General features: G+C 60.6%; 113 protein-coding genes and 2 pseudogenes (2 of these 115 only partly in view). 27 read left to right on the top strand and 88 right to left on the bottom strand.

Annotated elements, in window-relative coordinates; translation table 11 throughout:
- The 12 genes from FO488_RS08920 to FO488_RS08975 form a co-directional block, all read right to left on the bottom strand.
- Nucleotides 1-406, bottom strand: the 5' portion of a protein-coding gene (locus FO488_RS08920; protein ID WP_149210240.1) for an ABC transporter permease. Its footprint begins 731 nt before the window's first position; only the first 406 of its 1137 coding nucleotides appear in the window; the start codon lies at nucleotides 404-406; its stop codon lies beyond the left edge, outside the window.
- A gap of 1 nt (nucleotide 407) precedes the next feature.
- A complete protein-coding gene (locus FO488_RS08925) occupies nucleotides 408-698 on the bottom strand; it encodes a hypothetical protein (RefSeq protein WP_149210241.1) in 291 nt (96 codons plus the stop codon).
- A gap of 19 nt (nucleotides 699-717) precedes the next feature.
- Nucleotides 718-1197: a nitrous oxide reductase accessory protein NosL gene (locus FO488_RS08930; protein ID WP_149210242.1), complete on the bottom strand. Its 480-nt coding sequence runs from the start codon at nucleotides 1195-1197 to the stop codon at nucleotides 718-720.
- A gap of 25 nt (nucleotides 1198-1222) precedes the next feature.
- Nucleotides 1223-1762: a hypothetical protein gene (locus tag FO488_RS08935; protein ID WP_149210243.1), complete on the bottom strand. Its 540-nt coding sequence runs from the start codon at nucleotides 1760-1762 to the stop codon at nucleotides 1223-1225.
- On the bottom strand, nucleotides 1759-2022 hold the full coding sequence (locus FO488_RS08940; RefSeq protein WP_149210244.1) for a hypothetical protein: 264 nt from the start codon (nucleotides 2020-2022) through the stop codon (nucleotides 1759-1761). The genes FO488_RS08935 and FO488_RS08940 overlap by 4 nt, the downstream gene beginning before the upstream one ends.
- A gap of 11 nt (nucleotides 2023-2033) precedes the next feature.
- On the bottom strand, nucleotides 2034-2930 hold the full coding sequence (locus tag FO488_RS08945) for a hypothetical protein (RefSeq protein ID WP_149210245.1): 897 nt from the start codon (nucleotides 2928-2930) through the stop codon (nucleotides 2034-2036).
- On the bottom strand, nucleotides 2927-3508 hold the full coding sequence (locus tag FO488_RS08950) for an SCO family protein (protein ID WP_240732228.1): 582 nt from the start codon (nucleotides 3506-3508) through the stop codon (nucleotides 2927-2929). Before FO488_RS08950 ends, FO488_RS08945 begins: the two co-directional genes overlap by 4 nt.
- Nucleotides 3509-3597: 89 nt before the next feature.
- Nucleotides 3598-4101 (bottom strand): nitrous oxide reductase accessory protein NosL, encoded by a 504-nt coding sequence (locus FO488_RS08955; RefSeq protein WP_149210246.1) that lies wholly within the window; start codon nucleotides 4099-4101, stop codon nucleotides 3598-3600.
- Nucleotides 4102-4179: 78 nt separating this feature from the next.
- Nucleotides 4180-4947, bottom strand: coding sequence for an ABC transporter permease (locus tag FO488_RS08960; protein ID WP_149210247.1), 768 nt, complete (start codon nucleotides 4945-4947; stop codon nucleotides 4180-4182).
- Nucleotides 4948-4964: 17 nt separating this feature from the next.
- Complete coding sequence (locus tag FO488_RS08965; RefSeq protein WP_149210248.1) at nucleotides 4965-5723, bottom strand: 3',5'-cyclic-nucleotide phosphodiesterase; 759 nt, start codon at nucleotides 5721-5723, stop codon at nucleotides 4965-4967.
- A 194-nt stretch (nucleotides 5724-5917) separates the two neighbouring features.
- Nucleotides 5918-6271 (bottom strand): hypothetical protein, encoded by a 354-nt coding sequence (locus FO488_RS08970; protein WP_149210249.1) that lies wholly within the window; start codon nucleotides 6269-6271, stop codon nucleotides 5918-5920.
- Nucleotides 6272-6710: 439 nt separating this feature from the next.
- A complete protein-coding gene (locus FO488_RS08975; RefSeq protein WP_149210250.1) occupies nucleotides 6711-6890 on the bottom strand; it encodes a hypothetical protein in 180 nt (59 codons plus the stop codon).
- A gap of 133 nt (nucleotides 6891-7023) precedes the next feature.
- Between FO488_RS08975 and FO488_RS20635 the strand changes: the two genes are divergently transcribed.
- The gene (locus FO488_RS20635; RefSeq protein ID WP_149210251.1) at nucleotides 7024-7128 is read left to right on the top strand and encodes an RCKP-type rubredoxin-like domain-containing protein; all 105 of its coding nucleotides are present in this window, start codon (nucleotides 7024-7026) and stop codon (nucleotides 7126-7128) included.
- Nucleotides 7129-7289: 161 nt separating this feature from the next.
- On the opposite strand, the gene FO488_RS08985 is transcribed toward FO488_RS20635, so the two are convergent.
- From FO488_RS08985 to FO488_RS08995, 3 genes and pseudogenes are all read right to left on the bottom strand, one after another.
- The gene (locus FO488_RS08985) at nucleotides 7290-7970 is read right to left on the bottom strand and encodes a LysR substrate-binding domain-containing protein (RefSeq protein WP_149210252.1); all 681 of its coding nucleotides are present in this window, start codon (nucleotides 7968-7970) and stop codon (nucleotides 7290-7292) included.
- A gap of 44 nt (nucleotides 7971-8014) precedes the next feature.
- Nucleotides 8015-8110 (bottom strand): annotated as a pseudogene (locus FO488_RS20640) (LysR family transcriptional regulator); the annotation flags it as partial.
- Nucleotides 8111-8250: 140 nt separating this feature from the next.
- Nucleotides 8251-10371 (bottom strand): heavy metal translocating P-type ATPase, encoded by a 2121-nt coding sequence (locus tag FO488_RS08995; protein WP_240732229.1) that lies wholly within the window; start codon nucleotides 10369-10371, stop codon nucleotides 8251-8253.
- Between the two features lie 305 nt (nucleotides 10372-10676).
- Between FO488_RS08995 and cadR the strand changes: the two genes are divergently transcribed.
- The 4 genes from cadR (at nucleotide 10677) to FO488_RS09015 (ending at nucleotide 15038) form a co-directional block, all read left to right on the top strand.
- Nucleotides 10677-11123: a Cd(II)/Pb(II)-responsive transcriptional regulator gene (gene cadR / locus FO488_RS09000; RefSeq protein WP_149210254.1), complete on the top strand. Its 447-nt coding sequence runs from the start codon at nucleotides 10677-10679 to the stop codon at nucleotides 11121-11123.
- 137 nt (nucleotides 11124-11260) lie between these two features.
- On the top strand, nucleotides 11261-13030 hold the full coding sequence (locus FO488_RS09005) for a M3 family oligoendopeptidase (RefSeq protein ID WP_149210255.1): 1770 nt from the start codon (nucleotides 11261-11263) through the stop codon (nucleotides 13028-13030).
- Between the two features lie 416 nt (nucleotides 13031-13446).
- Nucleotides 13447-14073, top strand: a complete 627-nt coding sequence (locus FO488_RS09010) for a TetR/AcrR family transcriptional regulator (RefSeq protein ID WP_149210256.1) — start codon at nucleotides 13447-13449, stop codon at nucleotides 14071-14073.
- A gap of 17 nt (nucleotides 14074-14090) precedes the next feature.
- Entirely contained in the window at nucleotides 14091-15038 is a 948-nt protein-coding gene (locus FO488_RS09015; protein ID WP_149210257.1) for an AEC family transporter, read from the top strand.
- A gap of 91 nt (nucleotides 15039-15129) precedes the next feature.
- On the opposite strand, the gene FO488_RS09020 is transcribed toward FO488_RS09015, so the two are convergent.
- The 5 genes from FO488_RS09020 to FO488_RS09035 form a co-directional block, all read right to left on the bottom strand.
- Nucleotides 15130-16308: a methyl-accepting chemotaxis protein gene (locus tag FO488_RS09020; protein ID WP_149210258.1), complete on the bottom strand. Its 1179-nt coding sequence runs from the start codon at nucleotides 16306-16308 to the stop codon at nucleotides 15130-15132.
- 180 nt (nucleotides 16309-16488) lie between these two features.
- Complete coding sequence (locus tag FO488_RS09025; RefSeq protein ID WP_149212129.1) at nucleotides 16489-16869, bottom strand: HIT family protein; 381 nt, start codon at nucleotides 16867-16869, stop codon at nucleotides 16489-16491.
- A 20-nt stretch (nucleotides 16870-16889) separates the two neighbouring features.
- Nucleotides 16890-18800 (bottom strand): PAS domain-containing sensor histidine kinase, encoded by a 1911-nt coding sequence (locus tag FO488_RS09030; RefSeq protein WP_168205955.1) that lies wholly within the window; start codon nucleotides 18798-18800, stop codon nucleotides 16890-16892.
- Nucleotides 18797-18928, bottom strand: coding sequence for a hypothetical protein (locus tag FO488_RS20350; RefSeq protein WP_255516550.1), 132 nt, complete (start codon nucleotides 18926-18928; stop codon nucleotides 18797-18799). Before FO488_RS20350 ends, FO488_RS09030 begins: the two co-directional genes overlap by 4 nt.
- A gap of 170 nt (nucleotides 18929-19098) precedes the next feature.
- Nucleotides 19099-20043: an NADP-dependent oxidoreductase gene (locus tag FO488_RS09035; protein WP_240732230.1), complete on the bottom strand. Its 945-nt coding sequence runs from the start codon at nucleotides 20041-20043 to the stop codon at nucleotides 19099-19101.
- A gap of 216 nt (nucleotides 20044-20259) precedes the next feature.
- Here FO488_RS09035 and FO488_RS09040 point away from each other — a divergent pair, with 216 nt between their 5' ends.
- Nucleotides 20260-20490: a helix-turn-helix transcriptional regulator gene (locus FO488_RS09040; protein ID WP_205743389.1), complete on the top strand. Its 231-nt coding sequence runs from the start codon at nucleotides 20260-20262 to the stop codon at nucleotides 20488-20490.
- A complete protein-coding gene (locus FO488_RS09045; RefSeq protein ID WP_149210260.1) occupies nucleotides 20487-21107 on the top strand; it encodes a hypothetical protein in 621 nt (206 codons plus the stop codon). The genes FO488_RS09040 and FO488_RS09045 overlap by 4 nt, the downstream gene beginning before the upstream one ends.
- A 110-nt stretch (nucleotides 21108-21217) precedes the next feature.
- Here FO488_RS09045 and FO488_RS09050 read toward each other — a convergent pair whose 3' ends face one another.
- Nucleotides 21218-22006, bottom strand: a complete 789-nt coding sequence (locus tag FO488_RS09050) for a dienelactone hydrolase family protein (protein WP_149210261.1) — start codon at nucleotides 22004-22006, stop codon at nucleotides 21218-21220.
- A gap of 125 nt (nucleotides 22007-22131) precedes the next feature.
- On the opposite strand from FO488_RS09050, the gene FO488_RS09055 reads away from it, so the two are divergent.
- Nucleotides 22132-22446 carry a PGPGW domain-containing protein gene (locus FO488_RS09055; RefSeq protein ID WP_240732231.1) on the top strand — a complete coding sequence of 105 codons (315 nt, stop codon included), beginning with the start codon at nucleotides 22132-22134 and terminating at the stop codon, nucleotides 22444-22446.
- Nucleotides 22447-22479: 33 nt separating this feature from the next.
- Nucleotides 22480-23409, top strand: a complete 930-nt coding sequence (locus FO488_RS09060; RefSeq protein WP_240732232.1) for a cation diffusion facilitator family transporter — start codon at nucleotides 22480-22482, stop codon at nucleotides 23407-23409.
- A gap of 150 nt (nucleotides 23410-23559) precedes the next feature.
- Here the strand turns inward: FO488_RS09060 and FO488_RS09065 are convergent, their stop codons facing one another.
- The 4 genes from FO488_RS09065 to FO488_RS09080 form a co-directional block, all read right to left on the bottom strand.
- The gene (locus tag FO488_RS09065; protein ID WP_149210262.1) at nucleotides 23560-24999 is read right to left on the bottom strand and encodes a glyceraldehyde-3-phosphate dehydrogenase; all 1440 of its coding nucleotides are present in this window, start codon (nucleotides 24997-24999) and stop codon (nucleotides 23560-23562) included.
- Between the two features lie 93 nt (nucleotides 25000-25092).
- Nucleotides 25093-25365: a GIY-YIG nuclease family protein gene (locus FO488_RS09070; protein WP_149210263.1), complete on the bottom strand. Its 273-nt coding sequence runs from the start codon at nucleotides 25363-25365 to the stop codon at nucleotides 25093-25095.
- A 25-nt stretch (nucleotides 25366-25390) separates the two neighbouring features.
- On the bottom strand, nucleotides 25391-26665 hold the full coding sequence (locus tag FO488_RS09075) for an Hsp70 family protein (RefSeq protein WP_149210264.1): 1275 nt from the start codon (nucleotides 26663-26665) through the stop codon (nucleotides 25391-25393).
- Nucleotides 26666-26853: 188 nt separating this feature from the next.
- A complete protein-coding gene (locus FO488_RS09080) occupies nucleotides 26854-27099 on the bottom strand; it encodes a TIGR03905 family TSCPD domain-containing protein (RefSeq protein ID WP_149210265.1) in 246 nt (81 codons plus the stop codon).
- 315 nt (nucleotides 27100-27414) lie between these two features.
- Between FO488_RS09080 and FO488_RS09085 the strand changes: the two genes are divergently transcribed.
- Nucleotides 27415-29454, top strand: a complete 2040-nt coding sequence (locus FO488_RS09085; RefSeq protein WP_168205956.1) for a bacteriohemerythrin — start codon at nucleotides 27415-27417, stop codon at nucleotides 29452-29454.
- Nucleotides 29455-29585: 131 nt separating this feature from the next.
- Nucleotides 29586-29750, top strand: a complete 165-nt coding sequence (locus FO488_RS19405; RefSeq protein ID WP_168205957.1) for a hypothetical protein — start codon at nucleotides 29586-29588, stop codon at nucleotides 29748-29750.
- Nucleotides 29751-29865: 115 nt separating this feature from the next.
- On the opposite strand, the gene FO488_RS09090 is transcribed toward FO488_RS19405, so the two are convergent.
- Entirely contained in the window at nucleotides 29866-32403 is a 2538-nt protein-coding gene (locus FO488_RS09090) for a bifunctional aconitate hydratase 2/2-methylisocitrate dehydratase (RefSeq protein WP_149210267.1), read from the bottom strand.
- Between the two features lie 418 nt (nucleotides 32404-32821).
- Between FO488_RS09090 and FO488_RS09095 the strand changes: the two genes are divergently transcribed.
- Entirely contained in the window at nucleotides 32822-33442 is a 621-nt protein-coding gene (locus FO488_RS09095; RefSeq protein ID WP_149210268.1) for a DUF2269 family protein, read from the top strand.
- Here FO488_RS09095 and amrB read toward each other — a convergent pair whose 3' ends face one another.
- The 7 genes from amrB to FO488_RS09130 form a co-directional block, all read right to left on the bottom strand.
- Nucleotides 33443-34246: an AmmeMemoRadiSam system protein B gene (gene amrB, locus FO488_RS09100; RefSeq protein WP_149210269.1), complete on the bottom strand. Its 804-nt coding sequence runs from the start codon at nucleotides 34244-34246 to the stop codon at nucleotides 33443-33445.
- 26 nt (nucleotides 34247-34272) lie between these two features.
- The gene (scpB, locus tag FO488_RS09105; protein WP_149210270.1) at nucleotides 34273-34887 is read right to left on the bottom strand and encodes an SMC-Scp complex subunit ScpB; all 615 of its coding nucleotides are present in this window, start codon (nucleotides 34885-34887) and stop codon (nucleotides 34273-34275) included.
- Between the two features lie 91 nt (nucleotides 34888-34978).
- Entirely contained in the window at nucleotides 34979-35416 is a 438-nt protein-coding gene (gene mscL / locus FO488_RS09110) for a large conductance mechanosensitive channel protein MscL (RefSeq protein WP_149210271.1), read from the bottom strand.
- 12 nt (nucleotides 35417-35428) lie between these two features.
- Nucleotides 35429-36244, bottom strand: a complete 816-nt coding sequence (locus tag FO488_RS09115; protein ID WP_149210272.1) for a ScpA family protein — start codon at nucleotides 36242-36244, stop codon at nucleotides 35429-35431.
- Between the two features lie 28 nt (nucleotides 36245-36272).
- A complete protein-coding gene (gene trpS, locus FO488_RS09120; RefSeq protein WP_149210273.1) occupies nucleotides 36273-37259 on the bottom strand; it encodes a tryptophan--tRNA ligase in 987 nt (328 codons plus the stop codon).
- 149 nt (nucleotides 37260-37408) lie between these two features.
- Nucleotides 37409-38092, bottom strand: a complete 684-nt coding sequence (locus FO488_RS09125) for a site-2 protease family protein (protein ID WP_149210274.1) — start codon at nucleotides 38090-38092, stop codon at nucleotides 37409-37411.
- Between the two features lie 140 nt (nucleotides 38093-38232).
- On the bottom strand, nucleotides 38233-39672 hold the full coding sequence (locus FO488_RS09130; RefSeq protein ID WP_149210275.1) for a PAS domain S-box protein: 1440 nt from the start codon (nucleotides 39670-39672) through the stop codon (nucleotides 38233-38235).
- Between the two features lie 206 nt (nucleotides 39673-39878).
- Between FO488_RS09130 and FO488_RS09135 the strand changes: the two genes are divergently transcribed.
- Nucleotides 39879-40355, top strand: coding sequence for a methylglyoxal synthase (locus FO488_RS09135; protein WP_149212134.1), 477 nt, complete (start codon nucleotides 39879-39881; stop codon nucleotides 40353-40355).
- Between the two features lie 99 nt (nucleotides 40356-40454).
- Here the strand turns inward: FO488_RS09135 and FO488_RS09140 are convergent, their stop codons facing one another.
- The 35 genes and pseudogenes from FO488_RS09140 to FO488_RS09310 form a co-directional block, all read right to left on the bottom strand.
- Nucleotides 40455-41762 carry a phenylacetate--CoA ligase family protein gene (locus tag FO488_RS09140; RefSeq protein ID WP_149210276.1) on the bottom strand — a complete coding sequence of 436 codons (1308 nt, stop codon included), beginning with the start codon at nucleotides 41760-41762 and terminating at the stop codon, nucleotides 40455-40457.
- Between the two features lie 23 nt (nucleotides 41763-41785).
- The gene (locus FO488_RS09145) at nucleotides 41786-43507 is read right to left on the bottom strand and encodes a proline--tRNA ligase (protein WP_149210277.1); all 1722 of its coding nucleotides are present in this window, start codon (nucleotides 43505-43507) and stop codon (nucleotides 41786-41788) included.
- A 220-nt stretch (nucleotides 43508-43727) separates the two neighbouring features.
- On the bottom strand, nucleotides 43728-44774 hold the full coding sequence (gene ispG / locus FO488_RS09150; protein WP_149210278.1) for a flavodoxin-dependent (E)-4-hydroxy-3-methylbut-2-enyl-diphosphate synthase: 1047 nt from the start codon (nucleotides 44772-44774) through the stop codon (nucleotides 43728-43730).
- A 136-nt stretch (nucleotides 44775-44910) separates the two neighbouring features.
- Nucleotides 44911-46158, bottom strand: coding sequence for a serine hydroxymethyltransferase (glyA, locus tag FO488_RS09155; protein ID WP_149210279.1), 1248 nt, complete (start codon nucleotides 46156-46158; stop codon nucleotides 44911-44913).
- A gap of 118 nt (nucleotides 46159-46276) precedes the next feature.
- Nucleotides 46277-46729, bottom strand: coding sequence for a ribose 5-phosphate isomerase B (rpiB, locus tag FO488_RS09160; protein ID WP_149210280.1), 453 nt, complete (start codon nucleotides 46727-46729; stop codon nucleotides 46277-46279).
- 1 nt (nucleotide 46730) lies between these two features.
- On the bottom strand, nucleotides 46731-47963 hold the full coding sequence (gene fabF, locus FO488_RS09165) for a beta-ketoacyl-ACP synthase II (RefSeq protein WP_149210281.1): 1233 nt from the start codon (nucleotides 47961-47963) through the stop codon (nucleotides 46731-46733).
- A gap of 96 nt (nucleotides 47964-48059) precedes the next feature.
- Nucleotides 48060-48293, bottom strand: coding sequence for an acyl carrier protein (gene acpP / locus FO488_RS09170; protein ID WP_149210282.1), 234 nt, complete (start codon nucleotides 48291-48293; stop codon nucleotides 48060-48062).
- A gap of 101 nt (nucleotides 48294-48394) precedes the next feature.
- The gene (fabG, locus tag FO488_RS09175; RefSeq protein ID WP_149210283.1) at nucleotides 48395-49132 is read right to left on the bottom strand and encodes a 3-oxoacyl-[acyl-carrier-protein] reductase; all 738 of its coding nucleotides are present in this window, start codon (nucleotides 49130-49132) and stop codon (nucleotides 48395-48397) included.
- Between the two features lie 58 nt (nucleotides 49133-49190).
- Nucleotides 49191-49625, bottom strand: coding sequence for a 3-hydroxyacyl-ACP dehydratase FabZ (fabZ, locus tag FO488_RS09180; RefSeq protein ID WP_149210284.1), 435 nt, complete (start codon nucleotides 49623-49625; stop codon nucleotides 49191-49193).
- Between the two features lie 130 nt (nucleotides 49626-49755).
- A complete protein-coding gene (gene fabD, locus FO488_RS09185) occupies nucleotides 49756-50682 on the bottom strand; it encodes an ACP S-malonyltransferase (protein ID WP_149210285.1) in 927 nt (308 codons plus the stop codon).
- A 69-nt stretch (nucleotides 50683-50751) separates the two neighbouring features.
- On the bottom strand, nucleotides 50752-51735 hold the full coding sequence (locus FO488_RS09190; protein WP_149210286.1) for a beta-ketoacyl-ACP synthase III: 984 nt from the start codon (nucleotides 51733-51735) through the stop codon (nucleotides 50752-50754).
- Between the two features lie 11 nt (nucleotides 51736-51746).
- Nucleotides 51747-52784: a phosphate acyltransferase PlsX gene (plsX, locus tag FO488_RS09195; protein WP_149212135.1), complete on the bottom strand. Its 1038-nt coding sequence runs from the start codon at nucleotides 52782-52784 to the stop codon at nucleotides 51747-51749.
- 30 nt (nucleotides 52785-52814) lie between these two features.
- Nucleotides 52815-53000: a 50S ribosomal protein L32 gene (gene rpmF / locus FO488_RS09200; RefSeq protein WP_149210287.1), complete on the bottom strand. Its 186-nt coding sequence runs from the start codon at nucleotides 52998-53000 to the stop codon at nucleotides 52815-52817.
- A 48-nt stretch (nucleotides 53001-53048) separates the two neighbouring features.
- On the bottom strand, nucleotides 53049-53591 hold the full coding sequence (locus FO488_RS09205) for a DUF177 domain-containing protein (protein ID WP_149210288.1): 543 nt from the start codon (nucleotides 53589-53591) through the stop codon (nucleotides 53049-53051).
- 102 nt (nucleotides 53592-53693) lie between these two features.
- The gene (gene aroE, locus FO488_RS09210; RefSeq protein WP_149210289.1) at nucleotides 53694-54557 is read right to left on the bottom strand and encodes a shikimate dehydrogenase; all 864 of its coding nucleotides are present in this window, start codon (nucleotides 54555-54557) and stop codon (nucleotides 53694-53696) included.
- Between the two features lie 4 nt (nucleotides 54558-54561).
- Entirely contained in the window at nucleotides 54562-56451 is a 1890-nt protein-coding gene (locus FO488_RS09215; RefSeq protein ID WP_149210290.1) for a DUF2723 domain-containing protein, read from the bottom strand.
- The gene (locus tag FO488_RS09220) at nucleotides 56448-57458 is read right to left on the bottom strand and encodes a lysylphosphatidylglycerol synthase transmembrane domain-containing protein (RefSeq protein WP_149210291.1); all 1011 of its coding nucleotides are present in this window, start codon (nucleotides 57456-57458) and stop codon (nucleotides 56448-56450) included. Before FO488_RS09220 ends, FO488_RS09215 begins: the two co-directional genes overlap by 4 nt.
- A gap of 1 nt (nucleotide 57459) precedes the next feature.
- Nucleotides 57460-58433, bottom strand: a pseudogene (locus FO488_RS20645) (bifunctional riboflavin kinase/FAD synthetase).
- A 36-nt stretch (nucleotides 58434-58469) separates the two neighbouring features.
- The gene (recG, locus tag FO488_RS09230; RefSeq protein ID WP_149210292.1) at nucleotides 58470-60830 is read right to left on the bottom strand and encodes an ATP-dependent DNA helicase RecG; all 2361 of its coding nucleotides are present in this window, start codon (nucleotides 60828-60830) and stop codon (nucleotides 58470-58472) included.
- A 233-nt stretch (nucleotides 60831-61063) separates the two neighbouring features.
- The gene (thpR, locus tag FO488_RS09235) at nucleotides 61064-61633 is read right to left on the bottom strand and encodes an RNA 2',3'-cyclic phosphodiesterase (protein WP_149210293.1); all 570 of its coding nucleotides are present in this window, start codon (nucleotides 61631-61633) and stop codon (nucleotides 61064-61066) included.
- Nucleotides 61634-61753: 120 nt separating this feature from the next.
- Nucleotides 61754-61954, bottom strand: a complete 201-nt coding sequence (locus FO488_RS09240; RefSeq protein WP_149210294.1) for a DUF1858 domain-containing protein — start codon at nucleotides 61952-61954, stop codon at nucleotides 61754-61756.
- Between the two features lie 37 nt (nucleotides 61955-61991).
- Nucleotides 61992-62468: a transcription elongation factor GreA gene (gene greA, locus FO488_RS09245; RefSeq protein WP_149210295.1), complete on the bottom strand. Its 477-nt coding sequence runs from the start codon at nucleotides 62466-62468 to the stop codon at nucleotides 61992-61994.
- Nucleotides 62469-62557: 89 nt separating this feature from the next.
- Entirely contained in the window at nucleotides 62558-65809 is a 3252-nt protein-coding gene (carB, locus tag FO488_RS09250) for a carbamoyl-phosphate synthase large subunit (protein ID WP_149210296.1), read from the bottom strand.
- A 23-nt stretch (nucleotides 65810-65832) separates the two neighbouring features.
- Nucleotides 65833-66159 carry a DMT family protein gene (locus tag FO488_RS09255; protein WP_149210297.1) on the bottom strand — a complete coding sequence of 109 codons (327 nt, stop codon included), beginning with the start codon at nucleotides 66157-66159 and terminating at the stop codon, nucleotides 65833-65835.
- Nucleotides 66156-66653, bottom strand: a complete 498-nt coding sequence (locus FO488_RS09260) for a hypothetical protein (protein WP_149210298.1) — start codon at nucleotides 66651-66653, stop codon at nucleotides 66156-66158. The genes FO488_RS09255 and FO488_RS09260 overlap by 4 nt, the downstream gene beginning before the upstream one ends.
- 18 nt (nucleotides 66654-66671) lie before the next feature.
- The gene (locus tag FO488_RS09265) at nucleotides 66672-67574 is read right to left on the bottom strand and encodes a radical SAM protein (protein WP_149210299.1); all 903 of its coding nucleotides are present in this window, start codon (nucleotides 67572-67574) and stop codon (nucleotides 66672-66674) included.
- A gap of 183 nt (nucleotides 67575-67757) precedes the next feature.
- Nucleotides 67758-68879 (bottom strand): glutamine-hydrolyzing carbamoyl-phosphate synthase small subunit, encoded by a 1122-nt coding sequence (gene carA / locus FO488_RS09270; RefSeq protein WP_149210300.1) that lies wholly within the window; start codon nucleotides 68877-68879, stop codon nucleotides 67758-67760.
- Entirely contained in the window at nucleotides 68876-69238 is a 363-nt protein-coding gene (locus tag FO488_RS09275) for a DUF488 domain-containing protein (protein WP_149210301.1), read from the bottom strand. The genes carA and FO488_RS09275 overlap by 4 nt, the downstream gene beginning before the upstream one ends.
- A gap of 15 nt (nucleotides 69239-69253) precedes the next feature.
- A complete protein-coding gene (locus tag FO488_RS09280) occupies nucleotides 69254-70531 on the bottom strand; it encodes a dihydroorotase (RefSeq protein ID WP_149210302.1) in 1278 nt (425 codons plus the stop codon).
- A 226-nt stretch (nucleotides 70532-70757) separates the two neighbouring features.
- Nucleotides 70758-71690, bottom strand: coding sequence for an aspartate carbamoyltransferase catalytic subunit (locus tag FO488_RS09285; protein ID WP_149210303.1), 933 nt, complete (start codon nucleotides 71688-71690; stop codon nucleotides 70758-70760).
- Between the two features lie 12 nt (nucleotides 71691-71702).
- Nucleotides 71703-72239 (bottom strand): bifunctional pyr operon transcriptional regulator/uracil phosphoribosyltransferase PyrR, encoded by a 537-nt coding sequence (gene pyrR, locus FO488_RS09290; protein WP_149210304.1) that lies wholly within the window; start codon nucleotides 72237-72239, stop codon nucleotides 71703-71705.
- Nucleotides 72240-72435: 196 nt separating this feature from the next.
- Nucleotides 72436-72867 (bottom strand): VOC family protein, encoded by a 432-nt coding sequence (locus FO488_RS09295; RefSeq protein ID WP_149210305.1) that lies wholly within the window; start codon nucleotides 72865-72867, stop codon nucleotides 72436-72438.
- Nucleotides 72864-73595 (bottom strand): cytochrome c biogenesis CcdA family protein, encoded by a 732-nt coding sequence (locus FO488_RS09300; protein ID WP_149210306.1) that lies wholly within the window; start codon nucleotides 73593-73595, stop codon nucleotides 72864-72866. Before FO488_RS09300 ends, FO488_RS09295 begins: the two co-directional genes overlap by 4 nt.
- A gap of 10 nt (nucleotides 73596-73605) precedes the next feature.
- Nucleotides 73606-74124 carry a TlpA disulfide reductase family protein gene (locus tag FO488_RS09305; RefSeq protein WP_149210307.1) on the bottom strand — a complete coding sequence of 173 codons (519 nt, stop codon included), beginning with the start codon at nucleotides 74122-74124 and terminating at the stop codon, nucleotides 73606-73608.
- Between the two features lie 42 nt (nucleotides 74125-74166).
- Nucleotides 74167-75135, bottom strand: a complete 969-nt coding sequence (locus FO488_RS09310) for a polyprenyl synthetase family protein (protein ID WP_149212136.1) — start codon at nucleotides 75133-75135, stop codon at nucleotides 74167-74169.
- A gap of 176 nt (nucleotides 75136-75311) precedes the next feature.
- Between FO488_RS09310 and FO488_RS09315 the strand changes: the two genes are divergently transcribed.
- Complete coding sequence (locus FO488_RS09315) at nucleotides 75312-76703, top strand: DEAD/DEAH box helicase (RefSeq protein WP_149210308.1); 1392 nt, start codon at nucleotides 75312-75314, stop codon at nucleotides 76701-76703.
- A 62-nt stretch (nucleotides 76704-76765) separates the two neighbouring features.
- Here the strand turns inward: FO488_RS09315 and FO488_RS09320 are convergent, their stop codons facing one another.
- The 12 genes from FO488_RS09320 to FO488_RS09375 form a co-directional block, all read right to left on the bottom strand.
- Nucleotides 76766-77485: a cytochrome c biogenesis protein gene (locus FO488_RS09320; RefSeq protein WP_149210309.1), complete on the bottom strand. Its 720-nt coding sequence runs from the start codon at nucleotides 77483-77485 to the stop codon at nucleotides 76766-76768.
- Between the two features lie 10 nt (nucleotides 77486-77495).
- Nucleotides 77496-78332, bottom strand: coding sequence for a zinc-ribbon domain-containing protein (locus FO488_RS09325; protein ID WP_149210310.1), 837 nt, complete (start codon nucleotides 78330-78332; stop codon nucleotides 77496-77498).
- Nucleotides 78333-78430: 98 nt separating this feature from the next.
- Nucleotides 78431-78856 (bottom strand): thiol-disulfide oxidoreductase DCC family protein, encoded by a 426-nt coding sequence (locus FO488_RS09330; RefSeq protein ID WP_149210311.1) that lies wholly within the window; start codon nucleotides 78854-78856, stop codon nucleotides 78431-78433.
- Nucleotides 78857-78887: 31 nt separating this feature from the next.
- Complete coding sequence (recQ, locus tag FO488_RS09335) at nucleotides 78888-80729, bottom strand: DNA helicase RecQ (protein ID WP_149210312.1); 1842 nt, start codon at nucleotides 80727-80729, stop codon at nucleotides 78888-78890.
- Entirely contained in the window at nucleotides 80729-81319 is a 591-nt protein-coding gene (locus FO488_RS09340; protein ID WP_149210313.1) for a DUF502 domain-containing protein, read from the bottom strand. The genes recQ and FO488_RS09340 overlap by 1 nt, the downstream gene beginning before the upstream one ends.
- Nucleotides 81320-81505: 186 nt before the next feature.
- Nucleotides 81506-82462 (bottom strand): diguanylate cyclase, encoded by a 957-nt coding sequence (locus FO488_RS09345; RefSeq protein ID WP_149210314.1) that lies wholly within the window; start codon nucleotides 82460-82462, stop codon nucleotides 81506-81508.
- Nucleotides 82463-82483: 21 nt separating this feature from the next.
- Nucleotides 82484-83482, bottom strand: coding sequence for a D-2-hydroxyacid dehydrogenase (locus FO488_RS09350; protein WP_149210315.1), 999 nt, complete (start codon nucleotides 83480-83482; stop codon nucleotides 82484-82486).
- Between the two features lie 52 nt (nucleotides 83483-83534).
- Complete coding sequence (locus FO488_RS09355; protein WP_205743390.1) at nucleotides 83535-86051, bottom strand: EAL domain-containing protein; 2517 nt, start codon at nucleotides 86049-86051, stop codon at nucleotides 83535-83537.
- Between the two features lie 227 nt (nucleotides 86052-86278).
- Nucleotides 86279-86872: an ACP phosphodiesterase gene (locus tag FO488_RS09360; protein WP_149210317.1), complete on the bottom strand. Its 594-nt coding sequence runs from the start codon at nucleotides 86870-86872 to the stop codon at nucleotides 86279-86281.
- A 199-nt stretch (nucleotides 86873-87071) separates the two neighbouring features.
- A complete protein-coding gene (gene glnA, locus FO488_RS09365) occupies nucleotides 87072-88484 on the bottom strand; it encodes a type I glutamate--ammonia ligase (RefSeq protein ID WP_149210318.1) in 1413 nt (470 codons plus the stop codon).
- A 45-nt stretch (nucleotides 88485-88529) separates the two neighbouring features.
- A complete protein-coding gene (locus tag FO488_RS09370) occupies nucleotides 88530-88868 on the bottom strand; it encodes a P-II family nitrogen regulator (protein ID WP_149210319.1) in 339 nt (112 codons plus the stop codon).
- Between the two features lie 142 nt (nucleotides 88869-89010).
- Nucleotides 89011-89841, bottom strand: coding sequence for a PilZ domain-containing protein (locus tag FO488_RS09375; protein WP_149210320.1), 831 nt, complete (start codon nucleotides 89839-89841; stop codon nucleotides 89011-89013).
- A gap of 164 nt (nucleotides 89842-90005) precedes the next feature.
- Between FO488_RS09375 and FO488_RS19410 the strand changes: the two genes are divergently transcribed.
- The 4 genes from FO488_RS19410 (at nucleotide 90006) to FO488_RS09395 (ending at nucleotide 95201) form a co-directional block, all read left to right on the top strand.
- A complete protein-coding gene (locus FO488_RS19410) occupies nucleotides 90006-90776 on the top strand; it encodes a M23 family metallopeptidase (protein WP_240732235.1) in 771 nt (256 codons plus the stop codon).
- Nucleotides 90776-91975, top strand: coding sequence for a class II aldolase/adducin family protein (locus FO488_RS09385; protein ID WP_149210322.1), 1200 nt, complete (start codon nucleotides 90776-90778; stop codon nucleotides 91973-91975). The genes FO488_RS19410 and FO488_RS09385 overlap by 1 nt, the downstream gene beginning before the upstream one ends.
- A gap of 163 nt (nucleotides 91976-92138) precedes the next feature.
- Nucleotides 92139-93329, top strand: coding sequence for a M23 family metallopeptidase (locus FO488_RS09390; protein ID WP_168205959.1), 1191 nt, complete (start codon nucleotides 92139-92141; stop codon nucleotides 93327-93329).
- Between the two features lie 351 nt (nucleotides 93330-93680).
- Nucleotides 93681-95201 carry a B12-binding domain-containing radical SAM protein gene (locus FO488_RS09395; protein ID WP_149210324.1) on the top strand — a complete coding sequence of 507 codons (1521 nt, stop codon included), beginning with the start codon at nucleotides 93681-93683 and terminating at the stop codon, nucleotides 95199-95201.
- Between the two features lie 176 nt (nucleotides 95202-95377).
- On the opposite strand, the gene cydC is transcribed toward FO488_RS09395, so the two are convergent.
- From cydC to FO488_RS09430, 7 genes are all read right to left on the bottom strand, one after another.
- Complete coding sequence (cydC, locus tag FO488_RS09400; protein ID WP_149210325.1) at nucleotides 95378-97111, bottom strand: thiol reductant ABC exporter subunit CydC; 1734 nt, start codon at nucleotides 97109-97111, stop codon at nucleotides 95378-95380.
- Nucleotides 97108-98859 carry a thiol reductant ABC exporter subunit CydD gene (gene cydD / locus FO488_RS09405; RefSeq protein WP_205743391.1) on the bottom strand — a complete coding sequence of 584 codons (1752 nt, stop codon included), beginning with the start codon at nucleotides 98857-98859 and terminating at the stop codon, nucleotides 97108-97110. The genes cydC and cydD overlap by 4 nt, the downstream gene beginning before the upstream one ends.
- A gap of 10 nt (nucleotides 98860-98869) precedes the next feature.
- A complete protein-coding gene (rlmB, locus tag FO488_RS09410; RefSeq protein WP_149210326.1) occupies nucleotides 98870-99613 on the bottom strand; it encodes a 23S rRNA (guanosine(2251)-2'-O)-methyltransferase RlmB in 744 nt (247 codons plus the stop codon).
- On the bottom strand, nucleotides 99610-100332 hold the full coding sequence (gene pyrF / locus FO488_RS09415; RefSeq protein WP_149210327.1) for an orotidine-5'-phosphate decarboxylase: 723 nt from the start codon (nucleotides 100330-100332) through the stop codon (nucleotides 99610-99612). The genes rlmB and pyrF overlap by 4 nt, the downstream gene beginning before the upstream one ends.
- Before the next feature lie 251 nt (nucleotides 100333-100583).
- Entirely contained in the window at nucleotides 100584-101900 is a 1317-nt protein-coding gene (locus FO488_RS09420; RefSeq protein WP_149210328.1) for a PhoH family protein, read from the bottom strand.
- Nucleotides 101901-102098: 198 nt separating this feature from the next.
- A complete protein-coding gene (locus tag FO488_RS09425; RefSeq protein ID WP_149210329.1) occupies nucleotides 102099-103244 on the bottom strand; it encodes an aminotransferase class V-fold PLP-dependent enzyme in 1146 nt (381 codons plus the stop codon).
- Between the two features lie 14 nt (nucleotides 103245-103258).
- Entirely contained in the window at nucleotides 103259-104476 is a 1218-nt protein-coding gene (locus FO488_RS09430; protein ID WP_168205960.1) for a right-handed parallel beta-helix repeat-containing protein, read from the bottom strand.
- 232 nt (nucleotides 104477-104708) lie between these two features.
- On the opposite strand from FO488_RS09430, the gene FO488_RS09435 reads away from it, so the two are divergent.
- From FO488_RS09435 to FO488_RS09475, 9 genes are all read left to right on the top strand, one after another.
- Nucleotides 104709-106949 (top strand): vitamin B12-dependent ribonucleotide reductase, encoded by a 2241-nt coding sequence (locus tag FO488_RS09435; RefSeq protein WP_149210331.1) that lies wholly within the window; start codon nucleotides 104709-104711, stop codon nucleotides 106947-106949.
- 192 nt (nucleotides 106950-107141) lie between these two features.
- Nucleotides 107142-107426 carry a nucleotidyltransferase family protein gene (locus FO488_RS09440; protein WP_149210332.1) on the top strand — a complete coding sequence of 95 codons (285 nt, stop codon included), beginning with the start codon at nucleotides 107142-107144 and terminating at the stop codon, nucleotides 107424-107426.
- Complete coding sequence (locus tag FO488_RS09445) at nucleotides 107426-107764, top strand: DUF86 domain-containing protein (RefSeq protein ID WP_149210333.1); 339 nt, start codon at nucleotides 107426-107428, stop codon at nucleotides 107762-107764. The genes FO488_RS09440 and FO488_RS09445 overlap by 1 nt, the downstream gene beginning before the upstream one ends.
- Nucleotides 107765-107972: 208 nt before the next feature.
- The gene (locus FO488_RS09450) at nucleotides 107973-108881 is read left to right on the top strand and encodes a zinc dependent phospholipase C family protein (RefSeq protein WP_149210334.1); all 909 of its coding nucleotides are present in this window, start codon (nucleotides 107973-107975) and stop codon (nucleotides 108879-108881) included.
- Nucleotides 108882-108924: 43 nt separating this feature from the next.
- The gene (locus FO488_RS09455; protein WP_149210335.1) at nucleotides 108925-109797 is read left to right on the top strand and encodes an EamA family transporter; all 873 of its coding nucleotides are present in this window, start codon (nucleotides 108925-108927) and stop codon (nucleotides 109795-109797) included.
- Between the two features lie 220 nt (nucleotides 109798-110017).
- Nucleotides 110018-110986: a GTPase-activating protein gene (locus FO488_RS09460; protein ID WP_149210336.1), complete on the top strand. Its 969-nt coding sequence runs from the start codon at nucleotides 110018-110020 to the stop codon at nucleotides 110984-110986.
- 22 nt (nucleotides 110987-111008) lie between these two features.
- A complete protein-coding gene (locus tag FO488_RS09465; RefSeq protein ID WP_149210337.1) occupies nucleotides 111009-111779 on the top strand; it encodes a hypothetical protein in 771 nt (256 codons plus the stop codon).
- On the top strand, nucleotides 111776-112147 hold the full coding sequence (locus FO488_RS09470; RefSeq protein ID WP_149210338.1) for a hypothetical protein: 372 nt from the start codon (nucleotides 111776-111778) through the stop codon (nucleotides 112145-112147). The genes FO488_RS09465 and FO488_RS09470 overlap by 4 nt, the downstream gene beginning before the upstream one ends.
- A 127-nt stretch (nucleotides 112148-112274) precedes the next feature.
- Nucleotides 112275-113480: an HD domain-containing protein gene (locus FO488_RS09475; protein ID WP_149210339.1), complete on the top strand. Its 1206-nt coding sequence runs from the start codon at nucleotides 112275-112277 to the stop codon at nucleotides 113478-113480.
- A 120-nt stretch (nucleotides 113481-113600) separates the two neighbouring features.
- On the opposite strand, the gene FO488_RS09480 is transcribed toward FO488_RS09475, so the two are convergent.
- A protein-coding gene (locus FO488_RS09480; RefSeq protein ID WP_149210340.1) for an ABC transporter permease crosses the window boundary here: on the bottom strand, nucleotides 113601-113780 show its 3' portion. Its footprint extends 576 nt past the window's final position; only the last 180 of its 756 coding nucleotides appear in the window; its start codon lies off the right edge, out of view; the stop codon is at nucleotides 113601-113603.

Raw genomic sequence — 113780 nt, forward strand, 5'->3', positions numbered from 1 at the left:
GGCTCCGCGAGACCTCCGCGCCCACGAGGATGCTTCCCGGCTCCACCGCAGGCTGCGGCGGCACCATGATCGTATAATTCGCGCCGAAAACCGGATCGTAGTAATAGCCCCACAGGCGCGGGGTTACCGTGCTCACCCCGGGTATGGCGCGGATCTTTTCCGTGTAGGCCGCCGGTATCAGGTCATGACGGCCCGCCATCAGGCGCTGGACCACCATGTCCGGGGCGTCGGCGAGCACGAGCGCCGCCTCGCGCTTCACGGCATGGACAAAAAAGAGCAGCGAGGCGATCACGAATACGACCAGGGTATAGACCGCCATCAGGGAAAGGTTCTTCATCCTGCGGCGCAGCAGGGACGACAGGGCGAAGTCGATGATGTTCCGGTGGCGGTTCAGGGATGTGGGCATGTTACCTCGCAGACCGTGTCGGCGGCGCAATGAACGACCCGGAGGGGAAATGCTCCAGGCTGAAGGGGTGGTCCTGGAACGGGCTGTGCAGGTCGGCCATGGACGGGTGGCGCGTATAGCGCGCTTCGGTGAACAGGCACAGGTCCGTGAGCATCAGTTCGCGGGCCAGCCTGGCACGGTCGCGCAATTCGGCGCGGGCCGTCGCCCGGTCAGGGCTGCCGGAGAGCAGCATCAGGGCGAACGTGATGCCGCAGCATGCCGTGAAGATGAAGAACAGGTCCGATTTGCGCATGCACGTGTCCTTGGGCCGGCTATTCCAGCGATTTCAGGAAGGCCGGGGTGATCTCGCTCAGACGCACGACCCTCGTGCCCCGGTGATCGACCATGAAGCCGCGGGCGTCGCTGAGTTTGGCGAACGGCACGAGTTCCTTGCCCATGGGGCCGTACACGTCGCTGCCCACCACGTAATAGGCCGTATGGCCGTCGATGGTCGCGAGCGAGTAATAATCCTTTACCCGGATGGCGGTGACGGCGTCCCTGGATTTGCCCGGGTTGAACCTTTTGAGGTTCAGGAAATAGGTGAACAGGTCCTTGGGGCCGTCGAAGGCCGCGCGGGTGCCATCGTTGAACTGTATGGCGGCGGCCCAGTCAGGATACTTGGCAACGAACATCCCGCATACCGGGCATTTTTCCCTCTCGGACGGCGCCGGTGCCGGGCCGGCGGAGAAAGCCGGGGGCACGGCAACGACGAACAGGAGCACAAACAGCGCACGGCAAAGCATAGTGGACATGGAACCATCCTTTGGGGTTCAAGGGTCAGTGGATCACCCAGCCGCTCTTCTTGACGAGTTCCGGCGTGGGACCTTTGGTGAGCTGCGCGATGTAGCACCCCTTCGACGCGTAGCGCTGCCCCGGCCCGAAACTCAGGCGACCGAACACCGATGAAGGCTGGTCCGCGATCATGCCGATGACATCCAGGAGGTTATCCCGGTAATAGTTCCCCCGCAGGTCCATCAGCGCCATGGTCATGATCTGGGTAAGGGTCGTGTCCAGGCTTGCGATCTCCTGGGCGTAGGTTTTTATCATGACCTCCGTCCGGGCCAGGGATGTTTGCTGATCATCCTGGAGCCTGGCGCCGCCCATGCCGGCGTAGGTCACATTCAAGGCAAACGCGTACGGATAGGCGATATGGGTGAACGGGCGGAGTTCTTCCGGCAGGGTCCAGAGTTCCTTTCCCAGGCAGCGTGCCGAAACGAACAGCCGTGGCGGCCTGGCGCCGGCGGCCGTCAAGGTTTGCAAGGCCGGCAGGCACCCCGGCCCATCCCACACCATGATGGCCGCCGGCTTCTGTTTCATCGCCTGGCGCAAAAGCTCCCTGCTGATGGCCTCCCCCCCTTCAGCAGGACCGTCGCCGGCTCCCCCTGACCCGAATCGAGCCACGTCTGCCGGAATCCCGCCGCCAGAGCCCTGCCCTGGGGAGAATCCCGCACGATCTGCACCACCGGGGCGCTTCGGGGCAGGGAACCGTCGCTCTGGAGGTAACGGGCGGCCGCCTCCCCTTCCTGATAGTACCCCTTGGAAGGGTACAGGGTATACCAGTCGGTTTCGGAAATCACCGGGAGATTGGTCAGGGGAAAGAGGCAGGGTATCCGGTTCGCCTCGCAGAAATCGTGGATCGGCCGCCATTCGCCATAGGAGATCCCCCCAACAGGGCGAACACCGGTTCGTTGCGGTTGTACTCCTCAAGCTGTTTCCGCCAGGTGTCGGGCGGCCCCTTCAGCACCCAGCGGGACAGGGTCAGGGTCCGGGTCGCCAGTTCTTTGGATACGAGCATGTTTTCCGCCATCTGGCGGGATTTGTTGCCCGGAGCCCGGTACGCCCTGGCCTGATTGTTCTTCATGGCGATGTACTGTTCCAGGGGGGCAAGCATGGCGTTGCGGTCTTCCGGGCTAACCTCGTCCGTAATCACCGTGGCGAAGTGCAGCGCCGTAGCCGAAACGCCGGGGGAGTACCGGGACGACAGATCCTTCAGGTACGCGAGAAGGAGCGTCATGTCGCCGTCTTCGAGAAGGTAGCGGGGCATGACGTCGTTCAGCGTCCCACCCCCGGGGGTCGCGCCGCTCCGGATGACCTCGGCCAGGGTTGCGTCGGTATAGGCCGGCCGGCGGGGAGGCAGGGGAAAATATTTCTGCTCCAGCCCCTTGAAGAGAAGCTGGAACGGCTGGAAGAGCTTGGCGCCGTTCGTGGGCGGCGTAAAAACGCCCCCCTCCACCGAGCCGAGCCCGCTGCGCAGGTGGCAGCTGACGCATGAGAACGCGGTCCCCGGCACCGGGATGTCGCCCTTTACATAGGCCCGCAACGGTTCGCCCGACGGTAGAATCCCCTCGCGGTACAACTGTTCCCCAAGGCGCATGTTCTCCGCTGCCGCAAGGCCCGCCGTGACGGGGGCCGCACCCGCCGCCACGAGGAACAGAAGACAGGCCGCCGCCACGCGACCGGGTCGCCATATGGCTCTCGTAGTCATTGGATGCCCGCCTTTTGGCATTCATTCATGAACTCCGAACTGCTGAGGAGCCCGAAAATCCTGATCCATTTGCCGTCCCGCGGCGAGCGGATCAGGGTCAGGGGATAATGGGACATCTTGTTGGGAATATAGGCGTTGAAGGCGTACATGACCTTGTCGATGTCCGCCCGTGAACCGGTCAGGAAATCCCATCCCGGTTTTGCCCGGTATCGTTTCAGGTAGTCCCGCATGACCTTCGGGGTGTCGTTCTCGGGATCGATGGAGATGGAAACCAGGTGGACGTTTGGGGAGTTGGCGCCGAGCTTCTGCTGAAGATTGGCATAGCCGACCGAGAGTATGGGGCAGATGGTGGTGCAGGTGCCGAAGATGAAATCGACGACGACCGGCTTGTCGGACTTCAGCGCTTCCCTGAGCCGGACCTTCGTGCCGTTCTGGTTTACCAGGACCACATCCGGGATGGCGTAGGCCTCGATGGTGCGCTGATATTTCTTGGCGTCGGCGGCCCCGGCCGGTTCGAGCGCCGGCATGAGCCCCAGCAGGAAGAATGCGAACAGGGGGAGCAGGATATTCTTGGGCACGCGGCACACCTCCGGGGACAGGCTGTGATGAAGATATGATATGCGAAAAACGGAATAAAACAAGGGCTCGATTCAGGACACGGCAACGGTTATTTTGTCCCGTCTTTTTCCGCCAGGTCGAGCGCCTCCCCATAGGCCGCCCGCTTGCCGCCGTGCTTGCCGATGAAGGCCTCGGCGGCCTGTTTTTCGGCAAAGGCCCATTTGGGCGTTTTGGTCATTACGCCCCGCTGGTCCCCGCCGATCACCCAGAAAGCCTTTGTCGCGTCGATCAGCGCCTTGGTGCCGTAATCGCCGACCTGAAGGGAGGCCACGCCCTCCCCTTTTCTGCTCTTGAGCTCGATGGCGGCGCAATGGATGCTGCAGACGCCGACCGTTTTACCGTCGGCGTAGGTTACCAGCATGCGGGAGTGGGCGAACTTCGCCCTGCTCATGCCGCAATGGGCGCACGCGCTGTGCAGCGCTACATCGGCCGGGGCGGCGGCCTCCGCGGCAAGCGCGTGCTGATGGCCGCCGTGCTGTTCCGCGCCCGCGACAATGCCTGCAGCCAGGGTGATACCCGCCATGATGCCGGTGCACAAGAGGTGTATCTTCATGCGGTTTTTCCTTTCTGAACACGGATTTTCCCCGATGCGCTGTCCCGGACAAGTCGCCCGGGACAGCGCATCGGACGGTTACAGCGATGAAAGATAGGTTACCAGGGCATTCATGAAAAAAACGATGAACAGGCTGGCCATGACCCCCTTGGTGGCGACCTGGGGGACCTCGGTGACGCTCCGGTCAACGCTGAGGCCAAAGCAGCAGCAGGTGGCCGAGGTGCAGAGGCCGAACAGCACGCTCTTGAACAGCGGGACCACGACCTCCTTGACGCCGAGGGCCGCCAGAATCCCCTGGATAAACTGCTCGTAGGGGACGTGCCATCCCACGGAGGCGATGAGAAAACTCCCGATAAACGCGGTCAGGACGAAATAGACCGTCAGGATGACCACCGAAACGGTTACCCCGGCGACGCGGGGAAATATCAGGTAGTGTTCGCTGGGAATCCCCATCGTCTCCAGGGCCTCGATTTCACCGTTGATCTTCATGGCGCCGAGTTCGGCGGCGATTGCCGTTCCGCTGCGGGCAATGACGACGATGGCGGTCAAGAGCGGCGCCAACTCCCGCAGCACGACCCACACCAGGATCTTTCCGGTCAGGAAGCCGTTATCCCCCACCAGGCTGACCACCTGGGTAATGATGACCGTGCCCAGGATCAGGGCGATGGTCATGATGATGCCCGACGCCTCCAGACCGGTGAAATAGATCTGTTTCATGAATACCGCGCGGACGGCCGCCCGCCCTTCGAGGGACAGGACGCTCCTGCCGGCGCGCCCCATGGTGGCGAGAATGTCCATAACGATGGAGAAACGTATGATGGCCCAACGGCCTAGTGCACTGAACATGGACGGCGTATCCGAAGTCACAGCTCGAACACGGCGCCATCGTGGAGGAGTTCGATCTCCTTCATGGCAAGGCTGTCGATCTCCCTGCTGATGGTATCGTAGTAGTGGGGTTTGGGATGGGTGATCAGGATGCGGCGGGGCAGTTTCCCGATCTTTCCGAGTTCGGTCTGCAGCAGGGATGTGGTCAGGTGCTTGGTCGTCAACGCCAAAGCCTCCATGCTGTTGGGGAAGGATACCTCGACGATCAGGGCATCGATGCCGTCCACATGCCGCCAGAATTCGTCGGTCGGCCCGGTGTCGCCGGTATAGGCCAGCGTTTTTCCCCCGTGGCTGACGATGTAGCCGACCGCCGGGACCGTGTGATCGACGGCAACGGCGCGTATGTCGTAGCCCGGGAGAGCGGAAACCGCTCCTGTCTCAAGGGGGTGGAACGAGATGACCGGGGCGTCCCGGTCCGGCAGGGTGGTGAAGTCCGGCCAGATCACGCCGTTGAAAAGATGCTCCCCCATGGCGGCGATGACCTCGGGGATGGCGTGGACGACGACGGTCTGGCGCAGGTTCCGCACGATGATATTGTCGGCCAGGGCGGGAATGGCGCGGATATGGTCGAGGTGGGCATGGGTGACGAAGATGTGCCGGATCTTCCACTGTTCCTCGGCGGTCAGCACCGACCCGATGGTGCCGGCATCCAGCAGCAGATGGTCATCCACCAGAAAGGCCGGCGGCCTGAAACCGGGAAATTCCGCCCCCGCACTCCCCAATACCCGTAGCTTCATGTCTCCCCTCTCCGCGCGGTCCAGTGTCTGCGTCCGAAAAGCGCTGGGCCGCATTCTGTATCATTGCCTCCCGCCGCGTCAAGTCCGGGCGACGGTTTCTTTTCGTACCCGGCATATTGTAGCAGCAAATCGGCGGGAGTAAATCGGGGAGGGCAATTAATTCGTCGGGCAAAAAGAAGGGGGCGGGTGGCGGCCTAATCGTCGCTCCGCTGCTTGACCGGTTCCATGCGGCTCACGATCAGTTGATAGATCCTCTGGGACAGGATCGATTCCACCAGCGCAAAGCAGAAGGAAATCACGGCATAGACCGCCGTGACGGCGGCAAGGCGGTCGGGCTGCCCAAGGTTTGGGCAGGTTTTCATGACGGCGACCAGCGCGACGGCACACAGCGCGCAGACCAGGTGGCGGAGAGCCCAGCCGTTCTCCTGCCTCTGAAGCATGATGAGTTTTTCCCGATCCCCCTCGTGCGCGTACTCCCTGAACCGCAGCCAGTCGAAGCCGATGCGGGGGATCATACAGAACGTGACCATGGTAAGCAATGTCATCATAAGGGCTGTTAACGGCGACATCATGGGTACATCTCCATCCGTGGGGTGGTGCTGCCTGAATCTATGTTTTTGGGTCTTGCAAAATTCCGCCCCAAATCGCTGCGGGTGCTCATTTTTTTCAACCCTTCCCATAAGCAGTGCGATTTCAGCCTGTTACAAATGTTTTGTCCTATTGCCGAATCGATCCGCCGAAACCAGTTGCGTGAAATGGACGACACATGGGAGCAGGCATGGTCATATAGCGCATATTATGGAAGGCAATTCTTGGATTACATTTATAACCATTGTACAAAACAAGATTATTTTTGTTGGTGGGCAAATGTGATGACGTTATTTGACGGAATGGTGCGCCGCAATGGCGGGGTCGTCCGGCAGGCATGCGGGCAGGGAACGTGGTGGCGGGATGCACGGACAGAAAGGAGCGGCATGAAAGCGCGGGTCAGGGGGCGGCCTTTTTGTCCAGCGGCTTGTGCTGCAGTTTGAGCACCACCAGGAAAAAAGGGAATATCCCCGAGAGCAGCCCCCAGAAGAAGGGGTTCTTGCCGCGCCTCCGGGCCATCTGGAAACCGATGGCGGCCGGCAGGCCGAACAACAATAGCAGAAAAGCCAATTCGCTCATTTTTTCCTCGCAAATGACGGTCTGATATTCTACAACTATACCATTCGGCCGCCGCTTTTCAACCCGGGTCCGCCAGGTCGTTTCCGGACGGCAGGCGGACGGCGGGACCTCAACAAACGGGAGGTGATACACGATGGCAACCTGGAAATGTGCCTGCGGGTTTACCAAGGAAGGGCGCTGCAAGCCGCAAAAATGCGAAAAATGCGGAGAAAAAGGGCAGTTCGTCAAGGCTGAGTAGCCGGTGTACCCCCGGGGGGCTCCGAACGAGCGGGCCGCCCCGGGGTTCCGGTTTGCCCTTTCACCACCTCCCGGCACCGCCGCGTCGGGGATATTCCCCGTCAGCCGGTCGCCCCCCTGTCTTTCGCTAAACCCCCCGCCTTGCCGTCGATTGCGGTACCATCACCCTTTCCCGCGGGAGAGCATCAGCTCCCAGAAGGCCGCGGCGGCCGGGGAGAGTTCCCTGCCCTCCCGCCGGGCGGCATAGAATGTCCGGGAAATATTCAAGCCGGGGATTCTGACCGTCGTCAGTTCTCCGTGGTTCAACTCATCCGCTATGACCATGCTGGAAATGAAGGCATACCCGGTGCCGTTCAGGATGGCGCGCTTGATCGCCTCGCTGCTGCCGAGCACCGCGACGATGCGGAGCGAATCCTTGTTGATCCAGGTTCCGGCAAAGGCCTCGTAGACCGCCTTTTGCGTTCCCGAGCCCTGTTCGCGGACAATCAGCGGCACCTTGCACAGCTCGGCCTGGCTGAGGCTTTGTTTGCCCTTTGCGGCGATATCGGAAGAAACGGCGCACACAATGGTATCCTCGCCCAGGGCTTCGAAATGAATCCGCTCGTCATTGAAGCGCCCGCCGATGAATCCCAGTTCGACCTCCTCGTTCACCAGTTGCCCAATGACCGACGTGCTGTCCCCCTGGAGCACCTCCAGGCGCACGCTGGGGTATTGCCGATGGAACTGGTCGAGGAGTGCCGGGATCAGGCAGGTTCCGGGGGTATTGCTCGCGCCGACGCGCAGCACCACGTCCTCCATGCCGACGAAGCGGCGCACCGCCGAGCGGGACTCGTCGCATTCCACCAGGATCTTCTGCGCCCGTCCCAGGAGCAGCTTGCCCGCTTCGGTCAGAAGGGCGCCCCCCTGCCCCGGTCGAAGAGCTTGATGCCCAACTCCTCCTCCAGCCCCTGAATATGCTGGCTGGCGGTGGACTGGGTGATGCAGGTCCTGTCTGCCCCCGGGAAAAGCTGCGGGTCAGGGCAACGGCAACGAACACCTCAAGTTGTTTCAAGGTCATGGAAAACAGCTCCTATTTGTAATTGCGATTGCAACAATCGCAATCTACAAAATACCGCTTCCTGATTCAAGATAAATCAGCGGTATCCGGCATATATCCACCGCGCGGGGCATATCCGAGCAAGCGCAATCCGTTGAATACCACCAACAGGCTTCCCCCCATGTCCGCGAATACAGCCATCCAGAGGGTTGCATGCCCCGTAAGCGCCAAAGATAAAAACAGGGCCTTGATGCCGAGCGCCAACGAGATGTTTTGTTTCAAAATCGCTGCGCAATGCCGGCTTAGCCCGATGAAATCGGCGATCTTGCGCGGGTCGTCGTCCATAATGGCCACGTCGGCCGTTTCCAGTGCCACGGCAGTGCCGGCGGCGCCCATTGCGATGCCGATATCCGCCCTTGCCAGGGCCGGGGCATCGTTTATGCCGTCACCAACCATGCCGACCGTTCCATAGCGGCCTTTTAGTTCGGCAATGGCGGCCTGTTTGCCTTCCGGCATGAGATTGCCGCGCGCATCCCTAATCCCAAGATGATCGGCTATGGCCTGGGCGGTGGCGGCGTTGTCGCCCGTCAGCATCACCGGCTCCACCTGCAGTGCCCTGAGCATTGCCACTGCCGGCAAACTCTCGGGCCGTATCGTATCGGCCACGCCGAAGATCGCTGCCGGGCCAGAGTCCGTGCAGAGGATAACGGCGGTTTTCCCCGCATTTTCCAGAACCGCGAGCCTGGCTGCCACCTCAGGAGTGTACCACCCCAACTCGTCGACAAGACGGTGATTGCCCAGGTGCCAGGATTGGCCATCGACAGTTCCTTTGACGCCGTGCCCGTTCAGTACGCCGAAATGTTCTACCGGCAACAGCCCAGCCTTGGGCTGCTGCTTCCGCCACCCGTCAACCAGGGCCCTGGCAACGGGGTGGGTGCTGTGGTCGTCAAGGCTTGCCGCGATGAGCAGGGCGCGGGCAACCGGCGTGCCGTCAAGCGTGAACGCGTCGGTCAATGCCGGTTTACCCCCGGTCAACGTACCGGTCTTATCGAGCGCCACGGCTTTCAACATCCGGCCGCCTTCCAGGTAGACGCCGCCCTTGACAAGGATGCCGTGCTTGGCGGCAACCGTGAGACCACTGACCACCGTGACCGGAGTGGACAATACCAGGGCGCAGGGGCAGGCGATCACCAGTATGACGAGGGCCTCGTAGAGCCAATCGGCCCATGCCCCGCCGAACAGCAGCGGACCAAGGAGCGCCAGGGCACCGGCGAAGGCGACCACCGCAGGCGTATAATAATGGGCGAACCTGTCGACAAAACGCTGAGTGGGCGCACGTTGTGCTTGTGCGGTCTGAATGGCGGCGGCGATGCGGGCCACGGTGCTGTCGCCGGCAACGGCGGTTACGGTGGCCTCCACCACGCCATCGGTGACGATGCTGCCGGCAAACAGCGCATCTCCGACCTGTTTATCCACCGGCAGGCTCTCTCCGGTGATCGTCGCCTGGTCGAGGGATGCGCGGCCGGATTCCACCCGCGCATCAAGCGGCACCCGCGAGCCGGTGCGAATCCTGATGCGGCTGCCTATGCTCACTCCGGCAACCGGCTGTTCACGCCAATCACTGCCGACTTTTATTTCGGCAGTGTCGGGAACCAGCGCAGACAGCGACGCAATGGCCCTGCGCACTCGTTCCAGCGATAGCCCTTCGACGGCCTCGGCCACGGCAAACAGGAATATCACCATGGCGGCCTCCGGCCATTTGCCGATGATGATGGCGCCGGTTGCCGCCAGGGACATGAGGAAGTAGATGTTCAGCGTCAGATTCCTGAGTGCGATCCAGCCCTTTTTCAGGGTGGGCAGTCCCGCACACAGGATCGATGAAACCGTCAACGCCAGCACCAGCCGTGATGTGTCGTCACCCGTTGCCCATGATACGGCTTCGGCCGCGAGCGCCGTGGCCCCGCCGATGGCCAACAGGCTTTTCCTGAGCGGGCTCATGCCTGAAGGAGCGGCGGATGGCGATGGCCCGGCTTCCATCAGGCGGGGCGCCATATTGATCGCGTCCAGCGCGGCGGCGATCGGCTGCGGGTCGTTCAGGCGATGGTACACCGTCAGCTCCCGATTCAGCAGGTTGAAATCGAGTTGGGCGATTCCCGCCATCGGCTCCAGCTTTTTGCGGATCAGTTGCTCCTCGACAGGGCAATCCATGTTGTCGATCCGGTACCTCACCCGGCTGGTGCCGTTGGGCGGCAGACATCTCCCACCCCCCTGGCCGGCCTCTGTGGCAGGAACAGTGCCTGGCCCATGGCCGGTTGCCGAGCCACCGCCGGGGGAAAGGGGGCGTTCATCACAACATTTTGATGCGCAGCACGTCTTCTCTGTGACATGATGATACCTGAACCCAGTTTTCGGCTTGTTGAACTCGTTCATGAGTGGCATCCCTCCGATAGTGTGCTATCATTAGACAGCCTGTAGCTACTACAGGGTCAAGCACTTTTGTTGAAGGGATGCCCGTGAAAATCGGAGAACTGGCGCAACGCAGCGCCTGTAAGGTGGAAACGGTACGCTTTTACGAACGGGAAGGTTTGCTGGAACAACCAGCGCGTGAAGGCAACGGCTATCGCAACTATACCGACGCCCATGTGACGCAGCTCAATTTCATCCGCCACTGCCGGTCGCTGGGCATGGGATTGCCGGATGTGCGCATATTGCGCAGTTTTCAAGCCCATCCGGAGCTGGCCTGTGACGAGATCAACCGTTTGATCGACAGCCAGATCGACCGCGTTCATGCGCAGATCGAGGCGCTTCGCGTACTTGAGCAGCAATTGCATTCGTTGCGCGATACCTGCCAGGCCAATACCAATGTGGCCGATTGTGCCATTTTGCGCAACCTGGAACAGGCGGCGGCGGGGGAAAACTGCCCGTGCCACCCTCTCGGGGAAAACGTGAAAAGTTCATAGGGTCCCATTGACGAACGAAACGTCCCGGCAATAAGCGACCCGAGGCCACCTCGCCTTGACGCTTTCCCCCCGCTGTAGTACCCTCTCTTTAATATGTCCGGAAACAACCCCAGATACTCAATGGAGATAATCGACTCATGTCCCACACCGACCCGACCTGGAACACCGCCCTGCTCTACCCCGCCCCGGATTCGCCCGAGCTGGAGAACGATCTGGCCTCCTTCAGCGGCCTGGCCGCTGCGTTCCGTGACCGCTACTTCGAGAAGATAGCCGGCCTGGACAGCGCCGCCATCCTGGCCGCCGTGCAGGAGTACGAGGCCTTGCAGGTGCGCATGGCCAAACCGTTCTGCTACGCGCACCTGCTGTTTGCCGCGGATTCGGCCGACGAGGCCAACCGCGCCCTGGCGCAGCGCTGCTCCGAACTGGGCAGCAGCCTGTCGCAGCAACTTTTGTTCTTCGACCTGGAACTGATGCACCTGGACGATGCCCGTTTCGAAGCGCTCGGCAGCCTGCCGGAAGCGGCGCCCTACGTACACTTCCTGAACGGCATCAGGAAATTCCGCCCCTACAGTTTAAAGGAAAACGAGGAACGGCTCCTGACCCGCAAGGATCTGACCGGCGTGAACGCGTTCACCAAGCTGTTCGACGAATTGTCGGCATCCTTCAGCTACCGGATGGAACTGGACGGCGAGGAACGGGACTTCACCGGCGAGGAGTTGCTTTCGCTGCTGCACCACCCGTCGGCCGACGTGCGCTTCCGGGCCCAGACCACCTTCCTGGAGCGCCACGGCGAGCACGGCATCGTCTTCAACGCGGTGTTCAACAACATGGCCCTGGACCACGGCCAGGAGATGGAGTTGCGCGGCTATGCCACGCCGATCCAGCCCACCAACATCGGCAACGAGATCCCGGACGAGGCGGTGGAGCACCTGATGAGCGTGACCGAGGCCAACTACGGCCTGGCCCAGGATTATTTCCGCCTCAAGGCCAAGATGCTCGGCATGGACAGGATCCGCAACTGCGATATGTACGCCCCGGTGGCCGAAGCGGAGAAACAGTACGGTTTTGACGAGGCCCGCGCCATGGTGGTGTCGTCCTACGCCCAGTACGACCCGGATTTCGGCCGCATCGTCGGGGCCTTCTTCGACGAGCGCCGCGTCGACGTGCTGCCGCGCACCGGGAAGTCGGGCGGCGCCTTTGCCATGGGCATTTCGCCCCAAGCCCCGCCGTTTCTCCTGCTCAACTTTACCGGCACCCTGCGCGACCTGGCCACCATCGCCCACGAAGCGGGCCACGGCCTGCACTTTGTCCTGTCCCAGAAGCAGAACATGCTCAACTACCACGCCCCGCTCCCCCTGGCCGAAACCGCGTCGGTATTCGGCGAAATGCTGCTGACCCGCATGCTGCTCGAACAGGAAACGGACCCGGCGGTACGCAAATCCCTGTTGTGCGCCAAGATCGAGGACATCATCGCCACCACCTTCCGCCAGACCGTGCTGACCCGCTTCGAACTACGCCTGCACAACGAGCGGCAGTCCGGCCTGCTTTCCAACGACCGCATCGCGGAAATCTGGCTGGAGGAGAACAACCGGCTCTTCGGCGATGCCGTGGAGTCCATCCCCGCCTACCGCTGGGGGTGGAGCTACATCAGCCATTTCATTCACAGCCGCTTTTACTGCTATTCCTACACCTTTGCCGAACTGCTGGTGTTGGCGCTCTTCCAGAAATACCGCGAAGAGGGCGACGGCTTCAAGCCGGGCTACCGCCGCCTGCTGGAGTCGGGAGGGGCGCTGCCGCCGGCCGATACGGCCCGCCTGGCGGGGATCGACATCACGGCGGGGGATTTCTGGCAAAAGGGGTATGATTTCCTGAAAGGGCTGATCGAGGAGTTGCGGGAGATCGCCTGATTCCTGGAGAACACAGCACCTGCATGAAAGGGGCTCGCCGAAAGAACAACGGCGGGCCCCTTTCATGTCCGTCGGGACGGCAGGATGGATAAAACAGCGTCACCGTCCAACCGACACCTCAATGATGCGTCACGTAATACCGGTAAATCTGAAACCCCAATACCGCCACCATTACCGCTACCAGATACATGACAAAACCGAACATGTGCGACACCTCCCTCTGGTTTTGACGCAACCATACCCGTTCCTGTCTATCAATATAACATCATTCTATTTATGTTTGCACCTAAACAGTTGATTGATAAGAATAAACACGATCATGGGGTGGCCGCCGAATCGCTTGACAAACCGGTTGGGCAGGATTATAAGGAAACTATAAACACCTAAATTGGTTTCCATGGTATTGGATAAACGCGATGACACAACCAAGTGAAAACGACACGCGGGAGCGGCTCGTGGCCGTCGCCAGCCGGATTTTCATGGACCGCGGCTTTGCCCGCGTTACCATGGCCGACCTGGCGCGCGAACTGCACATGAGCAAGAAGACCATCTATCGGCTCTTCCCCTCCAAGGACGACCTGGTGCGGGCCGTCTATTACCGGAAGACCGACCGCATCCACGCCCTGTTCCGCGAGACCGTGGCGGCGGGCACCGATTTCACGGAAAAGATCCATTGGCTGTGGATCAATGCGGGCAAGGAACTGACGGAGATCGGCGCCCGGTTTCACGAAGACCTGCGCATCTTCAACCCGTCCCTGGCGGCCGAGCTGGAGCGATTTCGCCGGGACGAGATCAACCGCAACTTTGAAATGTTCATCGAGAACGGCATCCGGCTTGGCGCGCTGCGCAGTGATATCAACAAGGAGCTTTTGGTCCAGATCTACATCAGCGCCATCATGGGGGTCATCAACAACCGTGTGCTGGCGGCATCCCCGGTCACGACCGACCAGGCCTTCCGCACCATTTTGGATGTCATGTTCGACGGGATCCTGAGCGATGGGGCACGCCCCCATTATCGGCGCCTGTTCGGCAGCAGCGTATAGCAGAGGAGATTTGCAGCATGCAGACCGATATCGTCACAGAAGTGCTGGTCCTTTTTCTGATCATGGCGGCCGGCTACTACGCCCGCCGCAGGAAGTTCATCGATGCCGGCACCAACCGGGGCATCACCGAACTGATTCTCAACGTGACCCTCCCCCTGATGGTGGTCGTTTCCTTTACCTTCGATTTCAACCGGGAGATGCTCTCCACCGCCATGAAACTCCTCATGGTCTCCTTTGGCCTGCACATAGCCCTCTATTTCGTCAGCGGCCTGTTTTTCCGGCGCCATCCCCAGGAAACGCGCAGCGTGCTGCGCTTCATGACCATCTTCTCCAACTGCGCCTTCATGGGGTATCCGGTGCTGCAAAGCCTCTACGGCAAGATCGGCATCTTCTACGCCTCCATCTTCGGCGTGCCGTTCACCATCGCCCTCTGGAGTCTGGGAGTGATGCTGTTCACCGGGGAAAAAGGGCCCCAGGCGCTCAAAAAGGCGCTTATCAACCCCGGGGTCCTGGCGGTTGCCGCCGGACTGATCATCTTCATCGGCTCCATCAAGCTCCCCGCACCCCTGCTCAAGGCCTGTGAGCTGATCGGTTCGACCACGACGCCCCTGTCCATGATCGTCGTCGGCGCAACCCTGGCCGATACACGCCTGCGCGACCTTTTCTCCGGTCTGGCGATCTACTACGGCAGCGCGATGCGCCTGTTGATCGTGCCGCTTTTGGTCCTTCTGGTCCTGTCGCTTCTGGGAATCAAGGGGATGGTCCTGGGGATCTGCGTCGTCAGCATGGCCATGCCTGCGGCGGCCAACACCGCCATGTTCGCCGAGAAATTCGACGGCGACACCCAACTGGCGTCGCGCTGCATCTTCCTGTCCACGGCGCTTTCGCTTTTGACCATTCCGTTCGTGATCGCCATACTCCACGCCGCACTGGGAGAAAAGACCTTCAGCCTGCATTTGTGGTGAGATGGGCGCGCCGGGCGGCAGCGCCCCTGGGGGATGGAGAAGGCGGGGTGAATGCTGTTTCCCGGCCGCGGGGCGGCGCGGCCGGGAGGAATTATACCCGGAACCTGCTGGCCATGGTTTTCAGTTCAAGCGCCGAACTTGCCAGCCCGGATGCCGACTGGTCGGTTTCCCTGGTGCCGCAGGAAACCGTGTCGATGACGTCGCTGATCGCCCGGATGTTATTTCTGACGCTGGCGGTGGTGGCCGACTGTTCCTCGATTGCGGTGGCAATCTGGGCAACGTTGTCGGTCAGGACCTCGATGTGGGACTTGATATCGGATATGGCCCGGCTGGAAAGCTGGACCCCCTGCTCGCCGTTCTTGACGCTCCGCGAACTCTGCCCCATGGAATCCACGACGTTCTTCACATCGTTCTGCAATACGGCAATGATCTTCTGAATCTCCTGCGTTGCCGTCGTCGTGCGCACCGCCAGGCTTCTGACCTCATCCGCCACCACGGCGAACCCGCGTCCCTGTTCTCCGGCGCGGGCCGCCTCGATGGCCGCGTTCAACGCCAGCAGATTGGTCTGGTCCGCAATATCCTCGATGGTTCCCACGATCTCGCCGATCTGGTGGGAATTGTTCCCCAGCGATTCCACCGCCAGGGTCGTGTCGCTCACCAGCGAACCGATCTCCGCCATCATCCGGGACATGGCGTCGATGGTGCGTTCGCCCTCCCTGGTGGATTCCTTCGTTTCCGTCGCCTTGCCGGACATCACCTGGCAGTTGCGGGCAATATCAGAACTGACCGATGTCAGGTCTTCAACCGCGTGCACCACCGAAGCCGACTGCCCCACCGCCTGTTCGGCGCCGGCCGCCATCCCCTCGGAGGTGCGGCGCAGATCGCCGGCCGCCCTGGTCAACCCCTCCGACGTGGCTTGAATGGCGGCAATCATGGAACGCATGTTCCGTTGCAACTCGCCGATGGTCTTGATGATGAGGCTGATCTCGTTATTGCGCTTGGCGGCGATATTCTGGGACAGGTCGCCGCCTGCCATGGTTTGCAGATAGGCGATGACCCGGTCGATGGAGGTCCCGATGCCCAGGATGTTCAGCATGCCGAAGAACGCGCCCAGAACGATGAAGAGACCCAACGCGCCCCAGCGCACCGACCAGGAATCGGAACGGGCCAGAACGGTCAATGCGATCATGCAGATACTGTAGCAAAAACAGAGGAGGGCGATCCGCATCTTGATGGAGAGGCGGAAATAGTATTCCTGAAGCGCACTCATGGACGTCGTCTCTCTCCCGGTGTGTAGAATCCGTTTATGTTTACACGAAAGTCGAGCTGTTTTCAATAATAATTACAATATGTTAAAAAAAATTCATACAATCGTGTGTCAAGAATGTGCCACCGGGATATGAAGCGGGATTCTGCAGGAGGCGGCGGCCGGAGCGGCCGGAAGAAAGAGTTATGACCGGCTGCTCCCGAGGTAGCCGAAATGCCTGCTGAACAGTTCGATCCCTTCGCGGCGCGGTATGAGGTGGATGTGGGCGTGCAGGATGGATTGGCCGGCGACCGGACCGCAGTTCACGCCGATGTTGAACCCCTGCACGGTGGAGTCGTAGCGCATGATCTGTTCCCTGAGCGCAAGCAGCATCTGTTGCGCATCGAAACGTTCCTCATCGGTCATGGAAAAGTAGTCGAGGGTATGGCGGCGGGGAATGACGAGCAGGTGCCCCTGGGTGACCGGATAGAGGTCTTCGACGGCAAAGACCGTCCCTTGCTCCATCAGGATGCGGTGGGATATTTCATCGGAACAGAACGGGCATTTTTTGGCGAATCCCAGCATGCTTCCCCCGGCCGCTCCGGTCAAATATCCAGGATCTCGCGGACCCTGGTCAGAAGTTCCTGCTGCTTCAGCGGTTTCTGCAACACATTCACCCCGGCTGCCGGCAGTCCGTTGCGCAGGAGATCATCGCTCGCGTAGCCGCTGATGAAAATGGCCTTGATGTCCGCCCGCGACTCCCTGATTTTCTGATACGCATGCCATCCGCCCATCTTCGGCATGACCACGTCCATGAGCAGCAGGTCCACTTTGCCGGCGTGCATGTGGAACTTGGCAACGGCATCCTCCCCGTCCTCCGCCGAAATAACGGCATAGCCGTGCTGGGCCAGTATGCTCGAAACCAGCGCCCGCACCAGGGCATCGTCCTCGGCCACCAGAACGCCCCCGGAACCTGCCGGACGGTCGTCAGAAGCGGCATCCGCACCGTGGTCATCGTCCCCAGAAAGAAAACTGTCCCGGGCAAGGGGCAGGAATACGAAGAAGCTCGTGCCGACCCCTTCCCTGCTCGATACGGTGAGATAGCCGTTGTGCTGTTTTACGATGCCATGCACGATCGAGAGTCCCAGGCCGGTCCCCCTGCCGACCTCCTTGGTGGTGAAGAACGGCTCGAAAATCCTCGTCAGGGTGTGCCGTCCGATCCCCGAGCCGGTATCGGTGACGGAAAGCAGGGCATGCTGCCCGGCAGGGCCGTAACCGTGGGCGGCGACGAAATCGTTGTCCAGCTCCGTCTTTGCCACCTTGACACTGATGCGGCCGCCGTTGGGCATGACATCCCGGGCATTGGCCGCAAGGTTCATGATCACCTGCTCGATGTTGCTGCTGTCGGCAAGTATGTAACATTTGCCGACGTCATACTCGGTTTCGAGCACGATATCCTCGCCGATGATCTGGCGCAAGAAATCTTCCATGTTCCTGACGATGCCGACCAGGTCCACCAGGCGGGGGTTCAGGATCTGCTTTCGACTGAATGCGAGCAGGGAGCCGGTCAGTTGCACGCCCCGGTTGGCCGCGGAAAGGATGCTGTCCAACCGGTCAAGGGCGGTGTCCGGGTCCCGGGGATTATTTTTGAGCATGGTGGCGTAGCCGATGATCACGGTCAGCAGGTTGCTGAAATCATGGGCGACACCGCCGGCAATCTGCCCCATGGCATCCATTTTCTGGGAATGGCGCAACTGCTCTTCAAGGGATTTTCTGCCGTTGATGTCCTCCATGATGGCGATGCAGTTGGTGGCGCCGGCGTCCTGGACGCTGACCGGGAAGATGGTGACGTATTCCCAGAACCCGCCCCCGTCCCTGCCTCTGCTGCACCATTCGCCATGCCAGGCCGTGCCGGACACCACCGTCTGCCACACATCCCGGAAGTTGCTGCCCGGGTCCGCGCTGGCCTTCAATTCGAACAGCTTCCTGCCGATGACCTCGTCCTCGGAAGCCTTCATCATCTCGATGAATTTGGGATTGGCAAACTCGATGACGCCGTCCATGTCCATGATGATGACCGAAACCGGGCACTGCCGGATGGCCGCCGACATCTTGAAGAGCAGCTTTTCCGCCCGGAGGCGCTCGTCCAGTTCGCGGCGGAGTTGTTCATTGGCCTCGGCCAACTGCTGTTCGCGCACATCGAGACGGCTCTGGGCCCGGCTGAGCGCCCGATAGGGGAAGATGCGGAACGCCAGGAAAACGAGCACGCCGAAGAGTGCCGAGCCGACGGCGACCCATGCCGTTTCGACCAGCAAACGGCGGCTGTTTTCGAACTGCGCCGCCACCGCCTCCGAGGAGGCACGGCCAAGGAGAGCGGCCTGCGTCTCCATGCCGCCGTGCAGGTATCCGGAGGAGGCGACGAAATAACCGGCGGGTATCAGCAGGGCGATGGCCACGGCTACGATCCCGGCAAACAGGGTGGTGACCCGGCGTATGTCCAGGTCTCCCCGGTTCACGGCACGCCTTTTCCGCCGGCCGCGGCAACGGCGCGGATGAACATCCTGCGGATCCCGGCTTTCACCATGCCGCCACTCTCCCCCCGGCCGTTTCCGTCGTTCCCGTTTTCGAGGCTGGTACATTCCATAACGGAAATATCATTAATTTTCATGACAATGTCAATGCCTTGGTCAGGGGGCGCGGCCGAAAGCGGCACCAGCGCGCCTGCCGTGCCCCGTTTCCGCCGCCCTCATGCGGCAAAAGCCGCCCTCGTCCGGAAAAGCGGCTTTTGCGCGGCCGTGGATTCGGACCGGACATTCAGGGGCAATGCACCTTGAGCACGATCTTGCCCCGCGTATGGCCGCCCTGGCTCAGCTCCTGGGCGCGCCGCGCCTCGGCAAGAGGCACCACCGCCTCCACCATGACCCGGAGCTTTCCCGCATCCACCAACGTGGCGATCCCTGACAACTCCGTCGCATCGGGCTGGATGAAGACGAATTCCGGACGCACCCCGTGGGCCGCCGCCTCCTCCCGGGACGGGGGGGCAACGATGGAGACCAGGACGCCCCCCCGCTTCACCACCTCCCAGGAGCGGGCCTGGGTCTCTCCGCCTATGGTATCGAACACCACGTCCACGTCCCGCACCTTGTCTTCAAAACGCACGTTCTGATAGGCAATGACCTCGTCGGCGCCCAATCCGCGCAGATAGTCGTGGTTGCGTTCGGAAGCGGTGGCGATGACGCGGGCCCCCTTCCATTTGGCCAACTGCACGGCATAGGTGCCCACCCCTCCCGCCGCCCCATGGATGAGTATGGTCTGCCCGGCCGAAAGCTTGGCGGCGGCGAAAAGCGATTTGCATGCCGTCAGAGCGGCGAGGGGGATGGCGGCGGCGTGCAGGTGGTCGATGGATTGGGGCTTGAACGCCGCCTCGTTTTCCCTGATGACGATGAACTCGGCATACGCCCCGTCCCGCGTGATGTCCGGGCGGCTGAACACTTCGTCCCCCACCTTGAAGCGGACCACCTCCGGACCCACCGCCTCGACCGTCCCGGACACGTCCCACCCCATGATCAACGGCAGGCGGCTGCCGAGCATCTCCTTGAGGTGCCCCTCGCGGATCTTCCAGTCCACGGGGTTGACCGCCGCGGCATGGACGCGGACCAGGATCTCGTCCTTTCCCGGTTGCGGCAGCGGCGCGTCTTCATACACGAGCATCTCGGGACCGCCGTATGCGTGAATGCGTACCGCTTTCATGGTCTCCATGTCTCATCTCCCCTCAAAAAGTCGATTTCAGGCTGCTGCGGCCTCATGCGGCAATGATGCCGCACAGATACAGCGTAGAATATTTGGCGTGCGTGTCAAGGCGCGGGCTCCGTTTGCGCTCTCGCTGCACTTTGTCTTTAGTAAAATAAACTTGACATATTGATCAATAAACTATACTGCTTGTACCCAAGCATACTGCACAGGAGAGAACCCCATATGGCCAAGAATCTCCCACAACTGGTCATCGTCAACCGCATGAACGTCCTGCGGGCCGAATATCGCCTGACCCAGGAACAGCTTGCCCAAGGCGTGGGGGTGACCCGGGCGACCATCGTGGCGATCGAGGGCGGCGGCTACAACCCGTCCCTGGAACTGGCGTTTCGCCTCGCCCGCTACTTCAAGACCGATATCAACGCAATCTTTTCCGTCGAGGAGGGACAACAATGAACCGAGTGGATGCCATCCTGATCCGTATTTTCACCCGCGGACTGCCGATAATCGTCTGTTTCGGCCTCTTTTCATACGCATACAACACGGGCGCCGTCGATCACGCGGCCCCGCCGGTTCGATTCTTCAATAATGCCGCCGGGTTCGCCTACGGCTTCGGGATGCTGCTCTGTGTCGTGCTGAGCATCCGGCTGATGTGCTCCGAACCGTTCAGGGACCGGGTGCTGGCCAGGCTCACCTTCATCCGGGAGCGGGACGAGCGGGAAGCCCTCCTGACCGGCAAAGCCACCCGGACGACCTTTCTGACCTCGCTGGCCATTCTCATCTTCCTCTTTTGTCTGTCCTGCTTTCAGGTCTCCGTCTACCGGGTTGCCCCAGAACGGGCCGTTGACGGCAAAACCGGCGTCGTCTCGCTGGGGCTTGCCTGCAACCTGCTGAATGCGCCCAAAGCAGCCGGGACACCCGATAGCGCGCCGCGGAGCCGGGATATCTTCACCTACACCGGCCTGCCGGTCTCCAGCACCGCGGTAATCCTGGGGCTCATCATCTGGCAGGTGCTGTCCTACAACTATCTGATGCGCCGGCTGGCCCAAGCGCCGCCGCAAAAAGCACCGTAAACCGTAGCGGAACGGTACGGCTTGCCAACGAAAACAGGGGGGACGATGTTCCGTCCCCCCCGGGAAACTGCTGCGGTATCATGGGGCCCTTTGCGCCGGCTGCGGGCGCCTCACCTCCCCTGTTTGAAAATCTCCGAGAAAAAGAGCTTCATGGCCTCCCACGACCGTTTGTCGGCCTTTTCGTTGTAGGCGGCACCTTTGCTGTTGTCGTTGCCGGCATCCGGGTTGGTGAAGCTGTGCACCGCATTGGCGTAGCTGATGAACTGCCAGTCCACCTTGGCGGCGCGCAGTTCCTGCTGGAAAGCGGCCACTTCATCCGCCTTGACGAAGGGGTCGTCGGCGCCGTGCAGCGCCAGGACCCTGGCCTTGATGTTCACGGCATCCCCGGGGGTGGGCGTGGCAAGACCGCCGTGGAAGCTGGCGACGCCCCTCAGGTCGGCGCCGTCGCGGGCCAGCTCCAGCACGGTCGTGCCGCCGAAACAATAACCGATGGCGGCCAGGCGTTTTGGATCGACCTGGTTCTGGCCTTTCAGGACCTCAAGCCCCGCCCTGGCGCGGGCGCGCATCAATGAGCGGTCATCCTTGTAGATGGCGGCCACCTTGGCGGCCTCGGCGGGGGTCGCGGGGCGCACCCCCTTGCCGTAGATGTCGGCCGCAAAGGCCACATACCCCAGTTTCGCCAGCATCTCGGCCCGTTTCTTCGCGTAGGGGCCAAGCCCGGTCCATTCATGCACCACCAGCACCCCGGGGCGTTTGCCGATCCTGGCGTCGTCCCACGCCAGATACCCTTCCAGCACCGTATCGCCCTGTTTGTATTCCACGACCTTGGTCCTGACGGCCGCCTCTGCCGAGACGGCCCACCAGACGAGGGCCGCTGCAACCATGACAAGTCTCAACATGGCATCCTCCTTGACTGCTTCGTTTCCCGATACTACTTGTTTATTATATACCCCCCTGCCGCGGCGCGGTCAATTGCCCCATCTTGACAACCGGTCCGGCCATGCAGTAAGGTGCTGGCGTCTTAGTGTCCCTGACGACCAGCGCGACAGAAATCCCGACAAACGCCCCGCGTCATGATACCGATACCGGACTGATCGCCATGTATGAGTGGTCGCGCAAAAAACTGAAGCGAATGGTTGTGGCGGTCATGGGCATAACGGTCCTGGTCATCGGCATTGCCATGATCATTCTGCCCGGGCCGGCCATCGTCGTCATCCCGGCGGCGTTGGCCATCCTCGCCACCGAGTTCGCCTGGGCCCGCAGGCTGCTCCACCGTGTACGGGAGCGGATGGAGCGCGCCGCAAACAACCGCAAAAACGACCAGCAACCAAAGCCATGAAGCAAACATCACCATACCTGCCGGAGTAGTACCATGATGCACCCCCCCGAGGTCCAGGCGGCGAAAAACAGGGCCGCGGCCCTGTCCATAGCCTCCAATACCATACTGATCGTACTGAAGCTGAGCGTCGGCATCATGATGTCGTCGGTCAGCGTCATCTCCGAAGCCGTACACTCCGGCATCGACCTTTTGGCCGCCATCATCGCCTGGTTTTCTGTCCGGGAATCGGGCAAACCTGCCGACGACCACCACCGCTTCGGCCACGGCAAGATCGAGAACGTGGCCGGGACCGTCGAGGCCGTCCTGATCTTCGGCGCTGCCTGCTCCATCGTCTGGGAGGCGGTGCACAAGCTGAAAACCGGCACCGCGGCAATCGAAAACCTGGGCGCGGGCGCCGCGGTGATGGCCCTGTCCGCCCTGGCGAACTACCTGGTATCCCGGCACCTGCTGAACGTGGCGGCCAGGACCGATTCGGTGGCGCTTGAAGCCGATGCCCTGCACCTGAGGACCGATGTGTATACCTCGGTGGGCGTACTGGGGGGGCTGATCGCCATCAAGCTCACCGGCATCACCATCCTTGACCCGATTTTCGCCATCGGTGTGGCGCTTTTGATCGTGAAAGCCGCCTGGGATCTCACCAGGACCGCCTTCTTCCACATTCTGGACGTGAAGCTGCCCGACGACGAGGAAGCCCGGATTCATGACGTGATGGACCGCTACAAATACCGCTTCATCGAATACCACAAGCTGCGCACCCGCAAGTCCGGCCATATCCGCCACATCGACATGCATCTGGTGGTGCCGAAACAGATGACCGTCGAGGCCGGGCACACGCTGAGCCACCAGATCACGGCGGACATCGAGCAGTGCCTGCCCTACAGCCATATCCTGGTGCATATCGAGCCCTGCCCCGGCGGGTGCGAACGATGCGCCGCAGCCTGTCCGAAGGTCGGGATGGCATGATGTCCCAATCGCCCCTTGTGCACGCTGTTCCTGCATGAGGCGTTTCCTGCCCGCCTTTTTCCCCGCCGACAACAAAAATGGGGGCTGGCCCCCACGGCGGCCAGCCCCCATTCAATTTTCAACAACGCCGCACGGCACCCCGTGCCGGGATCAGCACGGCAGGGTCGGCAGCTCTAGACCGGCCATCTTCTGCACCATGCGGACCACCTGGCGGCTGTAGCCGAATTCGTTGTCGTACCACACGTAGAGGACGCAACGGTTGCCCTCGGCGATGGTGGCCAGGGAGTCCACCACCCCGGCATGACGGGAGCCCACAAAGTCGCTGGAAACCACTTCCGGGGAGTTGGTGTAGTCGATCTGGTTCTGCAATGGCGAATCCAGCGAGATGCCCCGCAGGTAGTCGTTGATCTCCGCGACGGTGACCTGTTGCCTAAGCTCCAGGTTGAGGATGGCCAGGGAGACGTTGGGGGTCGGCACCCGAATGGCGTTGCCGGTCAGTTTGCCGGCCAGTTCGGGGATGACCTTTGCCACGGCCTTGGCCGCGCCGGTCTCGGTGATGACCATGTTGAGCGGTGCGCTGCGGCCGCGGCGCGAGGCCTTGTGGTAGTTGTCGATGAGGTTCTGGTCGTTGGTGTAGGAGTGGCAGGTCTCCATGTGGCCGTGCACGATGCCGAAGCGGTCGTTGACGGCCTTCATGACCGGAACGATGGCGTTGGTGGTGCAACTGGCGGCGGAGAACACCCGCTCCTGGGGGGTGATCAGTTCGTTGTTGACCCCGGCCACCACGTTGGGGATGTCCCCCTTGCCCGGGGCGGTGAGGATGACCTTTTCGATGCCGGGGCAGGCGAGATGGCGGGACAACCCTTCCCGGTCGCGCCACTTGCCGGTGTTGTCGATCAGGATGGCGTTGTTGATGCCGTACTGGGTGTAGTCCACCGCTTCGGGCGCGTCGGAATAGATGATGCGGATCATGTTGCCGTTGGCGATGATGGCGTTCTCTTCCTCATCCACGGTGATGATGCCGTTGAACTGGCCGTGGATTGAATCGCGGCGCAGCAGGCTGGCGCGCTTGGTCAGGTCGTCGGCCCCTCCCTTGCGCACCACGGCCGCCCGCAGGCGCAGCTTTTCGCCGCTGCCGGCCTTGTCGATCAGGATGCGGGCCAACAGCCGGCCGATGCGGCCGAAGCCGTAGAGCACGATATCCCGCGGTTCGGCCAGGAGCGAGGTCCTGCCGGTGTTGATGGCGGCAAGTTCCGTGGCCACAAAGGCGTCCACCGGCATGCCCGAGGCGCGAAAACGCACGGTGAGCTTGCCCAGGTCGATGCGGGCCGGGGCCAGGTCGAGTTTGGCGATGGCCTCCAGCACCGGCTCGGTATCCAGCACCGTCAGTTCGCCATCCAGGGTGAGCCGGGCAAAGCGGTGGGCCTTGAGCAGGTCGATGGCCGTACCGTGCACCAGGGAGCGGCCGTAGACGGTCAGCACGATGTTGTGTTCACGGTAAAGCCGGCCGATGACCGGCAGCATGCCTTCGGCAACGGCTTCCTGCCGCTGCCATTCCTTGAGATGGATTTCGGGTTTTTGTCGATTCATGGGGTACGCACCTTTGCTGGTTGAAATTAGGATGCAGAAAAAACGCCCGAACACGTCCGGGAACGACCATTTTACGATATCAGGCGTTCCGCCTCAAGTATTTCCTCGCAGCGCAATCCCTGCCCGCCCCGACAGCAGGTCCAATTTCTCGTCACGATTCATGGCCTTGATCCGGGCCTCCCGGCTGGCGGCAGACGAGCGGCTGTGGTTGTGTTCCTGATAGACCACCCGTACCGGTCGTCTCCCCCGAAAATACTTGGCGCCCTGCCCCAGCGCATGCTGGCGGAAGCGCCGTTCCACATCCGTGGTGATCCCGGTATAGAGCGAGCCGTCGGAGCAGAGGATGATGTAAACGTGCCATTCCACGAGGCTTGCGGATGAACAAACGGCGTCAGACAAAGAGCGGCACGCTGGAGCCCAGGCCATGGACGACGCTGGTGAAGGCGTCCCGGTTGTCCAGTTTCTCCCGCCCGAAGCGTTCGGCGAAAAGAGACTGGATACGGGGAATCCGCGAGGTGCCGCCGGTCAGGAAGACCGTGTCCATCCGGTCCGGCGTCAGCCCGGAGCGGGCCACGACCGCATCGATGCAGTCCGCAATCTGCTGGATATTTTCGGCATTGATCGTCTCGAACTCCTCCTTGCCGATCTCCTCGTCGATGGAGAGGTTGCGCTCCCGGAAGCTGATCAGGGCCTGTTCCCGGTCGGAAAGCTCGCACTTGGCCTTTTCAATGGCCTGAAACAGGAAAAAGCCGTAATTGTCGCCGATGATGTTCTCCAGGTGCTCGATGGCCTGGCGGTCATCGGTGGTGCCCTTGATCACCCGGATATGCTCCCTGGTCTTGCGCGACCGCAAAAGCGGGATGCGGTGCCACTGGCAGAGGGTGTAGACGATGCTCTTGGGGACATTGACCCACTCGTCCTTGCCCATGGTCTTGTAGCGGGCATGGCGTCCGAAATGGTGCGCCACCTTGTCCCACATGATCTGGGAATCGAACTTGTCCCCGGCCACGTAGACCCCCCCCAGGGAGAGCACGTCGCTGCGCCGGTCGGAGCGGGCAAAGGCGCCTCCCCTGACGCGGATCACCGAGAAGTCCGAGGTGCCGCCGCCGAAATCGCCGATGAACACGATCCGTTCCTGCCCGGCCTGCAACGTCTCTTCGAAGGCCAGGGCCGCCGCCACCGGCTCGTACTGGAACCAGATGTTCCTGAAGCCGGCCTTGCGGGCGGCTCGTTCAAGACGCTCTTCGGCCACGGCGTCCTTTGCCGGGTCTGCGGAAAACACCACCGGCCGCCCCAGCACCACACTCTCCACGGGGCAGCCCACATGCGCCTCGCCCCGGGCCTTGATCTTCCTGAGGATGATCGCCACCAGGTCATCGATGGCGTAGCGCCTGCCGAACACCTCGGTGCTGTCGAAACTGGTGTTGGGCAGGAAGGTCTTGATCGACTGCATGAAGCGCCCGCTGGCCCCGTCGCCCACATACTGGCGGATGGCCTCCCGGCCGGCATAGATCTCGTGTTCCTCGTTGAAATAGAGCACCGAGCGCATCAGTTCCCCGCTGCGGTCGTCGGTGCCATCCACGGCAACCACCTCTACCGAGCCGTTCCGGTAAACCGAAAGCGCCGAATTGGTGGTGCCAAAGTCGATGCCGAAGACAATCTGCACGTGATAAACCCCTTACCGTCAAACATACCCCCACCCGAACCGCCGGGGGGTACGCACATTACGCCATCGGCTTTTCAGCTTCAAGCAATTTCAGGATGAACTGCGCAAAAAAGGTATGGAGGGGGTGATCGCAGGGATGCCGGGGGACAAAGGGGTTCTTGGGGCAACGCAGACAATTCCGTCACAACTTACCTGTTCGCAGACGCTTCCAGGGCCCGCGCCAGTTGGTCGGGACACGACGTGTCCCCCTGGCAGGCGATCCCCTTCAGGCGCCGTACCACTTCCGCCACCGGCATCTGTTTGACCAGCGCCGTCACCGCCTGGGTATTGCCGGAACAACCGCCGATGAAATCGGCACTCACGAGCACACCTTCCTCTACCTCGATATCGATCCGCTTGCTGCAGGTGCCGGCCGTTTCGTAGCTGAATCTCATTACCGTCCATCTCCTGTCATGGTTTTCAGAATGATTGATGCATAAAGTTTTGATGCTATATGCCGACCCCGCTCCTTGTCAACACCAAACCGGATTATGCCGTATCCGCCCCAGACCGTGACGACAAAACCATCGAGCCCCCCTGCCCCGTCTTGCTCGCAACTCGTTGAAACATCGCCGTAATTCCAGGGACACTCACGTGATGCGGGTCAGATCCGAAACATCCCTGCCCTCTGTTGGTTTGATTTTTCTAAAATTATGTATAAAATGAGGACATGCAGCTATTTACTTGAATCACCGGGAGGGGCAGGCACCATGTTCAAAAACGTCAGCGTCGGCACGAAAATCCTCGGTACGGTCGCCACAATCCTTGTTCTGATGATCCTGGTCGGCATCCTGTCCATCGTGAGGCTATCGAGCGTAACCGGGGTGGCCGACGACATGGGGCGCAACCTCATGCCCAGCGTATCGCTGCTGGCGCAGATGCGGAACACCGTGGACACCTACCGGCGCTCGGAACTGCAGTTCTACCTGCCGAATACGGACGAGGACTTCAAACGCTACAGCGACCGTATGGTCAAGATGCAGGACGAACTGAAAACGGCCCGGCAGAGCTATGACAAACTCGACCTGACCGATGGGGAAAAGAAGCAGATCGCCTCCTTCGACTCGGCCTGGCAGGAATATACGGCTTCCACCCGCAAGGTGCTGGAACTGATCAGGGGCGGCAACCTTGAGGACGCGCAGAAACAGACCCGCGGCGAGGGGAAGAAGCTGTATGACCGGGTGAACCGGATCCTGGGCGATCAGCAGGTCGTTAACCAGAAGGAAGCGGATGACGGCGTCAAACAGGTGCACGAAGTGGCGTCCCTAACCCGCACCTGGATCATCGTGCTCGTCTTGGTCGGCCTGGTCATCGGCGTCGTGCTCGCCCTGGTCACCGTCAGGACGATCTGTTCACCGCTGCGCCGCCTAGCGTCCGACGCCGAGCATATCGCCACCGGGGACCTGGGGGTCCAGGTCCGGGTCGATTCGGAGGACGAGGTCGGGCACCTGGCGCGCTCTTTCGAAAAGATGGTCAACAGCCTGCGGGAGATGATCGGCACCCTGGCCGACTCGTCCGCCCAGATCTCGAACTCGTCGTCGGAAATGCAGACCGATGCGGAAAAGATGGCCTTCGGCGCGGAAGAGGTCGCGGCCCAGTCCATCGGCGTGGCCACCGCGAGCGAGGAGATGTCGGCGACCTCGGGGGACATCGCCCAGAACTGCCAGCTTGCGGCGGAAAGCGCCCAGCGCGCCAACCAGGCTGCCGACCACGGCGCCGGCGTGGTGGAAAGCTCCATCTCCGTCATGCACCGCATCGCCGAACGGGTCCAATCTTCGGCCACCACCGTGGAGGCCCTGGGGAAACGTTCCGACGAGATCGGCGCCATCGTCGGCACCATCGAGGACATTGCCGACCAGACCAACCTCCTGGCCCTCAACGCGGCCATCGAGGCCGCCCGGGCCGGGGAACAGGGGCGCGGGTTCGCCGTTGTCGCCGATGAGGTCCGCGCCCTGGCGGAACGGACGACCAAGGCCACCCGGGAGATCGGCCAGATGATCAAGGCCATCCAGCAGGAAACCAAGACCGCGGTGTCCGCCATGGAAGAAGGGGTCGCCGAGGTGGAACAGGGGACCGAAGAGGCGGCCCGCTCGGGCGAGGCGCTGCGGCGGATACAGGACGAGATCAACGCGGTGAACCTCCAGGTGCAGCAGATCGCCACGGCCGCAGAGGAGCAGACCGCCACCACCGGCGAAATCAGCACCAATATCCACCAGATCACCAATGTGGCCCAGAATACGGTGGAAGGCGCCCGCAACACCTCCACCACCGCCCAGCAGCTTTCCCGCCTTTCGGACGAACTGCAACGGCTGGTGGGACAATTCAAGCTGGCCGCATCCGGCAACCTGATCGACTGGAGCGCCAGCTACAGCGTCGGCGTCCCCGCCATGGACAAGGAGCACCAGCGCCTGATCGAAATCATCAACAACCTGTACGGCGCCATGCGCTCCGGCCGGGGCCAGGATGCCATCGGCACCATTCTGGACGAACTGGTCGCCTACACCAAAACCCATTTTTCCCACGAGGAGCGCCTGATGCAGGACGCGGGGTATGGGGGATACGATGAGCAGAAGCGCGCCCATGAGGCCCTGGTGCAGCAGGTTACGGAGATTCAGGGCAAGTACCGCGCCGGCACTGCGCTGGGCCAGGAGGTCATGAGCTTCCTGAAAAGCTGGCTGGTCAATCACATCCAGGGCCTCGACAAACGTTACGGCCCCACCCTGAATAAATTTGAGAAGAAACGCTCGTAAATACGGCACCTGTCCGGTGCCTGCCACGAGGCTGCGGCCCAGTCCCCTGCCTGCTGCCCATCCGGACGGTCGGCAGGGGCGGCTCGGCGGGTGGGGTGCATGGCAATCCCGCCGCCGCACCGGCGGACCACATGAATAAGCTCGGCGTGACCATCCTGCTGCTCTTTGTCCTTTGCCTGGTTGCCTTTGCGACCTGGCAGCTCTTTGCCGGCAATCTGGCGGCTTCCTTTTCGGCCTTCCCCTTTCTGCTCATCACCTATCTGTTCGTACTGAGGCTGCGGCGCAGCCAGGACTGATCCTCGATCCTGCCGGAGCCCGGCACCGAAAAAGAGTGCCCCCCGCCCCGGCAGGCCGGAACGGGGGGCAGGTGCGCCGTCGGCCCTGCGGCCGCACGCATTTTCCCGAAAAAATCTACTTGTATTCGGGCATCTCGTCGAACTGCAGATACCGGTAGATCTTCTCCTTGTTCGGCTCGATCTTCTCCTGGTAGATCTTCATATACTCCGCCGGTTTGGGGAGTTTGCCCAAAACGGCCGTCACCGCTCCCAGCTCGGCGGAACCGAGGTAGACGCGCGCGCCGTCTCCCATGCGATCGTCGAAGTTGCGGGTCGAGGTGGAGTAGACGTGGGACTTGTCCGGCACGCGAGCCTGGTTGCCCATGCAGAGCGAACAGCCGGCAATCTCGATGCGGGCGCCGAAGGCGCTGAAGACCGAGAAATACGCCTCGTCCTTGAGCTGCTGCTGATCCATGCGGGTCGGCGGGCAGATCCAGGTGCGGACCTCGGGATTGAACTTCTGGCCCCGCCAGATTTCGGCTGCGGCGCGGAAATGGCCGATGTTGGTCATGCAGGAACCGAGGAACACGTCCTGGATCTTGTCGCCGGCCACCTCGGAGAGCAGCTTGACGTCATCCGGGTCGTTGGGGCAGGCCAGGATCGGCTCCTTGATGTCCGCCAGATCGATCTCGATCACGGCCGCGTAGTCGGCCCCCTTGTCGGCCTTCAGCAGGCTCGGCTTCTTGAGCCAGGCCTCAACCGCCTTGATGCGGTTTTGCAGGGTCTTCTTGTCCTGGTAACCATCGGCGATCAGCTTCTTCATCAGGGCCACGTTGGATTTCAGATACGTGGCTATGGACTTCTCGGAGAGCTGGATGCAGCCTGCGGCGGCCGAGCGCTCGGCAGCGGCGTCGGTCAGTTCGAAGGCCTGCTCCACGGTCAGGTCGGGCAAGCCTTCCATTTCCAGGATACGGCCATTGAAGATGTTGACCTTGTTCTTCTTGGGCACGGTCAGAAGACCCTGCTTGATGGCCCAGTAAGGAATGGCGTTCACCGCATCGCGCAGGGTGATGCCGGGATTGAGCTTGCCCTTGAAACGCACCAGGACCGATTCGGGCATGTCCAGCGGCATGAAGCCCATGGCGCCGGCAAAGGCCACCAGGCCGGAACCGGCCGGGAAGGAGATGCCGATGGGGAACCGGGTGTGGGAGTCGCCGCCGGTGCCGACCGTATCGGGCAGAAGCAGGCGGTTCAGCCAGGAGTGGATCACGCCGTCACCGGGACGCAGGGCCACGCCGCCGCGCTCGGCCGTGAAGCCGGGCAGGGTCTTGTGCATTTTGACGTCGGCCGGCTTGGGATAGGCGGCGGTGTGGCAGAAGGACTGCATATACAGGGGGGCCTGGAATTTGAGGCAGGCCAATTCCTTCAATTCGTCGGCGGTCATGGGGCCGGTGGTGTCCTGGGAGCCGACGGTGGTCATCTTGGGTTCGCAGGCGGTGCCGGGCAGGATGCCGGCCACGCCGCAGGCCTGGCCGACCATCTTCTGGGCCAGGGTGTAGGCCTGTTTGGCCTTGGGCTTGGGATTGTCCGGCAGGGTGAAGACCGTGGTCGGCTTAAGGCCTAACGCCTTCCTAGCCTTGTCGGTCACGGCGCGGCCGATGATCAGCGGAATGCGGCCGCCGGCGCGGAATTCGTCGGGCACGGTGTTGGGGGCGATGGTCAGCTTGGAGAGGACCTTCTTCCCCTTCTCGTCGGTGATGACCCCCTTCTTGGTATCGATCACGATCACGTCGCCGGTCTTCATGCCGGTCACGTCCGCCTTGAGCGGCAGGGCGCCGGAGTCCTGAGCGGTATTGAAGAAGATCGGGGCGATGACGCCGCCGATGATCACGCCGGCAGTCTTCTTGTTGGGCACGTAGGGGATCTCTTCGCCGATGGCCCACAATACGCTGTTGCAGGCGGACTTGCGGGAAGAACCGGTGCCGACCACGTCGCCCACAAAGGCCACCTGGAAGCCCTCCTTGCGGAACGTGGCGATGGTGGCAAGGCCGTCCTTGAAGCGGGTTTTGCCCATGGCCAGGGAGTGCAGCGGGATGTCGGGACGACTCCAGGCGTCGCCGGCCGGCGAGAAGTCGTCGGTATTGATCTCGCCGTCCACCTTGTAGACCTTGACCTTGATGGTTTCGGGCACGCCCGTGCGGTTGGTGAACCACTCGGCGTCGGCCCACGATTTGAGCACCGTGGCGGCCGCGGCATTCTTGGCCTTGGCCAGCGCCGCAACCTCGTCGAAGGCATCGTAGACCAGGGTGATGTGGGAGAGCGCCGTGGCGGCCTCGTCGGCCAGCTTCTTGTCCTTCAGGGCTGCCACCAGCGGGGCCACGTTGTAGCCCCCGATCATGGTGCCGAGCAGCTTGATGGCGGCGACCGGGTCGATGAGCGGGGACTTTTTCTTGCCGCTGACGATCTCGGCCAGGAATTCGGCCTTGACCTTGGCGGCCGGGTCAACGCCCGGGGAAACACGGTTGGTGATCAGGTTCAGCAGGAACTTCTCTTTTCCCTTGGGGGGCTTGACCAGCAATTTGCACAGCTCGGCGGTCTGTTCGGGAGTGAGCGGCAAGGCGGGGATTCCCTGGGCCGCCCGTTCTTTTTCGTGAGCTACATAGGCTTCGATCATCTGACATCCTCCTTTGGGATATATACTGCGGTCGTTGTGCCGTAACAAGTTTGCCTCACCGGTAAAATGCATACTGTATACACTTCAAATCGGCCAATGTCAATTGGTTACAGACCCGGCACCGCCTCAAACAATATGTGCCACATATGTCTCAAAAATTGTCGAAAACAGCAAAAGCCAACCCTGCCGCCACCTTGAACCGCCTGGCGCCCATTGCGGAATCGGATGTTGCGCTTATCTGTGTGCCATTATTGTCTCTTTATGTTGAAAACAAGATATTCATATACAAAATAAAAGCACTGTGATGCCGGGTGGTTAAACCGTAAACCGTATGCATCAAATCTGGGCACTGTCCTTGCTCATTAACAACCCTGAATGAGTCACATCCGATGTCTGCCCCGAGGAAGGGACGTGCCGCATGATGCAGTTTCTCTACAGCCACAAGGTCAAGCTCCTGCTGAGGACCCTTCATACCTTTGCTTCGTGCGCCTGGATCGGCGGCGTCTCGGCCGTTATGATAATCCTCAACAATGACCGCCGCACCATCAACGGCGACGAGCTGTTCGCCTTCAATTCCGCCATCACGACCATCGACGACATGCTCATCGGGCCGGCTGCCGCCCTGTCGCTTTTGAGCGGAGCGCTGCTCTGCCTTACGTCCAAATGGGGTTTTTTCAAGCATGGCTGGGTAATCATGAAGTGGGTGGGGACCCTGGCCGCCATCTACGTGGGGGTGGCCTACCTCAATCCCTGGATGCGGGATCTGGCGCATTTTGCGGACATCCTCCGGGACAATGCCGCCCAGAGCATCGATTACCAGCAGCTGTTCCACAAAGGAATCGTTGCTGTTTCCCTGCAGATCGGCGCCCTGGTCCTGCTGGTGGCCGTATCCATCTTCAAACCAGATCTGGAACTGTTGCCGGGCGAACACGAACTGCGGCAACTCGTGCCCCTCGGCGTCCCCAGAAAGGCCCTGCGCCTGCACGCCTGGGTTGCGGCCACGGCGCGGCGCTCGCTCAATGCGAACCGTTTCCCCTGACTACCATACCGAAACCGCCGCGTACCCCACCACCTGATTGGTGTCGCCGGTAATCGCGCCGCTGTTGCCATAGGCGGCCACTTCGGCCCGGGTGGCCCCCAGTTCGCGGCACGCCACCAGCATGACCGCCGCCGGAATCACGCCACACATGGTAATGTGCTCGCTGTGGCAAACCTTCAGCAAGCCTTCCGGATCAAAGGCCAGCACCCGCGCCAACGCCAACTCGTCCTTGCGCCGGGCCGAATCGGCCGTTTCATAATGGGTCATATCCGAGCTGGCTACGATCAGCACATCCTCACCGTATTCCCGTACTGCCGCAGCAATCCCCCTGCCGATCTCCCGCACCGCCGAAAAGTCGCCGTGGCCGAGACAGAGCGCCGCCATGGCGGCATCGGAACGCACATGCTGGATAAAGGGAACCTGGACCTCGAGGGAATGCTCGAAACGGTGGGCGCTGCTGTCGGGCTCAACAAAGGGGACGTGCCGCTGCAGCAAGGCGGTGAGGCGGGAATCGATGGCAATGGCGCCGAGCGGGGTCAGCCATTCGCCCTCGGGATAGAGGGCGGCGGCCGCTCCCGCGCCGTGGTGATTGGGACCCATGATCAATACGGAGGAAGGCATGGCGATCTGGCCATAGACCGTGCCGGCAATGGCCCCGGAATAGATGTAACCGGCATGGGGCGCGATGATGCCCAGAACGCGCCGCTTTTCCGCCACCCGCGGGACCAGCCCGTCCAGAACGGTTCGAAGCTGTTCCCGCATGCCGGGATAGAACTGTCCCGCAACCGCCGCTTGACGCTGCATGGCGCACCCCCTGCATTTATCCCCTGTTATTCCGGTCCGTCGAAAGGAAGAGAGCTGTCATCGGCCATGGGGGCCGCCTGGTCCGGCTCCAGCGGCAGCTCCTCCTGGCGTTCAAACCGGGGAGCCTCGTCAAGAGCCTGGATCTCCCGCAAAGTTGGCAGGCTTTTCAGGTCTTTAAGACCGAATACTTCAAGAAACTCTTTCGATGTTCCATAGATCAGCGGCCGGCCGGGAATATCCTTCTTGCCGAGGATTTTGACCAGCTTTTTCTCCAGAAGCGACTTGAGGACGCCGCCGCAATCGACGCCGCGCAGGTGCTCCACCTCGGCCCGGGTCAGCGGTTGGCGGTAGGCGATGATGGCCAGGGTTTCCAGGGCCGATTGGGAGAATTTCGCGATCCTGGTCTTTATGTGCCGGAGCACGTATTCCTGCAATACCGGGTGGGTCCTGAACTGCCAGCCACCGGCAACCTCCGCGAGCCCGAAGCCCCCTCCCCGCCCCTCGTGGAATTCGGCTAGTTCCGCCAAAGCGGCCTTGATGTCGTTGCGTTCGTATTCGGGCAGCATCTCGCACAACCGGTCGAGGGACAGGGCCGCATCGGCGGCAAAGATGATACTTTCGATAATGGCAGGCAAAGACATGGTTAAACCTTGCAACGGAAGTCAGGCCGCAGAGCCGCTGAAACACAGGGGTTCACTGAAAAAACACAAAACGTCACACTTTTTCTGCCCGCTACTGGGGCTCGACTGTTGACGTGCAGTGCGAGCAGCGGGTCGCCGCAAGCGGTATCGCCGACAGACAGAAAGGACAATCCTTGGTGGTGGCTGGGGCGGGTGTTCCCTCACGCCGCAAACGGTTGATCTGTTTGACCATGAGAAAGACCACGAAGGCCATGATGGTGAAGTCCACGAGGGTATTGATAAAGAGTCCGTAATTGATGGTGGCGGCACCGGCCTTCTTGGCCTCGGCCAGGGTCTCGTAGGTCTTCCCGGAAATATTGATGAACAACGAGGAAAAATCCATCTTGCCGACCAGGAGCCCGACCGGCGGCATGATGATGTCGGTCACCAGCGATTGCACCACCTTGTTGAAAGCCGCGCCGATAATGATGCCGACCGCCAGGTCGATAACACTGCCCTTGAGTGCAAATTCCTTGAACTCTTTCAGCATGTCGTACCTCCTTTATGCAGTGGATTGAACAGCTTCTTCCCCCTCGCCCTCCGGTCCCGGAACAACGGCGGGAACGAACCAGATGGCGCCGTACTCCCCACTCTGGAAGATGCGGATCAGTTTGAGGCGGCACAATTCCAGAAGGGCCAGAAAGGTGACGATGACCCGTTCCCGGGTCAACTCGTCCTTGACGAGTTCATCGAATTGAAGTGTATCACGATCTTGGAGCAGGGAAAGTATTTCATTGATGCAGTCGGCAATACTCAGGGAATCGCCCGGGGCGACATCATGGAAACTCTCCGCCGGAATGCGCGCCAGAAGGGCCCGGAAAGCGTCCACGAGCTCAAACAGCGACACCTCCAGCGGCCCTTCTTCGGCCCGGGCCGCGGCCAGCGCCGGTTCCGGGCAGGCGCGGGCGAACACCTCACGCCCCAGAAGCGCCCGGGCCCCAATGACCATGCCGGCCTCCTTGTACTGCTGGTACTCCAGCAATCGCCGCACCAGTTCGGCCCGGGGGTCCCCCTCTTCTTCCTCGCCCTCCTCCTCTTCATCCGGCGGCAGCAGCATGCGGGACTTGATATGCAACAGCGTGGAGGCCATCAGCAGAAAATCGCCGGCCACATCCAGGTTGAGCACCTTCATCAATTTGATGTAGTCCAGGTACTGGCGGGTGATGTCCGCAATGGGAATGTCGCAGATATCCACCTCATTCTTGCGGATCAGGTGCAGCAACAGGTCCAGCGGCCCGTCGAACTTGTCGAGATGAACGCTGTAGCCATCGCGGAAGCCGTCGAGCAGCGTGGGGTTTTCCTCCCGGGTCGGATTCATCGGCGGTAGACCGGTTCCAGGGCCACGATCAAATCTTTAGAGCGTCGCGGACTTCGGCCATGACGCTGTCGGACACCTCCGAAGCCCGCCGGCTGCCGTCCACCAGCAGGTCGTTGACAAAATCGGGCTGGCTGGCCAGTTCTGCCCGCCGTGCCCGGCAGGGCGCCAGCCGCTCGTTCATGCACTCGGCCAGGATTCTTTTGCACTCCACGCAGCCGATGGCGGCATTGCGGCAGGCCGGGATGATCTCGTCCAGCTTTTCCTGGGGCACGTAGATGCGGTGAAGGTTGAACGCCACGCAGACGTCGGGGTCGCCGGGGTCGCTTTTTCGGACCCGGGCGGGATCGGTCATCATGGACAGGACCTTTTTGGTGGTGTCCTCGGCCGTGTCGGAAAGGTAGATGGAGTTGCCGTAGGATTTGCTCATCTTGCGGCCATCGAGGCCGAGCAGTTTGGGCGTCTCGGTCAAAAGCGCCTCGGGCTCGGGAAAGACGTTGCCGTACAGATAGTTGAAGCGTCGTGCAATCTCGCGGGTGATCTCCAAGTGCGGCAGCTGATCGTGCCCCACCGGCACCCGGGTGGCCTTGTAGAGGATGATGTCGGCCGCCATAAGCACCGGATAGCCCAGGAAGCCGAAGGTGGAAAGGTCCTTGGCCTCCAGGTTGTCCAGCATCTCCTTGTAGGTCGGGTTACGCTCCAGCCAGGAGACCGGCGTGATCATGGACAGGATCAGGTTCAGCTCGGAGTGGTGCGGCACCAGGCTTTGGCGGAACACGACGCTCTTGGCCGGGTCGAGGCCGAAGCCGACCCAATCCAGCACCATCTCGTGGATGCTGTCGCGGATACCGGCGGTGTCGGCGTATTCCGTGGTCAACGAGTGCCAATCCGCCACAAAGAAGAAACAGTCGAAAGAGTCCTGGATCTTGACCCAGTTCTCCAATACGCCGTGATAATGGCCGATGTGCAGTTTCCCGGTCGGCCGCATGCCGCTGACAATACGCTGCTGTGTACCCATTTTCGTGCTCCCAGAAGTTATAGTGTGGAAACCATGAGCTTCCGGTCCGGCACGGTTGTCGCGGCATTATGCGGAAGCATAACGCCGCGGCGTCACTCAAAAGGTCCTGAGTAGTGCAGGCCCGGAATAAAAAGGCAGTTTCCCGTAATCTAACGCATCATGAGCCGTGTGACGCCCAACACCAAGCCGCTCTGGGGTCCGGCCAGCACATGGACCCCCACGTTGAGAATAGGCGAAATGACATAGGAAAAGACATTCGTAAAAAATACCAGGACGATGATGATCACCATCCCATACGGCTCGATGCGAGCCCATGCCGCCGCCTGGCGATAGGGGAGAAGCCCGACCAGCACCCTGCCGCCGTCGAGCGGCGGCACCGGGATCATGTTGAAGATCGCCAGCAGCAGATTGATGTAGACCGAGAAAGCCAACATGAGGGCAACCGGCTCAACCAGCATGGAGAGGGGCGACCCCTGCGGAACCATCGAGTTATCGACGGCCACTACCCCCCGCAGCATAAAGGCGGAAACGGTCGCCAGAACGAGATTGGTTATGGGCCCGGCCGCCGCCACCCAGATCATGTCCCGCTTGGGGTTGCGCAGATTGGAAAAGGTCACCGGGACCGGCTTGGCCCAACCGATGCCGATGAAGAAGATCATCAGGGTGCCGATGATATCGATATGCTTGAACGGGTTGAGAGTCAGCCGGCCGAGCATGCGCGCCGTAGGGTCGCCGTAACGCCATGCGACGAAACCGTGGGATACCTCGTGGCAGACGATGGCCAGCATGCCCGGCACGAGCATGACGGAGAGCTTGAAGAGGAAATTTTCCATGAACATCCTTTTAAACTTGATAAACCGTCTGTCTTTCTAACAGAGTGGCCGGGTAAAGTCAATTGGAGCAAAAAATGGAAAAGGCGGGAAAATCCCGCCACAAACCGCCGTCGCCCCCGCCTCCCGTCCCACGTCTCGGTTCAGGTCGCTGTTTTTTCGACGCAACTGGGCCCCACCGGCAACTCGATCCTGAACTCGGCGCCGCCCTGCGCGTTTGCCGCCGTCAGTCTGCCGGCCATGTTTTTTTCAATGATCATCTTCGACATGAACAGACCGATGCCGGTGCCCTGGTCCGGGCTCTTCGTGGTAAAGTACGGGTCGAAAATCCTGCTGCGGATGTCTTCGCCGATGCCGCCGCCGTTATCATGCACCGTGACGACCGAACGATCGTTATCCCGAAAGGCCCGGATGACGATCCGGGGGTCTTCGACCCTTCTCTCCTGCAGGACATCCTTGGCGTTGCTGACGATATTGAGCAGGACCTGGGCGTATTCGTTCTTGTAGCCGAAGGCCGTGACATCTTCTTCGAGGTGCAGTTCCACCGTAATGCCGCCATGCTTCAAGGCTGCGGAGATGAGCCCGACAGCCAGGTGCACGGCCTTGGCGACGGAGAACAGGCGTTTGTCCTTATCCTGCCGGAAGAAGTTGCGGAAGTCGTCGATGGTGGCGGACATGTGGTGGATGATCTGCATGGCGCCGGCAACTTCCCGGTCGAACTCCTCCCCGGTGAGTTCCCCCGATTGGTGGGCGATGTGCAGATTCTGTACGATGAGCCCCACGTTGTTGAGCGGCTGGCGCCATTGGTGGGCGATGTTGTTGACCATCTCTCCCATGGCCGCCAGGCGGCTCTGCTGGAACAGCATCTGGTCCCTCTGGCGGAGCTCGACGACGGTTTCCGCCACCCGTTTTTCAAGGGACTGGTTGAGTTCTTCAAGCTGGAGGCTTTTTTGCGAGAGCGTGTCCTGTGCCCGCTTCCGCTCCGTGATGTCGTGGACGATCGCCCACATGGCGAACGGGTTTCCCCGGTCGTCGCGAATGAGTTGGGTCCGCAGCTCTACGGGAAAGACCGAACCGTCTTTCCGCCGGTACTCCTTTTCATACACATCGGAATACCCGCGGGGGATAACCTGTTCCACGACGATTCTCCGCTCCATGGCATGCCATTTTTCGGGCGTGAGATCCTCGTAGGTCCTGGTGCGCAGTTCTTCCGCCCCGTATCCGAGCATGGCGCGAAAGACCTCATTGTATTGCAGAATTCCGCCGTCCATGTCGACGCTGGCAAAGGCGTCCATCATCCCCTCGTAGAGAAGGCTGAAGAGCATGTCCCTGTTTTTTATCGTCTCTTTCAGCCGTCTGGATTCCAGGAGGTAGCGGCTGATAAGTTGGTACAGGAGGGCGCCGGTAATGACGACGAAGAAAAAGCCTTTAAAAACGGAGAGATGCACCCATGTGCCGGGATCGGTGATGACGAGGCTCAGGGCCGTGTCGGAGAAATAGATCCACAGGCAGCTGAAAATCCCATAGATTGCGATGATTTTGAGCAGGTCGCGGCGATCCGCTTTTTCGAGAACCCTTTTCATGACGCCACCTTGCCGGCGTACACCACCCAGAGGACTTGACGTTAAATTAAAAAATTTTATTATGTTGTCACAGTATACCAAATAAAGCTGACCTGTCCATGTTTAGCTGCAAACAAACTAAGCGCAACAATACTTTTCATTGGCAAATATGGCCAAAATATGCTGGTATGCAGGGAATACAAAGAAGAAGAGGAGGCATGGGTGAAATGACTAAGCAGCCAAAGGATAAGGGCATCATTCCGTGCAAACGGATTGCTCTTGTCGCACATGACAATAAAAAGCATGATCTCATCGAATGGGCTCTATTTAACAGGGACTTGCTGGCTCAGCACAAACTGTGCGCCACGGGGACTACGGGCACACTGTTGGAGGAAGCGCTCCGTATCCCTATCACCAAGTATCAAAGTGGCCCTCTTGGCGGCGACTTGCAGATCGGTGCCAAAATTGCCGAAGGCGAAATCGATTTGATCATTTTTTTCTGGGACCCGCTGGAACCACAACCTCACGACCCGGATGTGAAGGCGCTCCTGCGGATTGCGGTTGTCTGGAACATTCCCGTGGCATGCAACCGCACCACGGCCGATTTGGTTATTTCATCGCCCCTCATGTCGTCGGGCTATAAACGGACCATCCCCGACTTCAAGGAGTACCGGGACCGTTTCCATAATTCACCGGGAATTTGAACAACCACTTCTTGCCCGCAAAAAAGCGGGTCATGTGTACCTCTATACATGACCCGCCTGTATTTCTATGCTGCACAAGGGAAGAAACGTATCAGACCCTCACAACCGGCGCCTGTCGATGACGCGATTGGCCTTCCCCTCGTTGCGCGGCAGGCTGTTGGGTTCGACCAGTTTGACGGCGACCCCCACACCCAGCACCGTGTCGATCTTCTTCTCGACCATCTCCAGAAAGGCCCGCTGCTTTTTCATCTCGTCGAAGAAGATATGCTCCGTGACCTCGATGCTGACCTCAAGGGTATCCATGGCACCCTTACGGTCAACCACCAGTTGGTAATGGGGCTCGCACCCCTCGATGGCCACCAGCACCTCTTCGATCTGCGACGGAAAGACGTTGACCCCCTTGATGATCAGCATGTCGTCGGAACGGCCCATGGTCTTCTTCATGCGCACCATGGTCCGGCCGCATTCGCAGACGTCATAGTCGAGGCTGGTGATGTCCCGCGTCCGGTAGCGGATCATGGGAAAGGCCTCCTTGCTGATGGTCGTCAGTACCAGTTCGCCCACGCTTCCCGGCGGCAGCACTTCGCAGGTCTCGGGGTCGATGATTTCCGGGATGAAGGAGTCCTCGAAGATGTGCATGCCGCATTTGCAGCGGCATTCCCCCGCGACGCCGGGGCCGATGACCTCCGACAGGCCATAATTGTCCGTGGCGCTTAGGTGGAGGCGCGACTCGATCTCCCGGCGCATGGCTTCGGACCAGGGCTCGCCGCCGAACAGCCCCACCTTGAGGGACAAGGTCTTGGGATCGATGCCCATCTTTTCCATGCGGTCGGCGATATTGACGGCATAGCTGGGCGTGCAGACCAGAACCGTGCTTTTGTAATCCTGCATGATCATGATCTGCTTGTCGGTGTTGCCGCCGCTCATGGGGATAACGGCGGCCCCGATGGTTTCCGAACCGTAGTGCAGGCCGAAGGCCCCGGTGAACAGGCCGTAGCCGAAGGCAATCTGTACCACGTCGTCCGGGGTGACGCCGGCCGCGGTCATGAAGCGGGCCACAAGGTTCGACCAGATCTTGAGATCGTTCTTGGTATATCCCACCACCGTCGGCTTGCCGGTGGTGCCCGACGACGAATGGATGCGGACCACTTCCCTGAGCGGCACGGCAAACATCCCGTAGGGGTAATTGAGCCGCAGATCCTCCTTGGTGGTAAAGGGGAGCTTTGCCAAATCCGCCAGGGAGGTGATGTCCTCGGGGACGATGCCCCGTTCGTTGAACTTCGTCCGGTAGCAGGTTACGTTCTTATAGGCGCGGTTCAGGGTCGCCTGGAGCCGTTCGAGCTGGAGTTGTTCGATCTCGTCCCGAGGCATGCATTCATGCTGGGGGTCCCAAATAATGTTCTGCATCACAACCTCATAACAGTTTGATTTCAGGCCAGGGCCGCATCCACAAGCTGCTTGATCCTGGCAATGCCCTCTTCCACCGGCAGCAGCAGCACCTCGCCGGTTTTGCGGATCTTGACCTCGACCTTCCCTTCGGCCAGCCCCTTGCTGCCGACCACGATGCGCAACGGGATGCCGATCAGGTCGTTATCCTTGAATTTGACGCCAGGCCGCTCGTCGCGGTCGTCGAACAGCGTCTCCACCCCCAACTGCTGCAGTTTGGAGTAGATTTCTTCGGCTGCGGTCATGACGCCGCTATCCTTGGCGTTGAGGGCCACGACGGAGCAGTGGAAAGGTGCCAGGGGCAGCGGGAAGATAATGCCGTTCTCGTCGTGGTTCTGTTCGATGGCCGCGGCCACCGTCCTGCCGATGCCGATGCCGTAGCATCCCATGAAGATGACCTGTTCCTTGCCGTCCGCATCCAGGTAGGTGGCATTGAGCGCGGTGGAATACTTGGTCCCGAGTTTGAAGACATGCCCCACCTCGATGCCACGCCACATCTCCAGTTTTCCCTCCTGGCAGCGGGGACAGGCATCGCCGGCCACAACCATGCGGATATCGGCAAAGCGCTCGACCGAGAAATCCCGTCCCAGGTTGGCACCCGTGAAATGCATATCCTTTTCGTTGGCGCCCATGACCACATTGACCATGCCCTCGATGGCCAGGTCCGCGATGACCGGTACCTTCTCCTTGAGTCCCAGCGGGCCGAGGAAGCCGATGGGCGATCCGGTGATGCGCAGGATTGCCTCTTCGGTCGCCATTTCGATCTCGTCCCAGCCCAGGCTGTTCTTGAGTTTGATCTCGTTCAGCTCATGGTCTCCCCGCAACAGCGCCATGACGAACTCGCCGCTGCCCGAGGCGTACACGAGGGTCTTGACCGTCCTGTCGGCGGCAAGCTTCAGGAAGGCCGCCACATCGGCAATGGTTTTCATGTCCGGCGTCGGGATCTTCTCCAACGGCAGGAGTTCCTGGGCCGCCCCCGGGGGCAGCGGCCGCGCCTCGGCCTTTTCCACGTTGGCGGCATAACGGCAGGAGTTGCAGGAGGCGATAGCATCCTCGCCCGAATCCGCCAGAACCATGAACTCATGGGAGAACGAACCGCCAATGGTGCCCGAATCCGCCTCAACGGCACGGAAATTCAGCCCGCAGCGCTCGAAGATGCGCACATAGGCCTGATACATGCGGTCGTAGGACTCGTCCGCGGCGTTGCTGTCCACGTCGAACGAATAGGCGTCCTTCATGATGAATTCGCGACCCCGCATGAGGCCGAAACGGGGACGGATCTCGTCGCGGAACTTGGTCTGGATCTGGTAGAAGTTGATCGGCATCTGCCGATAGCTCTTGATCTCGCGGCGGATCATGTCGGTGATGACCTCTTCATGGGTCGGCCCCATGCAGAACTCCCCATCCTTGCGATCCTTGAAACGCAAGAGCTCCTTGCCGTAAAAGGTCCAGCGCCCCGACTCCTGCCACAACTCGGCCGGCTGGACGCTCGGCATGAGCATCTCTATGGCCCCGGCCCGGTTCATCTCCTCCCGGACGATGTTCTCGAACTTGCGGATGGAGCGCAACCCCATGGGGAGGTAATTATAGATGCCGGCCGCCAGTTTGCGGATCATGCCGGCGCGCAGCATCAATTGGTGCGATACGACCTCGGCGTCGGAGGGGGTTTCCTTGACAGTAGGAATGAAATAACGGGAATAGAGCATTGTCACCTCAGAGGATGGTATAGTACATTTTTACTTCCAAAACGCCAAAGGCGGTCTCTCACAAAGCTCACAGATGCACAGAGAAAAAGACAAGAAAAACCGTTATGAATTTTGGTTTACTCTCAAAAACGCCTGCTTATTCTTGGTATTCCGATTTTCTCCGTGCCTCTGTGAGCTTGAGCGAACAAATAGTGAGCGGGTGAGAGAACGGTTCAGATTTTCAGAGTTTATCGATCTCTTCGAGCAGGGCGTCGGCCAACTTGTCTTCCGGCACCTTGCGGACGATCTCGCCGTTACGGAACAAGAGCCCCTCCCCTTTTCCACCGGCAATACCCACATCCGCCTCGCGGGCCTCTCCGGGGCCGTTGACGGCGCACCCCATGACTGCGACCGTAATCCGTTTGTCCACCCCCTGGAGCCGGCGTTCCACCTCTTCGGCAACCTTGATCAGGTTGATCTGGCAGCGGCCGCAGGTGGGGCAGGAAACAAAGTTGACGCCGCGCTGGCGCAAGCCGAGGCTCTTCAGGATCTCGTACCCCACCCTGACCTCGTCCAACGGGTCGCCGGTCAGGGAAACCCGCATGGTGTCGCCGATGCCGTCGGCCAGCAGGATGCCGAGACCGACCGAGGACTTGACCGTTCCGGAAAAGATGGTCCCGGCCTCGGTGATGCCGATGTGCAGGGGGTAGTCCACCCGTTCCGAGAGCAGCCGATAGGCGGAAACCGTTTTCATCACATCAGACGCCTTGAGGGATATCTTGATCTCCTGATAGCCCAGCTCCTCCAGAATACGCACATGGCCAAGGGCGGATTCCACCATGGCCTCGGCCGTGGGATGACCGAAGCGTTCCAGCAATTCCTTTTCGAGAGAACCGGCATTGACGCCGATGCGGATGGGCACCTGACGCTCAGCCGCCGCCTTGACCACCTCACCCACCTTCCACTTGTCGCCGATATTGCCCGGATTGAGCCGCAGCCCGTCTATGCCCCCTTCAAGGACCTGGAGAGCCAGCTTGTAATCGAAATGGATATCCGCGATAACCGGGATGGGACTTTCATGCTTGATCCTGCCCAATGCCACGGCGGCATCCATGTCCGGCACGGCGCAGCGGATGATCTCGCAGCCGCCGGCAGCCAGTGCGGCAATCTGGGCCAGGGTGGCGGAGACGTCCCGGGTATCGGTGGAACACATGGACTGGACCGCGCAGGGGGCGCCGCCACCCACGGGGACCGATCCGACTCGTATCTGTCTGGTTAGCTTTTTCATAACTTGGCATACTAGCCAAAGAGCGGGAACAAAGTCAAGGAAGTCGAGAGAATCAGGCGCTACTGCTCCCACATTCAATAAAAAGGACCCGTCGGTTGTCCGACGGGTCCTGACAGGAAAAGTAACGGTCCCTTTCCTATTTCAGCCGGTTGGCATAGAGCGGGAACCGCTTCATCATGGCGTTGACCTGCACCTTGATGGCCGCCAGCTTCTCATCGTTGCCGATACTGGCCACGGCGTCGGCGATAAAGGTGGCTACCTGTTCCATTTCCGCTTCCTTCAGGCCGTGGGACGTGGCTGCCGGTGTCCCGATCCGGATACCGGAGGTGACGAACGGGGAGCGGGTTTCAAAAGGAACGGTGTTCTTGTTGACCGTGATCCCGGCCTTGTCCAGGGCCTCCTCGGCCGCCTTGCCGGTGGTCTCGGTGCCGGAGAAATCAACCAGCATCAGGTGATTGTCGGTGCCGCCGCTGGTCAGTTTGAAGCCCTTGTTCACCAGGGCCTGGGCCAGGGCCTGGGCGTTCTTCACGATTTGCTGCTGATAGACTTTGAACTCCGGTTGGAGCGCTTCCTTGAAAGCCACCGCCTTGGCGGCGATGACGTGCATCAGCGGGCCGCCCTGGATACCGGGGAAGATCTGGGAATTCAGCCCCTTGGCAAGTTCCCCGCGGCAGAGGATCATGCCGCCGCGCGGGCCGCGCAGGGTCTTGTGGGTGGTGGTGGTCACGTACTCCGCATAGGGGACCGGGCTGGGATGCACCCCGGCCGCCACCAGGCCGGCGAAATGGGCCATATCCACCATGACCACCGCCCCCACCTTGTCGGCAATGGCGCGGAAGGCGGGAAAATCGATGATGCGGGGATAGGCGCTGGCGCCGACCACGATCATTTTCGGCTTGTGCTGTTCGGCCAGGCGCTCCACCTCGGCGTAATCGATGGTCTGGGTTTCGGGGGAAACGCCGTAGGGTACGATATTGAACAGTTTCCCGGAGAAGTTGACCGGGCTGCCGTGGGTCAGATGGCCGCCGTGGGACAGGTTCATGCCCAGGATGGTATCGCCCGGCTTGCAGGCGGCAAAATAGACCGCCATATTGGCCTGGGAGCCCGAGTGGGGCTGGACGTTGGCATGCTCGGCACCGAACAGTTCCTTGGCGCGCTCGATCGCCAGGTTCTCGACCACATCCACCTGGTCGCAGCCGCCATAGTAGCGCTTGCCCGGATAGCCCTCGGCGTATTTGTTGGTCAGGATGCTTCCCTGGGCCTCAAGTACCGCCTCGGAGACGAAATTTTCCGAAGCGATCAGCTCCAGGTTGTACTCCTGGCGTTCGGTCTCGTGACGAATGGCTGCGGCAACCTGGGGGTCAAATTGGTCGAGAATCGACATGGCGTATCTACTCCTTCATGGGATGGATTCAGTCAGCAGGGGGTTGAAAAAGAGGGAGCGGGACTTGAGGTCAAGTCCCGCTGTCGATATTTTTAGTAATCATGCACCCGGGAGGCTCTCAACTGCAACGGTATTTTTGTTCCAATCGGGCGATCTTGTCCAGCCTCTTCTGGTGCCGCCCCCCCTCAAAGGAGGCGTCCAGCCAGGCGGCAACCAACTCCCGGGCGGTGGCTTCGTCGATCACCCTGCCCCCCAGCACCAGAACATTGGCGTCGTTGTGCTCCTTGGACATACGGGCCATGAAGGCATCCGTCACCAGGGCGGCGCGAATGCCGGGCACCTTGTTGGCGGCAATGGAGATACCGATACCGGTCCCACAGACCAGAATGCCGGCATCCGCCTCGCCGTGGGCGACCAGAAGCGCCACCCGTTCGGCAAAATCGGGGTAATCCACCGAGTCCTCTGAATTGGTGCCGGCATCGGCAACCTGGATATCCCTCCCCTGCAGGAAGGGGATAAGGGATTGTTTCAGGCCAAAGCCGCCATGGTCGCTTCCCAGTGCGATTTTCATGTCATACCTTCTTGATGAGCAGCGAGGCGTTGGTACCGCCGAAACCGAAGTTGTTGCTCATGGCGTATTCGATCCTGGCCTCGCACGCGGTGTTGGGCGTGTAATCGAGATCGCATTCCGGGTCCGGTTCTTCGAAGTTGATGGTCGGCGGAATGACGCCCTTCTCCATGGCCAGGCAACTGAACACTGCCTCGATACCGCCGGCGGCGCCCAGAAGGTGGCCGGTCATGGACTTGGTCGAGGAAATCTTCACCGTATGGGCATGGTTGCCGAAGACGCGCTTGATGGCCATGGTTTCGTACAGGTCGTTCATGGGCGTCGAAGTGCCGTGGGCATTGATGTAGCCGACCTGTTCGGGGTTGACCCCGGCATTGTCCAGGGCCATCTTCATGCAGCGCGCGGCGCCCTCGCCATCCGGCGCCGGAGCGGTCAGGTGATAGGCGTCGCCGGTCAGGCCATAGCCCACGACCTCGGCATAGATCTTGGCGCCGCGTTTTTTGGCGGCTTCGTACTCTTCCAGGATCACGATACCGGCGCCTTCGCCCATGACAAAGCCGTCACGATTCTTTTCGAAGGGGCGCGAGGCCGCCTGCGGGTTGTCGTTACGGTCGGAGAGCGCTTTCATGACGGAAAACCCGCCGATGCCGAGCGGCGTCACCGTTGATTCGGTCCCCCCCGCGATCATGGCGTCGGCGTCACCCCGTTTGATGATGTGGTAGGCGTCGCCGATGGAATGGGTGGCCGTGGCGCATGCGGAAACGGAAGAGATATTCGGTCCCTTGGCGCCATACTTTATGGAGATATGGCCAGGGGCGAGGTTGATGATCAGCATCGGGATGAAGAAGGGGGAAATCTTCTTGTAGCCCCCCTCAAGAAGCGCCGTATGGTACTTCTCGATGGTCGGCAGCCCCCCAAGACCGGCCCCGACGAGCACCCCTACCCTCTCGGCGTTCTCCTCCGTGATGGCCAGACCGGAGTCCTCCATGGCGAAGTGAGAAGCTGCCAACGCATACTGAATAAAGAGATCCATCTTCTTGATCTCTTTCTTTTCAATGAAATCCTCGGGGTTGAAATCCTTGACCTCACCGGCAATGCGCACCGGCATGGCCGAGGCGTCAAAGCGGGTAATCAGGTCGATACCGGAACGGCCGTTGATAAGCGCATCCCAGTTTTTCGCGTTGCCGCATCCAAGAGGAGAAACGACCCCAACACCGGTAATTACGACTCTTCTCATAATTGTATGCTCCTGGTAGATAATGACGGGGTGGAACCGGATAAACAAAAAGAGGGGAGTCTCTCCCCTCCCCTGTTTCGTAATCGGTCGTCCGTATTAGCTGTGCTCGGTAATGTAGTCGATGGCGTCCTGAACGGACTGGATCTTTTCGGCGTCCTCATCGGGAATCTCGATGTCGAATTCCTCTTCAAGGGCCATGACCAGTTCGACGGTATCCAGGGAATCGGCGCCAAGGTCATCCATGAAGGAGGCTTCGGGAACCACCTGAACCTCTTCCACACCCAGCTGCTCTGCAACTATTTCCTTTACTCGCTTTGCAATGTCAGACATCTTTCACCTCCGTGTTGTAGTAACCCGTAACAGGTCGTAGTCGATTTGAGCTACAGCTTCTTAACAATGAACGAATCAAAAGTCAAAGATTTATTTGTTGCCTACATGTACATCCCGCCATTGACGGAAAGCACGTGTCCGGTGATGTAGCCCGATGCCTCGCTGGCGAGAAATACCACCGCATTGGCGATATCGTCGGCGCTGCCCAGGCGCTCCAGGGGGATCTGAGCGGTCAGTTCGGCCCGCACCTTGTCCGAGAGGGCATCGGTCATGGCGGTGGCGATGAAACCGGGGGCAACGGCGTTGACCGTAATGCTGCGTTTGGCCAACTCCCGGGCATTGGACTTGGTCAGCCCGATCAGGCCGGCCTTGCTGGCACAGTAGTTGGCCTGACCCGCATTGCCCATCTGGCCGACCACCGATGCGATATTGATGATCCGGCCGTAACGCTGCTTGGTCATGACTTTGGAAACGGCACGGGTGCACAGGAACGCCCCCTTCAGGTTGACCGTAAGCACGGCATCCCAATCCTCTTCCTTCATGCGCACGAGAAGGCCGTCACGGGTAATGCCGGCGTTGTTCACCAGGATATCGACCCGTCCAAAAGCCTCCATGGCGGCATCGATCATCCGTTCCGCATCCTCAGGGACGGTGACGTTCCCCACAACCCCCAAAGCTTTCCCGCCGGCAGCCTTCAATTCGGCAACAATGGCGTCGGTTGCGGCCTGGTCCATGTCGACGGCAACGATCGTAGCTCCTTGTGCGGCCAGGGCCAGGGCGATGCTCCGGCCTATCCCACGGGATGCGCCCGTGATGACAGCTATTCTATCCTTTGGCATTAGCTACTCCTTTCTTCTTTCAGCAGCGCATGGCGCTGAAGTGAGTACATATATCTATCTATTTGTCGGCAAACGTAGCCTTCAGGTCGGCTTCGGCAACCAGTTTGCCGGCCACCTGCACCTTGCCGGTAAAATTCCATATGCCCCGTTTGCAGCCGACAGCCTCGAGTTCGAGGCGGAGCTGGTCGCCGGGAACGACCGGCTTGCGGAACCGGGCGTTGTCGATACCCACAAAATAGGTGACCTTGGAGCGGACGCTTTCGTCCGACGAGACATAGGCCAGGATCGCGGCAACCTGGGCCATGGCCTCGATGAGCAGCACCCCCGGCATGACCGGGTGTCCGGGAAAGTGCCCCTGGAAGAACGGCTCGTTGATGGTGACATTCTTGATGCCGACGATGCGCTTGCCCGTTTCCACCTCTTCAATGCGATCCACCAGCAAAAACGGATAACGATGCGGCAAGACCTTCATGATCTCGTTGATATCGAGCATAGCTTCTCCCTGCGTGATTACGGCTAAGCCGATTCCAGATCAAGGCGCTCTCTCGTCTTCGGCTCCCCGACGCACGACTCCGTACACCTTCGTCGCCTCAAGCCTCACCGCCTTGATTTTGAAATCGGTACTACGCGGTCAGCGCCTTCAGGCCGGCACTATCCTCGATATTTGCCGTTTCCACCTCTTTGGAAATCCGCTTCACCAGACCCGACAGCACCTTGCCGGGACCGATCTCCACAAACCGCGTGACCCCCTGCTCCACCATGCCCGTTACCGACTGCTGCCACAGCACCGGAGCGCAGACCTGGGTTACCAGGAGCTCCTTTACGCGGCCATTGTCGGCATTCGGCGCGGCATCGGCATTGGCGACCACCGGGAGGCTCATCTGATTGGCCGCAACCGCCTCCAGTACCCCGGCGAGCCGCTCGGCAGCCGGTTTCATGAGGGGGCAATGGAACGGGGCGCTGACCGGCAGCAGCATGGTCTTCCGGAAGCCGCGCCCTTTGGCGATCTCGATGGCGCGCCCCACGGCGCTGCTGTGGCCTGCGATCACGATCTGGCCGGGCGAATTGAAGTTGGCCGGCGCCACGACCTCTCCCTGAGCCGCCTCACGGCAGATATCCTCAAGCACGTCCCGTTCGATGCCCAGCATGGCGGCCATGGAACCGGTGCCGACCGGTACCGCTTCCTGCATGAAGGTGCCCCGTGCCCGGACGGTCCTGACGGCATCGGCAAAGCCAAGCGCCCCGGAACAGACCAGGGCCGAATACTCGCCCAGGGAGTGTCCGGCCAGATAGTCGGCATGGAGCCCGGTTTCCTGCTCGACCGCCCGCAGGATAGCGATGCTGGTGGTCAGGATGGCGGGCTGGGTTGTGGCGGTCAATTTCAGTTCGTCTTCGCTGCCGGCAAAGCAGGTGGCGGACAACTTCATGCCAAGGGCATCGTCAGCCTCTTCAAAGGTCCGGCGGGCAACCGGAAAGGCCTCGGCCAGTTCCTTGCCCATCCCCGGGTATTGGGAACCCTGTCCGGGGAATATGAAAGCGGTTTTACTCATGAGAGACACCTTTCAATGAATAAAAATATCCTTTGGTTCCGTGTCTGATCCAAATTCGGGGGAAGCAGGCTACCAGCGTACCAGGGCGGAACCGTAGGTAAACCCTCCGCCAAAGGCATCCATCAGGATGATGTCGCCAGCCTTGATGGCGCCGGAGCGGTTTGCCTCGTCGAGGGCGATCGGAATCGATGCGGCCGACGTGTTGCCGTAGTTGTGAAGATTCACAAATACCCGCTCCTCAGGTAGCCCCAGGCGTTTGGCGGTTGCGTCGATGATGCGGCGATTGGCCTGGTGGGGAATGAACAGCGATATATCGGAAGGCGACATGCCGTTTGCCGCAAGGGCGGCGGAGGCGGCCTCTTCCATGGCCCGCACGGCATGCTTGAAGACGTCGTTCCCCTCCATGCGGATATAATAGAGGCGCTCGTCAATGGTGCGCGGATTGAAAGCCGGGTTCCTGCTCCCGGCGCCGGGCAGATAGAGCTGGTCCCAGTGGGAACCGTCACTGAATATGTGGGTGGAGAGGATGCCGTTCCCGTCCGCGCAGGCCTCCACCACTGCGGCCCCGGCCCCGTCTCCAAAAAGGATGCAGGTGTTCCGGTCGGTCCAATCGACCACGCGCGACAGGACCTCGGCTCCGATGACCAGGGCCTTCTTTGCCATGCCGGCGCGAATATGGGTCGTGGCGATGGACAAGCCGTACAGAAAGCCGGAGCAGGCGGCAGAGAGGTCGAACGCTGCCGCTTTATGCGCCCCAAGCTCCTTTTGCAGGATGCAGGCGGTTGCCGGAAAGGGAAAATCGGGGGTGACGGTGCCGAGAATGATCAGGTCGAGCTCATCGGCGCCAATCCCGGACATGGCAAGGGCGCGTCTGCCGGCTTCGGCGGCAAAGGTAGAGGTGTATTCGCCCTCGACGGCGATACGGCGCTCCCTGATGCCGGTTCGGGTGGTGATCCACTCGTCACTGGTTTCGACCATCTGTTCCAGGTCGTGATTGGTAAGGACTTTATCCGGCAGAGAGGAACCGGTTCCGGTGATCCGGGCTCCCGACATGGCATGCTCCTTCATGCGGCCGCCTGGTTTTTCAGGCCGTCGCGCTGCGTGTTGACCATGCTGTTTTCCGACAGTTTCTCCGCCACCCGCTCGGTGACGCCGCTTTTGGCGTAGTCATGGGCAAAGCGTACGGCATTTTTGATCGCCTTGATATTGGAACCACCATGGCAGATCATGCCCACGCCATTGATGCCCAGGAGGGGGGCACCGCCGTATTCGGCATAGTCGACGATCTTCTTGAAACGACGGAATGCGCCGTGCACGAAGAGATATCCGAGTTTCGACACCCAGCTCTTGACGATCTCTTCCTTCAGCATCCTGGCGGCCGCTTCCGCAAGTCCCTCGGACAGCTTGAGCACCACGTTTCCCACAAAACCGTCGCAAACGACCACTTCCACCGTGCCCTTGAAGATGTCGCGCCCCTCTACATAGCCGGCGTAGTTGAGCGACGTTTCCCTCAGGATGGCGTTGGTTTCACGGGTCAGTTCATTGCCCTTGGAATCCTCCTCGCCGTTGGACAAAAGACCGACGGCCGGGTTGGTAATCCCCATGGCATAGTGGGCGTAGACCTCACCCATGATGGCAAACTGGGCCAGGTGCTGCGGCTTGCAATCCACGTTGCCCCCCACATCCAGCACGAGGGTCTGCCCCTTGAGGGTGGGGAATATCTGGGCGATGGCTGGGCGCTCGATACCGTTGATGCGCCTGAGCACGAACATGCCCGCCGCCATGGTGGCGCCGGAGTTTCCGGCACTGACTGCGGCGCAGGCCTTCCCTTCCTTGACGAGTTCGAACGCCAGGCGTACGGAAGAGTTTTTCTTCTTGCGCACCGCATCAGAGGCGGAGTCGTGCATCCCGACAACTTCACTGGCGTGGAAGATATCGATATCCAGGCCATTTGTCTGATGTTTGGTCAACTCGGCCTCAAGCCTGGCACGATCACCCACCAGGGTTATGGCTATGCCGAATTCACGGCACGCGGCAACGGCTCCGGCGACTTCCACGGATGGGGCGTTATCCCCTCCCATTGCGTCAACGGCAACTCTCATCATTCCCGGTAGTAACACGGACGGCAGCGCTTACTGAGCCGAAGAAAGATCGATGACTTCTTTGCCCTTGTACGTGCCACACGTCGGACATGCGCGGTGGGGAAGCTTGGGAGATTTGCACTGGGGGCAGGACGAAACCGACTGTGACGTCAGGAAATCGTGAGCCCTTCTCATATTTTTCCGGGATTTGGAGGTTTTCTTCTTGGGTACTGCCATAGCGACTCTCCTTTTTTCGGTGGAACGGCACCGCCGTCACCTTGATGATTATCGGGAAACCTTGAAATCCTTCAAGGCGCTGAACTTGAAATTAATTTCATCGCGTCCGCAGGAACAGTCTCCCTGGTTCAGGTCTATCCCGCACGTCGGGCACAACCCTTTGCATGTTTCACTACACAGCGGCTTGAACGGAACCTCCATGGCGACCTGCTCTTCCACCTCATGGGTAAGGTCTATCTCATCGCCGCTGTAGGTGGCCGAGACGAGGTCCTGATCATTCAGCTCGGTCTCCTCTTCGTCGCTTTCCTGGCTCAGTGGGCCTTTGCGGAAAAAGATCGTGAAGCCCGAGGCGATCTCCGTTTCATAGGATGCGAGACACCGGGAGCAGGTAAAGGTTGCCGGCACCGTGACATTACCCGCAATCCGCAGATGGTCATATTCACGCATGGCGCTGATCTGGCCCCTGACAGGGCCGGTGAAGGCGCACGTCCCGTCGGCCTGCATCCCCGAAAGCACCGGAAAGGTGTCGATCGGCTCATCTATCTGTATAGTAAGCGCTTTCTCCTGAATATGGTCAACACTGATTTTCATGCATCAATCCGTATCCGTCGCCCAACAACAGCGCTTAAAATAGAAAGCTAGTTAGTATATGCAACGCGACCGGTTTGTCAAGACAATTACAACCAAGCCGAGTCAGGATGCGCATATTCCGGCGAGGATACGCCTCATGAGCCCCGCGGGCGGCATGGTCCCGGTCCAGATACGAAAGGCCAACTCCCCCTGGGCCGCCAGCATCCCCAGTCCGTTTGCGTGGCGCACCCCCAGCCGCCGGGCCTCGTGGAGCAGCGGCGTGACCGGCGGTGCGTAGACCATGTCGTAGACCACGCCTTCAGGGGGCAGCGCCCCGAGGTCGAGCCCCGCAATGGCTTCGCCGTGCATGCCCAGCGACGTGGTGTTCACCACCAGGTCGGCTTCATGAAGCGATGCCGTCACCCGACCACCGTAGTCCGCAACCACGAGGGCCACATCGGGATAGCGTTCCCCCAGGGCTTCGGTCAGGGCCTCGGCCCGGTCCCGGCTGCGGTTGGCAACGATGATCCGCCGGGCGCCGGCCCGGCAGATGGCGGCTATGGCGCCGCGGGCCGCGCCGCCGGCGCCGATGATGACCACGGTGCGCTGCTCGGGAATAAAGGCACATTCCTCGGCCAGTGCCCTGACCAGGCCGTCGCCGTCGGTATTGTAGCCGATCAGGCGTCCGCCCTCGTTGTTGACGGTATTGACGGCGCCCGCGGCGGCGGCGCTTTCGTCGAGTCCATCAAGATACGGTATGATGGCGGTCTTGTGAGGGATGGTCACGTTCACCCCCCTGACGCCGAGGGCGCCCAGGCCGGCGACAGCCTCGCCCAGGCGTTCCGGCGGCACATCGAACGGAACATAGACGCCATCAAGACCGCCCTCCTGCAGGGCGGCATTCTGCATGGCCGGGGAGAGGGAGTGGCACACGGGATGGCCGATGATACCGTAAACCTTGCAGGAACCGCTCAGAGAGGCAAACACCCCGTCACCTCGCCATGCCGTAGCGCATGAGCACCTGTTGAATATTGGCCTGCAGCTCCGGTGCGATCTGCCCGGCCATTGCCAGCATTCGCATCCCTTCAGCGGAGCGGCCCACACTGAGCAGAAAATCGCCGGCCTCAAGATAGCTGGAAGCATAGATCAGGATTGCCTTGCCGGTGTCCAGGTCGAGGAACGAAATCTTCTCCAGAATGCCACGGTTATTGTAATTTTCCCACACCGAAATATCGGGTAGCCCCACCGGCTCGGAGCTGCGGCGCATACGGTAGACCAGCCCCTTCTGGACCGGAACATATTCATTGAAGGAAACCGAATAGCGGGTCGAAAAGTCAACATACACCGGCCGCACACCGATTTCCTCGGCAATGGCTACACGCAGGCAGGCTTCAGGGTCCAGGCTCTGGACATCCAGCTGTTTCAGGGCGGAGTTCCGGAAAACCCTCGGCATGGAGTCGAGATACCAGCCGAATACCAGATGGGGCGTATGGGGCAGGTCCACATCCTCGCGCATCCGTTCGACCCCTTGCAGGTACCAGAGCGGGAAGGCGCCGCTATCGCCCCAGGTGAACATGATCGTGTTCTGGGGCAGTGACCGCAGGGAATTGGTGGCATAGTCATAGGCGATGTAGTTGTCGTGCTGGTCATTCTCGTAATAGTTCACGGCGCACAAGGATACCGGCAGCATAAAAAACATGACCGTCACCAGGAGATACACCCGCATGTCGTAGCGTTCGGGCAGCCGTGCCCTGCGTAGCGCGAACCCGAGCAGATGAAACAGGCCGATGCCGATCAGCACGGCGCTCAGCAGATAAAGCGGGGTAAAGAATTCCTCGGTCAGAAAGATGGTCTCGTTCGGCGTGTTGAAATAGCCGGCTATGACGGCGAGGAACGTACCAACGCCGGCCAGATAGGCGATGGCCACATCCCTCTGCTTCCGCCAGAGGCATACCAGGGCCAGGATCACCAGAGCCCCGCCCAACCAGGTAAATTCGTGGGGGATGTTGAATGCCTTGATCTGGGCCCACCACAGCGAGGCGTTGCGGGTATGGGGCTCGGCCGGGTACCCCTTGCGCAGGAAATGCCACATGAACTGTCCGTAGGTCTTGGGGTCCCCCCAGTTCAGCAGGGGGTTCTGGGTTGCCCGCAACGGCAGGTAGAGGTGTACGGAAAACCCCAGCAGGGCAAAGGCCGTAGCCAGGATCAACTCCTTGACTCTCAGGATCATGCGCCAGTCGGCCAGCACGATCAGCAAAAACCATGACGGCAACAACAGTACGACCGACTGGTGGGCCGCCATGCTCATCCCAGCCAGGAAGGTGCATGCATAGACATAGGCCGGGCGCTCGCTGCCGTTGCGGTAATGCTCGCGCCATTGCAAAAGCAGGAGGAAAATGACCGCCGTAATGAAGGCGAGCAGGGGATAGGGTTTGTCATGATTGGATTGGAGCCAGAGCCGCGGGGTGACGGCAAAGGCGAGCGCAGCGGCCAACCCTGCCGCCTTGACGGCAAAGCCGGCAAAACGTTCCTGTTCCACAATCCGTTCGTCCTTGAGAATGCGGAGCGTGAGGAGGTAGACGCTCAGGCAGGCCAGGGACGAAGAGAACGCCGTGGCCATATTGATGCGGAAGGCGATATTGCCCAACGGCAGCCAGGTAAAAGGTTTGGTGTACATGAGAAACAGGGGGTACCCGGGCGAATGGGCCGACCCCAGGGCATAGGAGGCGGTCAAAAACTCGCCGCTGTCGAAAAAGGTCACCGAAGGGGCCAGGGTCGCCATGTAGATCCCGAAAGGTATGATGAAAGCCAGGATCGGATACGGATCCACGCATTCCGGGAGAAGCGATCTCCAAAAACCGAATGAGAGTTTTTTCTTCATGAAGCCTCACCAGCCTTTCGAACCGAATCAAGTGATATCCCACCGCTCCAGAGGTGATAAAATCCGGCGATGATAACAGGGAAGAAAGCCGTGCCGTGGATGATCAGAGCGATACTGATCGAGGTGGCATCGGCGATGCCGAAGGCTGAAAGCCCCTTGAAACAGGCATAATGGTAGGTGCCGATAAAGCCGGGAGAAGCCGGCACCATCACGGCAAACACCAACAGCACCAGGATGAACATGGAAGCGGTGATGGGGAGATGAATGCCAAAGCCCCGAAGCGTCATATCCACCGGCAGCACCGCGAACATCCAGATGAAAAACGATGACGCCACAAGGGCCAGGACATGCCCCCCCCGGCTGGACAGCCGGATGCCGGCGATAAACGAGCCCAACAGCGGCACGAGGCGCTCGCTCACCCTGCCGGGGAACGGCTTCAGCAGCCACGCCACCAGTTTAAGGGTCCGCATGGTCTGCCGTTTCAGCAGGTACAGGAACACGAGCACGCCGCAGTAAAGCAGAAACATGGCCACGCCGCCGGCTCTGAGCGCCGTTTCGGCATCGGCCATATTGCCGGGCAGATGCAGGGTGAACAGGGTGGCCAGGAGCATCAGGAGCACCGTAAAGCCGTCGAACAACCGGTCGATTACCAGGGATGCGAACACCGCCGGCGTTTCCATTCCTTCACGCCGGGCCAGGACATAGGCCCGCACAAACTCCCCCAGCCGGGCCGGGAGCAGGTTGTTGGCCATATAGCCGATAATGGTTGCCGGGTAGAGCGACGACAGCGGGATCGATTTCTCGGAGATCAGCAGGTAATGCCAGCGCACCGCCCGCAGAAAATAACTGATAAAGGTGAAGAGCACCGCCAGCGCGATATAGCGGTAATCCACCATCCGCAGGGCGGCACCGAGCTGCCGGAAATCGATCTTCCTCAGCAGCAGCGCCATGAAAAAGACGCTGATCCCGATTCCCAGCCAGAACTTCACGTCAAAAGTGCGTTTCACGTCATTCTCCGATCTGTTCCGGGGAAAACAAGGGCTTGATCAGGCTCTGATCGGCCGCAGCCAGAATGGTTCTGGTGGTGGCCACATCCTGCTGGATAGCCGCGATGAGCGCCGCCGCATCCGGGAATTTCATCACGCCCCTCAGGCGCTGCACAAAGCAGATGGCGATCTCGCGACCGTAGAGCTGACCGGAAAAATCAAGCAAAAATGCCTCGATGGTCCGCACCCCACCCTCGAAGGTCGGGTTGTTGCCGATGTTGCAGGCACCCTGCAGGATGCGGCCATCCACGGCAACCATGACCGCATAGACGCCATCGGGGGCAGCAGTTCGTTGCGGGTCGAGATGTTGGCGGTGGGAAAACCGAGGGTCTGGCCGATCTCCCGGCCATGCACGACCGTACCCGAAATAACGTGATACCTGCCCAGAATACCGGCCGCCGCCGGCATGTCGCCGCGGCCTATGAGGCGGCGCGCCAGGCTGCTGCTGAAGATGGCGCGCCCTTCCCCGACCGGACGTATGTCCTCCAGGGTAAAGCCGCATTCCTTCCCCAGTCGCTCCAGCGTTTTCTGGTTGCCCTGGCGGTCCTTCCCGAAGGCGTAATCATGGCCGATGACGATGTGGCGCATCCCCAGGCCCCCCATGAGGATGTCGCGCACAAATGCCTCGGCCGGCATCCGGGAGAATTCGGGCGTAAAGCTGATCGCCGCCAGGCAATCCACGCCTGTTTCGGCAATGAGGGCCGTCTTCTGGGCAAATGTGGTAATCAGCGCGGGGGCCTTTTCAGGGGCCAGCACCGCCAGCGGGTGCGGCTCGAAGGTAACCACCACCGAGGGGAGGCCCCGGGCGGCGCTCGCTGCCTTCACCTGTCGAAGCAGCTCGACATGCCCACGATGAACTCCGTCAAAATTTCCAATAGTTATAACGGAACTGTCAAAGTTTTTCTTTAAAGCTTCCGAACCGGTCAGTACACGCATACCGCAAACGTCCTATTCGCCATTGAGAAATAAAAACTACCCTATCAGCGCCAGCTCCAGCCGCTGCCCCCAGCGACGCAGCAGCTCTTCCTTGAGAGGCCCATGGCCGTCCGCCGACAGGTCCGGGTCCTGTTCCAACAGTCCGAACGCCGCCTGACGCGCCTGCTCCAGGATGCTCCCGTCGCGAAGGATATTGGCAACCCGAAAATCGGGCATGCCCGATTGACGGATACCGAGAAAATCACCGGGTCCGCGAATCTCCAGATCGGCTTCGGCAATACGAAAACCGTCGTTGGTCGATTCCATGACCCGAAGACGCTTTTCGCCATCCTCGGAGAACTTGCCGGCGGTCAAAAGGATGCAACGGGACCGAGCGCTGCCCCGCCCCACCCGCCCCCGCAACTGGTGCAGTTGGGAAAGCCCGAAACGTTCGGCATGTTCGATGACCATGACCGTGGCATTGGGGACGTCGATTCCCACCTCGATGACCGTGGTGGACACCAGGACGTCCAACTCGCGGGCCTTGAAGGCCCCCATCACGGCCTCCTTCTCGTCCGGCGCCATGCGGCCGTGCAGCAGGCCGATGCGCAGTTCGGGAAACACCGCCCGGCTCAAATGTTCGGCCATCTGGCTGGCCGCCTTGAGGTCCGATTTCTCTGATTCCTCCACCAGAGGGTAGATGATGTACGCCTGCCGCCCCTGGCGCACCTCCTCACGGATCGCGTCATACACCTGCGGACGCCGCGATTCGAAGGCGATTCGCGTCGCCACCGGCGTGCGGCCCGGCGGAAGCTCGTCGATCACCGATAACGACAGATCCCCGAACAGGGTCATGGCCAGGGTGCGGGGGATCGGGGTAGCGGTCATCACCAGGATGTCGGGATTGGTGCCCTTCTTTTTAAGAATGCCGCGCTGCAGAACACCGAAACGGTGTTGTTCGTCAATGACCCCCAACCCCAGGCGGGCGAATTCGACCTTGTCCTGGATGACCGCATGGGTGCCGATGACGATCTGGGCACTGCCTGACGCCACGCGCCCCAAGGCCTCCGACTTGGCCTTGCCCTTCATGCCCGCGGTAATCAGCACGGTTTCGACACCCAATTCGCTGCAAAAACGGTGGATGGTGTGCCAGTGCTGCTCGGCCAGAATCTCGGTCGGAGCCATGATGGCCACCTGATGGCCGTTTTCCACCGCAATCAACGCCGCCATCAATGCAACCAGCGTCTTGCCGCTCCCCACATCCCCCTGCACCAGCCGATGCATGGGATGAGGCGCCATCATGTCCGCCTTGATCTCGGACAGGACCCGGCGCTGGGCGCCGGTCAACTCAAAAGGGAGCATCTTGGCCAGCTGCTTGGTGTAGCGATGGGTCACCTGGAAGGCGATTCCCTCCTCCATGGCCACGCCGCGCTTTTTCAGGGCCAGCCCCAGTTCCCAAAAGAAGAATTCGTCAAAGGCGACGGCCCGGTGCGCCGGCGTGCGCCCCTGGTTGAGCTCGTCCAGTCCGGCCTCGGACGGCGGCAGGTGCAGGTCCCGCACGGATTGCCGCAGGCCGGGCAACAGCAAGGGCTTCAGGATGGCTGCGGGGATCAACTCCTGGAGAGAGCCGAGGAACCCGTCCGCCACCTCCTTCATCACCCGTCGCATGACCTTCTGGCTCAGCCCCTCGGTCAGGGGATACACCGGCACGATCCTGCCGAAGTTGACCGGGTCGGCATCCAGGACCTCCTGGATGTCCCTCCCCTCCTCGAGCCACTCCACGTCCGGGTGGTGCACCTCGCGCTGGTAGCCGAACTGGGAGACCTCGCCGACGAAGACGCCGGTTCGGCCTGGCTTCCAAACCCGTTTCATGAAGGTGGGATTGGCATTGAACCACTTGAACACGATGGAACCGCTGTCATCCGCCACCTGGGCCTCGAAGAAGCGTCTTCCGTTCTTGGTGGCAGCGCTGTCGGCAGACAGCACTTTCCCGGAAAATGCCGCACTGAAACCGGGTTTCAAGCGGGCAATGGGGGTCAGCTCGCGGCGGTCCTCGTAGCGGTGCGGCAACAGGTAGAGGGCATCCTCGACGGTCGTGACCCCCCGCTTTTCCAGCAATTCCGAAAGCTTCGGCCCAACCCCCTTGATGAACTGCATGCGGGTCTGGAGGTTCTTGCGGGCAATGGTTTCCTTCAACGCGGCACCATCCTCGCGGGGGTAAACCTTTCCCGGCTCCGGCGTTTTCCCCGTCTCTTTCACTGCCCCGCAACGGGGCTCCTCCCCTATCCTGCGGAGCACCAGGGCCCCTCCCGCCTCCGGTTCAACGGAAACGGCCCCACCCGGCCCGATACCGAGATGATCGAGCAGTTCAGGAGGGATGGCCAGGGAGTTGTCGGGCGAAAGCGTTATCTTCGGCACGGGACGGCTCTCAATTCCGGGACGGCTCGGGCGGGTTCATGCACCTTTCCGGAAAGGTGTGCGGGACTGACAACGGTTAAGGATGCTGAAGAGCCTGGGCCGATATCCATAATGTGATGGCAACTTTCCAGAATCGCGCTGATGGGTGAAATCAAAGATAACCGTGCATTTATACACTATAGCAGCGCCAAAATCCACATCAAACGGGGCCTGCCACCAGTGGCCGCGGGAGATCACGTGCCCTGTGGGGTCTTGTCGGATATCGGCCGTGCTGCGAGGGGGAATGCCTTTACCGGCGTGTGGACGGCCCCTCGGGACGTCAGACTGCTCTCAAAGAGGACAAACTCCCGGACGTCAGCCGGCGGCAACTCCAGTGCGCGGTTGCCCATAAGAAACGCCTCCACCTCGCGGGGGGCGGGGAGCTTGAGACGGGCCAGGGTGATGTGCGGGGAAAAAGGGCGTTCCTCCTGGGGGATGGCGCAGGCCAGCACCGCTTCGCGCACCAGGGAGACCAGAGCGTCCAGTTTCGGCTGCGGCTCCAGACCGGCCCAGAGTATCCTGGGGCGTCGGCGGTCGGGAAAGCAGCCGGTGCCGCTGAAACGGAGGGTGAACCCGGGCGCCCGGATCGCCGCCAATGCCCCGGTCAACCGCTTGAGCGTGACGCCGTCCACCTCTCCGAGAAACGCCAGGGTCAGATGGATCTGCTCCGCCGGCACCCAACGGCACCCCGACATCCTCATGTCCATTTTTTCCAGTTGCCGCTTGATCTCTGCGGGCAGCTCGATGGCGATAAAGAGCCGCATGGCATCCTCCCGTGCACAACCTCTTTCGTTTTCCTGAATTGTACTCCACTTCCTTCCCAAAACGCAAAAAGCCCAGGGGAAGTCTTCCCCAGGGCTTTTTGCATGGTCGAGCGGGCCGGATCAGGCGATGGCCGCGTTCAGGTCCTTAACCAGCGCCTCCACATCGATGCTGTGGGCATTGGCCCCCTGTTCGAGGCTTTCGTTCTGGGCGCCCATGCAGCCGATGCAGCCCAGATTGTATTTCTGCAACACCGCCACGGCATCGGGATACATGCGCATAACTTCAAAAAAGGTCATATCTTTCGTAATCGTACCGGCCATTGTCGTCTCTCCTCGCAAAAGGGATATACCCCACCCGTTATTCGTACTTGATGTCGATGATCTCGTATTCCTTGGTTCCCGATGGCACCACCACCTTGACGGTATCATCCAGCTTGTGGCCGATCAAAGCCTTGCCAACGGGAGATGTGCACGACATCTTGCCTATCTTGATATCCGCCTCATCCTCGCCGACGATCTTGTAGCAGACCTCTTCCTCGGAGGCGGTGTCGTACAGGGTGACGGTGGAGCCGAACACCACCTTGTCCGGTTTCATGCCGGAAAGGTCCACCACATAGGCCCTAGCCAGTTTGCCGTTCAGTTCCTGAATGCGCCCTTCAATAAAGGCCTGGCGGTTTTTGGCGGCGTCATATTCGGCATTTTCCGAGAGATCGCCGTGACTGCGCGCCTCGGCAATATCCTGAATGACCTTGGGACGTTCCTCGCGGATCAGGCGTTTCAACTCCTCCTGGAGCGCTTCAAAACTCTCTTTTGTCAACGGTATGGAATGGGACATCTACTATCGAGCTCCTAATTACATGATAATGCTGTCACTATCGGCACCAGCACACAAAACAAATCGGCAAAAGGGCATGCCTTAGGCCGCTACTCTTCAAGGTATTCCTGTAGGGTCTTTACGTCCAGATCCTGGGCTTTCAGGGCAAGGATGCTATCCACTGCCGCCTTGGCGCCGGCCACCGTCGTGTAATAGGCAATGCCGTGCATCAGCGACTCGCGACGGATGGAGAAGGAATCGGCCACAGCCTGGGCTCCATGGGTCGTGTTGACCACCAGGCTGATCTCGCCGTTCTTGATGGCGTCAACCACGTGGGGACGCCCTTCCACAACCTTATTGATCCGCCGGACCGGAATCCCTTTTTCTTCCAAAAATGCGGCGGTGCCGCCGGTCGCCCAGATTCCGAAACTGTTCTTATACAACTTTTCAGCTGTGGTTACAACATGTTTCTTGTCGGCGTCCCGCACGCTGATAAAGGCATTGCCGGCCAACGGCATCTTCACATTGGCTCCCAGTTGCGACTTGGCAAAGGCCTTGGCAAAGGTGCCGCCGATGCCCATCACCTCACCGGTGGACTTCATCTCCGGTCCGAGAATCGTGTCCACTCCGGGAAACTTGACAAAGGGGAACACCGCCTCCTTGACCGATATGTGCTTCGGCACGATGTCGCCGTGCACACCCAGTTCCTTGAGGCTCTTACCGGCCATGATCCGGGCCGCTATCTTTGCCAGGGGACGTCCGGTGGCCTTGGAAACGAAGGGTGCGGTGCGCGAAGCCCGGGGATTGACCTCCAGGATGTAGATCTCGCCGTTCCTGACGGCGTACTGCACGTTCATGAGCCCCTTGACGTTCAGTTCCAGGGCCATGAGGACGGTCTGGCGGCGAATCTCGGCCACGGTATCGGCCGAAATGGAGTACGGCGGCAGCGAGCAGGCAGAATCGCCGGAATGAATGCCGGCCTCCTCGATATGCTCCATGATCCCGCCCATCACGACCTCGCTGCCGTCGCAGAGGGCATCCACGTCGATCTCGATGGCCTCGTCCAGGAACTTGTCGATCAGGATGGGGTGCTCGGGCGAGGCCTGAACGGCGGTGGTCATGTAGCGCAGCAGGTTTTCCACATTGTAGACGATCTCCATGGCCCGTCCGCCCAGTACGTAGGATGGCCGCACCACCACCGGATAACCGATGCGGCTGGCCACCTTCTCGGCCTCCTCGAAGGAACGGGCCGTGCCGTTCTCCGGCTGGCGCAGGCCCAGCTTATGGAGCATTTCCTGGAACCGTTCCCGGTCCTCGGCCCGGTCGATGGCATCCGGCGAGGTGCCGATGATCGGCACGCCGGCCCTCTCCAGCGCCACCGCCAGCTTGAGCGGCGTCTGGCCGCCGAACTGCACGATCACGCCCACCGGCTCTTCCTTGGCCACGATCTCCAGTACATCCTCCAGGGTCAACGGCTCGAAGTAGAGCCGGTCCGAGGTGTCGTAGTCCGTAGAGACCGTCTCCGGGTTGCAGTTGACCATGATGGTCTCGTAACCGTCCTCGGCCAGGGCAAAGACGCCGTGCACGCAGCAGTAGTCGAATTCGATCCCCTGGCCGATGCGGTTGGGGCCGCCCCCCAGGATCATGATCTTCTTGCGGTCGGTCGGTTCTGCCTCGCACTCCTCTTCATAGGTCGAGTACAGGTAGGGGGTATAGGCTACGAATTCGGCGGCGCAGGTATCCACCCGCTTATACACCGGACGCACATCCAGGGACCAGCGCAGGCTGCGCAGATCGTCTTCGCCCATTCGCCAGAGCCGCGCCAGGAACTTGTCGGAAAATCCCATCTGCTTGGCTTTGCGAATGATCTGTTTCATCGTTTCGCCACCCGCGTTGTGCGGCTCGACCTGCTTCAGCCGGTCCTCCATCTCGATGATCTGGCGGATATTGTGCAAAAACCAGGGGTCGATGGCGGTGTGTTTGTGGATCTCGGTCACGGTCATGCCGCTGCGCAGGGCGTCGCCCACGTACCAGAGCCGCTCCCAGTTGGGGGTGCGCAGTTTTTCTATCAACAGGTGCTGTTCCTTGACGGTCAGGGCCCGGCGGGTTTCGGCGTCCAGGTCGAACAGGCGCGACTCGAAACCGGAAGAACCGATCTCCAGGGAACGGAGCGCTTTTTGAAACGACTCCTTGAAGGTGCGGCCGATGGCCATCACCTCTCCTACCGACTTCATCTGGGTGGTCAGGACGGCATCGGCGGCCGGGAATTTCTCGAAGGTGAAGCGGGGGATCTTGGTGACCACGTAGTCGATGGTCGGCTCGAAGCAGGCCGGCGTCTCGCGGGTGATGTCGTTGGTGATCTCGTCCAGGGTGTACCCCACCGCCAGCTTGGCGGCGATCTTGGCAATGGGGAAGCCGGTGGCCTTGGAGGCCAGGGCCGACGACCGGGAAACGCGCGGGTTCATCTCGATCACCACCAGGCGGCCGTTCTGGGGGTTGATGCCGAACTGGATGTTGGAGCCGCCGGTATCCACGCCGATCTCGCGGATGATCTTGAGGGCTGCGTCGCGGAGAATCTGGTATTCCTTGTCGGTCAGGGTCTGGGCCGGGGCGACCGTGATGGAGTCACCGGTATGCACCCCCATGGGGTCGAAGTTCTCGATGGAGCAGATGATCACCACGTTGTCGGCCGTGTCGCGCATCACCTCCAGTTCGTATTCCTTCCAGCCGATGACCGACTCCTCAACCAGAATCTCGTCGGTGGGCGACGCCTCAATGCCTGCCAGGGCCATCTTTTCGTATTCTTCCATGTTGTAGGCAATGCCGCCGCCGGTGCCGCCCAGGGTGAACGAAGGGCGGATAATGGCCGGAAACCCGACCGCCTTGACGACCTCCATGGCCTCCTGGTAGTTATGGGCCAGGCCCGAGGCCGGAACGGCCAAACCGATCTTCTCCATTGCCTGCTTGAATAAAGTGCGGTCCTCGGCCTTCTTGATGGCCGGCAGTTTGGCGCCGATCAATTCCACGCCGAATTTGTCCAGTACCCCGGATTCGGCCACCGCCACGGCGGTGTTCAGCGCCGTCTGGCCGCCCAGAGTGGGCAGCACGGCATCGGGCCGCTCCCGCTCGATGATCTTGGCCAGTATTTCGGGCGTTACCGGTTCGATGTAGGTGCGGTCGGCAAAATCCGGATCGGTCATGATGGTGGCCGGGTTGCTGTTCAAGAGCACCACCTCGAACCCCTCCTCCTTCAACGCCTTGCAGGCCTGGGTGCCGGAGTAGTCGAATTCGCAGGCCTGACCGATGACGATCGGGCCGGCTCCGATGATGAGAATCTTTTTGATGTCGGTACGTTTCGGCATATATGCGTGACTCCTTCTCGTGATTAGCGAAATATGAAAAAAACAGCTCCAGCCAGACAGAAACCGGCCCAGAGGTAGTTCCAGGTCAGGGTGGTGCCCATGTACAGTACGGCAAAGGGGACGAAGACCGACAGGGTGATGACCTCCTGCAGGATCTTCAGCTGCGCCAGGGAAAATCGCCCGTAACCGATGCGGTTGGCCGGCACCTGGATCAGATATTCAAAGAATGCGATCCCCCAGGAAACCGCTACGGCGATCAGCCAGTGCCGGGTACGCAGATTCCTCAAGTGGGCGTACCAGGCAAACGTCATGAAAATATTGGATAGTACCAGCAGCCCTATTGTTTTCATCCGGTCATTTCCGTCCGGGCCAGGGCCACGATGGCCAGGAATCTCTTCAACGACTGAACGTGTTCCTGATCGAAACGCATCATGGCCTTGAAGATCTTTTGGACCGAATCGTCCGCAAACCTGACGACCCCCTCCATATGCAGGTCGGCCAGGGATTCCTCCATCTCGATGGCCCGGGAGAGGGCAGTTTCGAGATCGGGGGGATGTTGCCGGACATGGGACAGGAGAGTACCCAGCTTATGGCATACCCGGTGCGCTCTTTCCGGGTCAACCGACACGGCAAACCCCGCGTTACGGTAGAGCCGGTCCGCAAGCTCGAACTGCCGTAGGTGGTTTTCCTCCTCAAGCGCGGTCTTGCGCCACAACTGCGCCGCATCGGGATTCTCCCGGAAAAGCTCGCTGTAGTAATGGTAGAGTTCCGCGGTCTGGGCTTCGATCCTGGCACAGATCTCAAAAATGGGGCAGTCACCCGAATAGTTGTTTGCGGTTTCCATAGCTCCCTACCCCTTCGCTCAGTCCTGCACCCAGCCGTTCTCCAGGTCGAATTCCTCCAGCGCTGCCAGCGCTTCGTCGTACTCGTCATCGGTGAGCTTGCGGCCAAGTGACGGCATATCCACGGCCTGGTGGGCCGGGAAGTACTGGCGCATCAGGGAGATATGGGTCTCGCTCCCAAGGTTTCCGGCGATCCAGGCAAGGGTCTCCCGTGTCCCCGCCAGACCTTCCGGCAGTACCAGATGACGGATAATCAACCCCTTGAGCGCCAACCCTTCATCGCCGAGTTCCAGGTGCCCCACCTGCCGAAGCATTTCGGCTACAGCCGGCCGGTTGATGTCGGTATACCCCGGGGCCGAGGAGATACGTTCCGCTGTTTCGCTGTCAGCATACTTCATATCAGGCAGAAAAACATCCACCACACCATCCAGGAGCGCCAGGGCATCCACCTTCTCGTAGCCACTGGAGTTCCAGACCAGGGGAAGCCGGAATCCCAACGGGATGGCCAGGTAGAGCGCAGCCAGGATCTGGGGCAGGTAGTGGGTAGGGGTGACGAGATTGATATTGTGCACCCCCTGCCGTTGCAACCTGATCATCCGGTCGGCCAGCACCTTTGTCGTTATGGTCTCGCCGTTACCCATCTGGCTGATGGGAAAATTCTGGCAGAAGCGGCACTTCAGGCTGCATCCGGTGAGAAAGATCGTGCCGGAGCCATGGCTGCCGGAGATGGGCGGTTCCTCGCCGTTATGGACATTGGCCGAAGCGATTGCCGGGTGCGCCCCGGCGCCGCAGACCCCCCGCTCCCCCCGAAGGCGGTTCACGCCGCAGTCGTGGGGGCAGATATCACAGGCGGCCAGACGGCCATAGGCCGTTCGGACACGCTTCAACAACTCGCCGGATTGATGGAGTGTTAGATAGTTCACGGTTATTTATTAGTAAAATTGGCTATTTTTGACATTCAGTTTGTTTGCCTATCGGTTGCCGATTTTTCGTCAGATCAAGGCTGTCGAGGGAGGCCGCGGAGGCATAGCGGCGCTACGCCGCACAAGTACCTCCCGAAGACTTACGCCGATCTGGCGTAAAAGCGGCAACCGTGCCGTGCGTGTTTAGCGATACTTCTCCATCATCTCCACGAACCGTCCGAACAGATAGTGGGAGTCGTGGGGACCGGGTGAGGCCTCGGGGTGATGCTGCACCGAGAAGATCGGCAGGTCGCAGTGGCGGATGCCTTCCACGGTCTGGTCGTTCAGGTTTTCGTGTCCCAGGCAGGCCACGGTACCCAGGGAAGCGAGATCGACGGCGAAACCGTGATTCTGGGCCGTGATCTCGACCTTGCGGGTCGCCATGTCCATGACCGGCAGGTTGGAACCGTGATTGCCAAAGGGGAGTTTCATGGTCTTGCCCCCCAGGGCAAGACCCAGCAGTTGGTGGCCGAGGCAGATGCCGAAGATCGGTTTTTTGCCGACAAGTTTGCGCAGGTTTTCGATCACACCGGTCAGCGGCTCCGGATCGCCCGGACCGTTGCTGAGGAAAATACCGTCCGGATTCATGGCCAGCACCTCTTCGGCCGGGAACGCGGCCGGCACCACGGTCACGTCGCAGCCGGCGTCCACGAGGCAGCGCAGGATGTTGTACTTGATGCCGAAATCAAAGGCCACCACCTTGTATTTCAGGGTGGCGGGATCGACCTGGGCATACCCCGCCTGCAGATCCCACAACCCCTCGGTCCAATGGTACGGCTTGTCGCAACTGACGCCGCTGGCCAAGTCCAGACCCGCCATGCTGGGGACGGCCCGCGCCTTCCCGACGAGGCTCTCCCGGTCGAAATCGACCGTGGATATGATCCCGTTCTGCGCCCCTTTGTCCCGCAGATGCCGGGTCAGGGCACGGGTGTCGAGACCCTGGATGCCCACGACGCTGTTTTCCTTGAGGTAGGCGTCCAGACTCATGGTGGCGCGCCAGTTGGAATAGCAGTCGATATACTCCTTGACGATAAAGCCGGAGAGGAAAAGGCCGCGGCTCTCGATATCCTCGGGGTTGATGCCGGTGTTGCCGATCTGGGGATAGGTCATGGTGACCATCTGGCCCCGATAGGATGGATCGGTCAGGACTTCCTGATAACCGGACATGGAGGTATTGAAAACCACTTCACCCGTGGCCTCGCCGCCGGCTCCGAACGATCTTCCCTCGAAAATGCGCCCATCGGCGAGCGCAAGGACTGCTTTCATACGTATGACTCCTTTTGATAAGACTCGATGACTTGTTTCAGAACCACCGCATTGTTCCGTTCGCTATCGTGTGCGGCAAACAGCAGTGTTATGGTCGTATCGCCCGCTTCGTTGCGCAGTTGCTCCACAAGGGGGGCATGTTCCCGGAGTTCCTCCCGGTAGCGGCTGCGAAACTCCTCCCATCGTTCGGGGGCATGGCCGAACCAGCGGCGCAACTGGTCGCTGGGCGCTATCTCCTTGAGCCAGGCGTCTATCCGGGCCGATTCCCGGGAGATCCCCCGGGGCCAGAGACGATCGACCAGGATGCGCCGGCCGTCCTCAGTTTCCGCCGGTTCATATACCCGCTTGAGCCGCAACATGGCGCCCTCCGACGTTTAGTGCCGGGGAAAAGCCACAGCGCCGCCCCGGATGGTGCAGGCCGCTCTCCCCTTCATCTTCCAGCCGGCAAAGGGGGTATTGCGGGACTTGCTCGCCAGCGTTTCCGTATCCACCGTCCATTCGACGGACGGATCGATCACGGTCAGGTCAGCCACGCTGCCGGCGCGGAGGCTGCCACGTGAAATACCGAGTATTTTAGAGGGATTGAACGACATTTTTTCAATCAGTTGATTAATGGTCAGGATACCGTCCTCCACCAGCTTCAGGGAGAGGGGCAGCGATGTTTCCAGGCCGATGATGCCGTTTGCGGCCACATTGAACTCCACATCCTTTTCATCCAGATGGTGCGGAGCGTGGTCGGTGGCGATGCAGTCGATGGTACCGTCCCTGAGCCCCTCCTTGATGGCGGCCACGTCATCGGCCTCGCGCAGCGGCGGGTTCATCTTGGCATTGGTGTCGTAGCCGCGGACCGCATCGTCGGTCAGGGTGAAGTAATGGGGCGCGGTTTCGCAGGTTACCTTGACGCCGCGGGCCTTGGCCTCGCGGATGATGCGCACCGACCCCCTGGTGGAGACATGGGCGATGTGGAGCGGCGAATTGGTGTATTCGGCCAGCATCACGTCCCGGGCCGTGGCGATATCCTCGGCAATCCGGGGGATCCCCTTCAGGCCGAGTTCCGTGGAGGTGAACCCTTCATTCATGACCCCCTCCCCCACCAGCGCCAGGTCCTCGGCATGGGAGATGACCAGAATGCCGATGCCGCGGGCGTATTCAAGGGCGCGGCGCATGAGCTCCGCGTTGGCCACCGGCCTGCCGTCGTCCGAAACCGCAACACAACCAGCCTCTTTCAACTCACCCATCTCGGCCATGCGTTCGCCGCCCATGCCGTAGGTGATGCAGCCGACCGGGAAGACGTTGCAGAACCCTTCGGTGGCCGCCTTGTTGATGATATAGCTGGCCACGGTCTTGTTGTCGATGGCCGGCTTGGTGTTGGGCATGCAGACCAGGGAGGTGAAACCGCCCGCAACCGCGGCCCTGGTACCGCTGACGATATCCTCTTTGTACTCCAGCCCGGGATCGCGCAGATGCACGTGCATGTCCACCAATCCCGGCACCACGTATTTCCCGGTCGCATCGATGGTTTCCACACCGGCAGACGCCTTCAGGTCCTTGCCGATCTCCTTCACCAGCCCGGCTTCCACCAGCACATCCGCCACATCGTCCAACCCCTGGGAAGGATCGATCACCCGGCCGTTCTTGATCAAAAGATTCATATGGTCACCTCTAAATGATAGGTTTATGCATTTCCTGAAAGCAGTCGATTTTTCGCCAGATCAAGGCCGTCGAGGTATCGCGCGGAGGCCCTCACCCGGCCTTTGGCCACCCTCTCCCAGGGGGGAGAGGGTAACGGTATCTCTTCTCCCTCTGGGAGAAGGATAGGATGAGGGGCGCTATGCCGCACAAACGATGCGCCGAGCTGGCGGAAAAGCGGCTGTTTCATCATTCCAGTTCGCCGCCGCACACATGATAGAGCATGGCCATCCTCACCGCCACGCCGTTCTCCACCTGCTTGAGGACATGGGACTGGCTGCCGTCCGCCACATAGGAGGACATCTCCACGCCACGGTTGATGGGGCCGGGGTGCATGACCATGGCGCCCGGCTTGGCCAGCTTGAGGTTTTCCGGATTGAGCCCGAAGTAGCGCGAGTATTCCCGGGCATTGGGCATCAGGGTCTTGCCCTGGCGTTCCTGCTGGATGCGCAGCATTATGACCACGTCTGCGTCCTGGATTGCCTCCCTCATGGTGGCGCACACCGTGACGTTGCCGAGCTTTTCGACCACCGGCGGCATCATGGTCGGCGGGCCGGCCAGAAAGACGTGGGACCCCATCTTGGTCAGCCCCTGAATATCGGAGCGGGCCACCCGGCTATGGGCGATATCGCCCACAATGGCCACCTTGAGGCCATCCAGCCGGCCGAACCGGTCTCGTATGGTCAAGAGGTCCAGAAGCCCTTGGGAGGGATGTTCATGGGCGCCGTCGCCGGCGTTGACCACCGAGCAGCTCACCTTTTTGGCCAGATGGTAATGGGCGCCGGACACCGCATGGCGCATGACGATGATGTCCGGCTTCATGGCCAGAAGGTTCAGGGCCGTATCCGCCAGGGTTTCCCCCTTGGTGGCCGAACTGGTGGATGGTGAAATGTTGACGGTGTCGGCGGAAAGCCGCTTGGCGGCGATTTCAAAGGATGTCCGCGTGCGGGTCGAAGCCTCGTAAAACAGGTTGATGATGGTCTTGCCGCGCAGCGTGGGGACCTTCTTGATGTCGCGGCTGTTGATCTCGCGCATGTTTTCGGCCGTCGCCAGGAGCAGTTCCATATCTTCCCTGGTCAGGTCCCTGAGTGCAATGATATTCCTGTGTTTGAACTCTGCCATGCCCCCTCCTCCCTATTTTTCAAGAACCACTTCGAGCGGCTGATTCTGCGCACTGAATACGACCTGAACATTCTCCTTCAAGCTGGTCGGCACATTGCGCCCGACAAAATCGGCCCGGATCGGAAGCTCCCGATGCCCCCGGTCGATCAGCACCGCCAGTTGGATGCATTCCGGCCTGCCGTGATCCATCAGGGCATCCATGGCGGCCCGGATGGTACGGCCGGTAAAAAGCACGTCATCCACCAGGACAACCTTTTTCCCTTGCAGCGAAAAGCCAATCTCCGTTTTTCCCACCGGCAGATGGGGGGTGTGGCTCTTGATATCGTCCCGGTAGAGGGTGATATCGATGGCCCCCACCGGGACCGCTGCGCCTTCAATCACCGCGATGGATTGCGCAAGCTCCTCGGCCAGGAAGGCCCCGCCCGAGCGGATGCCGATCAGGACCACATCCTCCACGCCCTTGTTCCGTTCCAGAATCTCGTGGGAGATACGGGTCAGCGCCCGTTTGATGCCGCTTTCATCCAACAGTACCGTCAGATTTTCCGTCATGGTCGGCCGCCTTTCCCTTGAGCACAAAAAAAGAGCCTCGCCACGCATGCGGCAAGGCCCTTCGATATATGATTCGCGTCGGTCATTCGTGTAACCCTTGCCAACCTCTCGGGCTGGATTAAAAGGTAGTTGCTATGTCGTTGGATGAGACTACCACTCTCGGCGGCCAAGGTCAAGGGTAATTGAACACAATTCGCTACGGACCGGCCTTCTTCCGCTTTTCCACCGGTTCGTCCAGCACCACCAGATAGCCGTCCGGATCGAAACACCACATTTCCTTGATGCCGTAGGGTTTGACCTCAAGCGGATAGAGAACCTCCAGCCCCTCATCCACAATAGCCTCGCTGATGTCTTCGATGTCGGTGACCCGAAAATGGAGCGTCATGCCGATGCCCCGGGGAAACATGCTGAAGCGGGGCTCAAGCATCGGATGTGATCTGATGACGTCGTCCTCTTCCACGAAGATCAGGGCCAGGTCGTCCATGTCCATCACCAAGTAATCGGGAGCCCCCTGGGAGGTGAAGGAGCGCTGCACCGGCAACTCCAGGATGCCGGCATAGAATGCCTCGGTCACCGACAGTTGCGACACGGCCAGTTGCAGGGAGTGCCGCGCCCGGTGAATCTTCATTCAATCCCCTTGAAGAGCATGCCGGCATAGCCGGAAAGGCGCGCCAGGCCGTTGGTGTAGATCAGGATGCCGACCAGCACCAGAAAAAGGCCGGTGCAGATCTCGAACACGCGGATGAACTTTTTGAAGCGGTTGAAGACGGTCAGGAATTGATGCATGGCCAGGGCGGAGATAAAGAACGGGATGCCCAACCCCAGGGAATACAGCAGGAGCAGGACGATACCCTGCACGATGCTGCCCTCGGTGGCGGCCACCATCAGGATCGAGGCCAGGATCGGGCCGATGCAGGGGGTCCAACCGGCGGCAAAGGCGATGCCCACCAGGAAACTGCCCACGTAGCCAGCCGGCTTCTGGTGGAGTTGCACCCTCTTCTCGCCCATCAGGAAGTGGAGCGGCACCAGGCCGGTGACATGGACGCCGAACAGGACGATCAAAACCCCGCCGACCTTGCGCACTATCCCGATATGTTCCTGGAGGAACGAGCCGACAAAGGTGGCCGAAGCCCCGAGCAGCACGAAGACCACGGTGAAGGCCGCAATGAAGGCAAGGGCATGCAGCATGGCCTTGCGGCGGACGATGTGGGACGGATGTTCGGCCTGCAGGTCGGCAAAGGAAAGGCCGGTGATATAGGTGATATAGGACGGGATCAACGGCAGGACGCACGGCGACAGGAAGGACAGCAGGCCGGCGATGAAGGCGCCGACATATGTGACATGCTGGGAATGCACGGCAAGGCTCCTACTTCGTCAATCCTTCCAGGTAAGACAGGACATCGGGAGAATCCCACGCCATCGGACCGATAACCTTTTTCAGCAGAATACCGTTTTTGTCGATGATGAAGGTTTCGGGAACGCCGGTTATGCCATAGGCCTTGGCGGCGCGGTTGTCCGGGTCGGTATAGGCGGGCAGGCTGAAGCCGCTGGTCTTGAAGAACGACTCGATCGCCGGTTGGCCGCCTTCGTCGATGGAAACCGCCACCATCTGAAACGGTTTGCCGGCCATGGCGCTGTTGAGCTTCATCATGGAAGGGATCTCCTCGCGGCAGGGGGGACACCAGGTTGCCCAGAAGTTGAGGAGCACCACCTTTCCCTTCAGATCCGAAAGATTCAGCGGCTTGCCGTTGAGGGAGTTTACCGTAATCGCCGGGGCCGGGACGTTTTCCTGGAGCGGACCCGGGGCTTTGGCCGCTTCCTTTTTGGTGCACGCCATAAGCGCCACCACTGCCCCCACTACGACAAGCATCAGAAACCGTTTCATTGTTCCTCCAAAATTCGCGGCACCCGGGTGGTCGGGAGAGGCTCAGCGGCTACGGGTGACCACATAATCGGCAAGCTCCGCCAGGGCGTCCCTGAGCGGTGAGGGGGCAAACAGGTCGAGGCACCCCTGGCTTGCGACAATATGGCGGCGCGCCGCCTCCACGGTGTACTCGATGCCGCCATACTGCTTGACCAGCCCTGAAACCTCGCGGAATTCATCCAGCGACATCTCGTCCTTTTCCACAACCGCCTCGATAACGGCGCGTTCGCCGGCGGTGCACTGGCGCAGGGTGTGGATCAGCGGCAGGGTGATCTTGCCCTCTTCCAGGTCATGCCCGATGCTTTTGCCGAACTCCTCCTCGGAGGCGGTGTAGTCCAGGAGGTCGTCCATGAGTTGGAAGGCGATCCCCAGTTCCATCCCGAAATCGGCCATGGCCTTCTGCCGGTCGGCCGAAGCGGCCCCCAGGATCGCCCCCGCCTCGCAGGCCGCCGACATGAGGATGGCGGTCTTGGCGCGCACGACGCCGATGTAACGTTCTTCCGTCAGATCGAGTTCGCCGGTGCAGAGCAGTTGCAGGACTTCGCCTTCGGCGATAACCGTAGTGGCACCGGAAAGCACCCGCAGGATATCGAGGCTGCCGACGCCGACCATCAGGGAAAAGGATTTGGAGAAGAGAAAATCGCCGACCAGCACCGACGCCTCGTTGCCCCACAAGGTATTGGCCGAGGCGATGCCCCGGCGCAGGGTGGCGCTGTCAACCACATCGTCATGCAGCAACGTGGCGGTATGGATGAACTCGATCACGCTTGCCAGCGGGACGGCCTTATCCCCCTGGTAGCCGCACAGTCTGGCAGAGAGCAGCAGCAAGGCCGGGCGGACGCGTTTGCCGCCGCTGGACAGCACGTATTCCCCGACTTTGCGGATCAGGGGTACGTCGGATTCCAGGTCTTTGCGAAATTGCTGCTCGACGAGTTTGAGTTCGTCTCCGATGATGTTCAGGGCGGCCTGCATCTGAGTGGTTTCCTTGAAGTGAAGTTTCGTCATAGTAATGGAATGAAAAACGGTTTGTCAAAGCATTTCTGGCCGCCGCGCCGCGCAAGTTCTTCATGTTTCCATTGCCAGACGCTACGTCACGGTATATGGTATGGAATTGTTGTTAATCAGATATTTTTTGAGGAAGTAGACTAATGAGATTTGACGAACTTTCAATCCCTGAAGAGGTCCGGCAAGGCATCCGGGACGCTGGTTTCAGCGAATGCACCCCGATTCAGGAGCAAACCCTGCCCCTCTCCCTGAGCGGCAAGGACGTGGCCGGCCAGGCCCAGACCGGCACCGGCAAGACCGCCGCTTTTCTGATCACCCTGTTTACCCGTCTCCTGGAGAACAAGGGGAGTACGCAGCAGCCGCGGGCACTGATTCTGGCACCAACGCGGGAGTTGGTGGTCCAGATCGAGGAAGATGCGCAACTGCTGGGCCGCCACTGCGGTCTGGTCACCCAGGCGATTTACGGCGGCGTCGACTACATGAAACAACGCAGCGCCCTGCGCGAGGGGGCCGATGTGGTGGTCGGCACCCCCGGCCGGCTGATCGATTACCTGAAGCAGAAGGTCTATTCCCTCAAGGGGATAGAGATGCTGGTGATCGATGAGGCAGACCGCATGTTCGACATGGGCTTTATCGCCGACCTGCGTTTCATCCTGCGGCGACTCCCCCCCTACGACAAGCGTCAGAACCTGATGTTTTCGGCCACCCTCAGCCTCCGGGTCATGGAGTTGGCCTACGAGTTCATGAACATGCCGGAAAAGCTCTCGGTCACGCCTGAAAAGATGACCGCGGAGCGGGTGGAGCAGGTGCTGTTCCACGTTTCCCGCAAGGAAAAATTCCCCCTCCTGCTGGGGTTGCTCCGTCGCGAAGGGATGGAGCGCACCATGATTTTCATCAATACCAAACGCGAGGCCGAATACCTGTTCGACCGCCTGAACGCCAACGGGTTTCCCTGCCGCGTCATCTCGGGCGATGTGGAGCAGCGCAAACGCATGCGCATCCTCGACGATTTCAAGCAGGGCAAGCTTCCCATCCTGATCGCAACCGACGTGGCCTCACGCGGCCTGCATATCGAAGGGGTTTCCCACGTCATAAATTACGACCTGCCCCAGGACTGCGAGGACTACGTCCATCGCATCGGCCGCACCGCACGGGCCGGTTCCGAAGGCAAGGCCATCTCCCTGGCCGACGAGGACGGCGCCTTTTTCCTGGAAGCCATCGAGGAGTACATCAAGGACAAGATCCCCACCGAGTGGGCGGAGGACGAACTGTTCGTCAACGACTACGTGCGGACGCCGCGCCCCAAACGGAAACCGGAGCTCAAAGCCGATGGCGGCCGGACTCGGAGCGGCGACCGGACGACCCGTTCCAGGAGCGGCGGCCGGGCAAAGCCGAAATCTGCGGCTGCCTCAGCCCCCGTCCCCGCACCCGAAAGCGCAGCCGGCGAAACGCCGACCGCAAAGAAACGCCGCCGCAGGCGCCGCAAACCGGGCGAGAAAACGGAACCGGGAAGCACCGCTCCCCAGGGGGAATAGCTGCAAACGGCAAAGCCCGTTGGAATTGTCTCCAACGGGCTTTTTATCGAGCCACCGGCCGGCTAAAAACTATGTGAACTCTTCATGAGCATGCTGACCCCCAGGTAGGTGAACAGCATCACAAACACCCCCGCGATGCCCAGCCATGCCGCTGCCCTCTCCCAAGCCGCCCCCTTCAGCCTGACGTGCAGTACCAGGGCATAGTACAACCACAGGATGGATGTCCAGAGTTCCTTGGGCGTCCAGAGCCAGTAGGTTCCCCAGGCGTAATACCCCCAGATCCCACCGGCCACCATGGAGGCCGAAAAAAACGACCAACCGGCCAGGACCACCTTGAACTGCATATGCATCAAGGCCCGCCGGCGGCAGATCAAAAATCCGGCACCGAGCACCCCTCCGGCCAGGAACAAACCGTATCCGAAGAATGCCAGCACCACATGCAGCTCGAACCAGAGGGTGTCGAGAACCTGGGGGAGCGGCATGTCCAAGGGGGGAAACATGAGGGCAAACAGGGTGAAAATTCCGCTCGCCAGACCGGCAGCAACCGGAAACCACCGTTCGGAACGCATCGTCCCGGCTAGGGAGATGGCCAACGACATGAGCGCCACCGAGGCCGCAAAAAACAGCAGGGTGTCATGGGGACCGATCAACGGCAGACGGCCGGCGGCCATGCCGCGTATCGCCATGTAGGCAACCTGGGTTGCCAGGCCGAGGGCAAATAACGTTCTCTGCCATGAGCCGAACAGGAAGCACGCGGCGGATATGACGAGCAGCCATCTCATTGCGTGACGGCTACAGCTTTACCACGGAGGTTATGCGGCGGTCGGAGAGAAAACGCACCAGCAGAAACAGGGGAATGCACCAGAGTGCCGTCATGAGGGCGATATTCACCACCTCGCCGAAGTAGCCGCCGATGGAATGGGGTATCGGCTCCATCACCCAGACGACGAATCCCGCGACAAAGTAGAGCGGCACGAAAATGATTGCACCCCACAGCAGGTGGGGCAGCATCCTGAGGGCTTGGGCGCTCCGCTTCATGAACAGGAATGCGGCCCCCAGAAGGGCAAGGCCGTACAGCGTTTTGATCCAGGGCAGCGCGCCGTAGTGTGCAAAAACATACCAGGCCGACACCGGTTCGTCCCGTTGGGCCGACAACTGCGCCTGGATGTCGCCGCCATGATATCCCGCCACCCCCCAGAGCCCCATGCCCAGAATGATTATGGCGGCCAGGCCGGTCCCCCACCCGATCAGATTGACCGGATGCAGCGTCTCGACCAAATCGGCAACCACGGTCGTTTCCGGCTCCGGCGGCGTAGGCGCCGCGTCGCGGGAGAATTTCTTGCCGAGCAATTCCTGGTCACGAAGGCGTTGGGCCTCTTCCCGCTGCCGCTCCACGAAAGCCTTGACCACGACCCCGCATTTCGGGCAGGTGGAGAATAATTCATCCCCAAAGGTGCTGTAACTGCACGACGGACAGGTATCCACCAGATAGGCATTGCTTTCGGCACGCGGTTTCTTGATGGAGAAAGCATGATTGCACCGCGGACAAGTCAGAAAACGTCCCTGCTCGGGGATTTCGTGGTCAGGGATGGTGCCGCTGGCATTGCAGTGTGGACAGACTATTTTCATATCTCGACTCTCGTATGAAAATTGTGTACCGCCGGGCCGTTTTCGAAGGACAACCGAGTATTACCACAAATCAAATCCCATGAAAACCCATAGCCACCCTATTTCCGCATGCGCCTGCCGATCCTGCACGCCCCGTCGGCACAGGCAGAGGTTTGCCGTGGCAGGAAACGCCGAATCCGGGCAAAGGCCCGGTAGCCCAGCCTGGCAATCGGCTTGAGGCAAGGCAGTTGTATCACCGCCGCGAGAACACCATGGATGGTCGCTGCCGGAAAGGCCCGCCAGATGGCCCCCAAGGCGTCCACGCCCCGATAGACCCTGTTGCCGCGATCAATGGCGTGCACCTGGTACATGAACTCGGCCAACGGGATGCCATAGACCCCGGGATCGAACTCCGGGACGCTGATATCGATGAATTGCAGTCTCCCGTCCCTGTCCTTCGCCCGATAGCGGGCCATTGCCGAACTGCACACCGAGCAGGAACCGTCATAGAAAACACGGAGAGGAAATTGGGGGTCGCTCTTCACAAGGCCTCCTGCCGCAGGGCCGCACAGAACACTAACTGTCGGAAGAATCTGCCTCTCCGCGGATCTCCCGCAGGAATGCCGCCCCATAGCGGGCCAATTTATGCTTCCCGACCCCGCTGATACGCGCCAGGCCCTCGTCATCCGTGGGGCGATAGGCGGCCATCTCCACCAGGGTGGCGTCCCCGAACACAACGAAGGGTGGCACCTGCTGCTCATCAGCCAGACGCTTGCGCAGAGCGCGCAAACGTTCGAAGAGCCCGCGGTCGTAGTCCAGTTCGCCCCGGCTCCGCTTCGGTTCCTTCTTCGCCGCCACCATCCTGACCCGGGGGCGGGCCAGCACCACCCGCTCCTCACCCCGCAAAACCGGTTTCGAACGGGCGGTCAGACGCAACACGGAATAATTGCCCACATCCTGCTCCAGATAGCCCAGGTGCAGCAACTGGCGTATGAGCCCGCCCCAGGCGTCCTGGGACAACTCCCTGCCGATGCCGTAGGTGGAGAGCCGGTCATGCCCCAGGCTCTGGATACGTTGGCTGTGGGAGCCGCGCAGGACTTCGATGACATGCCCCATGCCAAAGCGCTGTCCCACCCGGTAGACGCAGGAAAGGGCCTTCTGGGCATCCTCGGTGGCGTCATAGCGTTCCGGCGGACTTTGGCAGACATCGCAGTTGCCGCAGTCATCCTCCAGATGCTCGCCGAAATACCCCAAAAGGACCCGGCGGCGGCAGGTGAGCGCCTCGGCAAAGCCGACCATGGCGTTCAACTTGTGCAGCTCGATCCGGTTCTGGTCCGGATTGCCGCCATTTTCGATCAAGGCCCGGGAGATGGCTATGTCGCCGTAACCGAACAGGAGCAGCGCCTCGGCCGGCAACCCGTCCCTGCCGGCGCGGCCTGTTTCCTGGTAATAGCTTTCTATATTCTTCGGCAGATCATAATGTACCACAAAGCGCACATTGGGTTTGTCGATCCCCATGCCGAACGCCACGGTAGCCACCACCACCCGCAGGTCGTCCCGCTGAAATGCGTCCTGGGTCCGTTGACGCTCCGCATCCGAAAGACCGGCATGGTAGGGGGCGGCCTTGATGCCGGCCTCGGCCAGACGCCCCGCCAACTCTTCCACCCGCTTGCGGGAAAGCGCATAGACGATGCCTGCCTCCCCGGTGCGCCCCTTGAGAAAGGCGCTCAACTGTTGGAACGGTTTCTGCTTTTCCAGCACCGTGTAGCGGATGTTCGGGCGGTCGAAACCAGCCACGTGGCAGACCGCCTCCGTCAAGCCCAGGCGCGAGACGATGTCGTTGCGTGTCTGGGGGTCGGCTGTGGCGGTGAGGGCGATCAGGGGGATGCCGGGGAACAGCTCCCGCAGCCGGCCGAGTTGCACGTATTCCGGCCGGAAATCATGTCCCCACTGGGAGACGCAGTGGGCCTCGTCAATGGCGAACAGGGCAATATCCAGCCCCTTCAGGCGTTCCAGAAACCCGTCGCTCATCAACCGTTCCGGCGAGACGTACAGCAGGTCCAGGTGGCCGCCATGGAGCCGGGCCAGCACCTGCCGCGCCTCCGCTTCCTTCAGCGAAGAGTTGTAGAGCGCGGCAGCGACGCCGTTGGCCGTCAGGGCATCCACCTGATCCTTCATCAGGGATATGAGCGGCGAAACCACAATGCCCACGCCGGGCCGGTGCAGGGCCGGCACCTGGTAGCACAGGGACTTGCCGCCGCCGGTCGGCATGAGGACAAAGGCGTCCTCGCCGGCAATGAGGGCGGAGATGATCTCCTGCTGGTGCGGCCTGAAGGACGTATAGCCGAAAATGTTCTTCAGGGTTTCCTGCAAGGATGGGGGCGTGGCACCACCGGACAGGACCGGATGGCCGCTCATCAGCTTATCACCACGCCGCCGGAAACCACGAATTTAACGGCTTCCTCAACGGTCATACCGCTGTCGAACACCTCGTTCTCCCGGAAAAACAGGGCAAAGCCGGAGGTGGGGTTGGGCATGGTCGGCACGTAGACCACCACCAGCGGTATCCCGTCACGCACCACTTCGGCCGTTACAAATCCGATGGCGCGTACGCCGGGACGCGGCCATTCCACAAAGACCGCCCGGCGATAGGAGGTCTTCCCCTCCCGGAACACCTTGATCAATTGCTTGCTGGACGAGTAGATCGACTTGACGAGTGGGATGCGTTCCAGCAGTCGGTCCCCCAGCTTGAGAAACTGATTCCCCAGAACATTGGTGGCAAAGATGCCGGCGAAGTAGATGACGACCGCGCCGGTAATCATGCCGAGGCCCGGGATATGCAACTCGTGGTGGATGAAGAGACTGAAAAGGGTATCCAGATAGCTGCCCAGAATGCCATCGGCAAAGCTGAACAAAAATGTCAGGATGAAGATCGTGATCCCGACCGGGATCACCACGAACAGGCCGGCGATGAATTTTTCCTTCAGATGATCGACGATGAATTTCATGAAACCCCTCACAATGGTGTTGTGCCGAGCATACCTTTTGCCTTGATAAAGTCAATAGCTGAGGCACGGGCCGGACATCCCGCGTGAAAACCGGTACGTGGCCACGCCGGATCGAAACAAAAACGGCCCGCATATGCAGGCCGTTTTGAGCAATATTTCAGGTTTTGCATCAAGCCTGGGACCATTCTAGCCGATCCTGACCCCCTTGATCGTTTCGCCCCCTTCTTCCCGTGCCGTTGTGAGGCAGCGATCCGCATTGTCAATCAGCACCTCCGCCGTCATGCCGGTCTTCTGTTGGCTGGCGGTAAAACCGGACACCCCGAAACTGGCGTTTATCCGCACCTCCTTGTCGTACATCCTGATGACCTGGGAAGCGATCCTGAGCCGCAAGCGCTTGGCCACGATCATGGCTGCGGTCATGTCGGTTTCCGCCAGGACCACCATAAACGAGTCCTCACCGTAGCGCGCCAGCCAGTCTACATCCTTGCGAATCGACTCTGCCAGGCAATCGGCGCAGCTCTTGAGCACCACGTCGCCGGAGTAGTGCCCGTAGGCCCCGATAACGTCCCTGAATTGATTGATGCTGACCAGTATCAGGGAGAGCGAACGCTCGTATCGGTACGCCCGTTTGATCTCATGGGGGATATGGTCCTCCATGTAGCGGCGGTTGAAGGTTCCGGTCACCGGGTCGATGAGGGAGAGGCTTTTGATCTCTTCGATAAAGCGCTGCTGGGAAATCTCCAGATCGAGCACCCGTTTGGCCGTTTTCAGGCGGGAGACCAGTTCGGCCTGATGGGCCGGCTTGATCAGATATTCGTCGGCGCCGGCCTCGAGCCCGGCAATGATGTCGTTTTTGGAATCCTGAGAGGTAAGAAGGATGATAAAGGTGTAACGGCCGGAGTCGTCGGCGCGGATGGCCCGGCATAGTTCCAGGCCGTTCATCTCGGGCATAACCCAGTCGGTCATGACGATCGGGTAATACCCTTTCCTGAAGATCTCCAGGCCTTCCTTGCCGTTTTCGGCAACGACCACCTCGTGTCCCGCCGCCTTCAGACTGGCTTCGAGAACGGTCCTTTGCAGGCGGTTGTCGTCCACGACAAGAATGGGAAACGTTTCCTGCTGATTCTGTTTGGTCTCTTCCATTGGCGAATCTCCCGGGGAATGTTACCGCACGGCAACCGGCGCAAGATGCCGGCTGTTGACCACGTTGATCGGGGCGCCTGCGCGGTATGAGGCAACGTTGGCGGCAACGATGTCCATGAGCCGCCGGCGCGCCGCCAGCGAGGCCCAGGCTATATGGGGCGTAAAGATGCAGTTGGGCGCGGACAGGAGAGGATTGCCGGCGAGCATCGGCTCATGGGCGACCACATCCAGCCCGGCGCCGGCTATCCGGCCGGCGTGCAGCGCCCGGGCCAGGTCGGCTTCGTTCACCAGCCCTCCCCGTGCCACGTTGATCAGAAACGCGCTGGACTTCATCATCCCCAGAAGCCGGGAGTTGACGAAACCGGTATTGTCGCTGGTTTGGGGACAGTTGAGACTTACCACGTCCGCCGTAGAGAACAACTCGTCCAGACCGACGAACCGGACCGGTACCGGCCCCGCATCCTGTGGGATGCGAGGGGCATGGGCGATGATCCGCATACCGAAAGCGGCGCCGATACGGGCCACCGCCCGCCCGATGGTACCGTAACCAACGATGCCCAGCGTCAGGCCGTCCAGCTCCACGATCGGCGCCTTCCAGAAGGAGTGGTCGGGGCAGTCCGTCCATTCGCCGGCCTTGACTGCGGCGTTGTGAACGCCCACCTGCACGGCCAACTCCAGAAGCAGGGCAAAGGTGGTCTGGGCAACCGATTCGGTGGAATAGGCGGGAACGTTTGACACCGGAATACCCAGTTGGCCGGCAACGGCCACATCGATATTATTGTATCCCGTGGCCAGAAGCGAAATGTATCTGAGTTTCGGCAGAGCATTCAGGACGGACGCATCGAGCTTGACCTTGCTGGTCAGGATTATTTCCGCATCACTTGCCCGCTCCAGGGTGAGCTCGGGCGGGGTACGGTCATAAACGGTGCATGTCCCCTGGTTTTCGACCGGGGTCCAGGGGTTGTCGCCGGGGTTGATGGTATAGCCGTCAAGAATAACGATCCTGGTGGTTTCAGACATGAAGACCAGCTCCTTTTTTCATTTTTCTGCGGGCGGGGGCGGTACTCGCTCCTTACCCGCGGCCCCACGCGCGGACCATTGCCGCGAAGTCAGCAGCGGGTAGCGGGCGGCCGAAATAGTATCCCTGGATCATCTCACAGTTGTGCTCGGCGAGAAAAGACAACTGTTCTCCGGTCTCCACCCCCTCGGCCACGACCGTCATGTTGAGGTTGTGCGCCATGAGGATGATGGTCCGCACAATAGTGGCGTCATCAGGATTCACAAGAATGTCGTCCACGAATGACTTGTCTATCTTCACGACATCGATGGGAAACCGTTTCAGATAACCAAGGGACGAATAGCCCGTGCCGAAATCGTCCAGGGAGAGGCCGAGCCCCATGCCCTTGAGTGCATGGAGTTTTGCCACCGCCTCATCCACATTGTTCATGAGATAGCTCTCGGTAAGCTCAAGCTCCAGAAGGGCGGGGTCAAAACCGGTTTCGGCGAGGATTGCACCGATTCGCTCCACCAGATCCTGCTGTTTGAACTGGCGTGCCGAAATATTCACCGCCATCGTCATGGGCGGCAGTCCCTCTGCCTGCCACGCGTTGCTCTGTTCACATACCGTGCGCAGTACCCACTCGCCGATCATGATGATCAGGCCGGTCTCTTCCGCCAGGGGGATGAACGTATCCGGCGGGATCAATCCCCGCTCGGGGTGGTTCCAGCGCACAAGCGCCTCCATCCCCTGTATCCGCCGGGTGGCCAACTCAACCTTGGGCTGATAATGGATCACGAATTCTCCACGCTCAAGGGCACGCCTCAGCCCGATTTCGAGCTCCATACGGTCCACAACCCGGGTGTTCATCTCGGTCGTAAAGAACTGGAAGCCGGCCCTCCCCTTGTCCTTGACGTGATACATGGCGGTGTCGGCCTTGGTGAGCAGGGCCACTGCGCTGTCGTCGTCGTTGGGGTACAGGGCGAGCCCGATGCTGGGCGACACGAAGAACTCATTGCCATTGACCACGAATGGCTCGAAAAAGTGTCTCAAGAGGTGTTCCGCCACCAGGATAACGTCTTCAATCCTGCCGATGCGGGTGAGGATGATCACGAACTCGTCGCCGCCGATCCGGGCGATGGTATCGCCGCTCCGGACGACGGATTTCAGCCGGTTGGCGACGCTTTTCAGGAGTTGATCGCCGACCGGATGACCATAGGTATCATTGATGATCTTGAAGTTGTCAAGGTCCAGGAGCAGGACCGCCACGATATGCCCTTCCCGCCGTGCCGCCGCCAGGGCCTGTTCCAGGCGGTCATGGAGAAGATAGCGGTTGGGGATGCCGGTCAGAAGGTCGTGATTTGCCTGAAAAAACAACGTTTCCTCAAACTGTTTCCGCTCTCTGATGTCCTTGACCATGATGCAGAGGGCTTCCCTGCCCTCATAGGGTATCAGGCCGGCGCTCAGTTCGGCATCGAGGGCAGAACCGTCCTTACGGCGGAGGCGGTACTCCCGTTTTTGTTGCAGGAGCCTTTCTATCAGGGTGTCGGTTATGGCTGCATCGCCGAAGGCAAGCTGGCCGAGATTGAGGCCGACCAACTCTTCGGCGGTGTATCCCAGATAGTTCTGGATCGCACCGTTTGATTCTATGATCGTGCCGTTGGCCCGGTCCGTGATGATGATCCCCTCGTTGGCCCCCTCTATGACCAGGCTATAGCGCTGTTCAAGCTCTTTCCCCTGCTGCCGGGACACGGCGAGTTTTCCCAGCAGGAAACGCACGATGGCGGCAAAGCCCAGGACCAGGCCCAAAAAGCAGAGCAGGAAGTAGCCTACGGCCCGCATTCCCTTTCCGTAGATGGTGCGCCGGTCGGTCACTTTGACGATAAAGGCTTTGTGGCCGTACACATCCTTTACCAGGGCATAACCATTGATGTAACGGAATCCGTCCGCCTCGACCACGCGCGGGTTGGCCTCGCTCAGCCGCTTTCCGGCCTCGCCCGGGGTGTTCGTCGTCCCGGCCGGCAGCAGTTGCAGAGAAAGGCGGGCCATGGTCGCCAAACCGGCAACCTCGGCCGTATTCAGATACCGCCCCATGAGCAACGTGCCCCGGATCGGCCCTTTGTACTCGCTGGTCAGCACGGGCCGCGAGGCGATTATCATCAAGCCTTCCGGCAGGTTTATGACACCTTTGACCGTGCTGTCAGGCACCATATGGCTCAGCAGCAGGCTCCCGGGGGATATGTGGCGGGACAAACCGGCAGGGGCCGGCGTCAACCGGTTTTTTTCAGGATCAAAAGCCTTGCCGTAGATCACCTCTCCGGCGTTGTTGAGATACATGATCAAATTGAGGCGTTGTTTTGCAAAGGTAGGAGAGGTCAGGTTCGATTTTTCAAAAGCCTGGTTGCCGTCCCGCACGTAGCGGTAGGCATCATCCCAGGCGGAATAATCGCTACAGACGATGTTGAGGCTATTGGCTTCATCGTTGATCAGGTTGACCGCCCGTTCCACATTCTCTGCAGCTTCCTGTATCTCGATCCGGGCAAAGCTGTCGAGCAGGAACACCTTGGTAACAAGATAGAGCAGCAGAAACATCCCTGCCAAAGACGCGGACAATATCGGCAAAGATTTGGAGCGTAGCTTCATAGATGAACCCGGTAAGACCAAAGGGATGGGATAAGAAAAAATCATTAAAAAAGCGGCACAGTTGTTTCAATGAATACTGTGTCGCGGTCTTATTTACTATATATAATTAAAAATCAATGAGTTGCAAGTAAAAAAACAGGTTTTACCATGGAGTGGACAGAACGGAGGGGTTCCCTTCATGTCGGCGCTGCACCTGCTCCACGGAAATCCGCAACGAATTCGCGGACAGCGGGGAGAAAACAGCGGAAATCATCGCGCAGTCCGGAATAGTTGCGTCTCAATTCCCGTTCTCCGCCAGCCAGTGGGTTATCCCGCGTCACCCGCCGCGACATGCGCTCAAGAGCCAGGCCGATGCCCTCTATCTCGCAATAGGACGGGAGCAGTTCTTCGAAGATGACCGGCAGCAGGCCCTGAAGGCGTTCCGGCAACCATGTACGATGTCCTTCGACCATTTTCCTGACCCGGGCCAGATAGCTCGCCAGAGGTTCGTCCGTCCACTCCTCCCAACCAGCAGACAGAAAATGATCATAAAACAGATCGACGAAGATGCCGCGCCACATTCGATACTGCGGCGCAATCCGGCCATAGCTCCGGCGAAAATAAAGCTGTTGCTGGGCAAAGCTGTCGATCCGCCGGTGCAGTAGGATTCCCGACGCTATACCGGGAGGGTAACCCTCGCCGACCCTCCCTTTGACAAAATCCCCCATAAAGTTGCCGGTCAGCAGTTCAGGGTCGTCGCCGGACAGATAGAGGTGGAAAAGAAAGTTCATGTAGTCACCTTGCGGGTCGATAGACTAGGCATGCCTCGGGTGCGGTTCGACAAAAGAATATTGTAATCGGTTCATCGCCGGCTTCGGCACTTTATCATCAGGCATGACTTGATTGCAAAAAGAGAAAACCCCGCCTGAAAAGGCGGGGTTTGTCGATGTTCACGGGGGAAGATTCCCTCCCCTTTGGCGCTGCTGTACCCTAGATGTCGTAGTAGAGGGCGAATTCGATCGGTACCGGACGCATACGGACCGGGTTGACTTCGGCTTCGGTTTTGTACTCGATCCACTTTTCGATGACGTCGGCGGTAAAGACGTCACCCTTGAGCAGGAACTCGTGATCTTCTTCCAGGCATTTGAGTGCTTCTTCCAGGCTGCCCGGAGCAGACGGGATGTTCTTGAGCTCTTCCGGCGAAAGGCCGTAAATATCCTTGTCCAGCGGCTGGCCCGGATCGATCTTGTTCTCGATGCCGTCGAGGCCGGCCATCAGCATGGCGGCGAAGGCCAGGTAGCCGTTGCAGGACGGGTCGGGCGTACGGTATTCGATACGCTTGGCCTTGGGGTTGGTGGAGAACATGGGGATACGGAGAGAGGCCGAACGGTTACGGCTGGAGTAAGCCATGTTCACAGGGGCCTCGAAGCCCGGCACCAGACGCTTGTAGGAGTTGGTGGTCGGGTTGGTGAAGGCGCACAGGGCCTTGGCATGCTTGATGATGCCGCCGATGTAGTACAGGGCGATCTGGGAAAGCCCGCCGTATTTGTCGCCGGCGAACAGGTTGCTGCCGTCTTTCCAGATGGACATGTGCGAATGCATGCCGGAACCGTTGTCGCCGTAAAGCGGCTTGGGCATGAAGGTCGCGGTCTTGCCGTTGCGGTAGGCCACGTTCTTGACGATGTACTTGAACCACTGAAGTTTGTCGGCCATCTTGACCAGGGCGTCGAAACGCATGTCGATCTCGGCCTGGCCGCCGGTGGCTACCTCGTGATGCTGGCATTCGACCTGGATGCCGACCTTCTGCATTTCCATGACCATCTCGTTACGCAGGTCGTTCTGGGAATCGGTCGGGGAAACCGGGAAGTAACCTTCCTTGTGGCGCGGCTTGTAGCCCAGGTTGGGGAACTCTTCACGGCCGGAGTTCCAGGCACCTTCAACCGAATCAACGGCATAGAAGGACTGATTGGCGGTGGCGTCATAACGCACGTCGTCGAAGATGAAGAATTCGGCTTCCGGGCCGAAGAAAGCGGTGTCGCCGATGCCGGTGGACTTGAGGTAAGCCTCGGCTTTTCTGGCGATGTTGCGCGGGTCGCGGCTGTAGCCTTCCTTGGTGATCGGATCAAAGATGTTGCAGATCAAGGACAGGGTGGGAAGCGCGGTAAACGGGTCCATTTTGGCGGTGGTGGCGTCGGGGATGATGATCATGTCGGAGGCATGAATCGGCTGCCAACCGCGGATGGAAGAACCGTCGAAACCAAGGCCGTCTTCAAAGATATCCTCACCGAATTCGCTTATGGGGGTGGAAAAATGCTGCCAGATTCCCACAAAATCCATAAATTTGAAATCTACCATCAGTGCGCCATTTTCCTTGGCAAAATCTACTACCTGTTTCGGGGTCATCAGCTTCTCCTTTCGGGGGGATATGTAGTAAACCGCTTTAGTGCCTTACAGTGCGTCTTCGCCGGTCTCGCCGGTCCTGATGCGGACCACGGCTTCCACCGGCGTCACGAAGATCTTGCCGTCGCCAATCCGGCCGGTTTTGGCGGATTGCTCGATGGCTTCCACAACCTTGGAAACAATCGTATCCGATACGATGATTTCGAGTTTGATTTTAGGGATAAAGTCCACGACGTATTCGGCGCCGCGATACAGCTCGGTATGTCCCTTCTGACGGCCGAAACCCTTGACCTCGCTGACGGTAATACCCTGTACGCCGATCTCGTTCAAGGCTTCCTTTACTTCATCGAGCTTGAACGGCTTGATGATGGCTTCGACTTTTTTCAAACGCGTGACCCTCCCTTTCTTGAAATTGGACAGGGGAGATTATATGAATTATCAGTCAAATTGCAAGCGGTAAGCTGCTGCCCACCTTCAATAAACCTTGCAAACACTTTGCCAACTTTGCCACACATAAACCACAACAATGTCAATAAGTTAAAAACACGGAACAAACCATGCCGACGGGGTGGCACGGCAATGCTGCACAAAAATAAAGCACCGCCGCAAGAAAGTGCCTGCAAAGCGGGCAGCGCGACGATGCCGGATTACAGTGCTTGCTCTTTGAGCTCTTTGATGATTTCGACTTGGCGCTGGTTGATATAATAGGATATCTGCTGCTGGGAGTGTTTTTCCGGGTGGAATTCCAAAAAACAGTTATAGGGGGCTTCGTCCCCACAACTTTGATGACCGTTGCGGTAACCCCGACCTCGTGTACCGAACCGTTCGCGATATCGGGGAGTTTCAGGAACACGTTGATGTCGAGTCCCGGCGGCAGTTGTTCCTTGGACATGACGCTTATGGAGGCGCCGCCAAGGGAGATATCTTTGATGCTTCCCTTGATGATGTCTTCGGCAACGATCATCTCGGCTTCAAGCGACCTGTCGAGCACGACACGGACAAAACGGCGCATATCCGACCTGATCTTGGCGTAGCCGAAGTTGCAGAGTATGACTTTTTTCCGGGCGGCATTGACGTAAAATGCCTCGCCGATCATATCCTCGCGGAAGGAAAATTTTTCGTGGGCGCGGATCAGGGCCTTGTGCTCCAGAGTGATAACCTTTGCCTGGTATTCGTGCACTTCAAATTCGGCCATTTCATTATCCACATTGACCAACTTGGCATCGTAGGACACCGGAATTTCTTTATAATAATTGAGAAAAGAGAAGTTCGTCCCGATCATGGACTTGAGATTTTGAATGATTATCAAGGAATCTTCACGTTCGGTCCCTTTAACAATTTTGTCAAAATACTGAAACATTACAAAATTCCCCGGAAGGATTGATTGAATTGCAGAAAACGTATGGCTGTTGTATAAGTGGACAGAACTTTTTTAACAGAAATGCCTTCGGACGACAAGCACTAATGAAATCAATTATGCATAATCTGCGCACATTTCCCCTGCCCGGAATACAACCCCTTGTAATGTTATGGGTGTGTGCGTCCATCCCGGCTCTGCCGGGACCGGGGCACGCTGACATTTACCGTTTCGTCACGATCGACGGCGTCGAGACGTTCACCGACGCCCCGCAGAACAAAACGGCAAAGATCGTTATCAGGGAGCATGGGGCATCTGCATCCAGAAAGAAGAAGGCAACAAAAAACGAAAAAGTCAGGGATGTTTCCCTCAACGAGATCGTGGAAAAGACCGTCAACGCCTCGATCAGTCCGCGGGAAATGCCGCCGGCAAGCTTTGAACCGCACCTGCCCCCGGTGGGCGGGGTCATAACCTCGGGGGTCGGCATGCGCATCGACCCCATTGACGGGAAACTGCGCCACCACAACGGCATCGACATCGCCATCCCCGAGGGGACCGCCGTCAAGGCGGTTGGCCCCGGGGTCGTCGTCTACAGCGGCCACCGTTCCGGCTATGGGTACACGGTGCTGGTCGAACACGACAACGGCATGGTCACCCTCTACGGCCACAACAGCCGCCTGCTGGTCGCCCAGGGGCAGGCGATCGACACCGATACCACCATCGCGTTCTCCGGCAACACCGGCCGGTCAACGGGTCCCCATCTCCACTTCGAGGCCTGGCAGGCGGGCGTCAACGTCACGCCGGCCTTCATGCCCGGCAGCACCATGCCCCTGCCCAAGACGCACCTGGCGGCGACGAAGCACAGGAGCAGCTTCCGCAAAGAGGTCCTGGCCGACGGTTCGGTCCTCTTTACCAATATCCCCGCCTCGGTCCCCTGATGTACGACCAGATCGGGAAATACAGCCGCAAGCTGATCGCCGACCGCTCGGCACTGCCGGACCGGATCGCCTTTGCCGCCCAGGACGACGCCGTGGTCGCCGTGGGCGACGCCGGGTTGGCCCGCCTGGCGGTCGCCGTTCTCCAGCGGCTCAACTGCCTGGCGCTCTGCGCCGCCGCGCCCGCCCTCCCCTTCGCCGACTTTTTGCTCCGCCGGGCCGAAGACCACGAGCACGAGATCGTACCGCGCGACACCGAAACCCGCACGTTCCTGCATGACATCCCGATCCTGCGCCAGAGTGCTCTCGGCGACGATCCCGCGGAGGCCATCGCCCACGTGCTGGGCAACCGCAAGGGAGCCATCGTCGAAGGCATCGGCATCGTGGCCAGCGGCGCGCTGACCGTCGAACAGGCCTTCATCAACTGGTCGTCCGTGTTCCACTCCACCTTTATCAAATACCTGGAGGACGTGCTGCAGGACGGTTTCAAACTGCCGGGCGAGGCCCAGGCATTTGCACAGTTCCGCACAAAGTGGCTGGCCCGGCTTACGGCGGCGGGATTGCACTTCAGAAGCGGCCCCCTGCGGGACAAGGCCGACATCCTCGACGAGATGGCGCGGGTGGGACGCTACACCGTGGAACGGGGCCTGGTGGATTCGTTTTTCGGCAACATCTCCTATGCCAACGGCGACCTGATCTACATCTCCCAGACCGCTTCCAGCCTGGACGAACTGGAGGGCTGCATCGACCCGGTCCCCTTCGAAAACAGCTCCACCGTGGGCATCACCGCCTCCAGCGAGTTGGTGGCCCATCGCCGCATCTTCGAAACCACCGGTTGCAATGCCATCCTCCACGGCCACCCCCGTTTCGCCGTGGTCATGAGCATGCTCTGCGAGGACCGGGAAAGCTGCGCCATAACCGACTGCTGGAAGGAGTGCCCCAGAGTCAGAATCCTGGGTGGAACGCCGGTGGTGGCGGGCGAGATCGGCGCCGGCGGGATCGCCAAAAACGTCCCGCCGGTCATCGGCGAGCCGGGCCGGGCCATCGTCTACGGCCACGGGGTGTTTACCCTGGGACGGGACGACTTCCAAGAGGCCTTTTGTGCGCTGGTGGATGTGGAGAACTGGTGCCGGGATGAATATTTCCGCAGGTTCGATGAACGGCATGGGGAACCGGCGCCGCACAGGCCGACATCGAAATAGCACGTAACGAATCGCTTTCTTACCTGCCCAGCCGATGCCATTGCTGAAAGTGGGTAAGGCGCTCTACCCCTTCATCCGGGAGAGACCGTAAAAGCATCTTAAGACATTAGTGTAGTGACATTTCCACATATATCCCCAACGGGCCGAAGGGAAACCCATGAGAATGGCGGATTGCGCAATGAAATACGGCTGGTGGCTCCCGTTTCTGGCGGTGAGTGTCGTCATGTTCGGCTGCGCGGGCGGTTCGCAGCAGCAGAAAAGCCCGTGGCCATGGGATTACAACCGACAGGACGGCAGGTATCCGTCCGGGGACCATGTCGCGGTCAGCGGGCCGGTGGCGAGCTTCGGGGACGCACCCAAGGCCGTAAAGCCGGTACCGCCGGAATCCCTTGAAGCGCCGGGTTCCGGCGCCGCGGCGGCCAAGCCATCTCCGCCATCCCCCTCACCGGGCAAGGCGCCCGACCCAAATGCGGCCGGGAACAGGGTAAAAAAGGGCTACGACTTCTCCGTGAACGAGAAGAGGATAACTACGCCGTCGTACCTGCCCGTGGGTTCGGTTCGTGATGCCTACGACATATTCGCTTCCAATCACGGCGACGCCCCGGTGTCCGTCACCATCGGCAGCGACCAGACATCCAGAAACATGACAACGGACAAACCCCTTCCGGTTATCGCGGTCATACCGCCCCATACGGATCAGGTTCTGGTACACGTTTCGGCCAGATTGAAGAATGAAGCCTACCGGTTCGGGTACACCTGTTTGTGGAGCATCGGCGATCACACCGCGCGCCACCAATGCCCCGAACGCTACCGCTTCCCCTTTAGCGACAAGGTGCGGGCGTTCGCCGGCGTGAGCGATCCTGCCGGTTCCACCCCCTATACCCGTTATGCCGTCGCCTTTTCTCTCCCCGCCGGCACCCCCGTGCTTGCCGCACGCAAGGGCACGGTGGTCCAGATCGGCAAAAACGACGACAAGATCGACATACTTCACGACGATGGGACGATTGCGTCCTACAGCCATCTCGGCAGAATCGGCGAGGGTGTGACGGCGGGGAAGAGCGTTGCCGCCGGCGACGCCATCGGTATGCCCGGTGCGGCGGACAATCCGAGTGAGGCGTACCTGCAACTGGCCGTCTGGCATCCGGAACCACGGCTCAATGCCGCCCTCACGGCAAATGGGCAAAATCCGGGTTATGACCTCGTCTCGTTCCCCCTGGAATTCTGCGCCGCAGACTCCGACGGGTGCAGGGTGCTCACCCGGAGCCAATGGCTATCGGGGGACAGGACTGCCGAGGCGAAAAAGCAGAATAAACGCGGAACGCAACCGGCGGTGCGGAAGAGCGAGGGAAACTGAGTGCTGCCTGACGCCGATGTGGCGGGGAACGACCTTGGAGACGATTGGTTGATACGGAAAAACTGGTGCCGGGTTTCCTGTTATCAAATGAAAAACTGCACTTAGAATCCGCTCGAGCGCCCCTGTTTGCGTCATTTTGACACAGCCGGCAGGATACTGGGCCATCCCGGTGGCCTACGACGGCATCCAGCCCCCTCTGCTGCCCTTCCGCAAACACAGCCACGGCACACGCCAGTTCCGGAATTATTACAATAGATTTACATTGCACCTGCCATAACTGCGGTATCCTCTTTCAAAGGTGAACCTTCCCCCCGCAACCCCCTCCTCTGGACCGCCGCAAGGACTTTTCCCATGAACATCCTGCTCGTATACCCCCGCTACCCCGACACCTTCTGGAGTTTCCGCCACGCCCTCAAATTCATCGGCAAAAAGGCCGCTTTCCCGCCCCTGGGCCTCTTGACCGTGGCCGCCATGCTCCCCCCCGTCTGGGACAAGCGCCTCGTGGACCTGAACGTGCAGCCCCTTTCCGACCGGCAACTCCGCTGGGCCGATTATGTCTTCATCAGCGCCATGACGGTGCAGCGACGCTCGGTGGACGACATCCTGGCCCGCTGCCGCCGCTTGGGGATCAAAACCGTGGTGGGCGGGCCGCTCTTCACCGCCGCCCCGGCCGAATTCGACGGGGCGGATCACCTGGTGCTGGGCGAGGCCGAGGTGACCCTGCCCCGTTTCCTCCGCGACCTGGAGCGCGGCCGGGCGCAGCACAGCTATGCCGCCGACCGTTGGGCCGACGTGGGGGAAACGCCGATCCCGCTCTGGAACCTCATCGACCCGGCCCACTACGCCGCCATGAACATCCAGTATTCCCGGGGGTGCCCCTTCGACTGCGAATTCTGCGATATCACCCAACTGTTCGGCCGCCGGCCGCGCACCAAGGGCACGGCCCAACTGACCGCGGAACTGGACGCCCTGTACGCCTGGGGATGGCGCAACGGCATCTTCCTGGTGGACGACAACTTCATCGGCGACAAGCGCAAGCTGAAACGGGAGACCCTGCCGGCCATGCTCGCGTGGATGGAGCAGCACAGGTATCCATTCACCTTTTTCACCGAGGCCTCCATCGACCTGGCGGACGACCCGGAGTTGATGGACCTCATGGTGAAGACCGGCTTCGAGGAGGTGTTCATCGGCATCGAGACGCCGAGCGAGGAATGCTTGAACGAAACCGGCAAGGTGCAGAACAAGAACCGCGACCTCCTGGCGTGCGTCAGGAAGATCCAGCAGGCGGGGCTACAGGTTCAGGGTGGGTTTATCGTGGGGTTCGACAGCGATCAGCCGTCGATCTTCGAGCGCCAGATCCGCTTCATCCAGGAGAGCGGCATCGCCACGGCCATGGTGGGAATGCTCACCGCGTTGCGCGGCACCAGGCTGCACCGGCGGCTTTTCAAAGAGGGGCGGCTCTTGGGAGATACCTCGGGCAACAACACGGCCGTTGCCCTCAACTTTATCCCCCGCATGAAGATGGAAACCCTGGTTGCGGGATACCGGAACATCCTGACCAGCATCTATGCCCCGAAGAACTACTACGGGCGGGTGATCGGCTTTCTCCGCGAGTATCGGCCTCTCAAGCGGGGGAGTTTCCATGTGAAGTCCGGCTATTGCGGCGCATTCTTCAAGGCCATCGTCATGCTGGGGGTGATCGGCAAAGAGCGGCTCCAGTTCTGGAAACTTTTTTTCTGGTCCGTCGTCAGGCGGCCGGGCCTGCTTCCCCTCGCCATCACCTTTGCCATCTATGGCTACCATTTCCGGAAGATCACCGAAAAAATCGACTGGAGCGGCATGTTCGACGCCAGGGGCGTCGGCCCTACCTGAAAAATAATGCCAAAGGCTATCCCACCCAAAGCTCACAAAGGCACAAAGGCAACCTAAAAAGGTAACACCTTAAAATAACAGGATTTTTGTTTACCATTACAAGTATTTTTGGGGGGGTGTTCTCCGTGCCTTTGTGCGCTTGAGCGAACAATAGCGAGCGGGTGAGAAAATTGTTCTTACGCCATGCCGCCGTCCATTTCCCACATGTCACGGTAACGCCGGCTGCGCGCCAGTAGTTCGGTATGGCTGCCCCGCTCGACGATGCGCCCTTCGTCCAAGAGCAGCACCTCGTCCATGGCCTCCAGCCCGATCCGGCTGTGGGTGATCACCAGGAGCGCCCGCCGCTCGGCATAACGGAACAGCCGCTCCAGCAGCGAACGGGCCGCCGAGGCATCGACCCCTTCCGTCGGTTCGTCCAGGAGCAAGATCGGGCTATCCTTGAGGATGGCCCGGGCAATGGCCAGGCGGCGCACCTGGCCGCCGGAGAGTTTTACCCCTCCCTCGCCGGCCGGCGTGTCGTATCCCTCTGCAAAGGTGGCGATCTCGTCGTGAATCCCTGCCATACGGGCCGCCGCGACCAGCATGTCCTCCCCGGCCCCGGGTCGGGCGATCAACAGGTTTTCCCGCAGGGTCGCGTTGAACAAAAACGGTTGCTGGCCGGCCACCGCCATAAGCCGCCGTACATCCTCGCCGCCATACTCCCTGATCTCACGCCCGGCCAGGGTTATGGAGCCGCTGTCGTACTCCCGGAAACGGAGCAGCAGGGCCAGCAGGGTGCTCTTGCCGGCACCGCTGGCCCCCACCAGGGCCACCTTGCGGCCCGGCGCCAGGTCAAGATCGATCCCCGCCAGGGCCGCGGCCCCGTCGTCGTAGCAGAACCCCACCCCCCGCAGGCTGATATGGGCCGTCGCAGGCAGCGGTGCCGGTTCGCGGGGTTCCCTGACCGCCGGGGTCCCGTCCGCCAGGGTGAAGATGCGCCGTGCCGCCGCCAGGGTCTGCCCCAGGAGCCGGAACGCGGGGGGCAACGGCAGGACCGCCTCGAAAGCGGCCTGACAGAAGAGTGCCAGCATGACCATCTGCGGCCCGCTCAAAGCCCCGGCGCGCACCAGGGGGATGGAAATCACCAGCGCCAGCCAGAGGGCCAGGCCGGAGCAGAGCCCCACCCCGCCGGCGGAGATACCCGCCAGCCCGGCCAGACGGGCCTGATCGGCCAGCAGACGCCGGTTCAGTTCCTCCACCCGCTCCTTTTGCCGTTCTGCCCCACCGCAGGCCAGAAGTTCCTCCATCCCCCGCAGGCCGTCCACCACGGCGGTGCGCAGCTCGGACGCCGTCCGGGTCGCCCGTGCCCCCGGCGTGCGGCCCGCAAGGTAGACCGCCAGGGGAAGGAACACGCCGGACAGCGCCAAGAGCCCCGCGGTCGCCAGGGCCACGGCGCCGCTGAACCACCACAGGAACAGGACCAACGCCAGGCAGCCGCCCAGGGCGGTCAGCACCGGCGCCAAAAGCCGCAGGTAAAAGGTGTCCAGGCTGTCGATGTCGGCCCGGATGCGGCTCAGGAGGTCGCCGCTGGCGTACCCCTCCAGCCGGGCCGGGGCCAGCGGCTCCATGCGCCGGTAGATCCAGACCCTGAGCCCCGCCAAAAGCCGCAGGGAGGCCTGGTGCCCCACCACCCGCTCGGCGTAGCGCCCCAGGGTGCGCAGTATGGCCAGGGCGCGGATGCCGGCCGCGGGATAGTGGTAGTTGATGGGGATGCCGCCGATCCCGGCCAGGGCCATGGCGGCGATGAACCACCCCGAGAGGGCCAAAAGCCCCACGTTGGCCAAAAGCGTCGCCAGCGAAAGCCCAAGGGCGGCCAGGAGCCAGGCGCGATAGGGCCACGCCAGTTTCAAGAGGCGCAGGAGGTCCCTCATGCTTCCTCCCCCGCGGCGGTCATGCGGGCGAACAGCCCGCCGGCCCGGCTCAGATCGTCACGGCTCCCCTGTTCCACAATCCTCCCCCGGTTCATGACCACGATCCGGTCGGCATCCTCCAGGGCAGCCAGGCGATGGGCGATGGCGAGCACGGTCCGGCCCCGGGCCAGTTCCTTGAGCGCCTCGCGGACCAGTGCCTCCGAATGGGCGTCCAGCCCGGCGGTCGGTTCATCGGTGACGATCAGGGGCGCGTCCTTGAGGAACACCCGCGCCAGGGCGATGCGCCGCGCCTGGCCGCCGGACAGCCCTGCCCCCTGTTCGCCGATGACCGTATCCACCCCTTGGGGGAGACGGGCGATGAACTCTTCGCAACGGGCCAGGGCGGCGGCCCGGGCCACCTCGGCGGCGGTGGCGTCCCGACGCCCCAGGCGGATGTTGTCGCCCACGGTGCCGTGAAAGAGATGCGGCCGTTGGGGAACCCAGGCCACCAGGCGCCGCCATTCTTCGGGATCGCACTGCGCCAGGTCCGCGCCGTTCACCAGCACCCGCCCCCGTTCCGGCAGGGCAAAGCCCAGAAGCAGCGCCGCCAGGGTGCTTTTCCCCGCGCCGCTCGGCCCCACGAGGGCGACCCGTTCCCCCGGCGCCAGGGTGAGCGTGACCCCATCGATGACCGGGGCGGTATCGGGTGTATAGCGGAAACTGATATCCTCGAAGGAAATCCTGAGGGAGGATGCGGCGGGCAGCGGGCGGGGCGACGCAGGGCGGGGGGCGGCCGGGGTATCCAGCAGGCTGAAGATGCGCTCGGCGGCGCCGATGGCCTCCATGCGGGCATGGTAGTACGTCCCCATCAGCCGCAGCGGCAGGTAGAATTCGGGCGCCAGAAGCAGGACGGTGAAACCGTCCTGGAAAGCCATGCCCCCCTTCATGAGCCGAAAGCCGATGACCACCGCCATCAAGGCCACGCTGACCGTGGCGAAAAACTCCAGGACCAGGGCCGAGAGGAAGGCGACGTAGAGCACCGACATGGTGGCCCGGCGGTAGTCGTCCGAGATGCGGGCGATCAACTCCGCTTCACGCCGGGAGGCGTTGAACATGCGCAGGGTGGCCAGGCCGTTCACCCGGTCGAGGAAATACCCCCCCAGGCGGGCCAGGGTTTGCCACTGGCGCTGGTTGAGGCGCTCGGCGCCCCGGCCGATGAGAATGGAGAAAAAAGGGATAAAGGGGGCGGTGAACAGCATGATGCCGGCCGAAATCCAGTCGGCCGGGGCGACCGCCGCCAGGATGGCGAGCGGCACCAGGGCCATCACGGCCAGATGGGGCAGGTAACGGCTGTAGTACCCGTCCAGCGCCTCCACCCCGTCCACGATCACCGTGGCCACCTCGCCGGCCCGGTCTCCCTTGAGCCGCAGGGGCCCGGCATCCAGCAAGCGCCGGAAGAGATCGTTGCGCACCTCGTGGCGGATGGCGGCCGAAGCGGCAAAGGCGACCCGCTCCGAGGCCCAGGAAAGAGCGGCCCGCGCCATCATAAGGGGCGGCAGCCACGATAGCTGCGGCAGTACCTCCCGGAACCCGGCGCCGTCGATCATGACCCGCTGTACCAGTTGGGCCACGATCAGGGCCTGGGCGATCAGCACGAAGCCGCCCGCCACGCCCAGCCCCACGGCCAGGAATAGGGTCGGTTTTACACGATTTTTGAGGAACTTGAGGCGCTGTTCGGGAGTCGGTATTTCCGGGGTGTCCACGCTCACGGGAGTCGGGCTACGCCGGGACGCCGCGCCGGCGCGCCGCCTCGAACAGGGCGATGCCGCCGGCCACCGAGGCGTTCAGGGAGGATACGCCGCCATAGAGCGGGATCGACAGGACCACGTCGCACTGTTTGCGCACCAGGGGACGGATTCCTTCGCCTTCGTTGCCCACCAGGAGGACGACCTTGCCGGAAAAGTCCACGTCGTAGAGCGATTGTCCCGCCTCGCCGGCCAGGCCGTAGATCCAGTAGCCGCCATCCTTGAGCAGTTGGAGGGTTTGGGCCACGTTGGTCACCAGGGCCACCGGGATGGTCTCCACCGCGCCGGCCGAGGCCTTTTCCACGGTGGGGGTCACGCCCGCGGCGCGGTCCTTGGGGATGATGACGCCGTCACAGCCGGCGCAGGCCGCGGTGCGGATCAGCGCCCCCAGGTTGTGGGGGTCCTGGATGCCGTCCAGCACCAATAGAAAGCCACCCTGGCCCGCCTCGTCGATGCGGGCCACGAGGTCATCCAGGTCGGCATAGCTGAAGGGTTCCACCATGAGCGCCACCCCCTGGTGATGGCTGGAGGCACACAGCTTGGTCAGATCGTCGCGCTCGCGCCGGCGGATCGGGACGCCCCGTTCCTCGGCCAGCTTGAGAATCTTCTCCAGACGATGGTCGGTGGCGGAGGACTGGACGTACAACTCGAAAGCCCCACGCACACCGCGCAGCGCTTCCCGAACCGGATTGACGCCGAAAACCAATTCCCCTTTCATGGGCACCCCTCCGCGATCTCGTCCACGATCAGGCGAGCAGCGGCCACCGGGTCGGACGCCTTGGCGATGGGGCGGCCGATCACCAGGTAATCGGCCCCGGAGGCGACCGCCTCGGCCGGGGTCATGACGCGTTTCTGGTCGTCCAGGGAGGCGAACGAGGGGCGGACGCCGGGGGTGACGATCAGGAAATCCGGGCCACAGGCCGCGCGGATCGGCTCTATCTCCAAGGGGGAGGCGACCACGCCGTCCATGCCGGCATCCTTGGCCAGGCGGGCCAGGCGGACGACCATCTCCTCTACAGGCCGCTCGATCCCCACCCCGCGCAGGGTTTCCGCCGTGGACGAAGTCAGGACGGTCACGGCCAACAGGCGGGGCCGTTCGTCGCCGAACTCCGTGCGCACCGCGGCGGCGGCCGTCGCCATCATCTCCTCGCCCCCCAGGGCGTGCAGGTTGGCCAACTGCACCCCGAGCCGGGCCGCCTCGACCATGGCCCTGGCCACGGTGTTGGGGATATCGTGGTACTTGAGGTCGAGAAAGACCCGGCCGCCGCGACGCTGCACGGTCCGCACCGCCTCGGGGCCGCAGGAGGTGAACAGTTCCTTGCCGACCTTGAACATCCCCACGTGGCCGGCCAGGTGCGCCGCCCAGCGATCGATGTCGGCCAGGCCGTGCACATCCAGGGCAAAGATGATTTTATCGCGTGCTTGTTCAGATAACATAATTACCTTTCTCAATCTGCCACAGTAGGTACAGACAGATCGATTCTCTCACTCGCTCGACTCACGTTCGCTCAAGCTCACAGAGGCACAAAGAACATCAGGAGCAAGGCAGACAAACTCAACGACGTGTGGTTGATTGTTTTATCCAAAGTTTTTTTGTTTTTCCCAGCAAATCTTTGTGTTTGTTGGCTTTTATGATTCTCTCCGTGCCTCTGTGAGCTTTGTGAGAGATAGTTTTTGACGGTATTTTTCTACAGCAGGTTTGCCGCCAGTTCCGCCAGTTCCGAACGTTCCCCCTTGGTCAGGGTCACGTGGGCGGCGATCTTCTCCCCCTTGAACCGCTCCACCAGAAAGCTCAGGCCGTTGCTGGACGAATCCACGTAGGGGTTGTCGATCTGGTAGGGGTCGCCGGTCAGGATGATCTTGGTCCCCTCCCCCACCCGGGTGACGATGGTCTTGATCTCATGGGGAGTCAGGTTCTGGGCCTCGTCCACGATCAGGTACTGGTTGGGGATGGAACGGCCGCGAATGTAGGTCAGGGGTTCGATGTCCAGAAGCCCCATGGCCATCAGCTCCTTGTACCCCTTGCTGTGGCGCTTCTCCGACTCGTGGCCCGAGATGAGCAGTTCCACGTTGTCGAAGATCGGCTGCATCCAGGGGGTCAGCTTTTCCTCGATGTCGCCCGGCAGGAATCCCAGGTCCTTGCCCATGGGGAATACGGGGCGGGAGACCAGCAGGCGGTTGTAGACGTTCTCCTCCGCGGTCTTGTGCAGGCCAGCGGCGATGGCCAGAAGCGTCTTGCCGGTGCCCGCCTTGCCCACCAGGGTCACCAGCTTGATGGAATCGTCCATCAGCACGTCCAGGGCAAAGGACTGTTCCCGGTTGCGGGCGAAGATGCTCCAGATCCCCTCCTTGGGGACCTTGCGTACCGGGACGATGTGCCCGCTGTCCGCGTCGTAGCGGCAGATGGCGCTATGAGAGGGATTGGTGCTGTCCGTGATGGTGATGAATTCGTTGGGAGCGAGCCCTTCCGGCGCCTCCAGCCAGTTCTGGCCGTAGAACCGGTCCACGGCGTCGGGGGCCATTTCGATGCTGCGGGTCCCGGAATAGAGATCCTGAATGTCGATCTTGTCCGATTCGTAATCCTCGGCGGCCAGGCCGATGGCATCGGCCTTGATGCGCAGGTTGGTGTCCTTGGTGACGAAGATGAGCTCGGTGTCGGGAAAGCGGTCGCGCATATCCAGGGCAACCGCCAGGATGCGGTTGTCGCCGCTGTCCACCCGCAAATCCACCGGCAACCGTTTGAGGTAGCTTTCGCTGAACAGTTCGACCCGCAGGGTACCCTGGCCCGGGAGCGTAACGCCGGCCGCCAGCGAGCCCTTTTCCCGCATGGTGTCGAGGATGCGCGAGATCTGGCGGGCATTGCGCCCGGTTTCGTTCATGTCCTTCTTGAAGCGGTCAACCTCTTCGATAACGGTTATGGGGATGATGATGTTGTTGTCCTGAAATTTGAACAGGGATTGGGGATCATGCAACAGAACGTTGGTGTCGAGGATGAAGTTTTTCACGGAAGGCCTTTCTGTCGGGAGGATAACGACCAAACCTGCATAATTTTGCCACAGAGTCACGGAGGGGTCGAAGAGATTGATTCACCGGCTGGGCATCGGGAGAGATGCATCTATTCGTCGATCGGACCTTCCTCGTCTTCTCGAGTTTTTTCTCCGTGACTCTGCGGCCCTGTGGCAGATTACCTGAATTGTATGTTCCTATTTTTCAGAGCAGCATTCTACAACGGCATCGCAGAAAATAGCAATCTCTTCGCCCGTGGAGAACCAGCCCGGGCTCATGCGCAGGGTGCCGCCGGGGAAGCTGCCCAGGGTGCGGTGGGCCTGGGGGGCGCAGTGCAGCCCGGCGCGCACGGCGATGTCGTAATTGTGGTCCAGCATGAATGCCAGGGCAGCAGGGTCGGTTCCCGCCACGGTGAAGGAGAGCACGCCGCCGCGCAGGGCCGGGTCGGACGGGCCGTAGAGCGTGACCTGCGGCAGTTCGGCCAAACGCTCTGCGGCTGCTGCGGCCAATTGGCGCTCTTTGTTCCCGATGGCGGCAACGCCCTGTTCCAGGACGAACTCCACCCCGGCCTTGAGTCCGGCGATGCCGGGCAGGTTGTGGGTGCCCGCCTCGAAGCCGTCCGGCAGGGTCAGGGGTTGTTCCTCGGCAGTGGAACTGGTGCCGGTACCCCCTTGGAGCAGTGGTTTCAGTTGGACGGCCGGGGAGACGTAGAGGAACCCGGTTCCCTGGGGGCCGTAGAGCCCCTTGTGCCCCGGCGCGGCCAGAAGGTCGATGCCGGTCCTGATCACGTCAATCGGCTCGCTGCCCGCCGACTGGGCCGCATCCACCAGGAACAGCGCGCCGGCCTCCCGGGCGATCGCCCCCATGCGGTCGATGGCCTGGATCGTGCCGCACACGTTGGAGATATGGGCCAGCGCGATCATACAGGTAGCGGGGCGCAGGGCGCGCCTGACATCGTCCGGATCCACCATACCGGCAGCGTCGCCCCGAACCACGGTCACCTCCACCCCGGATGAGCGCAAGGCGGCCAGGGGGCGGATCAGGGAGTTGTGCTCCATGGAGGTGGTGACCACATGGTCGCCCGGGACGAGGACGCCGCGCAGCGCCAGATTGAGCGCCTCGGTGGTGCTGTGGGTCATGATGACCCGCGAAGAGTCGGGGATGGCGAACAGGGTGGCGATGGCTTCACGGGCCTGAAGCAAGAGACGCCCGGCCTCCAGGGAGCGCCCATAGCCCCCGCGTCCCGGTGATGCGCCGATCTCGCGCATGGCGTGCATGACCGCCTGGTACACGGATTCCGGCTTGGGATGGGATGTTGCCGCGTTATCGAGATAGATGGACATGGGATGGCTATGTTTCACGGTAGAATGGGCGGCTGGCTGGAAAGCCAGGGAAATACCTGTACCGCGCCGGAGCGCGGTTCGCGTGAAGCATCGAATATTTTTGAGGAAATGCTCTTTTCATCGTCAAAGCCCCACCAATTCTGCACGGCGGCAATCTCTTCCCGCCCGGCGTTGTAGAGGTTGAAGCCGCCGTTGCCGCGGAAAGCGCATCCCCACACCGTCGCCCGGCCGTCCTCGGTCCGCAGGGCGTCGTGGTCGTTGTCGGCGAAAAGAGACCGCTGGATCTTCATGCGGGTGGAGGCGAGCTGCAGGGCCGTCCCCTTGTTGAGCATGAAGCGCGTCATGAAGATCTGCCCCTCCCCTCCCGTTACCATGGCACCGGCACCGTTGGAGGAGATGGTGCTGGAGTTTATCCTGAGGCGGCATTCATCGGCCCGCATCCCAAACTGGCCGTTGTCCGTGACGCTGGCGGAGGCCAGAACGACCGACGAGCGGGACAGGGACATGCCCTGGCGGTTCGTGCTGACGCTGCTGTCGCGCAGTTCGAATTCAGCGTCATGAACCTCGGCGCCTGTTTCGCAGGCGGAGAAGCTCGACGCCTCGACGGTGGCGATGCTGTCGCGCAGCGACAAACCGGTTTTGGAGAGGGTGACGCGCGCCGACTTGGCGGTAAAGGCCGAAAAATGGGCCTCAAGCCCCGTTTCCGCGCCTTCGATGGCGGTATGTTCGAACTGGTTGCGCTTTTCGGTCGCCAGCAGCAGGATGCCGCCCCAGTCCCCCTTGACCGGGGTGGGGGCGTCCGAAGAAAACAGGATCGGATGTTCGGCCGTGCCGACACTCTGAATACGGCCCATGACGATCAGGCGGGCCTTGCGGAGTCCGCCGCCACGGATAAAGCGCACCGTGGTCCCCGGTTCGATGCGAAGCGTGGCCTGGGGGGCAACCACCAAAGCCCCGCTGACCTGCACGGTTCCACGCCAGGTGACGTCTTCGGTGAGGGTCGCGTGATCATAACGCATATCGGGGCGTTTCTGGAGGGATGAAGCGGGGCCGTCAAAGGCATGGGATGCCGCCGGGCGGGCCGCCTCGAGGGGGACGCCACCCCGGAGCCAGGCAGATATGGCGCTTCTGGTGAGCGGGGCTTCTTCACTCGCGGCACAGGTATTCCGGCACACCACCAGAGACAGGATTATGAGGCAGAAGCCGACGTACCTGAAAACAAGGTTCTTCACACGGTGCTCCATTCGATAATGTCCTAGGTTCTACCATATTTGCAGGGCGCCTGTAAATTTTTTGTTCTTTTCGGCACGTTAGATTGGCCGGAAATATTATATTGACTTGTCATATATGTTGTGGTTTTATTTCGAGCGTTCCACCAAATATTGTGGTTTTGCGCGAGTAATTCATTCTACCCCCAATTCCTCAAAATAACTCGATTTTTTCACGCCACAAGGAGAACCGCCCATGAAAAAGGAACCCTCACACGACGCCATCCCCGACCTTTCCAAAAACGCCGCAACCGTCCTCGAAAAGCGCTATTTGCGGCGCGATACCGAGGGCAAGGTGCTGGAGACGCCGGCGGACATGTTCCACCGCGTCGCCGATACCATTGCGGCTCCCGATAAAAAGTTCGACAAAAAGGCCGACCTCAAAGGTTTGGCCGACACGTTTTACCGCATGATGACCAACTTCGAATTCCTTCCCAACTCCCCCACCCTGATGAACGCCGGGCGCCAACTGGGGCAGCTCTCGGCCTGTTTCGTCCTGCCGGTGGGCGATTCCATGGAAGAAATCTTCGACGCCGTCAAATTCACCGCCCTGATCCACAAGTCCGGCGGCGGCACCGGTTTTTCCTTCTCGCGCCTGCGCCCGGCCAACGACGTGGTCAGCTCGACCACCGGCATCTCCAGCGGCCCGCTCTCCTTCATGCGGGTGTTCGACATCGCCACGGAAACCATCAAGCAGGGCGGCACCCGCCGCGGCGCCAACATGGGCATCCTGCGGGTCGATCACCCCAACATCATGGATTTCATCATGTGCAAGGCCGACCAGAAGCAGCTCAACAACTTCAACATCTCGGTCGGTTTGACCGAGAAATTCATGCAGGCCGTGGAGCGGGACGAGGAGTATGACCTGATCAATCCCCGCGACCAGAAGGTCTTTGGCCGTCAGAACGCCCGCAAGGTCTTCCATCGCATCGTGGTGCAGGCCTGGGAAAACGGCGAGCCGGGCATCATCTTCCTGGACCGCCTCAACCGCGACAACCCGACCCCCCACATCGGCGAGATCGAATCCACCAACCCCTGCGGCGAACAGCCGCTGCTGCCCTACGAATCCTGCAACCTGGGCTCCATCAACCTGGGAAAATTCGTCAAGGACGGCACCGTTGACTGGAAACGGCTGAAAACCGTCGTGCACGACTCGGTCCACTTCCTGGACAACGTCATCGAGGCCAACAACTACCCCCTCCAGCAGATCCACGACATGACCCACGGCAACCGCAAGATCGGCCTGGGGGTCATGGGATGGGCCGACATGCTGATCATGCTGGCAGTTCCCTACAACTCCGAAGAGGCGGTCAAGCTGGGCAAAAAGGTGATGAAGTTCATCAACGACGAAGGGCATCTGGCATCCCAGGAGTTGGGCAAGCAGCGCGGCTCCTTCCCCAACTTTACGGGCTCCATCTTCGACAAAAAGGGTGCAACGCCCATGCGCAACGCCACGGTCACCACCATTGCGCCCACCGGCACCATCTCGATCATATCCAACGCCTCCTCCGGCGTGGAGCCGCTCTTTGCCGTTTCCTACATCCGTACCGTCATGGACAAGAACGTGCTGGTGGAGGTCAACCCGATGTTCGAGCAGATTGCCAAGGAACGTGGTTTCTATTCCGAAGCGCTGATGAAGAAGATCGCCGAGCACGGCACCGTCCACGACATTCCCGAGGTACCGGAGGACGTGCGCCGGGTATTCGTCACCGCCCACGACATCACCCCCGAAGACCATATTCAGATGCAGGCCGCCTTCCAGCTCTACACCGACAACGCGGTCTCCAAGACGGTCAACTTCCCCAATTCGGCCACCATGGACGATGTGGAAAAGGCCTACATGCTGGCCTACGAAACCGGCTGCAAAGGCGTCACCATCTATCGTGACGGTTCCCGCGACGAGCAGGTGCTCTCCACCGGCAAGAAAGAGGAACAACAGGCCGCCGTGGCCGCCACGCCGGTGGAAGACGAGAAGAAGGCCATCAAGCGCGACCGTCCCAAGGCGCTCAAGGGGTGGACCTACCAGATGCAGACCGGCTGCGGCCCGCTCTACGTCACCGTCAACGAGGACAACACCGGCCTGTTCGAACTCTTCACCACCATGGGCAAGGCCGGCGGCTGCGCCGCATCCCAGAGCGAGGCCATCGGCCGCATGGTGTCCCTGGCATGGCGCAGCGGCGTCCAGGCCCGCCAGGTCATCAAGCAGCTTCTGGGGATTTCCTGCCACTGCCCCTCGGGCTTCGGCGACAACCGCATCCTCTCCTGCGCCGATGCCGTGGCCAAGGCTATCCAGGCCCACATGGTGGCCAACGGCTACGACATCAACGCCGAAACCGCCACCCTTGACCGGGGCGCCTGCCCCGATTGCGGCGGCATCATCGAACACGAGGGGGGCTGCTGCGTCTGCCGCGTCTGCGGCTATTCGGAGTGCGCGTAACCGTTTTTGCTTGTACGTCCCCCTTTGACAAAGGGGGACTTGGCTGTTGACACAAACCGGCGCTGCGGAATTTTCCGGGCGCCGGTTTGCATTACGGCTTTCTGTCGATCCACGTAATCGTCCTTGCAACTTTCGGTTATTCGGGTAAAATACCGACAACTTACCACTATGCTTCATCAGAAGGATGCTCCAATGGCGCAGGTTACGCCGTTCGACGACAAAATTATCAGCTTCATGCACCGTCACGGCGCTGAAAAGATTGGCGTATTCGGTTCCTACGCCCGTAACGAGGCACGGGCGGACAGTGACCTGGATCTTATGGTCTGGTTCAAGGAGCAAAAAAGTCTTCTCGGGATGATTCGCATCGAACGAGAACTGTCCGAACTGCTGGGCGTCAAGATTGACCTGTTGACCGAACAGGCTGTCAGCCCCTATCTGATTGACCGTATACGCCGAGAACTCAAGGTGATTTCCTGATGGTACGGGACGATCAGGTATACCTTGCCCATATCAAGGACGCCTTGCAGCAGATTTCCACGTACACTGACGGCATGGATACCGACGCTTTTCTTGCCAACCGCATGGTGCAGGATGCCGTGATCAGGCAGCTTGAGATTGTCGGCGAGGCAACCAAAAAACTGTCGGAAAGTTTCAGGAGACGTTTCCCCTTCATCCCCTGGAAAGATCTTGCCGGCTTTCGGGACAAGCTGATTCATCAATATTTTGGGGTAGACCTGACAACGGTGTGGCAATCGGTCGTCGATGATGTACCTACTTTGCTGGATGAATTGAAAAGAATTGATATGTCGGCATGATGCGCCCGCTTTGGCGGAACGGTAAAAACAACCGGCGCTGCGGATTATTCCGGGCGCCGGTTTGCGTTTGTGACTACAGATGACCAAGGTTAAAATCTACGAAGAAAGATCAACAGGAAAGGCTGTGAAGACGATGTTTTTTTTCGATTCAACCAGAAAAGAACGCCTACTCGGCATATCCCTTTGACATCCAAGAGAACGTCACACCATGCCCAAGGAACTGACCCACTGGATGCTGGCCGAACAATCCCTGGCCGGGCTGGACCACACGAGCCGCCTTGCCGCTCTTATCCGTGAAAACCGGGACCTGTACCTGGCCGGGGCGGTCCTGCCCGACACGCTGCTACACCTGGTTGCCGGGCCCCATGGCCCGACCGCCCTGGGGCTGGCCCACCGTTTCCATGACAGCCTCGGCAACAGCTACGGGCCGCTCATCCGGGCCGAGGAGGCATACGGCCCTGGGGGACTTCCGGCGGGGTTGTCCGCCTGTCTGCTGGGGGTACTCTCCCACATGCAGGCCGATATCGTCTTTCACCCTTTCGTCTATGCCCACAGCGGCGTGGGAGACATGGGCCGCCACTACCGGGTGGAGACCGCCCTGGATTGCCATTTTTCCCGCCGGGGCGTCGTTTTCCCCACACAGCGGTTGGACAGCCTCATGACACCCGCCGTCCGGGCCGAACTGGTCACGGCCAGCGCCCTGCTGTTCGATCCCGAAGGACAACTGCCGCGCCGGGTGCTGGAACAGGCCCTGGGCCTCCACTGCCGCATCCAGGCCATGTACGACAGCACCTTCTGGAAGCTGGTCACCCGCCTGCTGGCCTGCCTGCCGGTTCCCCTGCTCCGGCATGCCCGCCACCTGTTCTACCCCCTGACCCGGTCCGGGGACGATCCCGCCGAACTGCTCGGCACCTGGCGTCATCCGGTTACGGGCGAAGCGAGAACCGAAACACCCGACGACTTGGCAAAGGAGGTGGTGCGGCGTACCGTGGCCCTGTTCGAACGGATTGACGCCGCAGGAGGCCTGAAAGACGCCCTCGCCGCTTTGCCGGGAGAAAACCTGCTGACCGGCCTCCACGGCGTCGGCCAGCAGGAGATGGAACGGCGTCTGCCGTAAGAGATTGTTTCCCCTTGCCGCCAACCTCGACTATACTACCCCCATGAGCACAACCGCCTTTATCCTGATCGTCATCTCGGCGGTCATGCATGCCCTGTGGAACCTGCTGGTGAAGCGCAGCAGCCACAAGACCGTCTTCATCTGGTGGATGTTCGTCGCCTCCAGCCTGCTCTTCACCCTGTGCCTGCCGCTGGCTGCCGAACCGTTCCGGTGGCCCGGTCCCGGAACCGTGCTCATGATCGCCATCGGCGCGATCTGCTATGTCCTCTATCACCTCTTCAACGGCCGCGCCTACCGGGGGGGCGACCTGTCGGTCGTCTATCCCCTGTCCCAGACCTCCATGATCTACGTACCCATATGGGGCATGATCCTGCTGAGAGAGCGCCTTTCTCTCGTGGGCATCTGCGGCATCCTGCTGGTGATCCTCGGAACATTCTCGGTGCAGATGCAGCGTTTTTCCCTGGTCGAATTGGTGCGCCCCTTCCGCAACCTGCGCAGCCAATCGGTACAGGCGGCACTGACGGCCGGGTTCATCTACTCCATCGGCTCCATAGCCGAAAAGACCGGCGTCAGAAACTACTCGCCACTCTATTTCACCTACTTTCTGGTTCTCTCCATGCTGGCCATGATGACCATCAACCTGGTCCGGCCCAAGTATCGGCCCCATGTCGGGCAGGAATTGCGCAAGCATTGGGTTCTGGTGCTCTGGAGCGGCCCGGTCATCATGGCCTCGTTTCTCACCTTCCGCTACGGTCTCAACCTGTCGCCGGTCAGCTATGCCGTACCGGTCCGTCAGGTCAGCATCCTGGTGGGGGTAATGATCGGCATCCTGTTCCTCGGGGAGTCGTGCGGCAGAATCCGGACGGTTGCGGCCCTCCTGATCCTGGCCGGGGCGGCCCTGATCAGGCTCGGATAACCTCATTATCGATCTGATCATGTTTTTTCCAAAACGATAACACCCCCATAGCCGCCCCACCAAAAAACCCAACAAAAACCAGTGCGTTACACTTTTCAATTATGGCATATTCGCTGCATACCCTTCTTTTTTGCTGCATCACACGACATGCCGACAAGCACATGCGTTCACACCATTCTCTCCGATAAACGACACATCATCTCACAGGAGGCAGGGTGCCATGTTCCGACTTCCCAAAGGCAGACCCCTGTATGAAAACATGGGGCTGAGCGGACTTCGTCTCCCCGACATCACCGCCAAGCTAAGCTTTGCTAAATTCACCGGGTACGCGCACTTCGTGTTTTCGTCTGCATACGTCATACTGGTCTTCGAATCAGGCAAACTGGTCAGCCTGATGACCAAGGAAGGCGAAAACCCTCCCCAAAAAAGCGGCTTCGAAGCCATGGTCGATCTGGCACGCCTGATCACATCCGCCGAGCACGGCACCATAAGCGTCTACCAACTCTCCACGGACCTGACCATGTGCATTCAGGCCTTGCTCCAGGGCAAAGCGCTTTACCGTTCCCAAGAGTTGGCACTGGTTGACATCAAGACACTCCTGGCCCGCATCAAGGACAACCGGATGAACGGCTGCCTGCGGATCTACACGAACGAACGCCTGGCGATGATTTTTTACAAGGATGGGAACCCGCTCGGTTTTTTCAATGACGGTTCCGAAACCATTGAAACGACGCCCGGAGACTCGCAGCATATAGCCAAACTCCCGGGCGCCAAGCTGGACCTCTTTACCACGGTCAACCCCGATGAATTGATGGCCCTGAACCTGCTGGAGATCATCGATGTCGGTCAGATATGGGAGGCAGCGCAAAATAGCCGCAAGGCTGCCATGCACAAACTGTCCAAGGAGCAGGAAGGACGCCAGCGGTTGGTACGGGAGGATCGGTTGAGCGCTCTCGAAGAAAGCGTCACCGCCGTTTGCGTTGATTATCTCGGCGACATGGGCAACAAAATCCTGGAAAAGGAGTTGCAGGCCGCCGGCGGGAATACCTGTTTGAGAAGCGTCGAGGAAGCCGCGCAGCTTATCACGGCCCTGGAACGGGGTGCCAAGCTTTTGATGGTTGGTCAGCCACGCATCAACAAAATGAAAGAATCGATCTCCAGCGTCATAGAACAGGCTGGGATTGTCTGAGAATACAGGGAGGGAGCACTTCATGAGTACGAGTATTTTCAATCAGATGTTTCTGATTTTCGACCCACTCGAAATCATCCAGATGTGCTGCTGGTTGATCGCCGGGATCGTCAGTCTGTACTTCAGCATCGGCAATGCACGCCTCTGGACCAGCATCTCCTTTGGTTTCTTCCTGCTCCTGATCGGCCAAACCTACCTGATTGACCCACTGGTCAAGTATCACGTTGTCATAACCATGCACCACGTTTGCAGCATTCTCTCCATCATGCTCATCTCGCATGGTTTTTTTGAATATTATATCTTCTGCCGCACCCTGGAGATCTCCGGAACGAAACGAACCATCTATTTCGCTACGGCCGGCGTCCTGGTTTTCTTTTGGCTCTTTCTGTCGGTCAACCCCAACCCGAGTCCCAATGCCGTCAGAAACTATCAGATCATCGCCAACGCCACCTGGACGATTCTCTGCATAGCCAATATCTTCCTCTGTCGCAAAATCTACCAATCACTCGGCAGTTCACCGATCGGCAAGGGTTTTTTCGGTTTTGCCGCAGCTTTTTTCCTGATCTTCATCTGGAAAGGCGCCTTTCTCTATCGGGAGATCTATCAGTGGGACCGGTTGGGGCAGGACATTTACTACATTTCCGGGCAATACCTTGATATCGAAGGTTATACCGGCATCGTGGAAGCCACCTATCAGATCGTCAACATAGCGGGCATACTCGCCAGCATTACCGTCGTCGGCACGCACATCTATCTCTTGCGGCTCCTGAAATTCTCTGGAGGTGAAGCATGAAAACCTTCATAACCGTCATAGCATGCCTTCTGTGGGTTTCCGTTGCAGCGCCTTCCCATGCCCGCAACATCAAGACCGTCGGTTCCGGGCCCACCATCAATTTCGATCCGGCCATGATCCCCCTGGAACACCAGGAAAGCTATCAAATCATGGGCAAAAAGTGCACAACCTGCCATGGTATGGACAGAATCGTCCTCACGATTCTGACCGGAAAGGCGCAGGTCACCAAACAGCCCTTTGACCGGGAACAGGCGGCAGGATACGGCATACGCCTGATACGCATGCACAATACCGGCTTGAAAAAAGAAGAAATCCGTGACGTAATCAGGATGTTGCAGTGGCTGATCGATGAAAAGAACAAACACTGATCCATGATGGATTCAGGCTGCAGGGGTCTCTCGACGGTTTCGAGAGGCCCTTTTTTATTTCCAGGAATAAGAGAAAAGGGGATATTATGCCATAATAACGAACCTGCTGGAGTGAGGCTACGCCCCAATGGACACGATCATCAGAGCACTCGGAGAATTGTTTCCCTCTCCCGACCACGGGGCCATCCGCCTGGTTGGCGGCAGCGTGCGGGACCACCTGCTGGGGCGGCAAGGTTCCGACATCGACCTGGCGACCAGTCTGGATGCAACGGAGCTGGCCGCCTGCGGCTTTCGACGCCTGGAACCCAGAAGCATCGCCCCCATTTGGTTCCGGCACGATCAGGCCGTCGGCTCCATCGAGGTGACACAACTGCCCGATCTGGACGCGGCCCTGGCCCAGGACCTGGCCCGCCGCGACTTTACCGTCAACGCCATGGCCCTGACCCTTGACGGTAAGCTCATCGACCCGCAGGGCGGCAGACGCGAGCTGGAACTGCGCCGGCTTGAAGCCTGTTCCCCCCACTCGTTCAGCGATGATCCGCTGCGCATATTTCGCGCCTTCCGCTTCGAGGCCGACGGGTGGACGCTGACGCCGGGAAGCGAGGCCCTGATCCGGGAGCGGGAGTGGCGGCGCCCCTTGGAGCTGCTGCCGGTGGAACGTTTTTCCCGCGAGATGCTGAAAGCCTTGGGGGCCGCGCAGCCGGAGCGTTTTTTTGCGCGCATGCTCCACTTCAACGTCGGCCGCAACTACCTGCCGGAACTCTTTGCCATGCCCGCCATCCCGGCCGGGCCGGTGCAGCACCACCCCGAGGGAGACCTGTTCAGTCATGTCAGTCAGGTGCTGCAACGGGTGGCCGAACGGACCGGTGCCCCCCTGGCCCGCTTCTGCGCTTTTTTTCACGACATCGGCAAGCTGGCCACCGACCCGGCGCTCTATCCCGGGCACCACGGCCACGAAGACGCAGGTTTCGATATGGCCCGCAGCCTGGGCGAACGCCTGCGGCTGCCGTCAGGCTACCGCACCGCCCTGGCCTGGACCAGCAGGCTCCACGGCCTGCTCAACCGGTGGGACGAACTGCGGGACTCGACCCGTCTGAAGACGACACAGCAGGCCCAAAAGGCGGGGATCGGGGAGATCCTGCCCCTGGTGGCGGCGGCGGACAAGCCGGATGGCGAGTTTGTGTTGGAAGAGTGGCAACGGACCGTTCGGGTCGCCACCATGACCACCGTGGAGTTGGGGATCGACAACGCCCGGCTGGAGGGGATGGCGCCGGAAAAACGGCCGGATTTTATTCTGCAGAAAAGGGTCGAAATACTGCGGAGAGGAGGGTAAACCAAAGGCCGTTTCTCGTATTCTCCGCGCCTTTGCGAGCTTGAGCGAACGACAGTGAGCGGGTGAGAGAACCGTTTGGTTCGAGTCTCACCGGCTCCGCGGCACATGCTTTTTCCAGGTTCATTCCGACATCTTCAGCCGGAAGATCCACACCGCCGCCGCAAAGACGCACACCGCCGTAATCGCCACCTGGAGCGCGGAGACCACGGGAAAGCCGCCGCTGACCAAGGCCTGGCGGGCTCCTTCGAACAGGGCCGTGGTGGGCAGCGCCCTGACCCAGGGAACGATGGTGGCCGGATA

The organism is Geobacter sp. FeAm09 (genome assembly GCF_008330225.1).
GTDB lineage: Bacteria > Desulfobacterota > Desulfuromonadia > Geobacterales > Pseudopelobacteraceae > Oryzomonas.

Excerpts from the sequence above, each read along its gene's own strand:
- FO488_RS08925 (WP_149210241.1), bottom strand. The coding sequence starts at position 698 with ATGCGCAAATCGGACCTGTTCTTCATCTTCACGGCATGCTGCGGCATC.
- FO488_RS08930 (WP_149210242.1), bottom strand. The coding sequence starts at position 1,197 with ATGTCCACTATGCTTTGCCGTGCGCTGTTTGTGCTCCTGTTCGTCGTT.
- FO488_RS08935 (WP_149210243.1), bottom strand. The coding sequence starts at position 1,762 with ATGAAACAGAAGCCGGCGGCCATCATGGTGTGGGATGGGCCGGGGTGC.
- FO488_RS08945 (WP_149210245.1), bottom strand. The coding sequence starts at position 2,930 with ATGACTACGAGAGCCATATGGCGACCCGGTCGCGTGGCGGCGGCCTGT.
- FO488_RS08955 (WP_149210246.1), bottom strand. The coding sequence starts at position 4,101 with ATGAAGATACACCTCTTGTGCACCGGCATCATGGCGGGTATCACCCTG.
- FO488_RS08960 (WP_149210247.1), bottom strand. The coding sequence starts at position 4,947 with ATGTTCAGTGCACTAGGCCGTTGGGCCATCATACGTTTCTCCATCGTT.
- FO488_RS08965 (WP_149210248.1), bottom strand. The coding sequence starts at position 5,723 with ATGAAGCTACGGGTATTGGGGAGTGCGGGGGCGGAATTTCCCGGTTTC.
- FO488_RS08970 (WP_149210249.1), bottom strand. The coding sequence starts at position 6,271 with ATGATGACATTGCTTACCATGGTCACGTTCTGTATGATCCCCCGCATC.
- FO488_RS08975 (WP_149210250.1), bottom strand. The coding sequence starts at position 6,890 with ATGAGCGAATTGGCTTTTCTGCTATTGTTGTTCGGCCTGCCGGCCGCC.
- FO488_RS20635 (WP_149210251.1), top strand. The coding sequence starts at position 7,024 with ATGGCAACCTGGAAATGTGCCTGCGGGTTTACCAAGGAAGGGCGCTGC.
- FO488_RS08995 (WP_240732229.1), bottom strand. The coding sequence starts at position 10,371 with ATGGATTGCCCTGTCGAGGAGCAACTGATCCGCAAAAAGCTGGAGCCG.
- FO488_RS09005 (WP_149210255.1), top strand. The coding sequence starts at position 11,261 with ATGTCCCACACCGACCCGACCTGGAACACCGCCCTGCTCTACCCCGCC.
- FO488_RS09010 (WP_149210256.1), top strand. The coding sequence starts at position 13,447 with ATGACACAACCAAGTGAAAACGACACGCGGGAGCGGCTCGTGGCCGTC.
- FO488_RS09015 (WP_149210257.1), top strand. The coding sequence starts at position 14,091 with ATGCAGACCGATATCGTCACAGAAGTGCTGGTCCTTTTTCTGATCATG.
- FO488_RS09020 (WP_149210258.1), bottom strand. The coding sequence starts at position 16,308 with ATGAGTGCGCTTCAGGAATACTATTTCCGCCTCTCCATCAAGATGCGG.
- FO488_RS09025 (WP_149212129.1), bottom strand. The coding sequence starts at position 16,869 with ATGCTGGGATTCGCCAAAAAATGCCCGTTCTGTTCCGATGAAATATCC.
- FO488_RS20350 (WP_255516550.1), bottom strand. The coding sequence starts at position 18,928 with ATGGAATGTACCAGCCTCGAAAACGGGAACGACGGAAACGGCCGGGGG.
- FO488_RS09035 (WP_240732230.1), bottom strand. The coding sequence starts at position 20,043 with ATGGAGACCATGAAAGCGGTACGCATTCACGCATACGGCGGTCCCGAG.
- FO488_RS09040 (WP_205743389.1), top strand. The coding sequence starts at position 20,260 with ATGGCCAAGAATCTCCCACAACTGGTCATCGTCAACCGCATGAACGTC.
- FO488_RS09045 (WP_149210260.1), top strand. The coding sequence starts at position 20,487 with ATGAACCGAGTGGATGCCATCCTGATCCGTATTTTCACCCGCGGACTG.
- FO488_RS09050 (WP_149210261.1), bottom strand. The coding sequence starts at position 22,006 with ATGTTGAGACTTGTCATGGTTGCAGCGGCCCTCGTCTGGTGGGCCGTC.
- FO488_RS09060 (WP_240732232.1), top strand. The coding sequence starts at position 22,480 with ATGATGCACCCCCCCGAGGTCCAGGCGGCGAAAAACAGGGCCGCGGCC.
- FO488_RS09065 (WP_149210262.1), bottom strand. The coding sequence starts at position 24,999 with ATGAATCGACAAAAACCCGAAATCCATCTCAAGGAATGGCAGCGGCAG.
- FO488_RS09080 (WP_149210265.1), bottom strand. The coding sequence starts at position 27,099 with ATGAGATTCAGCTACGAAACGGCCGGCACCTGCAGCAAGCGGATCGAT.
- FO488_RS09085 (WP_168205956.1), top strand. The coding sequence starts at position 27,415 with ATGTTCAAAAACGTCAGCGTCGGCACGAAAATCCTCGGTACGGTCGCC.
- FO488_RS19405 (WP_168205957.1), top strand. The coding sequence starts at position 29,586 with ATGAATAAGCTCGGCGTGACCATCCTGCTGCTCTTTGTCCTTTGCCTG.
- FO488_RS09090 (WP_149210267.1), bottom strand. The coding sequence starts at position 32,403 with ATGATCGAAGCCTATGTAGCTCACGAAAAAGAACGGGCGGCCCAGGGA.
- FO488_RS09095 (WP_149210268.1), top strand. The coding sequence starts at position 32,822 with ATGATGCAGTTTCTCTACAGCCACAAGGTCAAGCTCCTGCTGAGGACC.
- amrB (WP_149210269.1), bottom strand. The coding sequence starts at position 34,246 with ATGCAGCGTCAAGCGGCGGTTGCGGGACAGTTCTATCCCGGCATGCGG.
- scpB (WP_149210270.1), bottom strand. The coding sequence starts at position 34,887 with ATGTCTTTGCCTGCCATTATCGAAAGTATCATCTTTGCCGCCGATGCG.
- mscL (WP_149210271.1), bottom strand. The coding sequence starts at position 35,416 with ATGCTGAAAGAGTTCAAGGAATTTGCACTCAAGGGCAGTGTTATCGAC.
- FO488_RS09115 (WP_149210272.1), bottom strand. The coding sequence starts at position 36,244 with ATGAATCCGACCCGGGAGGAAAACCCCACGCTGCTCGACGGCTTCCGC.
- trpS (WP_149210273.1), bottom strand. The coding sequence starts at position 37,259 with ATGGGTACACAGCAGCGTATTGTCAGCGGCATGCGGCCGACCGGGAAA.
- FO488_RS09125 (WP_149210274.1), bottom strand. The coding sequence starts at position 38,092 with ATGGAAAATTTCCTCTTCAAGCTCTCCGTCATGCTCGTGCCGGGCATG.
- FO488_RS09130 (WP_149210275.1), bottom strand. The coding sequence starts at position 39,672 with ATGAAAAGGGTTCTCGAAAAAGCGGATCGCCGCGACCTGCTCAAAATC.
- FO488_RS09135 (WP_149212134.1), top strand. The coding sequence starts at position 39,879 with ATGACTAAGCAGCCAAAGGATAAGGGCATCATTCCGTGCAAACGGATT.
- FO488_RS09140 (WP_149210276.1), bottom strand. The coding sequence starts at position 41,762 with ATGCAGAACATTATTTGGGACCCCCAGCATGAATGCATGCCTCGGGAC.
- FO488_RS09145 (WP_149210277.1), bottom strand. The coding sequence starts at position 43,507 with ATGCTCTATTCCCGTTATTTCATTCCTACTGTCAAGGAAACCCCCTCC.
- ispG (WP_149210278.1), bottom strand. The coding sequence starts at position 44,774 with ATGAAAAAGCTAACCAGACAGATACGAGTCGGATCGGTCCCCGTGGGT.
- glyA (WP_149210279.1), bottom strand. The coding sequence starts at position 46,158 with ATGTCGATTCTCGACCAATTTGACCCCCAGGTTGCCGCAGCCATTCGT.
- rpiB (WP_149210280.1), bottom strand. The coding sequence starts at position 46,729 with ATGAAAATCGCACTGGGAAGCGACCATGGCGGCTTTGGCCTGAAACAA.
- fabF (WP_149210281.1), bottom strand. The coding sequence starts at position 47,963 with ATGAGAAGAGTCGTAATTACCGGTGTTGGGGTCGTTTCTCCTCTTGGA.
- acpP (WP_149210282.1), bottom strand. The coding sequence starts at position 48,293 with ATGTCTGACATTGCAAAGCGAGTAAAGGAAATAGTTGCAGAGCAGCTG.
- fabG (WP_149210283.1), bottom strand. The coding sequence starts at position 49,132 with ATGCCAAAGGATAGAATAGCTGTCATCACGGGCGCATCCCGTGGGATA.
- fabZ (WP_149210284.1), bottom strand. The coding sequence starts at position 49,625 with ATGCTCGATATCAACGAGATCATGAAGGTCTTGCCGCATCGTTATCCG.
- fabD (WP_149210285.1), bottom strand. The coding sequence starts at position 50,682 with ATGAGTAAAACCGCTTTCATATTCCCCGGACAGGGTTCCCAATACCCG.
- FO488_RS09190 (WP_149210286.1), bottom strand. The coding sequence starts at position 51,735 with ATGTCGGGAGCCCGGATCACCGGAACCGGTTCCTCTCTGCCGGATAAA.
- plsX (WP_149212135.1), bottom strand. The coding sequence starts at position 52,784 with ATGAGAGTTGCCGTTGACGCAATGGGAGGGGATAACGCCCCATCCGTG.
- rpmF (WP_149210287.1), bottom strand. The coding sequence starts at position 53,000 with ATGGCAGTACCCAAGAAGAAAACCTCCAAATCCCGGAAAAATATGAGA.
- FO488_RS09205 (WP_149210288.1), bottom strand. The coding sequence starts at position 53,591 with ATGAAAATCAGTGTTGACCATATTCAGGAGAAAGCGCTTACTATACAG.
- FO488_RS09215 (WP_149210290.1), bottom strand. The coding sequence starts at position 56,451 with ATGAAGAAAAAACTCTCATTCGGTTTTTGGAGATCGCTTCTCCCGGAA.
- thpR (WP_149210293.1), bottom strand. The coding sequence starts at position 61,633 with ATGCGGCTCTTTATCGCCATCGAGCTGCCCGCAGAGATCAAGCGGCAA.
- FO488_RS09240 (WP_149210294.1), bottom strand. The coding sequence starts at position 61,954 with ATGGCCGGTACGATTACGAAAGATATGACCTTTTTTGAAGTTATGCGC.
- greA (WP_149210295.1), bottom strand. The coding sequence starts at position 62,468 with ATGTCCCATTCCATACCGTTGACAAAAGAGAGTTTTGAAGCGCTCCAG.
- carB (WP_149210296.1), bottom strand. The coding sequence starts at position 65,809 with ATGCCGAAACGTACCGACATCAAAAAGATTCTCATCATCGGAGCCGGC.
- FO488_RS09255 (WP_149210297.1), bottom strand. The coding sequence starts at position 66,159 with ATGAAAACAATAGGGCTGCTGGTACTATCCAATATTTTCATGACGTTT.
- FO488_RS09260 (WP_149210298.1), bottom strand. The coding sequence starts at position 66,653 with ATGGAAACCGCAAACAACTATTCGGGTGACTGCCCCATTTTTGAGATC.
- carA (WP_149210300.1), bottom strand. The coding sequence starts at position 68,879 with ATGAAAGCAGTCCTTGCGCTCGCCGATGGGCGCATTTTCGAGGGAAGA.
- FO488_RS09275 (WP_149210301.1), bottom strand. The coding sequence starts at position 69,238 with ATGTTGCGGCTCAAGCGGGTATATGAACCGGCGGAAACTGAGGACGGC.
- FO488_RS09280 (WP_149210302.1), bottom strand. The coding sequence starts at position 70,531 with ATGAATCTTTTGATCAAGAACGGCCGGGTGATCGATCCTTCCCAGGGG.
- FO488_RS09285 (WP_149210303.1), bottom strand. The coding sequence starts at position 71,690 with ATGGCAGAGTTCAAACACAGGAATATCATTGCACTCAGGGACCTGACC.
- pyrR (WP_149210304.1), bottom strand. The coding sequence starts at position 72,239 with ATGACGGAAAATCTGACGGTACTGTTGGATGAAAGCGGCATCAAACGG.
- FO488_RS09295 (WP_149210305.1), bottom strand. The coding sequence starts at position 72,867 with ATGAAGATTCACCGGGCGCGGCACTCCCTGCAACTGGCCGTGTCGCAA.
- FO488_RS09305 (WP_149210307.1), bottom strand. The coding sequence starts at position 74,124 with ATGAAACGGTTTCTGATGCTTGTCGTAGTGGGGGCAGTGGTGGCGCTT.
- FO488_RS09310 (WP_149212136.1), bottom strand. The coding sequence starts at position 75,135 with ATGCAGGCCGCCCTGAACATCATCGGAGACGAACTCAAACTCGTCGAG.
- FO488_RS09315 (WP_149210308.1), top strand. The coding sequence starts at position 75,312 with ATGAGATTTGACGAACTTTCAATCCCTGAAGAGGTCCGGCAAGGCATC.
- FO488_RS09320 (WP_149210309.1), bottom strand. The coding sequence starts at position 77,485 with ATGAGATGGCTGCTCGTCATATCCGCCGCGTGCTTCCTGTTCGGCTCA.
- FO488_RS09325 (WP_149210310.1), bottom strand. The coding sequence starts at position 78,332 with ATGAAAATAGTCTGTCCACACTGCAATGCCAGCGGCACCATCCCTGAC.
- recQ (WP_149210312.1), bottom strand. The coding sequence starts at position 80,729 with ATGAGCGGCCATCCGGTCCTGTCCGGTGGTGCCACGCCCCCATCCTTG.
- FO488_RS09340 (WP_149210313.1), bottom strand. The coding sequence starts at position 81,319 with ATGAAATTCATCGTCGATCATCTGAAGGAAAAATTCATCGCCGGCCTG.
- FO488_RS09345 (WP_149210314.1), bottom strand. The coding sequence starts at position 82,462 with ATGGAAGAGACCAAACAGAATCAGCAGGAAACGTTTCCCATTCTTGTC.
- FO488_RS09350 (WP_149210315.1), bottom strand. The coding sequence starts at position 83,482 with ATGTCTGAAACCACCAGGATCGTTATTCTTGACGGCTATACCATCAAC.
- FO488_RS09355 (WP_205743390.1), bottom strand. The coding sequence starts at position 86,051 with ATGTTTCTGCTGCTCTATCTTGTTACCAAGGTGTTCCTGCTCGACAGC.
- FO488_RS09360 (WP_149210317.1), bottom strand. The coding sequence starts at position 86,872 with ATGAACTTTCTTTTCCACCTCTATCTGTCCGGCGACGACCCTGAACTG.
- glnA (WP_149210318.1), bottom strand. The coding sequence starts at position 88,484 with ATGACCCCGAAACAGGTAGTAGATTTTGCCAAGGAAAATGGCGCACTG.
- FO488_RS09375 (WP_149210320.1), bottom strand. The coding sequence starts at position 89,841 with ATGTTTCAGTATTTTGACAAAATTGTTAAAGGGACCGAACGTGAAGAT.
- FO488_RS19410 (WP_240732235.1), top strand. The coding sequence starts at position 90,006 with ATGTTATGGGTGTGTGCGTCCATCCCGGCTCTGCCGGGACCGGGGCAC.
- FO488_RS09385 (WP_149210322.1), top strand. The coding sequence starts at position 90,776 with ATGTACGACCAGATCGGGAAATACAGCCGCAAGCTGATCGCCGACCGC.
- FO488_RS09390 (WP_168205959.1), top strand. The coding sequence starts at position 92,139 with ATGGCGGATTGCGCAATGAAATACGGCTGGTGGCTCCCGTTTCTGGCG.
- FO488_RS09395 (WP_149210324.1), top strand. The coding sequence starts at position 93,681 with ATGAACATCCTGCTCGTATACCCCCGCTACCCCGACACCTTCTGGAGT.
- cydC (WP_149210325.1), bottom strand. The coding sequence starts at position 97,111 with ATGAGGGACCTCCTGCGCCTCTTGAAACTGGCGTGGCCCTATCGCGCC.
- rlmB (WP_149210326.1), bottom strand. The coding sequence starts at position 99,613 with ATGAAAGGGGAATTGGTTTTCGGCGTCAATCCGGTTCGGGAAGCGCTG.
- pyrF (WP_149210327.1), bottom strand. The coding sequence starts at position 100,332 with ATGTTATCTGAACAAGCACGCGATAAAATCATCTTTGCCCTGGATGTG.
- FO488_RS09425 (WP_149210329.1), bottom strand. The coding sequence starts at position 103,244 with ATGTCCATCTATCTCGATAACGCGGCAACATCCCATCCCAAGCCGGAA.
- FO488_RS09435 (WP_149210331.1), top strand. The coding sequence starts at position 104,709 with ATGAAAAAGGAACCCTCACACGACGCCATCCCCGACCTTTCCAAAAAC.
- FO488_RS09440 (WP_149210332.1), top strand. The coding sequence starts at position 107,142 with ATGGCGCAGGTTACGCCGTTCGACGACAAAATTATCAGCTTCATGCAC.
- FO488_RS09445 (WP_149210333.1), top strand. The coding sequence starts at position 107,426 with ATGGTACGGGACGATCAGGTATACCTTGCCCATATCAAGGACGCCTTG.
- FO488_RS09450 (WP_149210334.1), top strand. The coding sequence starts at position 107,973 with ATGCCCAAGGAACTGACCCACTGGATGCTGGCCGAACAATCCCTGGCC.
- FO488_RS09455 (WP_149210335.1), top strand. The coding sequence starts at position 108,925 with ATGAGCACAACCGCCTTTATCCTGATCGTCATCTCGGCGGTCATGCAT.
- FO488_RS09460 (WP_149210336.1), top strand. The coding sequence starts at position 110,018 with ATGTTCCGACTTCCCAAAGGCAGACCCCTGTATGAAAACATGGGGCTG.
- FO488_RS09465 (WP_149210337.1), top strand. The coding sequence starts at position 111,009 with ATGAGTACGAGTATTTTCAATCAGATGTTTCTGATTTTCGACCCACTC.
- FO488_RS09470 (WP_149210338.1), top strand. The coding sequence starts at position 111,776 with ATGAAAACCTTCATAACCGTCATAGCATGCCTTCTGTGGGTTTCCGTT.
- FO488_RS09475 (WP_149210339.1), top strand. The coding sequence starts at position 112,275 with ATGGACACGATCATCAGAGCACTCGGAGAATTGTTTCCCTCTCCCGAC.